Here is a 115343-nt window from a genome sequence, read left to right on the forward strand (position 1 = left end):
GAGATTTGAATGGTGCGCGAGGAATTTATCTTCGTGCATTGGTTGATACGCCTTGGTTGAGAGACAATCTCAACTTATGTATTTGTTAGCATTAGTTAGCGAAAAAGTATCGGCAAAATTATCTATTCTTTATTCTCAAATCCTGATAGCACAGCGTGGCGTTGGCTATACTCCTGTAAGGGCGAAGCATTCAGACGATTAATTATTAGTTTGTACCACAGGCTACTTTGCAAATGCTTCGCCCCTACAACTGTTTTGTTCCCATTTCCGAAACAATGGCCAATTCCACTGTAGAAACAGTTTAAGTTAACTATTGCACACAAGCCCCAACCCAGCCGCGATGGTAAAAGAAATAGCAATTCGCACCACCGGACTAACTAAGCAATTTGAAAGACACGTTGCTGTTAATGATGTTGACTTAGAAATCCAAACAGGTGAAGTTTACGGATTAATTGGTCCCAATGGTGCAGGTAAAACCACCTTAATTCGGATGTTAGCCACTGCTGAAGAACCGACTACAGGTGAAATTTATATTAATGGCGATCGCCTTCTAGGAGATCATAGCAATCTCAAACTTAAATGTCGTCTTGGTTATTTACCCGATGACTACCCATTATATGAAGATTTGACAGTTTGGGATTATTTAGATTATTTTGCCCGTTTGTATCGTTTGCAAGGAAAACACCGTACCCAACGCCTCCACGAAGTTTTAGAACTCATTCAACTGGGTAATAAACGCAATACCATGATTTCTACTCTCTCACGGGGGATGAAACAGCGATTAAGTTTAGCCCGAACTATTATTCATGAACCAATTTTACTCCTTTTAGATGAACCTGTTTCGGGACTTGATCCCATTGCCCGGATGCAGTTTCGGGAAATTATTAAAGCTTTGCAAGAAGCAGGAATGACAATTTTAATTTCCTCCCACGTTCTTAGCGACTTAGCGGAGTTGTGTACATCCGTGGGTATTATGGAACTAGGTTTTTTAGTAGAAAGTTCTTCACTCCAACATCTTTATCAACGTCTTTCCCGACAGCAGATTTTTGTGTCTACTTTGGGCAATATAGATATATTAGTGAGGGAAATTAAAAATCATCCTTTAGTCGAAGAATGGGAGGTAATACCTAGTAAAAATAGCGTGCGCGTCAATTTTTCTGGTAAACCAGAAGATTCTGCGGATTTATTGCGATCGCTTGTCAGTACAGGAATTCCCATCACAGAGTTTCACTGTACCCAAGAAGACCTAGAAACCATTTTCCTCAAATTAGGTCATAAACAAGCATCATAGATAATTTTGGACTTTAGATTTTGGATTTTAGATTTTAGATTTTGGATTTATTGTCAGAATTCAGGAGTATGGTTAACGCCACGCAGTGCTATCAGAATAAAGGATGAAGAACATTTTTCTTTTATCTTCCCTGTTCCCTGTTCCCTAAACCCTTACGATTTATTTTCTGCACAAAGTTAAAAATTGTTCAAAAATAAAACTGCTCAATTTTTGGAGGTCTAGACGATGTTACTAAATTTTATAGACAGAGTGGGCGAATTAAATCCCCAACTATTTCGAGAACTTAAAGGCAGATTAAAAGGCTTTAATCTCATCATTTCTATGGGTTCTTCTTTGTTATTGCAACTCATAGTTTTTCTGTTTCAATTACGAGAATTTCCCGATGAAAACTACTATTTTACAGCATCTTACTGTACTTTAGGAAAACTATACCAACAGCAAGAACAAGAACTTTATAGACAACAAAACTTACTCAGTCAAAAAATATCAAATTATCAACAAATTAACCTAACAGATCCTAGCATAATTCCCAATTTACAAGCCCAACTTAATCAAGTTGAAACTGAACTAAATAATTTACGGAGTTATTTAGTTCAAAACGTTTGTCCTTTAGATAAAATTGACTGGCAATTGTGGTGGCGAGATCATTGGGAATACACATTTTTAACATTGAGTGTAATTTTCATTTTTAGCCTATTAGTTGGCGGGACTTACTTACTCATCAGCGATTTAGCCAAAGAAGAACAACGGGGAACATTGAATTTTATTCGCCTGAGTCCCCAAACAGCAACCAGCATTTTAACAGGAAAAATTCTCGGAGTTCCTAGTTTAATTTATCTCTTTGTTTTGACAGCAATTCCTCTACATTTCTGGGCTGGACATTCTGCAAAAATCGCCTTCAGTTACATTTTCAGTTATTACGCTATTCTTGCAGCTAGTTGTGTTTTCTTCTACAGTGCAGCCCTATTATTTGGTTTAGTTAGTCGCTGGTTTAGCAGCTTTCAACCCTGGTTGGGTAGCGGTGCTGTACTTGTATTCTTGTTGATTACCATGGCCATGGTATCATCCTATGGAGAATTTAATAATCCCCTAACTTGGATTAGATTTTTCGCTCCCTGGGATATTACCAATTATCTATTTCCTAATCTGTTTCGTTCATATCAAGATTCATCAATCAACAAGCTAGAATTTTTCTTTCTACCAATAGGCAAAAGTTTCATTACCTTAGTTGGCTTTCATTTAGTTAATTATGGAATTTGCTCCTATGGTATTTGGCAAGCAATGAAACGCTGCTTTCGGAATGCAGATAGTACAATATTGAGTAAAGGACAAAGTTATTTATTTGTAGGTTTTGCTCAGATCATGTTTTTGGGATTGACTATACCCGGAGTTGATAATCAATACGATGTAGGGATGATATTCCTCACATCTTTATTCAACTTTATCTTAGTGTTGGCTTTAACTATTATCCTTTCACCCCATCGGCAAACTATGCAAGATTGGGCAAGATATAGACATCAAAATCATCGAAATAAATCTTTATTACAAGATTTAGTATTTGGTGCAAAAAGCCCGGCAATTGTGGCAATAGCGATTAATCTATTAATTGCTAGTATTCCCACTATGATTTGGATTGTATTATCCCCTGACAATTTCTATAATGGCAACATGGACAAGAGTAAAGTCATATTAGCTATGGTTTTAGCCTTGAGTTTGATGTTGATTTACGCCACAATTGCTCAACTGATGCTACTGATGAAAAACCCCAAGCGTTATGTATGGGCTGTGGGAACTATAGGTGTAGCCATGTTTCTGCCATCAATTATGCTCTCAGTTTTGGGGATTACTCCATATAAAAATCCCACTTTGTGGTTATTCTCTACCTTCCCTTGGGCAGCGATACAATACACAGAAATAACAACAATTTTCATGGCACTTTTAGCTGATTTCACCGTTGTAGCCCTGTTAAATTTGCAATTAAATCGCAAAATCGGAATTTTAGGAGAATCTGCAACTAAAGCATTATTAGCGGGAAGATAACTGAATAATTCTTGATAATTATTGAATTTATAGCCGCCGATATCCGCGAATAATTTGCGTTTATATGCGGTTATTTTTTTTATATTAATATTTGAAAGTAGGGGTTAAGCGACAGCGCAACCCAACAAAAATATTCATCATGTTGGATTTCCTTGCCTCAACCCAACCTACACAAATAAACATTTATTTAAAACTTGACGATATGATCGTTATGTGCAAATAATCAATCAGAACAAATCAGATCCCCGACTGCTTAGAGAAGTTGGGGATCTGAAGTTTTTGTATTCTTTTAATAATCACCAGAAACTCATGATTAAGGCACTAAAACTACCCCAGAAATTAATGCTGCTTGGTTCAGGAGAACTAGGAAAGGAATTTGTAATCGCTGCTCAACGTTTAGGTAATTATGTGATTGCTGTTGACAGATATGCTAATGCTCCTGCTATGCAAGTAGCTGATTGTGCAGAAGTTATTTCTATGCTGAGTGCTGATGATTTAGAAGTAGTAGTAAATAAACATCAGCCTGATTTTATCATTCCCGAAATTGAAGCTATTAGAACCGAAAAGTTACAGGAATTTGAACAAAGGGGAATTACAGTTATTCCCACAGCAGCGGCTACTAACTACACCATGAACCGCGACAGAATTAGGGAATTAGCCCACAAGGAACTAGGAATTAGAACTGCTAAATATGGTTATGCTGTCACCTTAGAAGAATTAATTACTATTTCTGAAGAAATTGGTTTTCCCAATGTTGTTAAACCTGTGATGTCGTCCTCTGGAAAAGGTCAATCTGTAGTTAATGATAGAACTGAAGTAGAAAAAGCTTGGAATTATGCTATTTCTAATTCTCGTGGTGATAGTCAAAAGGTAATTGTCGAAGAATTTATTAATTTTGAAATTGAGATTACCTTATTGACAATTAAACAATGGGACGCACCCACAATTTTCTGTTCTCCCATTGGCCACCGTCAAGAAAGAGGAGATTATCAAGAATCTTGGCAACCTGCAGCTATTTCTGAAGCTAAAATATTAGCATCTCAAGAAATCGCCAAAAAAGTTACTGATGCTTTGGGAGGTGCGGGAATTTTTGGGGTTGAATTTTTCATCACTAAAGACGAAGTGATTTTTTCCGAACTTTCTCCCAGACCCCATGATACAGGAATGGTGACATTAATTTCCCAGAATTTGAATGAATTTGAATTACATCTGCGAGCGATTTTAGGTTTACCAATTCCCCATATTCAACAGTTAGGATTTTCTGCAAGTGCGGTAATTTTAGCTTCAGAAAAATCTGATTCTATTGCTTTTACTGGTGTAGCTGAAGCTTTAGCAGAAAAAGATGTAGATATTAAATTATTTGGTAAACCTACTGCTCATCCTTATCGTCGCATGGGAGTGGCCTTAGCCAAAGGTAAGGATATTCAGGAAGCGAGAGAAAAGGCCACAAAAGCAGCTAGTCAGGTGAAAATAAGTAAATAGTATTTTGTCAATAGTAAAAGTCCTGAACGGATGAGTATTATATTTGACACTCAATCGTCAGGACTATGATTTTGAGATAAATTTACAAGAATCTAACAGTGATGAAAGTTGACGGGATGGGAAAAAATCTCCCTGGTGTCAATCTTTGGTACTATTATTACCGAACTTATGCAATATTCATCACCTGGTAAAGCAGTTTGTTGACAAGATTATTTTTTGGGTGAAATCAGCATCATCATATTTCGCCCTTCTTTCTTTGGTGCTTGCTGTAGTTCACCAAAAGGCTCTAAATCTGTAGCCATCCGCTTAAGCAAGGTTTCTGCCAAGTCACTGTGTTGAATTTCCCGACCTCGGAACATTACAGTAGCCTTAACTTTATCGCCATCTTTGAGGAAGCGTTCGGCTTGCTTGACGCGCACATTATAGTCGTGTTCTTCTATTTTGTAGCGCATTTTTACTTCTTTCACATCAGCCGTGTGCTGCTTCTTCCGGGCTTCCCGCGCCTTCTTTTCTTGCTCAAACTTATATTTCCCATAGTCCATAATTCGACATACCGGCGGGTCAGCTTTATCACTGATTAGCACCAAGTCCAATTCCTTCTCTTCGGCTAATTGTATGGCTTCTTGGGGGGTTATAATTCCCAGTTGTGCGCCATCAGTGTCAATTACCCGAATTTTCGGGAAGCGAATGCGTTCGTTAATTTGGGGCAGATCACGAGTTCTTTTTTTCTCAATCACAGGCATTATGATTAGTGGCAGCTCTTTAGTTAAGAATTTGGGTTGGTCTTGATTTAGTTAGCTTGGTTGAATATGCCGATTAAGGCAAAATACAAGAGTAACTCAGAATTGAAAAATGAATATCCATCTCCAGTGTAGCTAATTCATACACTAGTTGGAAGTTTGAACATATTTGTTATTCTATTGCTATACAAAACTTGACAAAAACCGGTTCAAAAAATTAATTAATGTAAATTACATGATATTTAACACCAATAACTATGGTTGCAATTTATCCTCATGAATACTTAGAAATCTAAGATATTTAGGGGATGCTTCTAGGATAACAAAATTAGGTATACAGTGGAGATAATCAAATATAATTTAACATATTAGGGAAAAAGAAACAAGGTTAATAATTGCTCAATCACAAAAGAGGGAAAAGTGACGACTGCAATACATTGGCAGCAACGGGTTGGTAATCAAAGAGACTGGGTATGGCGGGGCTGGCAAACTCGTTATACTTATATTCGTCCTGTCAAAGATCATCCAGGACAAACACCATTGATTTTACTACATGGCTTTGGGGCTTCCATTGGTCATTGGCGGCATAATTTAGAGGTATTAGGTAAACACAATACAGTTTATGCTCTAGACATGATTGGATTTGGCGCATCTGAAAAGGCTGCAACTAATTACAATGTAGAATTATGGGTAGAACAAGTTTACGACTTTTGGAAAACCTTTATCGGTCAACCAGTTGTTTTAGTGGGTAATTCCATAGGTTCACTGATTTCTTTAGTAGCAGCGGCTACCCATACTGACATGGTAAAGGGGATTGTGATGATCAGTTTACCAGATCCCAGCCTAGAACAAGAAATGATCCCGACCGCTCTCAAACCCGTGGTTAGGGGTATTAAAAGTATATTGACCTCCAGATTAATATTAAAACCGATATTCTATTTTGTGCGTCGTCCTAGCGTGTTGCGGCGTTGGGCTGGTTTAGCCTATGCTCGTCCTGAAGCAATTAGTGATGAACTGATAGACATCTTAGCAGGACCCCCCCAGGACAGAGGATCTGCCCGTGCTTTTAGAGCCTTATTTAAGGCAACAACAGGGGCTAATTTTAGTCCGAGTGTCAAGAAAATTTTACCAAACTTAACAATTCCCATGTTATTAATTTGGGGGAAAAAAGATCGATTTGTTCCCCCAAAACTAGCGAATCAATTTCTGCGCTACAATGAGAAACTAGAACTAGTATATCTGGAAGATGTGGGTCATTGTCCCCATGATGAATCACCAGAACAGGTTAACGAAGAAATTTTAGATTGGATAGGTAGAATGGGTAACTGGCAATAGGTAAGGAGATGATTAAGTTCTGGAGTAACGGTGGAAAGTTATTCAATATTGACTTCTGTAGTATCAATATCCGTACTTCCGTCAACACCATGAGCGATAGAAACCATTTTAGTGAGAATATCCTGACTGGGAACTTTACCTTTTAATACCACAGTGCTACCCGTTTGAGCAACCCAGAGAGTGTCAATATCATCAAGGTCAGGATCTTGATCAAATGCTAATGCTACGCGCTTTGCTAAACCACTTTGGTCATATTCTCCGTTTAATCCTATTCGTTCTGGGGGAGTTGTTTGTCTATTAACATCAGTTGTGGGATTAACTTGAGTCCTTTCCGATTGTTCTAAACCAAAAAGTCTTTGTAACCAACCCATAAATACTTATCTCCTATCATAATTCACTTCTAATAATAATGGAAGTTCTTAAAAGTAGATATATTTAACCAAGAAAATTTTGGACAAAATCCACTAGTAGTTAGATTTCTAGATAACTTTTCCAGAAGAACTGAATGATTGGAACTATTAAGTTTGACGCTCCCCGCCCTATAGAGGGACGGGGATTCTTGTTTCAATGAGCAACCTTACTCAAACTTGTTACCAAGTCTGAGCAGAGGGTAATCTCTCCACAAGCGTTATTAGTTCCGGTGCGCCCCACCGTACTTAGATCATAGCCAGTTTGTTTTAGTGCTTTTGCTAGAATGTTAATTGCAGCATTGTGGTCACGGTCAAGAATACACCCACATTGACAAACATGAGCAGGACTTACGCAAAATATCTCTCAAACCCTCTTTTCTTCGTTCTCTTCGTTCCTATCCCTGACGGGACGCTCCGCGAACGTGGTTCATTATTCCGTGACTTGTGCGTAAGTCCTAATGAGTTCTAACTGAAAGTGATTTCTTGACGATTTCTCCACAACTAGAACAGTTTTGAGAAGTGTATTGAGGTGCAACTGGTACAACTACACGCCCATAGACTTTACCAAAATATTCTAACCATTGAGTAAACAATGACCATCCAGCATCACTAATTGATTTGGCTAATTTGCTATTCTTAACCATATTTCTCACTTGCAGTTTTTCAAAGGCCACTAAATCGTTAGATCTAACTACGCACAATGCTGTCTTTATAGCAAAGTCTTTACGTTGACGTGATACTTGCAAATGTTTTTTACCAAGACGGTTAATAGCTTTTTTGCGATTATTAGAACCTTTCTTTTTGCGACTAACTTTTTTGTGTAATCGTTTTAAAGACTTTTCTGATTTCCGCAAATACCTGGGATTATCAATTTTATCCCCTTGAGAATCAGTGTAGAAACTGTTAAGACCAACATCTAAACCAACGGTTTTACCAGTTGGATTAACATCAATATTCCGTTCTGCATCTATACAGAATTGAACGTAATATCCATCAGAACGTTTAACTATTCTGATTCTTTTGATTTGCTTAATCTGGTAAAAATGTAAATCCCAAGTTCCAATTAATTTTAGCTGACCAATTCCACATTTATCTATAAAAGTAATGTGTTTTCGGTCATCTAATAGTTTCCATCCTGATGTTTTATATTCAATGGAACGGTTATTCTTTTGAAACTTTGGATAACCCTTCTTACCTGGAACTTTTGCCTTACAATTATCAAAAAATCTTTTAATTGCAAAAGCGGTTCTTTCTGCTGCACTCTGTCTAGCCATGGAATTTAATTTATCAGCAAAATCAAATTCATTAGCTAATACCGCAGTGTATTTATTCAGATCGTAATATTTAACATTTTGATTGTCCATCCAAAAGCGCAAGCACTTATTACGGATGAATTGGGTTATCCGTATAGCCTGAGCAATTTTTTGATATTGCTGTTTTGTGCCTTTGGCTTTAAATTCAAAAACAATCATTTTTTTATTACTAAGTCGACCTGTTTTAAGTATAAAATACTTTAGGGAATTAGTCAATTTCTAAGATTGGTAAAAATGAAACTACCCTCTCTCACGATTAAGCTGCGCTTAATATCCCTTGAAGGGTGTTTAATTTTTACCCGCCTTACATCCCCACCCTGTAGAGAGATGGGGTATTACGGCGTTTTCTGATAAAATAAGAATTAAGACCGACAATTCAGCGTGGTAGAAATTCGCTTCGCACTCATGAGTGCCGGTCTGCGTTCATGCCATGCTTTTTTAGTTGCCGATGAAACATACGCTGTCAGTTATAGTTGAAGATGAAGCGGGAGTTCTATCCCGCATTGCTAGTTTATTTGCACGTCGGGGTTTTAATATTGAAAGCCTTGCTGTCGGTCCTGCGGAGCAAGGAGGAGTATCTCGGATTACAATGGTTGTACCTGGTGATGATCGCATCATCGAACAACTTACCAAGCAACTGTATAAGTTAGTTAATGTTCTCAAAGTGCAAGATATTACAGAAATACCTTGCGTAGAAAGAGAATTGATGCTTCTCAAGGTAAATGCTAATAGCAGTAATCGTTCAGAAATAATTGAATTATCTCAGATTTTCCGGGCGCGAATTGTTGATGTGGCTGAAGATTCTTTGACTTTAGAAGTTGTGGGTGATCCTGGTAAAATGGTAGCGATAGTTCAAGTGCTACAAAAATTTGGACTGAGGGAAATTGCCCGTACAGGTAAAATTTCTCTAACTCGTGAATCAGGTGTAAATACTGAATTACTGAAGTCTTTACAGGTAAAAGTCTAGGGTGATTAAACGCGGATTAAACTTATAGTTAACAATCGAAGTTTCCCGTCCAATTAAGCAGCAGATATGGTGTAACTACTATGTCTGCTGCTATTATTTTGATTTAATCAAGAATTATGTCAACCTGGCGTGACTTAGTGAATGAAAAACTGATAAAAAGTTGATAAACCCCGTCTAAGTTGAAACCTCAAATTTTCAAGATGGATAAGGTTTAGTTCAAAGCAAAAAATAATAACCCATAGATTATGTTCATATTTGGTTGGTAGACATAAATTATATAGCACTCCAATGTGACTAGTGAAGATTTATTTTGGTAAATTATCACCCCAGAGGCAGAAGACACAAGCCCCAAGAATATATTTTGATTAATGAGTTATTGATGCTATGTGATTTGGCATAAATTCCCAGAAAATGATGAAGATATTGAGTAGATTCGCCTGTTATTAAATCCGAACCATTTTTACCATCAAGATTTGTGTTGATAACCAATTTAGAACTTGTCGGATAATCCCTATTATTGATAATTGAATAGGGATAGGGTTATTTACATAAGGAGTTTTTTGAGGTTATTAATCAGAATTTCAGGTGTTTATCCAGTGAAAAAATTCCGTAGATTTTCCTGGAGATACTGATATGAATATCCTATTTTTTGTTTCTCATGTCACTATTCAGAGAACAATTAGAAAATTATCGAGTCAATTAAGTAAAATCAGGAATAGACATTGGTTTATTTGTGATATCACGGTTTTTGCAATGACACCATTGTTAGCATTAGGATTGCGTTTAGATGGTAATCTGAACTTGCAAGAAGATATTTTCCAGTTGGGAATTGCGACAATTTTGTTTTTAGTAGTCAAACTAATTATCTTTTGGAGGGTTGGTTTTTATAGACGCTATTGGAAGTACGCAAGCATCGAAGAAGGGATTTATATAGTCACATTGATGATGGGTGTGGTAGTCATTCAAACGACCCTATTTAATTTATTGGAGATGCTATTAGGTGAACTTCCGCAATCACTGCCAATTTTGGAGGGAATACTATCTTGTATATTTGTGATTTTACTGCGGTTTAGTGTTCGAGTTGTAGAAAGAATAAGCCACAGACAAAAAATATCTAAAAACAGAGAAAGAGTGCTGATCATTGGTGCTGGTAGTGCGGGGGTTTCCCTTGTAGAAGATATGCAAAGAAATCCCCAATTTGGAGCTTATCCCGTAGGATTTATTGATGACGATATCAAAAAACAGAATATACATTTAAGGGGAATTCCCGTATTAGGAAATCGTCAGAAAATTTCTGAAGTTATCAAAACACTAAAAATTCACAAAGTTATCATTGCTATGCCTACAGTTCCTGGACAAACTATTAGAGAAATTGTAGATATTTGTCAAAACAATGGAATGCAACCTAGTACCTTGCCAGGAATCTATGAAATCCTGAATGGTCGTGTAAGAGTAGATAGTGTTAGAGACATCAAAATTGAGGATTTACTCAGACGTGAACCCATTCAGACAGAACTAGAAAGAGTAGCCCAATTTATCAAGAATAAAACAGTATTAATCACAGGTTCAGGAGGATCAATTGGTAGTGAACTATGCCGACAAATTTTACGTTGTCATCCAGCTAAAATTATCCTAATTGGCCATGGAGAAAATTCTGTTTTTAATATCCAACAAGAACTCGAAAAACTGATCCAAATATTGAAAAATAATCATAAATCAGCACCGGATGTTAATATACCACAGATTTATACTTTCATTGCTGATATTAGAGTGCAGTCGAGATTGGAACACGCTTTTGAGAGATTTAAACCGGATGTAATTTTTCATGCTGCGGCTCATAAACACGTTCCTCTGATGGAATTAAATCCCGCAGAAGCAATTACTAATAATGTAATGGGAACGAGAAATTTACTACAAGTAGCATTGCAATATAATGTTGAACATTTTGTGATGATTTCCACAGATAAAGCAGTTAATCCTACTAATGTCATGGGTGCTAGTAAAAGAGTAGCAGAAATGTTAGTTTTACAAGCTGCAAAAGAAAGTGGTAAATCCTATGTAGCTGTGCGTTTTGGGAACGTTTTAGGAAGTCGTGGTAGTGTAGTTCCTACGTTCCAAAAACAGATTTTAGCAGGGGGACCAATTACAGTTACTCATCCTGATATTTGCCGATATTTCATGACCATACCGGAAGCAGTTCAACTAGTTTTGCAAGCATCTATCCTGGGTCGTAGTGGTGAAGTTTTAATGTTAAATATGGGTGAACCGGTGAAAATTGTAGATTTAGCGAAAGCATTAATTCATCTTTCGGGATATGAAGTTAACAAAGATATTGACATAGTATTTACAGGTTTAAGACCAGGAGAAAAGCTATTTGAGGAATTGTTTATTGAGGGGGAAGAGTATGAGAAGACTGAACACGAAAAACTATTAGTTGTGAAAAATGCAAGTCGGATTATTCCTAATTCTTTGAATATTACTGTAGAAAAATTGCTAGGAGTAGCTGCCAGAAATGATACCAATTCTATTATTTTATTGCTGTCGCAATTGGTAGCAGGTTACAAACCGAAATTCCCCGAAGAAAGCAGTTTATTAGATGCAGCTAAATATGCAAATCAGACCTCCCATAGGCCGGTAAATATTTTAGCAAATATCGAGCCAACAGGTGCATAAACACTCTTCATAGTTTAAATCAATCTCAATGAAAATCATGCAATTAAGTAATAAAGTTCAGATCAAAGATTTTCCCAAATCAAACTATTTATCTTCCCTCAAAAAAACAGTGAGAACTTTTGTGAGAAGAAAATGTGATTGGTCAATAGGAATTTATACAGGGGAATCACCTTTTCAATTAAGTTCTCCAGAGAATATCAAAAATCCGGTTTTGACGGCCAAAGATGTTACAGATATACCAGCAGACTTAGTTGCTGATCCATTTATGGTTTGTGAGAATGGAGTTTGGTATATGTTTTTCGAGGTACTAAATAGTTTGAATTTTAAAGGAGAGATAGGACTTGCAACTAGCAAAGATGGCTTGAATTGGCGTTATGAACAAATCATAATTAGGGAAGATTTTCATTTATCTTATCCTTATGTATTCAAGTTCCAAAATGAATACTATATGATTCCAGAAAGCTATAAAGCCAATGCAATTAGGCTATATAAAGCAGTTGAATTTCCTACTAGATGGACATTAGTTAAAACCTTACTAGAAGGCAGCGATTATGTAGATTCTTCAATTTTCAATTTCCATGATCAATGGTGGATGTTTACGACATCTCCCCAGGGTAATATACTGCATCTTTACTATGCTGATGAATTAATGGGAAATTGGGTCAAGCATCCTCAAAGTCCTTTAATAGAAGGAAATTTTCATATATCCAGACCGGGAGGAAGGGTAATAGTATCTGATGGCAAGATTTTCCGATATACACAGGATGTGGTGGGTTTTTATGGTAATCAAGTTAGGGCTTATGAAATTACCAATTTGACAACTACTAACTATGAAGAAAAAGAGATCATCCATAATCCAGTGATTAAAGGAAGTGGTGCAGGTTGGAATAAAATTGGTATGCACAATATTGATCCACATCAACTTGATAATGGTAAATGGATAGCTTGTGTGGATGGTTATCAAATAGTTTTTGTATTTGGCATAGCAGAAAGAAAAAGAATTAAGATTATGACGAAAGCCAATGCCAAAAAATAAAGACATAACCCTACGTCGTAATTTTTCTTGGACTTTCATTGGTAATCTAATTTATTCAGGTTGCCAATGGGGAATGTTAGTAGTTTTAGCTAAACTTGGTAATCCAGAAATGGTAGGGACATTTACTTTAGGATTAGCAGTAACAGCCCCAGTCATGATGTTTAGTAATCTCCAATTACGAGATATTCAAACAACAGATGCTAAAAATCATTATCTTTTCAATGATTATTTAGGTTTAAGATTGATCACCACAGGGTTAGCATTACCAATAATCTTATGGATTACCTTAGCGACAGGATATAAAGATGAGACAGCAATAGTCATAATTTTGATTGGTTTTGCTAAAGGATTAGAATCAATTAGCGATGTTTTTTATGGACTGCTTCAGAAACATGAAAAAATGGATCGCATGGCCATATCTGTAATGATGAAAGGTCCTTTATCTTTACTGATGTTAAGTATAGGTACTTATATATCAGGTAGTATTATTTGGGGGGTTTTGGGGTTAGTCATAGCTTGGGCTTGTATTTTATTGATCTGGGATATCCCTAGTTATCGGTGGTTGATTAATAAATTTACATCAGAAGGTGAAATTCCTGATTCTCTGGAGGGAAAGACAGCAAAACCTCGGTGGCAATTAGGAACTATCAGGAAGTTAATTTGGTTATCCTTGCCTTTGGGTTTGGTAATGATGTTGATTTCCCTGAATGCTAATATTCCTCGTTATTTTCTCGAACATTCTTTAGGAAAAAAAGAACTCGGTGTATTTGCTGCCCTTGCGTACCTGATAGTGGCAGGAAACATGGTAATCAGTGCATTAGGTAGCGCAGCCCGTCCTAGACTGGCAAAATACTACGCTGGGGGGAACGTTAGCGCGTACCAAAAACTTCTCCTCCAACTTGTTGCTATTGCTTGTCTGTTGGGGTTGTCCGGTATTTTAGTCGCTTGGGTTGCTGGTGGGCAAATCTTAACTATTGTTTACCAACCAGAATACGCTAAATATACTGAGCTTCTGATTTGGTTAATGGTGACAGCGGGAATTGGGTATGTTTCCTCCTTTCTCGGTGAAGGAATGACCGCTGCTAGATATTTCCGTACGCAAATTCCATTGTTCATTATAGTCACCAGTACATCTGCGATCGCTTCCTTCTGGTTTATTCCTAAAAATGGACTCAAAGGGGCAGCAATAGCACTGATGATAGCCGAAATAGTTCGCATAATTTTTACATTAGGAGTCATATTTCATGCCGTACATCGCATCCAAAGATATCAAACACACAGATAGAGAAATTACTCAAAAAACTCGGCGCATTCTTCATGTTTTAGGGGGTATGAATCGGGGGGGGATTGAAACTTGGCTAATGCAAATTTTACAGCATATAGACCGCGATCGCTTCCAAATGGATTTTTTAGTCCATAGCACAAAACCCGGTGCTTATGACCAAGAAGCACGCGCTCTCAACAGTCAAATTATTACCTGTCCCTATCCCTCTCGACCTTGGATTTACGTTCCCAAATTTCGCCAGATTTTGCGTGAACATGAACCCTATGATATTATTCATAGTCATGTACATCTCTTCAGTGGTAATATTTTGCGTCTAGCTGCTCAAGCAGGTATACCATGTCGCATTGCTCACTGTCACACAGATACATCAGCTATAGCCACGAAAGGGGGACTTTATCGCCGCTTATATTATACCTGGATGAAATCTTGGATTAACCGCTATGCAACTATGGGTTTAGGAATCAACAACCAAGCGGTAGCAGCCTTATTTGGTTCGAGTGACAAATCTAACCCCCGTTGGCAAGCTATTAATTATGGTCTGGATATCACCCCTTATGCAGATAAAATTGATGCAGCCGCTATCCGGGCTGAACTTGGTATCCCTACGGATACTTTTGTAATTGGTCACATAGGTAGATTTGTTGAAGTAAAAAACCATACCTTTATCCTTGATATTGCCGCAGCAGTAGTCAAAAGAGAACCGAAAATGCGTCTTTTGTTAGTAGGAGAGGGTTCACTGCGATCGCAAATAGAACAAAAAGCTTCAGAATTAGGCTTAACGGATCATGTTATCTTTACAGGTGTTCGTGCTGATGTTGCCCGATTAATGCGAGGTGCTATGGATGTATTCCTGTTCCCATCCCTTTTTGAAGGATTAGGAAATGTACGGTTAGAAGCACAGTGCGCGGGATTACCTGCCGTAATTTCCGATGTTGTTCCCGAGGAAGGTGATGTAATTAAACCCCTAGTGCAGCGACTTTCTTTAAGTGAATCAGCGGATACTTGGGCAGAAGCAATTTTAACTTGGAAAAATAAAGTCCCAGGGATTAATCAAACTGAGGCTTTAAAAATCATGAAAGACAGTAATTTCAACATTGAAAAAGCCGTCAAACAATTAGAACAGATTTATCAAAATTAAATATTCAACAACATAGTTTTATGAATCAACAGTCTCTTCACAGGAAAACAATTTATCCTGATAGTTTAATAATTTCCGTTTTCTTTTGTCTGCTTGTATTGCTAGGATTTCTGCCAACTACAAATCAATTTTTGCACTGGTTTATTATTCCAGTAACATTGAGTGGAATTGTCATTGGTATTGACGCTGTGCAATGGTTTCGGGGGAGATTAAATATCTTTTCTCCCGTAGGCGTTATGGGTTTATTAGGTGTTCATTTTTTCTTCTTAGCACCCCTACTTCATGTTAGTTGGAATAATTGGTTAGGTAGTGATTTAATACCACCTCCAGACTGGCGACCCTGGGTAGGTGGAATGGCAATTCTCAACTTATTAGGTATTTTAATTTATCGCGTTTCTAGAAATATAGATTTTTCTGAATTTTTTCAAAAAAGATCAATTAATCAAAGGGGAAATCAAAAAACAATTTGGATGATTAATAAACAACGTTTTCCTTTAATTGTGGGGATAGGACTAATTGTTTGTTTAGTTTTACAAATATTAGTTTATAGCCAGTATGGAGGGTTAATTGGTTATATCAATGCTTTCGCAGATAAACAAACCGAAGCCGGAGTAGGACAAGGTTGGTTATTAATGATTTGTGAAAGTTTTCCTAATTTAGCAATGATGGCATTTTCTGTCTATGCTAAAGATAAAAAAAGATTACAAACATGGCCTGTATTGATTACAGTTTTGGTCATATTTTTTGTAATTAAATTACTATTTGGTGGCTTGCGAGGTAGTCGTAGTAATACAATATGGGCATTATTTTGGGCGGCGGGAATGATTCATTTTTGGCTGAGGAAAATTAATAAAAAACAAATCCTCATGGGCATGATATTTTTCATATTTTTCATGTACTTTTATGGATTTTTAAAATCAGGGGGAACTGAAGGATTTGAAACTGCCTTACAGGGAGCAGAAGCTAGGGAAGAATACACAGCAGAAAATGGGAGAACTTGGGAGAACTTATTATTAGGAGATTTAGGAAGAACCGATGTTCATGCTTATATGCTATATAGATTAATGGACGATGATAGTGATTACCAATATGCTTGGGGACGAACTTATTATTCAGCATTTGCTCTTTTAATTCCCCAACAACTTTGGCCTTATCCCGAAAAACCACCAAATAAATCGAAAGAAGGAACAGACCTACTTTATGGTATGGGTTCTTATATTCCTGGAGTGTGGGTATCCTCCAAAGTTTACGGAATTGCTGGAGAAATAATGCTAAATTTTGGACCCTTTGCTGTACCTTTTTCTTATATTGTTCTGGGGATAGTTGTTGGATTAATTCAACGTTCTTTGGCAGGGTATTCAAAAGTAGATACTCGCTTACTGTTGCTACCAATGTTAATCAATTTCAGTTTTACAATTTTGATAGGTGACTTGGATAATCTTATATATTTTTTAATCACTGTTGGTGGTGTTCCTTCTCTGGTAATTTTTAGCAGTTCTGACAGAAAAATACTCCTCTCTCAACCTCCTCTTATCAATGAGAGAAAACAAACTTCCCTTTATAACTAAATGACCAATTACCCATGAGCAATTACCTATGTTAAAAATTCTTCATTTAATTAACAGTTTAAATAGAGGTGGAATTGAAATGTGGCTACTTTCTATGCTGCGACAAATTCCCAGAAACCAATATCAGATGGATTTCTGTTGTAAAGGACAAAATGTAGGTGCATTAGCAAATATTGCAGAAGAATTAGGTGCAAAAGTATTTCATTGTCAATTAAATTTTGCTCATTTTGGCTTTATTAACAATTTAAAACGGATTATCATAGAGGGAAATTACCAGATTCTCCATAACCATTTAGAGGCTTATAGTGGTCTTGGTACTTGGCTAGGTAATGAATTAGGAATCCCAGTGATTACCTCCTTTCATAATACGAAATTTTTTACTCCCCAAACACCATTAACTCGTCGTTTTGTAATTCGAGAATTACGGTCAATTTATGCAAAATTTAGTATTCGCTACGCATTGGAAAATTCTCATTTAGTTACAGGTTGTTCTCAGGGAGTAATTGATAGTTTGACAGGTTTTAATCAGAACATAAAAAATTCCGGTCTTGTTTTAAATTATGGTGTGAATATTCCCGATTTAGCAACACCTGAGAAATGGAAAGAGTTGCGTAATTCCTTTGGTTGGACTGAAGACACCCCGATTATTCTTCATGTCGGAAGATTGATAGAACAAAAAAATCATTTAGGATTACTTTCTATATTCCAAAAAGTTGTAGAAAAGATTCCTACAGCCAAACTGTTGTTAGTAGGAGAAGGTCCATTACGAGGATTAATTACAGAAAATATCACTAAACTTGGACTTATAAATGCAGTTAAGTTAATCGGACTGCGTGACGATATTCCGGCATTAATGACTTGTGCTAACGTTTTTTTATTTCCCTCTTTTCATGAAGGATTTGGGCTAGTTGCTATTGAAGCTAATGCAGCAGGATTGCCAATTGTTGGTTCAAAAATCCCCGGTTTAATAGAAGCGGTCAAAGATCGAGAAACAGGGATTTTACATGAAGTAGAAGACCTAGAAGGCATGGCTAAATCAACGATTGACATCATCAATAATCGCCAATATGCTCAAGACCTTGCTCAGGCTGGAAGAGCTTGGATAAAAAGTAAATATTCCACGGAAAATAGTGCCAAAGGACTAATAGAAATTTACCATAATTGCCTAATCAAAACATAAAAATTAAGCTTAAAAAAATGGATGTATTAGTAACAGCCAGCGCCCACTTTGGAATCACAAGTGATGGTATACTGTGGACTCCAAATCAATCATTAGATTATCACTTCTGGTCTCGATATTTAGACGTATACGATGAAGTTAAGATATTAGCACGAGCAAAACCGTATCAATTACTACCATCGGGCTGGAATCAAGCTTCAGGACCAGGAATCAAAGCGATACCTTTACCCGACTATCAAGGCGGATCAGGCTTAGTAAAAAACTATACTCATATCAAAAAAACTGCGATCGCTGCGTTAGCGAATACACAAGCCGTACAAATGCGTTTATCCTGTGATATCGGTGCAATTGTCTGGCGGTGTTTAGCATCTTCAAGACCTTATGGCATAGAAGTAGTTAATGATCCTTATGATGTCTTTGCCCCTGGTGCTTACAAGCATCCTTTGAGAGCAGTTTTTCGGAGATGGTCAACGTGGCAATTACAACGTCATACTGCCAATGCTACCGCTGCTGCTTATGTAACAGAATACTCATTACAAAAGCGATATCCGCCAAAAAACGGGGCATTTTCCACTTATTTCTCCAGTATTGATTTACCCAACTCAGCCTTTGCGGCTGCACCGCGAGAGCCAAGAACAGGTATAAAAACATTTACGCTTGTTAGCGTAGGTACATTAGCGCAACTTTACAAAGCACCAGATATTTTAATTAAAGCCATTGCAGTTTGTGTACAAGAAGGGTTAGATCTACAACTAATTTGGGTAGGAGATGGTAAGTACAAATCAGAATTGCAAACATTGGCAGCGGAAAAAGGTATAAATAAGCGAGTCACATTTTGCGGATATTTATCCACCAGAGAGCAAGTAATTGAGCAATTGGATCAAGGTGATCTTTTCGTTCTCCCATCATACCAGGAAGGCTTACCAAAAGCCATGATTGAAGCCATGGCGCGGGGGCTACCTTGTATTGGCTCAAATGTAGGGGGTATTCCCGAATTATTACCAGAAGAGGATATGGTTAACCCTGGTTGTCACATAGCACTGTCACATAAAATCCGAGAAGTTGTCACTAACCCATACCGTTTAGCAACTATGTCAATTTCCAATTTAGAAAAAGCCAAAAATTACAGAGAAGATATTTTGCAAAAACGCCGAATTAAATTCTACAACCATGTCAAAGAACAAACGCAGACATGGTTATCAAGCCAGACAAAATCCTTTTAAATTATCTATCAACCTCTAAATAAAAATGAATAAAATTTTAATAGTAACAACAATTCCTAGCACTATTAATGCCTTTCTTTTACCTTTTGTCGAACATTTCCGGTCTCATGGTTGCAAAGTAGATGCAATGGCGCGGGGAATCAGTGTAAACGCTCAATGTTTAGCCGCATTTGATCAAGTCTGGGATATAGAATGGTCAAGAAATCCCCTAAATCCATTGAATTTAATAGCTGCTCCTCAGATGATTCAGAAAATAGTTGAAAAAGAGAAATATGATATAGTTCATGTTCACACACCAGTAGCAGCTTTCGTGACTCGCTATGCTTTAAAAAACCTGAAAAAGCAACTTAATACAAAAGTCATTTATACAGCCCATGGTTTTCATTTCTACGAAGGAGGTAAAGCTTTGAAAAATGCTTTATTCCTATTTTTAGAAAAATTAGCTGGCTATTGGACGGACTATTTAGTAGTAATTAATCGTGAAGATCAAGCAGCCGCTCAAAAATACAAACTTGTCTCATCAGAACGGCTTAATTATATGCCAGGAATTGGCGTAAATTTGCAATATTACAAAGCTGATTCTATCTCTTTAGAAGATATTGAGAAATTACGTCAAGAATTAGGACTAACAGCAAACACTAAATTGCTGTTATCAGTAGCTGAATTTATTCCCCGAAAAAGATTGTCAGATATCTTAAAAGCCTACTGTAATTTAAACAGACCTGAAACCTGTTTAGTTTTTGCTGGAGACGGAGTATTAATGGAGGAAATGCAGCAGTTAGCAATTAAATTAAATATTCAAAATCAAGTCCGATTTTTAGGAATACGTCGGGATATTCCTATTTTAATGCGTACCGCAGCAGCCACAATTTTAGTTTCCGAGCAAGAAGGTTTACCCAGATGTGTAATGGAAGCTATGTCCTTAGAAACTCCAGTAATTGGTACAAATATTCGCGGAACTAGAGACTTATTAGAAAATGGGTGTGGTTTACTTGTAGAAGTGAGTGATATAGAGGGAATAACAAAAGCCATGACATGGATATTAGATCATCCAGAAAAAGCGAGAATTATCAGTAAAAAAGGACGAGAAAAAATAGCTGATTATGACATAAACCAAATTATTAAAATGCACACAGCTTTATACACTCAAGTTCAAAAACTCGATCTATAGTGATTCACAAACATTAAAAAATCCGCAATAATTATGAACAAATATCCGGTATTATTAGCTCTTTTTATCTGCATTTTTATAGTTTTCCAAAATGGAGTATTTCCACAAAACTTATCTGCATTAGCAACAAGAAAAGTTATTAATAACGAAAGAGGATTTTACTATGTATTTCCTTATAATGATCAGTGGTCAAAAGTTGGAGCTTATATAGGATTAGCTCATTATGATAGTTTTGAAGCCATGAATCAAGAAGCTATTAGAGGAATTCAGGGTCGTTTTCAACACTTTCATTCTCAGGATGAAAATAAATATGCTTATTTTCCCTATGCTGAATTAAAGGAATATGAAACTGACGAATTAAATCAAAATCATCCACCATTATGGATTACTGCTAAGTATAAAAATCAAAAAAAACCTGTAATTTTTGAATGGTTGTCAAAAGAAAAAGCCCAAGGTGTGAATTTTACTGATGAACGTTATATAAATTTCTTTATTAAAAAATATGTCCGTAATAAACTACAAAAAAATTCCTATCAAAATATTTGGTTAGGATTGGATAACTGCGCTTTTAATTACAATTTATATGGTGTATTTGATGAAAAAAATAATTTTATAAATAACGTTAAATGGGAGAAACCATTTCCCCAAAATAATCAAGAGTTTTTGCAATCTGTCAAGCATTTTTTCAAACGAATTAAAGAATTAGCACCAGATATTAAAATTATTTGTAATGAGGGGAGTATTGCTGATGAAACTCAGTATAATCAAATATTTGCGAATACAGATGGAGTTATTTTAGAAGATTTTCTTGGTGAGATATATAATCAAGATGGAAATTATTCTAGAGATAAAATTTATCAGATTTATTTGCGAATGAAAAATTTTGCAACCAACAAAGTACAAATTTATCAACCTCATACACACGACCGAGATGAACTTATTCATGATATGTACCTTGGATATTTAATTTTTGGTGGAGAAAATCGGTTTTTAAGTATGGATAATGATCAAAGTCAAGAGATTGATCCAAAACGATATATAGAAATTAAAAATGCTTTGGGTAATCCAACTTCTTCAGCAACAGACCAACAGGAAATAAATAAAAGTAAAGGATATCGTCTTTATTCAAGAACTTATGAAGGAGGAATTATATATTTTAATCTCACGGGAAAAACGCAAACCATAAAATTAAAATCAGGACAGAAATATTTTGATGAAGATCGTCGTTTAGTAACAAGCATTGTCATTCAAGATAAAACAGCCAAATATGTAGTTTTTAGTCCACAATTCAAAGCCGAAAAACCTGTTATTAGTCCGGTTAAAGACGGAATAATCACCGGTGAAGTTCTTGTTAATATCGAGAGTAAAATACCTAATGCAACTATTAGATATACTATTGATAATAGCGAACCAAATCAAAATTCTCCAATTTATACTAGTCCGATTAAACTAACTAAAAGTGCTATGGTAAAAGCTAAAGTGTTTAGTCCTAATGGTTCTACAAGTTGGACATCAAATACTTATTATAGTATGACCAATAAATTACCGCAAGTTGAATTTAATGTAAGTGCAGCCAGTGGAAGTGAATTTTTAAATATGGATTATCCTTTAGTAAAACTAAATTACATGAGTGGGAAAACAGTAACTGTTAATTATTCAGTTATAGGGGGTACAGCTAAGAATGATGGTATAGATTATAAATTAGGAAATGGTCAGTTGACATTTAAAGCTGGAGAACAGTACAAATATTTACCAATACCAATTATTAATGATGATCAAAAAGAAAATAATGAGACTATTAAAATTAAGCTTTATCAACCAATTAATGCCAAGTTAGGAAATAAAAATTTATATACTTATACAATTAAAGATAATGATTAAAGCTATTGACAATATGGCTATATTATCTTTTGTATTTTCGCTATATTTTTAATAAGGGTTTTGTTTCGCGCACAGGTGCAAAGACGCAAAGAATAATATAAATATCTGATAGCGTAGCGTAAGCCATATCAGGATTTATTAAGATTAACAGAGTAGAAAAACATGAGAAATAGCGAATCACAAACTAGGAATTATAATCAATCTTACCTAAGATGGATTAGCAGATTTATCAAATTAGTATTAGATAGATTTGTCGCTTTTATCGGCATAATTTTTCTTTTTCCTATTCTGATAATTGTAGCAGGTGCTATTTATTTGCGTATGGGGAGTCCAGTTTTATTTATCCAACCCCGTCCAGGTAAAAATGCTCGGATTTTTAATTTCTATAAATTCCGCACCATGACTAACGAAAAGGACGCAAAAGGTAATTTATTACCTGACGAAAAACGCTTAACATCCTTTGGTGATTTTATCCGCAAAACCAGCTTAGACGAACTTCCTCAATTGTGGAATGTTTTTAAGGGTGATATGAGTTTTGTGGGTCCACGTCCTTTGCGTGTGCAATATCTTGAACTTTATACTCCTGAACAAGCTCGTCGTCACGATGTTTTACCAGGAATTACAGGACTAGCTCAAATTAATGGTCGTAATGCTATTAGCTGGGAAACAAAATTTAACTTGGATATTTGGTATATTGACAATTGGAATCTTTGGCTAGATTTGAAAATTCTTCTATTAACATTTTGGAAAGTCCTGAAGCGTGAAAATATCAGTCAGGAAGGATATGCAACTGCGCCGGATTTTAAAGGTCAGGAATAAATAAATCAGGGCTAAAGCCCTGATTACAAACATGAGATCATATCTTGATGTGAAATTTCCGTAAGTCTTATAGATATCAACTCAAGGATGGGAATTTTATGGACAAAGTTGTTATTTTTGGTAACAGTTTTTTCGCAGAAACTATTTACTTTTATCTCCAGCATGATTCAGATTATCAATTAATTGCGTTTACCGTTGATGAATCTCATATTCAATCAGAAAGTTTCCATGATTTACCAGTTGTGGCTTATGAAAAACTTGAAAAATATTATCCACCAACTGAATACAAGTTGTTTATTCCTCTCGGTTATGAAAGATTGAACAAGCTACGGGCAGAAAAATATTATAATGCCAAAAATAGAGGATATGGTTTCATTTCCTATATCAGTTCTAAGGCTGATTATCATAATATATCTGTAGGTGAAAACTGTTTGATTTTAGAAAAAAGTATCATAGAACCTCAAGTGACTATTGGTGATAATTGTATTCTTGCGGGTGGTAATCATATTGGACATCATTCGATAATTAATAATCATTGTTTCATTGCTTCTCATGTTGTCTTTGGTGGAAGAGTAGTTGTAGGAGAATACAGTTTTATTGGCATGAATGCTACTATTAGAAATGCCATAAATATTGGCAAAGAAAATATTATTGGTGCCGGGTCAATAATTCTTACCAATACGGAAGATCAAGCAGTTTACTCCCCAGGAGAAACTCCAAAATTTCAAGTTCCTAGCAATCTTATCCATATTTAAAGGAGAAAATAATTTATGATTGATTTTTCCTGTTTTGTTGTTGGTAATGGGACTCTATCTATCAATTGTTTAGAACTTTTATTACTCAAAAATTGCCAATTATTAGGAGTATATTCGCCGGATAATTCATTACAAGCATGGTGTGAAAGTCATGGAATTGAATACATAAGTTCTCGCAATCTTTTTCACAAAAGACTTTTGAGCGTTGAATATGACTATCTTTTTAGTATTAATAATGTTCAATGGATTATTCCCAAAAATGTAATTGCTAGAGCGAAAAAAGCGACCATTAATTATCATGATGCCCCACTACCAAAATACGCTGGTTTATACGCAACTTCCTGGGCATTACTCAACGGTGAGACCGAACACGCCGTCACTTGGCATCAAGTCGTTCCCCAAATTGATGCTGGTCCTATTTTTAAACAAAAAATAGTGCCAATTCGCCCAGATGATACAGCCTTTACTTTAAATATTAGTTGCTTTGATGCTGCGATCGCTTCTTTTGATGAACTGACAGAAGAATTAATCGCTGGTAATGTTGAACCAATACCCCAGGATTTATCCCAACGAACTTATTTTGGTTATGAACATCGTCCGGTTTCTCTAATATCTTATGATGTCAGCAGTAAGGATATTTGCAATTTAGTTAGAGCCTTGGATTTTGGTCCGGTATGGCTAGGCCAGGCAGGTTATCGGAATGAATTAGGTCAACCTAAAATCTGGCTACCAGGAGGGGTTGTCGTCGTCGGTTCTGCGCGGCCAATCATATCTGAACATGGAACGCCTGGGCAAGTTCTGATTTTAAATGCGGAAGGAATTAGTATTGCTACTATAGACGGGGCGGTGCAATTTGGTAATTTAAAAACATTAAATGGAAAAGATATTTCCCCTCAAGAATTGCAACAATATTATGGTGTGCGGGTTGGTGATGTTTTACCCGTAATTAATGCAGAAACCAAAAAGGCAATTAGTCAGCGAAATATTGCTTTATCCCGTTATGAACAAATTTGGGTTGAAAGATTAACAAAGTTTACACCTTTTCAACATCCCTATTTAGGGCGAGAAATATCCCATCAATTACCAGAGTTTTCATCTCCCCAACTGCAACGTTATCGGATTTTGTCCAATGTACCTGTAGAACCAAAAAATCTATTGGTGATGTTTGCAGCTTATTGTGTGCGATTAGCCGCAGAATCAAGTGGGGAATTTGATTTAGGACTACAAACGGAATCTCAGCGCGGTGTTGCTCCTGAATTGTTTTCGCAAATAGTTCCTTTGCGTGTGAATTTTGAAAAGGAAGAGTCTTTTAGAGATTTTCAAGGGCGATTATCAGCGGATTTAGATTATATAAATAATTTAGGTAGTTTTAGACATACGCTATTAGGACGTTATCCTGAATTACATGATACGGAATACGGGCGGAATCTTTTTTCTAGAAATAACTCCCCGTGGTCGCCAAAAATCTTTCCTGTAGCGATCGCATCTGTTCCTACTCCCGATGCTTTAAAAGATTTGGCTGACTGGGATTTTATGAATGCTTCTATGGCCTTTGTGGCTTATGAGGATGGGAGTGACAGTGAGTTGGTACATAAGGGGGAATTGAGTGATACAGACTCTAGGGAAATTGTCCAACAACTTGAGGTTTTTATCTCTGCTTGTTTAGAACATCCTGATCAATCTTTAGATAAGTTACCAATTCTTAGCCTCAGCCAACAACAGCAGATTTTAGAAGCATGGAATCAGACTGCACAACCTTTCGCGGCAGATAAATGTATTCATGATTTATTTGCCCAACAAGTAGAGCGGACTCCTGATGCTATTGCTGTGGTTTTTCAAGAACAACAATTAACTTATCGGGAATTAAACACACAAGCTAACCAACTAGCGCATTACTTAATTTTACAGGGAGTTGGACCGGATGTGTTGGTGGGTTTGCTGATGGAGCGATCGCTAGAAATGATCATCGGCTTATTAGCAATTCACAAAGCTGGAGGGGCTTATCTTCCCCTAGACCCTGATTTTCCTCAAGAGCGTTTGGCTTTCATGGTAGAAGATTCCCAAGCGCCCGTTATCTTAACCAATTTAGCAGCAACCAGAGAAGATTACCCCACGCGGGAAATGGGGAATCTGAGGATTATTCCCATTGATGCAATCAGGGCAGAAATTAGCCAACAACCGACGACAAATCCCCATACAGAAGTTAAACCAGAAAACCTCAGTTATGTCATCTACACCTCTGGCTCTACGGGAAAACCCAAGGGTGTGATGGTAGAACATAGAAATGTGCTTAATTTTTTCACAGGAATGGATGGGGTAATTAACCATGAACCACCAGGAGTATGGTTAGCTGTAACCAGTTTGTCTTTTGATATTTCAGTTTTGGAACTCTTCTGGACTCTAGCACGGGGATTTAAAGTAGTAATTTATGACCCCAAAGCAGAGCGGAAACCTGCTACTTCCCAAAGTTTAAAACGGCAAAATCGCTCTAAATCCATAGATTTTAGTCTTTTCTACTTTTCTAGCCATGAAAGAAATCAAGATGCGGGGGAAAAATATCGTTTGCTGCTAGAAGGGGCTAAATTTGCCGATGCTCATGGGTTTAAAGCAGTTTGGACTCCCGAACGTCATTTTCACGCTTTTGGTGGCTTATTCCCCAATCCAGTGGTCAGTAGTGCAGCGATCGCTACCATCACTAAAGACATCCACATCCGCGCTGGTAGCTGTGTTTCTCCACTACATAACACAATTCGTCTGGCGGAAGATTGGTCTTTAGTAGATAATCTCTCCAATGGTCGAGTAGGCATATCTTTTGCCGCTGGTTGGCAACCCAACGATTTCGCGCTGTATCCCGATAGATTTGCCAACCGCAAGGAAATCATGTTTGAGCAAATAGAGGAGGTACAGGCACTTTGGCGGGGAGAAAGCCTTGAGCTTCCGAACGGAAAGGGAGAAAGGTGTTTTGTGCAAACTCTACCACGTCCCATTCAAGCGACTCTGCCAATCTGGATCACAGCCGCAGGTAATCCAGAGACTTTTCGTGAGGCGGGAGCTAAGGGTTTTAATATTTTAACTCACTTACTGGGACAAAGTTTAGAGGAATTAGCGACCAAAATTGCCATTTATCGTCAAGCTTATACAGAAAATGGACATACTGGCGAGGGAATTGTCAGCTTGATGATACATACTTATGTAGGGGAAAGTAAGGAAAAAGTGAAGGAACTGGTGCGGCAGCCAATGCGCCAATATTTGGCCAGTTCCTTGGATTTAATCAAGCTTGCGGCCTGGTCTTTCCCCACCTTCAAGCAGAAAACCACCAATGAGAAGGGACAGTTTGACCTATCTCACTTATCTGACCCAGATATGAATGAGGTACTAGATTTCTCCTTTGAACGCTACTTTGAAACTAGTAGTTTATTTGGAACAGTGGATACCTGTGTACAGATGGTAGATCGAATTAAAGCCATTGGTGTTAACGAAATTGCCTGTCTGATTGATTATGGTGTGGATACGGATACGGTACTATCTCAATTACCGCTACTGAATGAATTGAAAGCACGAATCGCCTCTCAACCTACCACTGAATCTGTAGCCGATTTGATTAAGCGTCACCAAGTGACACATCTGCAATGTACTCCTTCTATGGCTAGTTTACTGATTGCAGACACCCCCAACCGCCAAGCTTTATCGCAGTTATCTAATTTAATGATCGGTGGTGAGGCTTTTACCGAAGCTTTAGCAAAGGAACTTAGACAGATAATTCCCGGACAGATTCATAATATGTATGGTCCAACAGAAACCACTGTTTGGTCTGCAACCCATACTTTAGCTCAAGTCAATGGAGTGGTTCCCCTGGGTCGTCCCATTGCCAATACTGAGTTATACGTTCTGGACAATAATCAACAACCTGTGCCTGTTGGTATGGCTGGTGAGCTATATATTGGTGGTGCAGGGGTGACGCGCGGGTATTTAAACAGACCAGAATTAACTCAGTCAAGATTTATCCCCCATCCCTTCAGTAGGGACACTAACGCCCGTTTATACCGAACTGGGGATTTAGTTCGCTACCGCAGAGATGGTATTTTAGACTTTTTAGGACGCATAGATTTTCAAGTAAAAATACGCGGACATCGGATTGAATTAGGAGAAATTGAGACAATTTTAAGCCGACATGAAGCAGTACAAGAAGCTGTAATTATTGTTCGTGAAGATATCCCAGGGGATAAGCGACTTGTAGCCTATATTTCCAACCAGGACAACAACCAATGTCATGCAAGTATGAGAGAATACTTGCTTTCCCACTTACCTGAGTATATGATTCCTTCTAACTTTGTTGTTCTGGAGAAGTTTCCCCTGACTCCCAACCATAAAGTTGACCGCAAGGCCTTACCTGCTCCCATGTTAGCACCTGTGACTGGGGATACTGTAAGCACCATAATACCCCAAAATCATGTTGAACAAGCTCTGATAGAAATTTGGCAAAAGGTGCTTCAGATTTCCACCGTGGGAACTCAAGATAGTTTCTTTGATTTGGGAGGTAATTCCCTAGTTGCTGTGAGATTAATTGGGGAAATTCGTTCGGTATTTAATGTAGATTTACCCTTGATTACTTTGTTTCAAGCTCCAACTATACTCGACATTTCTGAGCAAATTATGGCTAAGTCCGCGAATCAATCCAGTTCACAACATTGGGGTCAAATCTGTGCCAATAAATCCCGTCATGAAAAAGTGGAGATGGTAGGAATATCCAGATAAATTATTGCCATTAATATAGATGAATAATTGCAGACCCTCAATATTTTAGACTTGAGATTTGGAGATTATTTTTTCTGCTTTTATAAGAGGTGAAAATAAGGGGTGTGGGTCAATTCCTTTAAAATCTCAAATCTCAAATCACAATTTCTGAATTGACAAACTTATTTTTTTTGATTCTCGATATTCCTCAATATTCATTTATCAACATAGTGCCAAAGTGGCGAGAATATTTGAACGGATTTAGTATAGTTATTAATAACTGCTCATTTTTACTTATTAGATAGACTAGTAAATAAATATAATTTAGGATGTATAAACATGAAAAATCGGCAAGAAATACTAAAAATGTTAGGTGAAGCTATGGAAATAAATAGTGCAGAACTTACAGAAGAAACAGCGCTGAAAAACTTAGGAGATGCCTGGGACTCAGTGGCTATACTATCGGTAATATCAATCATTGATAGTTATGCTCAGAAATCTATTCCTGTTAATCTTATAGTCGAGAGTAAAACGATTAAAGACCTCATTGATTTGGTCTATAAAAATGACAATCAAGTAATTAGTTATCAGTAATTTTAATAATCAAGGAGAATAAAATGTTAGAGATGAAGAGAGAAGAAGTTATGAAAATCATCAAAAGGGCATTTGCAGAAGTTGGAGATAAGTCAAATATTAACTTGCCAAAAAAAATAGATGAAGAAACGAGAATTTTAGGAGGAAATTCGCCTTTTGATTCTATGCACGTTGTCAATATTATTGTTCTGATTGAAGATTATATTGCAGATACATTTAACCTGAATATTACTTTAGCTAATGAGCATACTATGTCCCAGAGTAAAAGTCCATTTTTATCTATTAGGACATTGACAGATTATATAGTAGGTAATCTAATCTAATTTTCAAACATGAAATATCTTCAGAATAGTCTTTATCAAGACCGTATTGTTTTAATTACTGGCACAACTAAAGGTATTGGACTGCATTTAGCAAAACATTTTTTAGAACAAGAAGCTATTGTTTGTGGTTTCGCTCGTTCTGAATCATCTTTGCAACACAATCAATACTATCATTATCGAGGAGATGTAACTAATATTAATGATGTTAAAGGAGTTATACAAGAAATTAGAAAAAAGTTTGATCATTTGGATATACTGATTAATAATGCAGGTATAGCATCAATGAATCCTTCTATGTTGATGCCAGAAACTACTGCTAAAGAAATACTTGATATCAATATAATTGGTGTTTTTAATATGTCGCGGGAAAGCACCAAGTTGATGATGAAAAAAAACTATGGCAGAATTATCAACTTTAGTTCTGTTGCTGTTCCTATGCACATTGAAGGAGAGGCAATTTACGCATCTAGTAAAGCAGCTATTGAAGAATTTTCTCAGATTTTTGCCAGAGAAGTTGCTAGATTTGGCATCACAGTTAACGTCATTGGACCTTCACCAATTATGACAGATTTGATTGCCAAAGTATCTCCAGAAAAAATCCAAAATCTTGTTAATAAAATGCCTTTAAGTCGTTTAGGAGAATTTAAAGATGTGGAAAATGTGATTGATTTTTTTGCTAGTGAAGCTAGTCAATATATTACAGGACAAGTTATTTATCTGGGAGGTGTTTCATGAATAATCTTGAGAGATTTTTCTCCTATTTTGCAGATTATGATCATAAAACTGCTTTAATCTTGAATAATCGAAATTATAGTTACAACTGGATTTTAGAACGAATAGAATACTGGTCTTATATTTTGTCGGAGGAAGGTATAGAAAAATCTGTTGTTGGTTTTCAAGGAGATTATTCCCCGGAAATTATAGCCTTATTCTTCGCACTCATGCGGCTAAAAAATATATTAGTCCCTTTAGGTGTAATTAATCAGCAAGAACAAAAAAGATATTTTGATATCGCTAATCTTCGGTATATTCTGTCAATTGATAAACAAGAAAAGTTAGTAATTCAAGATTTAAAAACTATTGTAGATAATACTACTTTATCTCAATTCATTAAAGGGGAATCTGCGGGAATTGTTTTATTTTCTTCTGGTTCTACCGGTACACCCAAAGGAATGCTTCATGATTGTGATAAATTATTATCAAAATATAATCATGGCAGAAAAACTCTCAATACTTTAGCATTTTTATCTCTGGATCATATTGGAGGAATCAACACTCTATTATATCAATTATCTAATGGAGGAATAACAGTATTAACGGATGATAGAAAACCAGAAAATATCTGTCAATTAATTGAAAGTTGTCATATAGAATTATTGCCAGTCTCTCCAACTTTTCTGAATTTACTTTTGATGTCAGAGTCTTATGAAAATTATGATTTAAGTTCTTTAAAAATTATTAGTTATGGCACAGAAGTAATGCCAGAAAATACATTACTGGCTTTAGCTAATGCTTTTCCTGGGGTAAGTTTAAAACAGACTTATGGACTATCAGAATTAGGAATATTACCCACTAAAAGTGAAAGTTCTGAAAGTAAATGGGTTAAGTTAGGTGGGGAAGATTACCAAGTGAAAATAGTAGATAATATCCTCTGGATAAAAACTAATTCAGCTATGGTTAGTTATTTGAATGCTCCCTATCCTTATGATGATCAAGGTTGGTTAAATACAGGAGACGTGGTAGAAACAAAAGGGGATTATTTTAAAATACTTGGTCGTCAATCAGAAATGATTATTGTCGGTGGTTTAAAAGTCTTTCCCCAAGAAATAGAGAATATTTTAATCCAAATGCCGGAAATTGATCAAGTAACAGTTTTTGGTGAAGCGAATGCAATTACGGGAAATATAGTTGTTGCTGTAGTTAAACCCACAGATTTATCAATTGACGCACGGAAAATGAGACAACTGATTCAATCCTATTGTCAAGAAAAATTACAAAGTTATAAAATTCCAGTTAAGGTTTATTTACACTCTAGTGAACATCACAATCATCGCTACAAAAAAATTCGTTCTCAAGTTAAGGAAATGCTATGAATAAAACAAGTATTCCTCATATCAGTATGCGAGGAATTGCGATCGCTTTACCTGAAAAAACTGAATTTAATCATCAATTATCAGATGTGTTAGATGATGAAGATATAAAAAGAGTTAGTCAAACAATTGGTATTTACAGTAGAAAGGTTGCGGATGAGGGAATTACAGCTTTTAATCTGATGTCCCAAGCTATAGAAAACCTTTTAAAAACTACAAATATTAGCAAGAAGAATATAGATTGTCTGGTGTGTATTACCCAAACTCCAGACTATTTAATTCCTGGAAATTCTTTTCTTTTATCTCATCAATTAGGACTAAAAACAAGTGTTTTAACTCTTGATATAAATGCTGGTTGTGCCGGATTTACCCATGGTCTAATTGTCCTGGGAAAATTAATTAGTAATGGTGATATTAAATGTGGATTACTTGTGGTTGGAGATACACTTACAAAGCTAGTCAATCCTCAAGATAAAACCGAGAGGTTGTTATTTGGTGATGGAGCGGCTGCTTGTCTTTTAGAATTTGATGAAAAAGGGAAAGGACTAACAGCTTGCTGGCGAACTATTGCTAGTGATTATAATAAGTTAATAGTTCCTGCTGGTGGTATGAAAACACCAACTACAGAACATACAAAAATTGTCAAAATCCAAGAAGATGGTAGCTATAGAAGTGAAAATGATTTAATTATGGATGGTGCTGCTGTTTTCTCATTTTCAATTAAAGAAGTTCCTGAACTTGTTAACTTAGCTTTAGAAAATTGTAATTTAAGCCATGAAGATATTGATTTATTTGTGTTTCACCAAGCTAATAAATTTATGGTTGATTATATCCGTAAGAAATTAAAGCTTGCTGAAGAAAAAGTTCCTATTTGTGTAGAAGGAATAGGTAATACTAGTAGTGCATCTATCCCCATTGCTATTAGTCGTTATGCCTTAAATCAAGGCATAAATAAAATTAGTGGTCGGCTGTGTTTAACTGGGTTTGGAGTAGGTTTATCTTTGAGTAGCGTCATTATTGAAGTAGAAGATCTAATTGTCACTTCCCTATAATTTCACAATGTTATGAAGAAACAAAGAGTAGTCGTAATTGGAGCAGGAGGTCATGCTAAAGTAGTAGCAAGTACGCTCATGGACGCAGGACATCAAGTAGTAGGTTTTTACGATGATGATCTGCAAAAGAGGGGAAAGCATATTTTTGGTATTCCCGTTGTTGGTCCACTGGGCGAGCTTAAATATAACGATTTTTCTCATGCAATCATTGGTATAGGTGAAAATGAGGTAAGAAAGCATTTAGTAGAAAAACTGAATCTTAATTGGATAACTGTGATTCATCCCTATGCTTATGTTCACCCCGAAGTTTATTTAGGCGTAGGTACTGTAGTTTGTGCTGGTGCTATAGTCCAGCCCTATTCTAGAATTGGCTCGCACGTAATTATTAATACTAAATCTAGCGTTGATCATGACTGCTGCGTCGAAGATTATGTACATCTAGCACTCTCCCACCTTGCCGGTGGTGCAACAGCTAATGAGGGAGCATTTCTAGCGCTGGGAAGCATTGTATTTCCAAAAGTTACAATTGGTGCTTGGGCTACTGTCAGTGCTGGTTCAGTAGCAATGAAAGATGTGATGCCAAACAGCATAGTCGCAGGTGTGCCGGCTCGGGCGATTAGAGAAGCTAATTTAAATTGACGCAAGAGGTAAAAGAGGATCAGCTTAACTACGGATAATTACCCCTACACATTCCCTATTCTCTATGAAAATTATTTCTCTCGGTCATGCAGGCCTCCAAGTAGAAACTCAAAATGCTAAAGTGCTAATTGATCCTTGGTTTTCACCCGAAGGGGCGTTTTTGGGTTCATGGTTTCAGTACCCAGCTAACCAACATTTGATCACCCCTGCACTGCTGCAACCAACGGCCATCGCTATTTCTCATGAGCATTTAGATCACCTTGACCCTTGGTTTTTGTCCCAAATACCAGCAAATACACCTGTTATTATTCCTGACTATCCCTCACCAGTCTTAAAGAGAAAAATTGCTGCTGCTGGTTTAAGGGAAATTATCGAATTACCTGAGTGGCAACCAATAGAAATAGCTGAGAGCATTAGTATTTTCTTTGTATCAGAACAGTCACCAATGAACCATGATTCGGCGGTGGTTATTGTTGCTGAGGAGCAGACTCTACTTAATCTCAATGATGCTCGCTTGTCAGGATCTCAACTTAGCAGCATCCGTAACAAAGTAGGTGGAGTAATTGATGTCTTAGCATTGCAAGGAGCAGGGGCTTCTTGGTATCCCATCTGTTATGAGTACCCCGAAGAGCGTAAAAGAGAACTTTCTCAGAATAAGCGCCTAGCTAAATTTAAGTACATGGAACGGGCGATTACTATTGTTGAACCAGTAACAGTTATGCCCTGTGCTGGTCCTCCCTGTTTCCTTGACTCAGAACTGACTTGGGCAAATGCAGAGATCGAAGCCGGAATTTTCCCAGATCAACAGCAGGTAGTAGACTGGTTGGGGCAGGAGGGAATTAAAAATACTATGATTTTGCTCCCAGGTGATGCTTTTGATGTGACTACAAATCAAAAAGCAGCCGATCCTATCTGGGATGATTTTCACTTTAGCAATCGCACCTCCTATGTACAAGACTATGCTGAATCCAGAACTGGTAATCTTCTGGCTTTAAAGGCTCGTTACCCTCAACCTACCGCATCTCTTTACTTACCATTTTACGACTATTTCCAGCGTCTTTTAGCAATGAGTCCTTACTTCAACAGCAAAATCAAGATGCGAGTTGGCTTTGATATCACAGGACCTGGAGGGGGGAAATGGGCGGTTGATTTTCGACCCGGTTTAGAAGGGGTATATGAAGAGATGGGTGAATGTAGTTATGGATACCGTTTTGCCTCAAGATGGCTTCCTTCCTTGTTAGACGGTTCTTTGTCTTGGGAAGACTTCTTTTTGTCCTTACGATTTCAGGTATGGCGAAATCCAGATATCTACAATGACCATCTTTTAGGACTCTTGAAATTTGCTTGTTCTAAGTCCTTGCAAGCTGTAGAAGATTATGAAAACTCAGTGGATTTTCAAGAGCAAATTACAATCCATTGCGACGGAAATAATTACTTGGTACAGCGCCATTGTCCCCATGCAGGTTTTGACTTACAGGAGGTAGGAGAGGTTTTACCTGGAGGGATTCTGCGCTGTCTAGGTCATCACTACGAGTTTGATTTAAATACCGGAAAATGCCTGAATGGCAAATCTAAATTACTCAGCAGCAAACGCGCTATTTAGGTGAATATGAATAAACCAATTCTACTCTCAACTCCCCATATAGGATCTCAAGAATTAGCATTCGTAAAAGAAGCATTTGATACTAATTGGATTGCTCCAGTTGGTCCTCATGTTGATGCTTTTGAACAAGAATTTTGTCAAATAACTGGCGCTAGTTATGCTGCTGCTGTCAGTTCGGGAACTGCGGCTTTACATTTAGCCTTACAATTAGTTGGTGTAGGGTCAGGAGATGAGGTTTTTTGTTCTACTTTAACCTTTGCTGCTACTGCTAATCCTATCATTTACTTAGGTGCAAAACCAGTTTTTATTGATAGCGATCGCATTTCCTGGAATATGAACCCAGAATTGTTGCAGGAAGCTTTACAAAAACGTGCCTATTTTGGTAAATTACCAAAAGCAGTTATCCTTGTACATTTGTATGGTCAAAGTGCAGATATTGAACCTATTCTCCAAGTTTGTGATCAATATAATATTCCCCTAATTGAAGATGCAGCCGAGGCTTTAGGTGCTACCTACAAAGGACTTTGTCCTGGTACTTTTGGGCGAATTGGTATTTATTCCTTCAATGGTAATAAAATCATCACTACTTCTGGTGGAGGAATGTTAGTTTCTGATGATGATCAATTAGTTATGAAAGCCAAATTTCTAGCAACTCAAGCCCGTGATCCTGCACCCCATTATCAACATTCAGAAATCGGTTATAACTATCGTCTGAGTAATGTTTTAGCAGGTATCGGTCGTGGTCAATTACAAGTTTTAAATGAAAGAGTAGCAGCGAGACGACGCAATTTTGAAATTTATCAATCTGCTTTGGGAGATTTACCAGGAATCGAATTTATGCCCGAAGCTAATTTTGGACATTCCACACGCTGGTTAACGGCTTTAACAGTTGCGACCGAGGCTTTTGGTGCAGATCGAGAATATATTCGTCTTCAACTTGCTAAAGAACAAATTGAAGCTCGTCCTGTCTGGAAACCATTACACCTCCAACCTGTGTTTTCTGAATGTGAATGTATTGGTGGTGAAGTTGGGGAAGATTTATTTATGCGCGGTCTTTGTTTACCTTCTGGTTCTAATCTAACAGACGAAGATTTAGAAAGAGTAATTTCTGTTATCAAGGCTATTTACTCGACAACTTAAAAATACCCAAATTTAATGATTATGGAACTACAAGAATCTTCTATATCACCGGCAAAATATTGGACAATTCTCAAACGTCGTTGGTTAGCAACTTTATCTATTAGTATTGTTGTTTTTGGTGTATCACAGTTAGCAACATCTTTGAAAAAACCTCTTTATGTGGCAGAAGGTAAGTTGCGTTTTCAAAGAAATAATTCTACTTCTTCCATGACAGGACTAGGAACAGAAATAGGTAAATTAGTTCCTCTCATGGAACAAAGTAATCCCATGAACACAGAGGTAGAAATAATACGTTCTTTTCCAGTAATAGGCACAACTATTAACCGCTTAGAACTCAAAGATGATAAAGGACTGGCTTTAAAAACTAAGCTATTTCTCAAAAACCTGACTATCAAAGAAGTTAAAGGCGCTGATGTTCTCCAAATTACCTACGCAGATACTAACCCAAAAACTGCTGCTCAAGTTGTAAATGAGCTAATGAAAGTTTATTTGGAGCAGAATTTATCTTCACGCAGAGCCGAAGCAGCCGCTGCTCGTAAATTCATAGAAAGACAACTACCAAAAGCTGAATTAGTTATGCGTCGCGCTGAATCTGAATTAGCAGGTTTTAAAGAGAGAAATAGGATTATTTCTTTACAGGAAGAAGCCACTAAAGCAGTAGAAATAATGACTGATTTGCAATTGAAAATTAACGATACTCAGTCTCAATTAGCTAATATTGAATCCCAATCTCAAGTAATTAGTCAACAACTGGGAATGACTCCAGATCAGGCATTATTAATGACTTCTATTAGTCAAATTTCTGGAATACAAGATATTCTTAAGGAAATCCAACAGCTACAATCAAAATTAGCAAATAGGCAAACAATTTTGGAGGAAAATCATCCAGAAATTATAGATTTGCAAGATAAAATTATATCTTTAAATAGGGTTATTAATACGAGAATAGCCCAAGCATTAGGTAAAAATAAACTACAAACAGAAGGCAACTTACAACTGAGTACATTGCAACAACAACTGTCTGGTAAACTTGTAGAATTAGAATCTAATCGTCTAGGTTTAACGAGTCAAGTTAATTCTTTGTTAAAGTTACAATTTGCTTATAAAAAAAGATTGAATAATTTACCCAAACTAGAAGAACAACAGCGTCAGTTAGATCGTAAACTACAAGCAGCACAATCTACCTATTCTCTGTTACTTCAAAAGCTGCAAGAAAGCAGAATAGCCGAAAATCAAAATTTAGGTAATGCCACTAAGATATCCGAAGCAGAAATTCCTGATGAACCTAATTTGTCTGCCTTTGCTTCCTATCTAACTTCTGCGTTACTGAGTATATTGGCAGCCTTGATTACTATATATATTTTAGAACTTCAAGATAAATCTATCAAGACTGTTGACGAAGCTAAAGAATTACTAGACTTGACTTTACTAGGAGTTATTCCTACAGCTAGTAGGTGGAAAAAATCCTCTAAACAAGAAGAAATTGATCCCTATAATCAAAGTATTATTCTACGAGATTTTCCCCGTTCTTCTATTAGCGAAGCCTACCGAATGCTGAGGGCTAATCTCAATTTCATGAGCGCTGATAAGGAGCTAAAAGTTATTGTTATCACCAGTTCTGTACCCAAAGAAGGTAAATCAACAGTAGCGGCAAATTTAGCCACAGCAATGGCACAAATGGGCCGTCAAGTTTTACTAATAGATGGAGATTTGCACAGTCCAGTCCAGCATAAAATCTGGGACTTGATGAATAATCAAGGTTTAAGTAATTTAATTATTAAAGAAGAGGAAATCACTGCTACTATCAAAAAAGTCATGCCTAACTTAGATATCTTAACTTCTGGCATAGTTCCTCCTAGTCCGGCCTCTCTTCTAGATTCTCAAAGAATGGCGGCTTTAATGGCGAATTTTTCCGATAAATATGATTGTGTAATTGTTGATACACCAGCCTTAAATGTAGCTGCTGATGCTGTTACTTTAGGACAAATGGCCGACGGTGTTTTATTAGTAGTTCGTCCTGGTGTTGTTGATTCTGTTAATGCTGCTTTTGCTAGGGAACTATTAGCAAAATCTGGCCAAAATGTATTAGGACAGGTGGTTAATGGTGTAATCGTTAAAAATGAACCCCATAGCTATTACTACTTCCAAAAAGAAGACTATTCACAAACAATTAATCAAGAGTCTCAAGAAACTGTAAAAATTTAGTTTAGTGAGGATTTACTGATAAGTATTGATTAATGTAGTGAGGACTTGAGTCCTCTTTTCCCCTTTTCCCCGTAGTCAGGACTTGAGTCCTCTTTTCTAGACGCGAACAAAATCAAGGCTAAATCCCTGACTACAAAGGAAAAATTATAATTTTTTGCCACAGTTGCGTCGCTCCTGTTCTGGAAGGAGTCGGGGATATGCTTTCTGCTTATACTTGTGTTGAGAAAATTATTTTTTATTCTTTCTATCAACATCAAATACTATGCGTTAGTTTATATTTAGTAATAGTTTAGCTCTTCCACATACGCTACCAAAAAAGAAACTAGGTAGGACGTATTTTTGCGTTAACGGGAAGCGCCCCATTATAGATAATCTTTTATTTAATAAGCTATTTAGCATTTAAGTTTGACAAAATCAGTCATTTAAAGTCTTATAGGTGGGCATACCTTTGAATATTTATACATATTTAATTTACTGACGCTTTAACTTATTAATAACCACAAAAATAAGATAGCGGTTTACCAAGCTGGTATCAATATAGCCTTGATCATTTTTGTCTACCGTCTGTTCTTTGCCTTTATGAATAAGCTTAATCATTAAATTGGTGCAAAATATGGGATAAAATCTATGTTCATCCCAAAAAATAGAAGTATGTATCTTGTGAAATATCAAATTTAGATTACAGATTCGACATACTTCTTAATAAACCAACAGCATCAACACAAAACGTTCTAATCTAAAAATTGAACTGGGTTAATTTACTGGGTTTTGCCAGCGTCATATTCACAAATACGCAAAAATGTCAAGCCTAAAAAAAATAAATAACTCAGGCTTAACACATAAACGATTATGATAGGAGTTTTAAAAAGCTAATGAGTGTTAAGGCAAGCGGTGGAAGCTCAGTTGCGCGTCCGCAACTATATCAAACCCTACCCGTGTCCACCATTTCCCAAGCGGAACAACAAGACCGCTTTTTAGGAAGAGGTGAACTAAGTGAACTGGTCAGTTATTTTGCCTCTGGGGCAAAACGTTTAGAAATCGCCCAAATTCTCACAGAAAATTCCGAAATCATCGTTTCTCGCGCTGCTAACCGGATTTTCGTCGGTGGTTCACCTATGGCTTTCTTAGAAAAGCCTCAAGAACGAGAATTGGCAATGGTCGGTGCTGATGCTAGTCTGCAAGAGGGCATGAAATTAGGAACAGTCACCTACGTTGAAAGTCGTGGTGGTTTCTTGGAAAACCTGCGTTCTATTTTCAATACTTCTGCTGGCGGCCCCACACCTCCGGGCTTTAGACCCATTAACGTCGCTCGTTATGGTCCGGGTAACATGGCTAAGAGCTTACGGGATTTATCCTGGTTCTTGCGCTATGCTACTTATGCCATTGTCGCTGGTGACCCTAATATCATCTCTGTGAATACCAGAGGTTTACGGGAAATTATTGAAAATGCCTGTTCCTCTGAAGCGACTATAGTGGCTTTACAGGAAATCAAGGTGGCTTCTTTATCCTATTTCCGCAAAGACGCGGCAGCTACAGAAATTGTGACTCAGTACATGGATGTATTGCTCACAGAATTTCAAGCGCCAACACCTTCAACGAAGGTCCGCCAACGTCCCAGTGCTGATCAACAAGGGTTACAACTACCCCAAATTTACGCTAACGCGGCTGAAAATCGTCCCAAATACGCTATGAAGCCGGGTCTGTCTTCTAGCGAAAAGACAGAAGTGATCAAAGCGGCTTATCGTCAAGTATTTGAGCGCGATATTACCCGTGCTTATAGCTTGTCTATTTCTGATTTGGAATCAAAAGTTAAAAATGGCGAAATCTCCATGCGGGAGTTTATTCGTCGTCTTGCTAAGTCTCCCCTTTACCAAAAGCAATTTTACCAGCCTTTTATTAACAGCCGGGTAATTGAATTGGCTTTCCGTCATATTTTAGGACGGGGACCTTCCAGCCGCGAAGAAGTGCAAAAATACTTTGCTATTGTTTCTAAAGGCGGTTTAGCGGCTTTGGTGAATGCTTTGGTAGATTCTACCGAATACAGCGATTACTTTGGCGAAGAAACAGTACCTTATATTCGGGGTCTGGGTCAAGAAGCTCAAGAGTGTCGCAACTGGGGACCACAACAAGACCTGTTCAAATACAGTGCGCCTTTCCGTAAAGTACCTCAATTTATTACAACTTTTGCGGCTTATGAACAGCCATTACCTGATCAACATCCTTATGGTTCTGGTAATGATCCCTTGGAAATTCAATTTGGGGCGATTTTCCCGAAAGAAACTCGCAACCCCAGCAGCAGTCCTGCACCTTTTAGTAAGGATACCCGCCGGATTTTGATTCACCAAGGACCTGGTATCAATAATCAGCTTAGTAACCCTAAAGCCCGTGGTGTAGCTCCAGGGACTCTAGGGGCTAAAGTCTTCAAATTAGACCAATTACCAGGAACTATTGGCAAAAAAGCCGCTAAGGGAGCAAGTGTTAAGTTCTCTGAAAGTTCTACCCAAGCGGTAATTAAGGCTACATACTTACAAGTTTTCGGTCGTGATGTTTATGAAGGTCAACGGCTGAAAGTTGCAGAAATTAAGCTGGAAAACGGCGAAATCACTGTCCGTGAGTTTGTACGGGTATTGGCTAAGTCGGATTTATTCCGCAAGATGTATTGGACTTCTCTTTATGTGTGTAAAGCGATTGAGTATATTCACCGTCGCTTATTAGGTCGTCCTACCTATGGTCGGGAAGAGAACAATAAGTATTTTGATATTGCGGCTAAGAAAGGTTTCTATGCTGTTGTTGATGCTATCATTGACAGTGATGAATACAGCCAAGCTTTCAATGAAGATACTGTTCCTTACGAACGCTATTTAACTCCTGCTGGTGTATCTTTACGTCAGTTGCGCGTGGGTACTATCCGCGAAGATGTGGCCAATGTTGAAAAACAAGCAACCCCGCGCTTTGTGGAATTGGGTGCAGTTACAGAAATGCGGACTGAACCAGATATTGATTTCCGCATTAATCAAGGTGTTACTAAGCAACGTGAGCAAACCAAGGTCTTTAAATTAACAGCAGTTGGTAATGATAAGGTTGCTGTTAATACTGTGATTAGCGGTGCTTATCGCCAGATTTTCGAGCGGGATATTGCTCCTTACATTTCTCTCAACGAGTTTACAAGTCTAGAAAGTAAGTTGGTGAATGGTGAAATTACGGTGAAGGAATTTATTCAAGGTTTGGGTTACTCTAACCTGTACTTGAAGGAGTTTTATACACCTTATCCCAACACGAAAGTAATTGAGTTGGGTACTAAGCATTTCTTGGGTCGCGCACCGATTGATCAAGCAGAAATCCGCAAATATAACCAAATTCTCGCTACTCAAGGTATTCGTGCCTTTATTAGCTCTATGGTGGAGAGTGTGGAATATCGTCAAGTCTTCGGTGAAGATACTGTTCCTTACCGTCGCTTCCCCACTTTACCTGCTGCTAACTTCCCCAATACTGAAAAGCTTTACAACCAGCTAACTAAGCAAAATGATGATTTGGTTGTTCCCAGCTTTAAAACAGTTAAGCCTCGGATTAAAACTGAGAATACACCAATTTTGGCGAAGGCGATCGCTGATTTAGCAGCCCAAAGTAAGAAAATGGACAAGACTAAACCCTTGTTTATTGAGTTGGGTCGTTCTTTCAATGATGGACGTGGACAGTCTGTAGAAGTTGGTGTAGGCACAAGCAGACGCAAACCAACCCGAATTTACCGCGCTACTACTGGCACAAATTCCCCGGAAACCAATCAGGTAATTAATGCTATTTACTGTCAGGTAATGGACGTATTTAGTGGTCAAGTTCCTGGTTATTTCCGGCGTTCTGACTTAGATAGCAAATTACGTAATGGTGAAATTACCGTGCGTGAGTTTGTCCTGGAATTAGCTAGTTCCGAAATCTATCGCAAACGGTTCTATACTCCTTATCCCAATACCAAGGTAATTGAATTTTTATTCCGTCACTTGTTGGGACGCGCACCAGCTACCCAGAGCGAAATCCGTCAATATAACAAATTATTGGCTGATAGCGGTTTAAGGGCTGCTGTAGAGGGAATTGTCAATAGTGCTGAATATGCTCGTTATTTTGGTGAAGACGTAGTACCTTACAAACGCTATCCCTCTTTACCAGCGGGTAACTACTTGGGTAGTGTACAAGCTGAGGCTGATTTGGTGAAACAATCTTGGTCTAGCTTGTCTCCTGCTGTTTTAACAGGTCGTCCTAGCAATAGGTAGGTTAATGGGTAATAGGTAATTGGTAATGGGTAATTGGTAATGGGTAATGGGTAATGGGTAATTGGTAATTGGTAATTGGTAATTGGTAATAACTCTACCTGTTCCCTGTTCCCTGTTCCCTGTTCCCTGTTCCCTGTTCCCTGTTCCCTGTCCCCTGTTCCCTGTTCCCTGTTGCCTCAAAATGAGCAAATCTGAAAATTAATGTTACAAAATATTAAGAGCAGTAATAAATGCTCAACATAATACTGGACAATATTTTGCGGGAGGTATTTGAGTTTTCCATCTGGTTTACACCAAATCCGGTCAATCTGGTTGCAAATGTAAATCAAGATGTTAGGCTTGACTATCAACCACATAAAGTCGTACCAGTTTAATCAAACTCTGGTTACATTAGTTTTGGAGGAATCCATTAATGAGTATCGTCACGAAAGCTATCGTGAATGCTGATGCAGAAGCTCGCTACCTCAGCCCCGGTGAATTAGATAGAATCAAAGGTTTTGTTGCTGGTGGCGCACAACGCCTTCGCATCGCGCAAGTATTGACCGAAAACCGCGAGCGCATTGTTAAGCAAGCTGGTGACCAACTGTTCCAAAAACGTCCTGATGTTGTTTCCCCCGGTGGTAACGCTTACGGTCAAGAAATGACAGCTACTTGTTTGCGTGACTTAGACTACTACCTCCGCCTCGTTACCTACGGAATCGTTTCTGGTGATGTTACAGCCATCGAAGAAATCGGTATCGTTGGTGTTCGGGAAATGTACAAGTCTTTGGGTACTCCCATTGATGCAGTTGCTGGTGGCGTTGCCGCTATGAAGAACGTTGCTGCTACCTTGTTGTCTGCTGAAGACGCTGGTGAAGCTGGTTCTTACTTCGACTACGTTGTTGGTGCAATGCAGTAGGTTTTAGCTCTATTCTCGGCTCAAACTGATACTGTGACAATAAGGTTGGAAATAAGGAAAAAACAACAATGCAAGACGCAATTACCTCCGTTATCAATTCTTCAGACGTTCAAGGTAAATACCTTGATACCTCTGCTCTCGAAAAACTAAAAGGCTACTTCGCTACTGGTGAACTGCGCGTTCGTGCCGCAGGTACTATCAGTGCTAATGCTGCTGCGATCGTTAAAGAAGCTGTAGCTAAGTCTTTGTTGTACTCTGATGTTACCCGTCCCGGTGGTAATATGTACACCACCCGTCGTTACGCAGCTTGTATCCGTGACTTGGATTACTACTTGCGTTATGCTACCTATGCTATGCTCGCTGGTGATGCTTCCATTTTGGATGAGCGCGTATTAAATGGTTTGAAAGAAACCTACAATTCCTTGGGAGTACCCGTAGGCTCTACCGTTCAAGCTATCCAAGCTATGAAGGAAGTAACCGCTAGTTTGGTAGGTCCTGACGCTGGTAAAGAAATGGGCGTTTACTTCGACTATATCTCCTCTGGCTTGAGCTAGGAGTTAGGTTTGCACTTAGTAATATAGGTGCGGAACTGGTATTTTGGTCTGGAAATCAATCATGATTGCTAGAAGGTTCTCTTGCTAATTTGATTGTAAGTGTTATCAGTCTAGTGTTGATGGTTGATTTCCAGTCTGCGAAAGATTAATTAAAGATTTGCACTCAAAATTTTTGAGATAAAAAAGTTTCCACAAACAAATAGAGGAGATTTGAAGAAAAATGGCTCGTTTATTTAAAGTAACTGCTTGTGTTCCTAGTCTATCTCGTACTCGCACCCAACGCGAATTACAAAACACTTACTTTACTAAGTTAGTTCCCTATGAAAATTGGTTTCGTGAACAACAACGGATTCAAAAAATGGGTGGCAAGATTGTTAAAGTGGAATTAGCAACTGGTAAACAAGGTACTAATGCTGGTTTGTCTTAATTTCTATAAATCAGAGCTTATTTTATTTCGATTTTGTTAGGGGTCTAAAAAGACCTCTTTTTTTATTATATTTTCGCTGTTGCTGATTTAGATAATTTAGCTCACGCAGAGGCGCAGAGTCGCAGAGAGTGAGTTTATCTTTTTTTCATTTGATATTCTATCGAACTCTTGGAAATCATGCCGACAAGTATCCATTGTAAGCGATCGCCTGTGGTGCGATGCGCCAATAATAAACTAGAATTAAATAACCCTAGCTAAAAATTCTCTCAACCATGGCAACTGCTACTAACATTGGTACGCTAGTAACCTGTTCTCCAGATATCAATAATGGTCGTCCCGTGATTACAGGGACTAAAACTTCTGTGAGTCGGGTGGTTGTTCTTTACAAACAAGGTGCAAATGCTGAAGAAATTGCCCGTCGGATAAGTCACCTCAACCTTGCCCAAGTTTATGCAGCTTTAGCTTACTACCACGTTAATCGTCATCAGATTGAAACTGAGTTAGCCCAAGCAGAAGCAGAATACTGGAATTTAGCAGAGTTACACAGCCAGAAAGATACAGCATTGGCGAGTTAATGCGTGGAGTTTTGCGACTTATTAACACCAAATCAGCAGAAGATATGCAGAAGTGGAGTTTTTAAGTAACTGGGTTTATTGATTATGCCAGCTTTTATAGTCAGTCATACAAAAATAGGATGGGCTTTTATACCCACCCGTGGTTAATTATTCTTATTTCAATGGTTAAAAATTATTGTGGGTTGCGTTGTTGACGACGAGAACGCATTTCTTCCCGGAATTTCTTCATTTGTGCTTGCTGTTGGGGAGTTAATACAGCTTGCATTTTTTGTCTTTCTGACTCATGGATTTGTTTACAGCAGTTTTCATCTATTTAAACCAGACTTTGATTACCTTCTTCCTTTGCGCCTTCCCTACTTTGCGTCTACCCTTCGGGATCTCTAAGAGAGATTGCGCGAAACAAAAACCGTGGTTCATTTACCTGAAATTCGCTGTAATTTGATCTTTCTGTTTGTCCGTTAGGTTCAAAGACTGAAAAATATCACTCTTCTTTTCTCTTGTTTCTTGATGTTCTCCTTGTCTTGGTTACTGAAGGGGGGACGAAATCAGCTTCCCTAATATTGTTGGGTGTTAGTCTTAATGCACAAGATTCTTGCAAAAATCTTGTGCATTCTGCATTAATTATTTTCTTCCGATACTTGGTAACAAATACGAAGTGCAAGTAAATAGAAAATACAGAGTGTGAACTTTTGCGAGCAATCATTTGACAAACATCTGTGTCTGATACAGGGGTTTCCGCTCTTATGAGGTACATCCTAAGCCCCCTCCTCGCACCCCCCTCAATCCCTGCGGGGGGATTGAGGGGGGTGGGGTTCTTGTACCTCATAACATCGGGAAGTGCTGTATATATTATTAATTAATATAACGGATTACCTATGGAGGTAAACCCCTACTGTGGCAACAAAAACAATGATTTTTCGGAAAGTTAGTTTGTTAACTTGTAAAGTTACCAACCAACGTCAAAATTGGGTACGTCGCTTTGATCTGAACGTGCAGTCTCCCTTTGTTTGATTTACCTTCACCATAACCCAGATTCCTAAACATCTTTACCACTGCGGGGGGTTTTTTTCAACTGCTTCCAGTTTTTTAGCAATATCCAAAGTAATCATTTAAAGAATTAGAAATGGCAATAGAGGATGATGAAGCAGCCAAACCCGCAACAGAAAAAGACGAATTTCCTGATTTATCTTCTTGTCCCGCTTGTCCTTCCTATTCTCCTGATTGTCCTCGTCCTTCTCGCAACCCTTGTCCAAGATCCGCAGGAAGAGTAGGTAAAGTTGCAGTAGAGACAATATCAATATCATTGTCTCTACTCTTTCTGGATTTTTCACAAAAAGACTATCAGCAAAAAATAACGGCTCTTTGATAAATCTAAATCCTCGCTCTGTTGATTGCTGTTCTTTATATATTTTCAATATTTCGGACAGGTCTATTAGTTATCAAAAACTCTTCTAAGATTTTTTTGGTTAATTTCTTTAAATCTGCTTTTTTCCTTTCTGTGCTTTCAAATAATAACCGTTCGGCTGACGCTCACGGCGAAGCCATCTTTGCTCTATTCCCCCGTAAGATACTTTCTCTTCTTGATAGCTATATCCTTTAATATCATTTGGTTTCAGTTCTTTACTTATCGGTGCTTTTACCAGGTTTTTAGCTTTTTTAATGGATAATGGGACTCGACTTATTCATTTCATGTTCGACATTAATTTTAAATTATTTTCACTATATAATACACTATCAGCAACCATTATACTTTCAAAATCTGTTTGTTTGGAATATTCCACTAAGATGTGAGCAAATACGGCTTTATCTGATTCATTTCCTGATGCTCCTCTAAAAAATAAAGGTATATTTCCATTACTACTTACTATTAAATCTAATATACATTGTTTTAAGTCTGGATGATGCTCACGGGAATGCCCCTGTGTGATATTAATCGGATTTTCTCGATTTATTCCTCCTTCTTTCTCTTGATTATTTAGGCAGTTCTTATACTCTTCATGTAAATGTAATGAGCTTGAATCTAAATGGGAATATGCGGATTCTAGTTATATCAAGCATCAGAACCGAGACTAGGTCTTATTAGCATTCTTAAATTTAATTATAAAAGCTTAACTCAAATAATTGGGTATTTATTTACCTAAAGTTAACAGAAACTTCGCAAACTTCACAATTAATAGTACCATAGGTGAGATATATTGTTTTTGGGCAATTAGCAATTAAAGTAAACTTTATTCTTAGTGAAAAATTAACAGCCGTTAAATCAAATCATCGGTCTAATTTGGCCTCTTTATTTCTTGAGATGTTATCAGTAAAAATCCTAAATCCTAAATAGTCCTGAATTTGATTGTAAGAGGTGAAAATATGGGTAACAAGAAAGTTGTCAGAAAACCCTGGAATCAAAAGCTAAAAACTATCTATATCAAATCTGACTACTCAACTTTAGATGAAAATCGCTGTATTGCTGCTTATTACACCTACTTTGTAATCGCTGCAATTTATCCAACATTGAAAAAGCCAACAATACTACACCATTATGGAAACAGATATTAACCCCGTCCTACTTGGAAATGGTAGCGTTCAATTAGTTGACAATACTATCACGAGCAGCAAATTTTTTGACCTTTACACACTCAACAGTAATAATGGCAATAAAGGTTTTATCATCGCGGGTAAAAGTGACGACAACTTAGGCTACTCAGTCAGCGATGCTGGCGATATTAACGGTGATGGTATTGGGGATCTAGTTATTGGCTCACATTGGAGTGATCCTGATGGTAAAAGTAATGCAGGGGTAACTTATGTACTTTTTGGTAGTACAGAAGGCTTTAATCAACCCTTAAATCCTTCTACTCTCAATGGTACTAAAGGGTTTGTGATTAAGGGGGCTCAAGCTGGTGATCAATCAGGCTGTTCCGTTAGTAACATTGGGGATATTAACGGTGATGGTGTTGATGACCTAGCCATTGGCGCACCTTTTTCTGGTATCAATGGGGATAATTCCGGGGCTGCTTATATTATCTTTGGTAGCAAACAATCCAATTATTTTAGTAATCCCATTGAACTTTCCGACCTTGGTAGCAAAGGACTGACTATCAAAGGCAATAATTCGGGTAATAATGCAGGTTGGGCTGTTAGTAGTGCCGGCGATTTTAATGGTGATGGCATCAAAGACCTATTAATTGGTTGCACCAATTATGATCAAGAGGAATCGGGTATTCAAGGCGAAAGCTATGTCATCTTTGGTAAGGAAGGTGGTTTCAGTTCAACCTTAGACCTATCCAATATTGGGCTAAATGACGGTTTGAAAATCATTAGTGATGACCTCAATAATCTGGGCTATTCTGTCAGTGATGCTGGAGACATCAATAAGGATGGAATAGATGATCTAATTATTGGTGCGCCTTATGCAGATCCTGACCCCAATGGCAATAATTCTGGCAGCAGTTATGTCATTTATGGACGGAGGATTGACACGGAAAATCCGATTACTGACAATACCATCAATGTCTCCCTCTTTGATAGTAATAATAATAGTAATAATGATTTTACTGGCTTTACCATCAATGGGCAAGATAAAGATCAATCAGGCTTCTTTGTTAGTAAAGCTGGAGATATTAACGGAGATGGGATTGCAGACCTAATTATCGGTGCAAGAGATGGAAATCCCAATGGTAAAGAAGTTGCTGGCAGAGCCTATGTAATTTTTGGTAAACAAGGCGATATCGGTTACGTCTTTAACCTTTCCGATCTTAATGGCAGTAATGGCTTTACTATCAACGGTATTGCTGACTTTGACAACGCCGGCTGGTCTGTCAGTGATTTAGGGGATATTAACGATGATGGAATTGATGACATCATTATTGGCGCAAATAATGCTAATAATACTTCTGGACAAAGCTATGTCATCTATGGTAATAGGGACGGCTTTAGTTCTACCTTTGAACTCTCCAATCTCAACGGTACAAATGGGTTTATCATTAATGGTATTGCTGAAGATGGTAACTTAGGTCACTCAGTTAGTGGTGCGGGAGATGTCAACGGTGACGGTGTTAACGATTTCATTATTAGCGCTCCCTTTGCTGATTCTGAGGCTGGAGCAGCTTATGTGGTGTTTGGAACTCCTGTGAACGAAGCACCTACAGGTTTAAGTCTCAGTAATGACAGAGTGAATGAAAATGTTGCAGGTAACTCTGTTGTTGGTTTATTTACTACAATTGACCCAGATAGAGGGGATACTTTTACATATAGCCTAGTTACTGGTGAAGGTGATGCTGATAATTCTGCTTTCACTATTGATGGAGATCAACTAAAAATTAATTCATCTCCAGACTTTGAAACTAAGTCCAGTTACAAGATTCGCGTCAAGACACAAGATGCGGCTGGACTGACTTATGAAAAAGCCTTGACCGTCAACATTAATGATATCAACGAAATAGCTTCAAGTTCAGGTTCAACTTCAAACAGTTTCCTGACACTAATTAGTGATAATGTCTTTAACATTAAAGCTAATAATGGTAAAGCGACATTAGAAGTCAAATTGACAGGAAATAATTCCAATCGTGTCAATGAAATAGGAGTATTTACCGTTGATGATGCCAATGGTAAAATAGATGGTATTAACCCAGGTGCTGCAGGTTATAGGGAAAAAGCGCTGGACAAAAATCAAGTAATTTTCTCTACTCTGACTAATTATCCCGCTGGGTTTGATCCTAACAGCCTGGCAAGGTTATTAGCATTAAATGCTAATGACAATTTGAGATTCTATATCATCAAAGATGGTTCAACGGAGTCTGTACTCAATAAGACCACTTCGATTGAAAATGTCCTCTTTCCGGACCCTTCTACCTTCAAAATTACAGACTTGGGGTCTGATAGTTTCTCTTTGGGGTGGGAAGATGGTTCTGGTGATCCGAATGGGTTTGAAGATTTGCGGGTGAATATTCAAGCAACTAATAAAGCCATCCCTCTTGGTACAACTCTGCAAAGCAAACCACAAGGGGAATCATTAGATCTGCGGAATATCACAGGTGCTACAAAAGCTGATTTTACGGTTTACCGAGAAGCAAGTTACAACAACTTCGTTGGTTTCTATCAAGTCACTGGTGAAAATGGCGGTATTGATACCAATGATGATGGCCAGGCTGATATCCTTCCAGGAGAAGCTGGTTATATTCAAGCAGCCATTAATAAACGGATTTCCGATGTTAACTTATCTGTGAACGACGGTGGTACAGCTACTTCTAGTGCTGTTCTTCAGGGTGGTTCTATCTTTGTGCCATTTTTAATTGTTAATGGTAGACCTGATGCCTTACTTGATAGTAATTCTAATAACGACCCAGATATTTACTTCACCTTCTTGGGCGCTAACTCAGATAGTGTTGATCATGTGCGGATTTTAGGTGACAATATCTTTGGTTTTGAAGATATGCGTGGTGGTGGTGACAGAGACTTCAATGATGTGATTGTTAAGGTCAATTTGACACTCGCAGCTTAGAAAATATTGCTCAAGCCCATCTTGCTTCGTTGAAGATGGGCTTATTAAATAATAGGCTGTAATATTAAATCTAAGTAGCGATCGCTGTACCAATTGCGTAAGTCCTGTGATAGATCTGGGAAATTTTCTGGATGTAGAAAAATCAGCAGAAATTGCTAAACTGAAAATAAAATCTCCTCCACCTTCCAACACCTTTACCGCCCTGACGCAGTTAACTATGACTCCTCACAAAAGTGATATAAAAGATACTTCTTCACAATCAAAAATATGGAGTGGTTGGCAGGAAAATGTAGTTTTAATAACTATTGCCCTGAGTTTAGCACTTCTGATTCGGACTTTTATTGCTGAACCACGCTTGATTCCATCCGCATCAATGTACCCTACGTTACACACGGGCGATCGCTTGGTAGTAGAAAAAGTTTCCTACCGATTTCACCCTCCCAAAATCGGCGATATAGTTGTTTTTCAGTCACCACCAGAATTACAAAAACGGGGATATCCTCAAAACCAAGCCTTTATTAAACGGGTAATTGGTGAACCAGGAGCGGTAATTAGCATTGCTCAAGGACAAGTTTACCTCAATGGTGAACCGCTAACAGAAGACTACATCGCCGAACCTCCAAATCTCCCATTTCCACAAATAAAAGTCCCGAAAGGGGCATTTTTCGTCATGGGAGATAACCGGAATGATAGTAATGACTCTCGTTACTGGGGTTTTGTACCTAATGAAAATATCATCGGTCGCGCCACGTTTCGCTTTTGGCCTGTGAACCGCATCGGTTTGATTTAGTGAATTTACTAGAACCGTAAATAATACATTAACTGAGCTATCTCCTCCCCTGATAATTCTAGCCGTTTTTGGAAATCAGCCAAACTTCGGTAAGGACCAACAGCCAGACGGTTTTCTATAACTGTCTGTGCTAGAGATAAATCTATAAAAGGAATTTTACGCAAACTCTCAATCGTTGCTGTATTAGGATTAACTACCTGGGGTTGCTCCAGGGAATTGTTGTCATAATAATTAAAATTGAGCAGGGGTTTTAGTGGTTCTAATCGCTGTAATGGCACACCTAAAGCCGCAGCTATGTCTTCAATACAATAAAATACTACACCAGCATGGGAAAGTTCCACCAGCGATCGCCCTTGATGAATTGATAACCCGGGTAAACGCAGCCAATCATCCACCGTTGCTTGATTAGCATCAATACCCAAACCCAATTCAGCTGCTATTTGCACTTCCTCTCTGGATTGTAAACGATAATAGGGATCACTCAGCAGCTTGGCTCGGAGATTTTGCAATTTTAAATTTACAGGTAGCCATCTATTCATAGTTGCACAAGTATACAGCACTTCCCGTTGTTATGAAGTACAGTATCGGAGATACGTTAAATATACTCTCATAACTATATCATATTTGTACCTTATTTACCCACAATCTGCCCTATAATCATTGTTGATCAAAATATTTTCATCCTTTGCCCAGAATTTAACATATTTTGGACAATTTTTATGGAGATATTCCTAACCTTCAAGATTTTTAATATAATTCTGCCCCAAGATTTGAGGGGGTTTGCTGTTTATCAAGGTCTTGTAAATGTATTTTTTCTATATATATAGCTTCAGCATAATATTTGTCTTTTTCTGGTTGCGGAGGATCTATTTTTTTCCACTCTTCAATAAAGTAACGACAACGTTTTTCTCGAAATACTCTCTCCATACAAGCCAATGCTGCTTGAATAACCTGCGGAGTTCGCAATATTTTTGTTTTATTTATTTCATTGAGATGAAATAAATGGGAAACTATTTCTAATTCTTCTCCTAATTCTAAATATCTATTTTGCACACTAGAAATTAAATCAACTTCATCTAATGGAAATTCTAACATTTGTTGCCATAAAAAACGATGATGAGAAAGACTAAATTCTAAATTTCGTGTTTCTAAATCGTCAATAATTATTTGACGCTGTTCAGAAGAATGAATATAAATAATTAATAATGAGGCCTCAGCCCGTTCTAGTAAAGTGCGTTCTGTATTAACTAAAGATAATTTTGGGGTTTGAGGTTGCGGTTTATTTATACGCGGACTTAGAGATTTTAGACTATTAGGTTTAATCTGAGTTAGGAGATTTTCAACTCTTAAAGGTTTAAGTCTGCTATCTCCTAAACTGAGAATTTCTGCACAGTAAGAGACATAATAATTTATTGTATCACTATTAACGATATTTTGCAATAATTTAACAATTTGTTGGGTAACTTGTTGAAAGTCAGTAGCTTGTTTTAGATCTCGATTTTTAATGATATTTTGAATTTGCCAATCTAGCCAAAGTGGTGCATCTTTTAATAATTGTTGATAATCGGATGCTGTATGATCATGTAAATATTCATCAGCATCTTTACCATGGGGTAAATTGAGAATTTTTAATTGTACTTCTCCTGTATAAACTAAATTAGAAACTTCACCAATTGCTTTTTCCGTAGCATTTATTCCAGCTTTATCTGCATCAAAATTGAGGATTAATTGCTTGGATTCTGTATAACGTAATAATAGCCGTACTTGTTCTATACTTAATGCTGTACCCAAGGAAGCAACAGCGTTATTAATTCCGGCTGCATGGAGAGAAATCGCATCAAAATATCCCTCTACAACTACCGCTTGATCAACTTTAGAAATAGCGTCTTTGGCTTCATCTAAAGCAAATAAAGTTTTCCCTTTACTAAATAATTCTGTCTCAGGAGAATTGAGATATTTTGGTTGTTCTTCCTTTAAAGTTCTGCCTCCAAAAGCAATTACTCTCCCTTGAAGATCACGAATAGGAATCATTAACCTATCACGAAATACATCATAATATCCTCCTCCTTCTTTTCGGGGTTTAATTAATCCTGCTTGTTCTACCAATTGCAGGGGATAATGTTTACTTTCCACCAAATAACGGTAAAGGGTTTCCCAACCAGGAGGGGCATAACCTAAACCAAATTGTTGAATAGTTTCCTCTTGAAATTGACGAATTTTTGTTAAATATTCCCGTGCTTTTTGTCCTTGAGATTGTCTTAAAGTGTGTTGATAAAATTGAGCAGCGGAAGCGAGAACAGTATATAATTGGTCACGTAAAGATATTTGACGTTGTAATTCTTGTCTTTGTTCAGGTTCTAAAGTTTTAACCGGGACTTGATAACGTTTTGCTAAATCTAGTACCACTTCTGCAAATTGACGTTTTCCCAAATCCATGACAAATTTAATTGCATTTCCCGCAGCTTGACAGCCAAAACAATAATACATTTGTTTATAAGGACTAACTGTAAAGCTGGGAGTTTTTTCATCATGAAAAGGACACAAACCCACAAAATCTTTACCCCGTTTTCGCAACACTACATACTCTGATATAACATCAACAATATCAGCGCGGAGTTTAACTTCTTCAATAGTATCTGGATGTAAGCGAGGAATTTGCATGAGAAATCAACAATGATAATCTAGATTTATTATACTATAATATATTTTAATTGTGTTAGTGGCTAGTAGGGTGTGTTAGCGACAGCGTAACGCACCAAACCCTGAAACACAGCATACTATAATACCCTGTTAGAAATATGTAAAAAAACTATTAGCTAAAATAGCAGCTTGAGTTCTGTTTCTGAGATTTAGAACATTTACAATATTTTCATTTGAGTTTTGGGTTATTTATATGATAGGAAACTGAGGGATTATATCATCTATCTCTGTCATTAATTTAATTGTTTCTATGACGACAATAATTATTTTTTGATAATGAGTAATTTCCGCGTCAGATAAATATATATTAACACTTTTTCTGTCTTTTAACCATTTATCTAATACTTGATAACCACCAATTTTAAATTCCCATACTATTGGAGAAACTCCCGAAAAATAACAGTTCTGATTAATCAAAATTTGCTGTTTATTTGTATTATATTTAACTTGATTTATTTCATTTTTACCATCACCTTGATAATGAATAGCGCCTCTTTCTTCTCCATTAAATAAAGGTAAATTAGCAGTAGTAGAAGTTTCTGATTTAGTCATGGGAGTTGGGGGCAGATTTTTCATCAAATGTAAATTAACTAACTTTTCTCCTTTGATAACTAATTGATTAAATAATTCATTATTGCTAGTTAAAGGAAGACGCGGAAAATCAATCTTTAAAAACTGGGAGTATCGTTGACGATATTGAGGAGAATGAAACACAGCATAAATATAATAAAAGATATTTTCTGCTGTGGGAATATAACCTAATTTGGACTTAATTGCAGTGATAAATTCTGGAGAAAAATTAGGTTTTCTGTCTTGGGTTGTTTCGTTTTCTGGATAAATATAAAGAGGGAATAAATAATTAATTTCCTTGGTCTTATTAGAAATAGCACAAGATTCTATCATATCTTGAGTAGTACCAACTAAAGACCATTCCCCAGACTGAGATTGTTGTCTAACGGTAATTAATGCTAAATTATCACCTAATAACATATTTTTCATCACATCATTTCGAGGCATACAAATAAATCCCCTTGATTTACCTGTATAATAGGTGTATTTGATATCAAAAAGACGATATAAAATCCGTTTAATCGAATTTCTATTTATTGTATTAATTTGATTTTGTTTAACTCTGCTTTTTTTAATATCATCTTGCGCTAAAGCAACTTGCCAATCTCTTGTATCTTTTCCTAAATTATGCTTTTCTCTTGCCTCTTCTGGTGGTAAAAATGCAAAATCATTAACAATTTTTTCCACGTCTTCAGGAGTTTTCTGAATTGTTAAAGAATCTCGTGCTGTGACAATTCCCACAGAATTAACAAGCATGATATCAGTTATTTTCCAACCTCGATTATATTCTGCTAAAGCATAAACATCTTGAGGAGTCAACAAATAAAAAGGAGAAATAGGATTGATTTTTTCCCATGCTACGGTTTTCATCGTTAATTCTTTCAATAACTCATATTTATGTTCACGAGTTCCCCATAAATCAGCATAAAAAACGCCATTATCTGGTGCATTTTGTTGATTAAATATAAGCTGATTTTTAGGAATATCCTTAACAGCAATTAAAATCGCTACTCCCTGTTGAATATCAAAGACATTTTGATCTATACTTCCATCTGGAGAAACTTCTTTTTTCTTAGCATTACCATGTAAATTCAGAATATAAATCCGATTAAAACTTTGTAATAAACTTTGACGCATTCCTCGAAATGTGGGGTTATCTAAATAACCATGATTGGTAACAAAAGCTAAAATTCCTACTCCTGTTTTATCAATTCTCCATTGTCCAAAGCGAATAAATTTTACATAATCATCTTGTAACCATTTGGGATTTTTTTCATCTAAAGATAATCCATCTATTTGATAATAATCTTTAACTAATCCTTCTATCCATTCATTTTTATTTTCTGAATGTCCCGAATAGGGAGGATTTCCTAAAACTACATCAATAGGGATTTCCGTTTTAATTGCTGCTGCTTGGTTTGCTTCTGCTGAGATATACTGGCCTAAAATTAATTCTGATTTTTTCACTCCTTCATTTAAAGCATTAGTTAAAAAGATATTTAATCTTTCTTTTTCTTGAAATTCATAACCTAAGTTTTCTAATAATAATCCCAGTTTTAAATGTGCAATTGTATAAGGAGTCATTAATAACTCAAAACCATATAAACGTTTGAGAACTTGTTTATCTCTAAATAACTCATTACAAGTTTTAATTCCGTGTTTTTCAAAATGATTATAAATTTGGTTAATGACTTCATATAAAAAAGTTCCTGTTCCCGTAGCTGGGTCTAAAATTGTGACGTTTTTACTACCCAAACCATCATCTAAATTAAAATCATTTTCTAAAATATGATTAACTGCTTTAACAATGAAAGATACTACAGGTTCAGGAGTATAATAAACTCCTCTACTTTTTCTTAATGATGCTTCATAAGCTGCTAAAAATGTTTCATAAAAGTGGACTATGGGATCTTGTTTTCGTGTCTCTTGTCCAAAGTTTTCTAGAATATTATTCATATCAACTTTAGCTAAAAGTTCCACTAAACTATCAATTGTCCAATTAATTTTACTGATGATATTTGTGGAAATGACTGTAGTAAATAATCCTTGTAAAAAGGGAATTTTATCACTAATATAAATACCCGCATTTTGACGATTAAATTGATATGTTGTTTGTCCATGACAATGGCCTACCCTAGCGGTAAATAAACCATAAGCTATGGTTTGAGCATACATATCAGCAAAATTATAATGATCTAAATCTGGTAATAGTAACTCTTGGAATAATAACTTTAATTGAGTTAATTCTCCTGTTTGTTTTTCGCTTTTCAATGCTTCATTAATACTATAACGAATAGCTTTAGTTGCTGCGGCCATTTCCTTAGCTAAATCATAGTAGTTATTAATAGTTTTTTGTTGTTTACTGAGAAATGATCTAATTAATTCTTCTGTTTCTAATATATTAGAAGCAGGAATTATTTGATTGTTTTCAATTGTAGCTAAGGTGGTTTTTAATTGCAGTTTACCATCAAGATACCAATGAAACTGAAGATAATTAGTCAGGATCAGATTTTCACCAATGGATGATTCTAAATAACGTTGTAATTGTTCAGTTTTTTCAATTTTATCTAAGTTTTCTCCGATTTTTTTGGCTTCAATATAACCGAGTAATTGATTATTCTTTCTCACAGTAAAATCAGGAATACCTGCTTGATTTCCCAATTCTTCAACAGTGGATTTTATTCCTAAAATAACACTATTAATCAGATTTTCTAATGTGGAGTAGTGAGTGCGTTCACTGCCTTTTTCTAGTTTGCTTTGCAGTTGTTGTAAGTAGTGTCTCAAGTCCATATATTTTGCGTATTTTTTAAATAAATATGTGATGTTATTAATGATAAGTTGCTAGTGAAATACATCGTCAGAATCAGGATATCCAGCAATTATATTACTAATTACCAATTAGTAAGCTCTACTAAATAACTGGTCACTTTATGATTTTAATTGATTTTAAAGATAAAGGTGATGAAATTCATTAAGTTTTAATATTTCTTTACTTTATTTTCTGAGATAAATTTTCTAAAAACTATGATTTTGAGAGTAAAACAGTTTAATAGTTCAGTAAAGTAACTTGCACAATAATTTAACAAACTGCATTTGGATGAGTGTTAATTTCAAATGCGATCGCTCATACTTTGTAAACAAAATATAGTCAGATTTTAACCTCAATAAAAACCTCTACCATTATCCTGAATTATTAACTTTAAATTTTCTAAAGTTGTTGTTAATTCTAGTTTAATTCCTGAATAGGAGTGAATATTACAGGAACATACAAAACCGAAATAACGACAAATAACCAAAGGGTAATATGAAACTGAAGATATTATCACTGCTTGCTGGTACTCTGTCCTTAACTTTAATAACAACTCCCTTTACAGTGTAAGCGCAGGACAACCCACCCTTACCCCAACCTGGTCAAGAATTACAAGCAAGAGGTACATTTAAACACTTGAATTTGAACAGTGAACAAAAAGCGAAAATGAAGGAAATTCACACCAATACCCGCGCTCAAATTGATGCTATTTTGACCCCAGAACAAAAAAATCAGTTAAAAACTGCAATGGAAAAACGTAAAGCTGAACGTCAACAAAGACAAAGACAACATCAAGAAAGAAGAGAAAAGAAGGGTAATATTTTTCAGTCTTTGAACCTAACGGACAAACAGAAAGATCAAATTAAACAAATCCATGATTCGGAAAGACAAAAAATGCAAGCTATATTAACTCCCCAACAACAAGAACAAATGAAGAAATTCCGGGAAAATATGCGTTCCCGTCGTGAACAAAATAAACCACAATAATTCTTGGCGTTGCTGATTTGAGGTATGAAAATGATTTTTGATGATTTCAAAACCCTTGTAGAGACGTTCCTCATGTAGGGATTCTCGGCTCTACACATAAATTCATACCTGGTTTCATCAACGCCACAAAATGAAGTGCGGAATGTGGGTTGGATTTAAAGTTTTATCGAACCACAGAGGACACGGAGGTAAGAGTTTAAGTTTGCATTACATTATATTAATCGGATCTACGTCAATTGTTAGACTAACCGAATTTGGACAAAGCGATCGCACTTCTATCCAGTCTGGTAGGTTTGGTAATGAGTCAGCAGCAAACTTAAGTAATATCTGCCAACGATAACGGTTAGCTACTCGTAATATATTAGCTGGTGCAGGTCCTAATATCTCAAATTCTGCTTTGTCTTGCAAAAATGTGGCGATAATTTGCGCTGTGTTTTGTACTTGAATGGGATCTAAACTGCTTAACCGCAATAAAATTAATCTCCCATAAGGAGGATAATTAAGGGTTTGTCTTTGTTTTAATTCTTCTTCGGCAAAAGATTGATAATCATGTTTTTGCACTGCTTCAATGATAGGATGTTCTGGGGTGTAGGTTTGGATAATTACTCTACCTGGATCTTCTCCTCTTCCCGCTCTCCCCGCAACCTGGGTGAGGGTTTGAAATGTGCGCTCATTGGCGCGATAATCTGATAAATGCAATAGTCCGTCCGCAGCAACTACACCTACAAGGGTAACTTGAGGTAAATCTAAGCCTTTAGTTAACATCTGTGTACCTACTAACAAATGGGCTTCACCGTTAGCAAATTTAGTCAGGAGGTGACGGTGTGAACCTTTGGTACTAGTAGTATCACTGTCAAAACGAATTATTTTCAACTGCGGAAATTGTTTGGTTAATTCCTGCGCTACCCTTTGAGTACCACTTCCGAAAAATTTTAAATAAGGAGAACTGCATTCGGGACAATGGGGAGGATGTAAACGCCCATAATTACAATAATGACAACGTAATAATTCTGGCGCTCCCTCTTCTACATGATGATAGGCCAAGGATACATCACAATGGGGACATTCTAACACATATCCACAACTACGACAAGATACAAATGTACTATGTCCCCGCCGATGAATAAATAATATTCCCTGTTGTTGCTTTGCTTCTAATTGTTGTAAAGCATTTTGCAGCTGTCTACTAAAAATAGACCGGTTTCCCTCTTTCAATTCCTGACGCATATCTACGATTTCCACGGGGGGTAATGGCCGGGAGTGAATGCGTTCTGGTAATGATAGATATTGTTGATTTCTGCTCACCCAACTTTCTAAAGAGGGAGTTGCTGAACCTAAAATGAGTGTACAATGTTCTAATTCGGCTCGCCATTGAGCGACGGTGCGAGCGTGATAGGTGGGAATGGGAGCATCTTGTTTAAAGCTGCTGTCGTGTTCTTCGTCTAGGATAATTAAGCCTAAGTTGGGTAAAGGTGCGAAAATGGCGCTGCGAGTCCCAATGATGATTTGTGGTTCTCCTGTGAGCATTTGTCGCCAGGTGTCGTAACGTTCACCGTCGGAAAGGGCGCTATGATAAACGTGGACTTTGTTCCCAAATCTAGCCCGGAATCTGTCTGTGAGTTGGGGTGTGAGTCCAATTTCGGGAACTAGGACGAGAGCGGATTTTCCTTGTTCAAGTAGGGGTGATATGGCTTGTAAGTATACTTCTGTTTTGCCTGAACCTGTAATCCCGTGTAACAATACTTTACTAAATCCAGTTAAGGAAGTAATAGTTTCTAAGGCGTGATTTTGCGCTGGTGTTAAGGATTTCGCCCAATCTCCGGCTATTGCGGGTCCTGTTTCTCTACGTAATATTTCTTTTTCTTCAATTATTATATAACCTTTATCTACTAAGGCTTTGAGTGTAGAAGTGCTGGTACTACAAAGTTGTAATAGTTCATTTTGCCACATTTCCCCCCCTTGTCGTCTTAAAACTTCGACAATTTCTTTTTGACGGGGTGTTAAATCGTGATCACTATTATCTAAGAGGATGACAGCTTTTTGTAATTTCGGTTGGGTGAGTCGTGGCGGTTCTAAATAGTTTTCTGCTAAACCTAAACGAATTAATTCCTTAATTCCCCGATACGCGGCTTTAATTTTTTGTTGAATGTAGTGATAGCTATAGTCTGCTGTCGGGGTTTTCTCTAGGAGGGTGATTATTTGCTGGGCTGTAGGGCTGATGTAACCAGGAATATTTTCTTTACCCAAGGGAGTTAAACGCAGACGACGTTGTGATTTTCCTAACAAGCCTGGTGGTAAAGCGACGCGAATCACTTGAATTAGGGGTGTATAGTAATAGGATGCAACGCGGTTGAGTAGTGTCCAATAACCGCTAGGAAAAAAACCTTCACTAACGACATCTTCTACTTCACGAATTTTCTCTGGTGGTAAGTCTGCGGGTGTTTGAGTTAATAAGCGAATAGCGACACCACCTACCTGTGTGCCACCAAAGGGAACACTTAAAATATCCCCTGGTTTGATTTGTAAATGTTCTGGGATTTTATAGGTAAATAAATCCGAACACCCTGGACAGTCTACAAGGACTTCAACCCATTGAGATAATGTTGTTTGAGACTGATATGATCCTCCAGGTTCAGCTACAGCGATAACAGATGATTTTGCATTAACAGTATACATAATTTCTGAATTTATAAACAAATATTTTGTTCATGGACTTAGCTTTGTTCTGACCTGATTGATTATATCCCTTGGTTTTACTACAAGTAAATAGTATTTTACAATACTTAAATTATTGATAATACTTGATAATCTCTAACTTATGTAATTTACTAGACCAATTATTTTGTAGCATACCTGCAACAGGTATTTAATGTCAAGTATGCAAATCAAGTTATCTACATTAGGTCAGTAACAGTTAGGTGTAAGTTGATGATTGTTTTTAAAACCTATCGCTAGATATAGGCTTAGATGATAATAAATAGGTAATAGATAAGAGATATTAGCTGATTAAACAGTTTAATTTCTCGATATTCTAGAAAATAGTTAGTAACTAATAAATTCTGTTATTAATTAACCTAAGATAAAATTACCAAATCTGGTAGAGGGTTTTTCCCTCTGTTGATAGATATTAAATGGTTTGTCAATATCAGATGATTTTAAACATTAAATATTGTCCGGATTTTAAGTTACCATTTTTGTAATTTGGATTATTTAGTAAATATTCGTAGAGAGAAATAACTCTAGTACCAAAATGGCGATTTATTCAATAAACCTCTTCACTAAAACCGGAAACAAATCTAAACTTTGCCAAAAATCAACGAAAATTTAATATATATGATTTCTTCTTGATTTATGAACTTTACGCAGAGAATATTTACAGGCAACAACCAACAAACTTTTTCACAAATCATTTAGGATGGGTATAGGATCTGATTAATTTACATCTTCGATATTTGTTAAAGTTATAATCAAGGGGGGGGCTAACATATTTAATAATTGAGACAAGAAAGGAGTATATGTCTATTGGTATTCACAAAATAGATATTTCTTATGAATGCTAAAGCCATTAATGATTATAGGTTGTATCGAGCCACAGATAAAATCATGGACAAATACTGATTTGCATTCCTGATCTGGAATGATCAAAAAGAGAGCATTTTGCTAGTGATAAGGTGTATTTTGTCCTGAGGGGAAAACTATCAAGCCTGAAAGAGGTCATTGTCATAAAATTATGTACCAAACTAAGCAACAATCCCTAAAGGAAACTATGAATCTTGCTGAATTGGGAACAATGGAAATATTGGAGAATATTACTGATCATGAAGAACCATCACTGGAGAGTTTAGAGCAAGTGGTATATGAAGATACCTCACTTGTCGAAAACTTGGAATTAGAAGAACGCAATGGCGATGACATGGCCGCAGCCCGTCCTTCGGGATATAATAAAACCGAAAATGATGATGCTGTGGGCGCGTTTTTTAAGGAAATGGCGCGTTATCCACTACTTAAACCTGATGAGGAAGTGGAATTGGCGCGACGCGTCAGATTTTTAGAAGAAATTAAAGAATTACAAGCCGCTTTAGAATTAGAATCAGGAGCGCAACCCAGTAAAGGTGAATTAGCTTCCCAGTTAGAAATGACCGAAAAACAACTGGAAAGCCGCTTGTATCAGGGGAGAGTGGCCAAGCGGAAAATGATTCGTTCTAATCTAAGGTTAGTAGTATCTATTGCGAAACGATATCTAAATCGTGGTGTCCCTTTTCTGGATTTAATTCAGGAAGGAGCAATGGGTTTAAACCGCGCTGCGGAAAAATTTGACCCGGATAAAGGATATAAGTTTTCTACCTATGCTTATTGGTGGATTAGACAAGCAATTACAAGAGCGATCGCAAATGATGCCAGAACTATTCGCTTACCAATCCATATTGTTGAAAAACTTAATAAACTTAAAAAAGCACAACGGGAACTGAAACAAAAGCTCTCTCGTAACCCAACGGAGTCGGAAATGGCCGAAGCGTTGGAAATTACGGTTCACCAATTGCGTCAACTTCAACAACTCCGACGACAAGCTCTTTCCCTTAACCACCGTGTTGGTAAAGAAGAAGACACTGAGTTAATGGATTTGTTAGAAGATGAAGATAACCAGTCTCCCGAAGCAAAAATGAACGAAAACATGATGCGTCAAGAGATTTGGGAAGTTTTAGGGGACGTACTCACCCCCAGGGAAAAAGATGTCATTTCCCTGCGCTATGGACTCACCAGCAGCGAACCCTGTACTCTCGAAGAGGTGGGTAATATGTTTAATCTTTCCCGTGAACGAGTCCGTCAAATCCAAAGTAAGGCCATGCGAAAGTTACGCCGTCCCCACATAGCCAAGCGTTTAAAAGGATGGTTGGTATAAGTCATTAGTCATTAGTCAGTGGTCAGTGGTCAGTGGTCAGTGGTCAGTGGTTAAAAAATTTATCAATTTGGATATAAACTACGAACTGTGGACTAGAGACTAGAGACTACAGACTAATGAATACTAATACTAATTTAATTGTTCGATTTGCTCAACCTGGTGATGTCATAACGCTTTTTAAATTAATTCAAGGACTTGCAGAATATGAAAAACTATCTCATGCTGTAATTGGTAATGCAGAAGCACTTAAAGATCACTTATTTGGTTCACCAAAATATGTAGATGCAATTATAGCCGAAATTGACGGTCAGGCTGTAGGTTTTGCCATATTTTTTCATAATTATTCAACCTTTCTGACCAAGCCAGGCATTTACCTAGAAGATATCTTTGTTTCCCCAGAATATCGCCGTCAAGGCATTGGTAAAGCACTTTTGACTAAAGTAGCCCAAATAGCTGTAGAAAGGGATTGTGGGCGTTTAGAATGGAGTGTTTTAGATTGGAATGTATCAGCCCAAGAATTTTACCGCAATATGGGAGCAGATATTTTAGAAGATTGGCGGATTTGTCGAGTGACAGAAACAGGTCTGACCCAATTAGCAAATCAAAAATAAACAGATTCTTTTAGCCAGTCTTCAATTTCCATTAACATAATTTTACATTTTGCCAAAACCCTGAAAATATCAATCAATTAATCTCCAATTCTCAATTATTAGAGCCAAGTTTGACAGTCTGTCGTTTGACTAATCCAACGAAATCCAATGAGAATTATAAAGGATATTAGCACTGACTCAGACATTGTTGTAGAGAGAACACCTGATGAAAAAGATTATCTCCGTATTACTATTAAGCGTAACTATCTTCACCGTTGCCTTTAGTAGTCCCGCTTTAGCGGCTAATACAGCCAATGGAGCAGCAGTATTTAAGGCTAATTGCGCTCAGTGTCACGTTGGTGGTAAAAATTTAGTTAATGCTGCTAAAAGCTTGAAAAAGGAAGCTTTGGAAAAGTACGATATGTACTCTGCTGAAGCACTTGTTAGTCAGATTACTAATGGCAAAGGTGCTATGCCAGCTTTTGGTAATAAGTTAAAAGCAGATCAAATAGAAGATGTAGCTGCTTATGTACTAGAACAAGCTGATAAAGACTGGAAAAAGTAAGTTTACATCGGATTTGATAGCTTAACAGCGGGGCTTTTTGTCCCGCTAAATATTTGCAGTGAATTGAACTGAACTTAATTTAGTATATTCTTTGTCTTCAAAGTATACGGCGATTATAAATCGCAACTACACAAACAAAGTTTATCTGCATGAACTAGTAATCATATTCATTTCATTTTTGACTCTATTCTCAATCAAATAAATAATTATCAAAATTAGTAATAAAATATGGGGTTATCAGGTTTTATCATAGAACAGCGCGAAAAAGAAGCAGAAGCATTGAAAACTTTTCTTTTCTATAGTCTCATTGTTTCAGTAGCATTACATCTTGGGGTACTAGCTTTAAGTATTAATAAGTTTTTTCACAGAGTTAGGGAAATTAGAGAAGAACCAATTGAACTGACAATTCTGGAAACCATACCCCAAAAATTTGTTCAACCAGCAACAGAAATAAAATCTCCAGTCAAGATCAATTCTGGTAGTAGCGGTGGTGGAAATAACAGCGAAGAAATTTCCATACCAATAGAAAAAGGTAGTAGTCTAATCAATTCATTTGTACCACCTCTAGCTAAACAGTACCAACCAAAAATCACCAATCACTTTATCACTAAACCATCCCAAACAGTTACCAATTTTGAACCCAAAATAATAGCAAAACTACCAAAAAGTAACCCAATTAAAAACACGAATTTTCAACCTGAGACTACAGAAAAACCTGTAAAAATAGACCCAATTGAAAACACGAATTTTCAACCTAAGACCATATTGAAATTACCAAAAATCAACCCAATACAGAAATTAGATGAAAACTCAAATAACTTCCCGTCTGCTGAACCTCAAGCAGATACAAAACCAACAGATATCCCACCATTAAATTCAGAAAATCCAACCAATATTAGTCCCTACAATATCCCCTCAACAAACCCCACCGTTTTCACACAGTTACCGCAGAATGGGAATAGTACGGGTAATGGTACGGGTAATGGTGCTGGTAATGGTATGGGTAATGGTGCTGGTAATGGTGCTGGTAATGGTGCTGGTAATGGTGCTGGTAATGGTGCTGGTAATGGTGCTGGTAATGGTGCTGAAGCAGAAAGCAACCCAATAGCGACCCCAACCAAACCCACGATAGAAAATAGTTCTAAGTTAAATCGTAAAGCAGAATGTATTTCGTGTCAAATTAAGTACCCAGATAGAGCCAAGAAGCGTGGAGCAGAAGGTACTGCATTAATTGGTATTGATACAGATGACAATGGTACTGTTACGCAGGTGCGGTTAATTCGTTCCAGTGGTGATAGCGAACTAGACGAAGCGGCTGAAAAATATGCACAAGACTGGAAGTTAACACCTAAAGAGGGAGGAAGAGAAGCAGTGACAACCGAAGTTAATTTTATCATCAAAGGATCGCAACTTTACCGTAAACGTCAAGAACGTCAAAGAGAAAAACCTAGTGTGGGTAACTAGAAGTCGCGGTTACAAAAGCAACCCGACACTTCAATAATTTCAGTGACCACCTGTGTGATTTAAGTTCATATTAGTCCGCGTAGGCGGACTTGGTTTGTGTAGCAGTGACTTCTAGTCACCTTCTTATTTTCTAGATTAATTCAACTATGACAGCTTGTCTTTTGACACTGTTGCTATTAATAGGGAAAATTCCAATTAGTGATTGTTATTACCGGGTGTGAGTTGAGAAATATGGATAGAAAATTCTTTGTTTTACCAGTATCTTTATTGAGCTTATTGGTAGCAGTTCCCTCTATGGCTGCTGATTATGAGCAGTCAGATATTCCTAATTTAAATGAAATTGAATTACCCAGCACAAATGCTGAATTATTAACTCAACAACCAGGAGAGAATGAAGTTAAGAAAGAACCCAATTCAGAAGGAGATTTAACACCTACCAATGATCCAGATATATCTCTAGAAACGATTGGAGAAAAAGACCTTCTTCCTGAATCTACTCCTACCTATGTAATTGAAAAAGAAGAAATTAAAAAACAGGGTGCAACTAGTGTTGCTGATGTTTTGAAAAAAATGCCTGGTTTTGCAATTAATGATGTAGGACATGGTGCAGATATTCACACAGGTACATATTATCGAGGAGCTTCTATTGAACAATCTGTATTTTTAATTAATGGTAGACCGATTAATGCAAATATTAGTACCTATCATGGAGCAACAGATTTAAATAGCATTCCTGTGGAGGCTATTGAAAGGGTAGAATTATATAGTGGTACAGCATCTTCTTTATATGGTTCTTCGGCTTTTGGTGGAGTTGTGAATATTATCACAAAAGCAGGTTATGGTAAACCTAAATTAACTGGAAGTTTAGAATTTGGCTCATTAAATCTAAATAATCAACAGTTAACTTATGGTGGTTCAACTAATAAGGTAAAATACAATTTTAGTTTTGAAAGGTTCTTTATAGATAACCGTTATCCTGTTCCTGTTGGGGCTGCAAATAGAGATAGTGAAGGAAAGTTATTTAATGCAGATACAGCTACCAGCACTTACTTTGGTAGTGTGGGTATGGATTTAGATGCTAAAAATTCTTTAAGTTTAGATGTAACTACCCTCAGTAGTCGTCGGGGTTTAATTTATTTCGGTTTCCCTTTACAAAAAGATAGATTAGATCATGATGGTTTAAATGTTGGTTTATCTTGGAAAACTAAATTGGGTGAAGGGGAAGATTCCAATTTAACAACTACATTAGGCTACAACCGAGATTATTTTAGCACTTATGGACCAACGGGAGCGACATTTTACAGAACTGGAGTTTTAGATACACAACAATTTAAAACCAGGTTAGATCATGAATGGAAACTCACTGAAAATCATCAATTGCGCTGGGGTTTAGACTTAAAAAATACCGATTTAATTGCCAATGTTTTAAGTACAAATCCTGTCCTAATTCCTAAAAATGAAAGAGAAGATAGAAGCGTTTTAAATACAGCTTTATTCGCTGTTAATACCTGGGTCATTGACGATGATATCCAAATAGATTTAGGGTTAAGACAAAGCTTTGATAGTCAATTTGGTAGTTATTTTAATCCCAGTGCAGGTTTACGTTATACTTTTAGTCCAAAAGTGGCATTTCGTGGTAGTTGGGCGGGGGCGCAACGAAATCCTGGATTAGATCAATTATATGTTTTTGATACGGTTCATAATTGGAATCCTAACCCGGATTTAAAACCGGAAACTGGTTCTACTTGGACTGCGGGAGTAGATATCAAATTCTCGGAAAAACTGTTAGGACAATTTACTTATTTTGGAAATAGTTTAGATAATCGTTTGGGAATAATTAGTGCAAAATGGCAAAATATTGGTTTAGTTGATACCAAAGGTTTAGAAACAGCATTGCAATTAAAGGTTAGTCGTAATTGGTCAACTTTTCTCAACTACACTTATACAGATGCTCAAATCAAAACTGGCACAGAAACAGGATTACAATTAGGGTTAATTCCCTATTCTTGGTTACAAACTGGCATTGGTTATCAAAAAGATGGATGGGAGGGTAATTTATATGCTACTTATAATAGTGGTTCTCGTCGTTCTATTTTTAATAACAGTAGTGCTGGACAAAAAAATACAGATTTTGCACCATCTTTCTTTAATTTAGATTTTGGTGGCCGCATTCCTGTAAATAAAAATTTGGGACTAACTTTTTACCTGGAAAATATATTAGGTGAACAGTACGAACGAGTTAATCGAATTTATAGCCCCGGTTTTACTTTCCGGGTGGGTTTAAGTTCCAGTTTATAGGATTTTTATAGGATTTTGTTGGGTTGCGCTGTTGCTTATAGCGGTTCTCGGTTGAGTCAGATACAAGAACCCCACCCCCAACCCCCTCCCCGCAAGCGAGGAGGGGGCTTATGATGTATCTCATTCAAGTGCATACCACTATAACCCAACCTACGGTTATAATTTGTAGAATTTTGTTGGGTTGCGCTGTCGCTTAACCCAACCTACGGTTATAATTTGTAGAATTTTGTTGGGTTGCGCTGTTGCTTAACCCAACCTAGGATTTTACAGGGTTCTACGGTTCTGACTCAATTCCCAATTCCCGCAATTTAGCAGCTAGTCTTTCTGCTCTTTGATGTTCTCTATCTGCTCTTTGTCTTTCCTCCTCCGCTCTTTGTCTTTCCTGTTCTGCTCTTTGACGTTCTTGTTCTGCTTGTTCTGAACTCCATAGCAGTAAATTACCTGATTTATCCCACCAACGTAGCCAGTTCATGGTTTGTCCCAACCTTTCCCCAGACCAGATTCCCAGGTATAGTTCCAATTGTGGAATCCATAGCCGCCCTTGATTATCTACTGGGTGTAAAATATATCTGCCATCTTGCAAATAACGGACTTCTAGACTACTATCATAGGGATCATAAGTCACATAAGTGGGTATTTGGAGAATCTGCTCGTAAAAATGCAGTTTACCATAGGGAGGCGTTGATCTAATGGATAGTTCTCCTCCCTCTGCTTCTGAGAGAAATTCCATCACAATTGTGACTGCTGCACCATCTGTATTAGGGGTATAACTACGACGAATTACCCCCTCTGGTACGGAATGTACTTGAGGAACATAAAACCAGTCTGGAGCTTTGACGACAATTTTTTTATTAACTGTTGCTACCAGCCCCAAATTCGAGCCAATTAGCATTTCTGGCTGGATATATCCTGAAGCTCCCAAAGCATCGGTTAAAGCCGCTGCGAGAGCGGTTTGTTGAATATTTTCTACAGGATCGTCGGGTAATATAAAATTAGCTGGTAAGGGTTCCCAGGTGATGGTTGTTTTAGCTTTGATAGACGGGGCTTCGAGTACCATTTTATTAACCCTCAACCCGAAATGAGAAATGTTTGTGCAAATTAATTAAAGTATATCAACTGGAATTTAGACTAGTTTACCCTTCCAAGTCTTTTGAAGTCTTGTAATTTATCAAGGTTATATAACAAGGGTTTGAGCCTACCATGGAATAATTAGTCTAAATTCCAGTATCAAAGTTTGAGCCTGGATATGGTTTTGTTACAAATTGAATTTCTTATGCTTTTCGATATTTTCTTTTTGTACGTTGACTTTTTGTAATAGCTCTAGGGCAGATTTAGACGCATTCCGATCCATGTTTAAAGTTAACAAGCAACCTGGACATTTGAACTCAGATTGAGATAGTAAGCTATATATGGACATTTCAATGAAAAAATTGCACCTTGGGCATGGTATACCAGGAGAACGGGGCTGTGTTGGTGTTGCAGACATACACTAATTTCCTTGCAAAAAATATAAAGTTCAGGATTTTGGCTTTGCTAAATAAAAGCATCAACTGGTATAAACCAGAGGTACTTTCAGCACAAAGAAGAGTCAGACTCGTGGAATATTTTAATTGAGCTTAAATCATTGACCAATAAAATATGCTTAGGACTAACTCGCTATGGAGAATCTCCCGGAGAGGTTGTTTCGCTCTGGGCTGATTTTAACCGGTTGTGTTGTGTGACAAATGTGGTAGTATTAAATACTGTCATTAAACCTGCTAATCCTACAGGTAAATCTGCTTGCTTCATCTGCACAGTTACCTTCATATTAGAATCCAGACTTGAAAATGTCTTACTATCCTCCGAACGCCCAGCGGAAGGAGACAAGCGAGCCTTAAATCCTTTTAATTCTCCAAGTTCGCTATTCTTAGCTTTCTCCTCCACAGATTTAACACCATTCTCCAGAGCTCCCTTTTGTCCAGCTGCATCGCTTTTGTATTCAATTTCTGAAAAAAGGCGAATGTTAAAATCAAAATCTGCTTGCTCAATTTGTAGCAGTGGTAGTGGAATTAGAGATAAAAGTGGAACTTGAACGCGGAAATAGTCATCTTCCCCCGTCTTAGGGTTAGCCTGGGTATACCAGAATGTCACCATTTTCAGGCGGCCGAATGGTTTTCCAGTCTGTGGATCTATGGCAATATTGGGAGTATGTTCATCAGATACTTGTTCCATGCCATACTCAAGCATAAACTCAACAAAACGTTGGGATGCAGTGAAATCGGCCTCAATTGTGGCGATGAGAGGTGCAGCAATCAAATCTCGAAAATCAATCAGCTTATCGTCTTCTACAGTAGTCATAATTAATTTACGTGAAAAAATTTTAAATTTCTGGTTAAATTCATCCTGCCCTTAGTTCTACTCTTGGACTTTCTGCAAGCTTTGGCTTGTTTCAGCTATCATCCATCTGTAGTTATCTAATTGTGCGCTAATTCTCACTGAGGAAATCATTTCCTGGGGTATTTCTTTTAATTCATCTGGGTTGACAATGATATTAGCATTAGAACCTCCTGGCATTAATGTAATTAATTCTTTAGCATCTTGTTTACTAACAACAGTGTTAGCAACTTCATTAAATAATCTCCTTAGACGATCTCTGATCTCTTCTGGATCTCTATTAAATACCTCCTGTGTTTCTTCTAGCAAGTCTTGAATGTCTTCATGTCCTATTACACCATCTTCAAGTTTATCTGCAATAATCTCCTTGATATCGGCTTCCGTAACACGACTACTCCGTAAATAAATGTTTTTGGCTCGTTCAAAAAGAGATTGAGAAATATTTCTTTGCAGGAATTTGGCAAATTTTTGATCACGAATATTTGCTTTAACTGATTGCCAAAAATTGAGTAAATCATTCCTCCTTTTTTCTAAACTAGACATTGATGATTCTACTTGTGGTGGTGACACTAAGGGTACTACTTCACTAAGTCCAGTTGCAGTTTCTGGTGTGCGGTTAGTTATACCCAATTCGTCCATAAATTTTGTGATACCCTCGATGACCAGCTTAACTGCTTTACGGGCAATGTCATCACAATTTTCCCGCGTTTCTTCAACATCAAGAGTAGAACTATCCTCTAAAGATTTAACCGCAAACTTTAGGTCAAGTTCAATTTTTTGTAACGTCCCAACCGGGACTTGAAAATTACTCAGCGTATTATCTTTCCCATCCTCAAATTTTTTGTATTTATGGCTCAGTTGACTTGAGTATTCATTGGCTAAGTCTTGAGCCCTTGTCAAATCATTAAGAATTGAACTTACAAGTTGGCTAAGTAACATAACATTTAATCCTTTGATCCTAGCAATTTTAAAAACTTTCCCTCTGATACACCCATCTGCTTGCGCCAGTAGCATAAGTGATTAAAATATTCCTACAAGCACTAAGCAGAAGAATGGAGCTTCCATTCTTCTACTTAGGGGGTAATTTGTGCTAAATCTATTAGAATTTTGACAATGTTAACAAAATGACCGGAATTGGAAGATCCAGTAGATGAGGCTTTATCTCTTAACTTCCTGGTGCTGCTGGTGCTGCTGGTGCTGCTGCTGGTGCTGCTGATGCTGGTTGTGCTGGGATAACTACAGTAATGGTTTTTGAAGCTTGGGGATCAGCACATTCCACTTTGCATTTAATTTTTGCTGCGTCTATTTCTTTTTGATTGTTGCTAGTAGGGGTATATTTTAACGTAAACTCAACAGTACCATTTTCATCTGTCTTAGAGGCGGATGGTCTTGATAACCGAGTTTCACTGCCATTAACAAATGTAATATTAATATCCTTGCCGACAACACGTAAACCTTTATCATCGAACAAGGTCGCTGTAATATCAACTGTTTCGTCTTGTGCCCCAGACTTAATAACTATGACATCTGGTGATACTTGTATACTTGGCTTAGTTGATGTTGGTGTGATGCTACCTTCTAAGATGTTGAGAACTTTTGCCAGCCCTGCAGGCATATCATCTTGACCCGCATGGATTTTAAGATCCATCGTGTACTCAACAGAGTATTTGGATTCCTGTGTGGCTTTAGAATCCTTTTTACTGGAATAACTAGCGTTGAATTCAGTTGAGCCTTTGACAAACCAACCTCCAAAGCTGGCCGATGTTTTATTGCCAACACTAGTCTCCGAGGAACTATTATCCTCCTGGTATGTGGATGCTTCAGCCTTTATGTTGGCTTTAAATTGAATATCTACTTCATCTATTGCTAAATAAGGAATAGGAACAATGGTTAGCAAAGGAACCATCAGTTTAGCTTCTTTTCCGTCAACATAGTAGACAAATTCTACTTGAATAGGACGACGTTGATCAGCAGGTCCTGTTAACCCCACATTCTGAATAAAATCTACTGTCGCACCTGCCGCTTTAACCTGTGCGTCAATTGCTGCGCTTAAGGGTCCGCCAATCAAGGAAGAAAATGGAATACCTTGGAGGGCACTAGTTGCTGTGGTTGAAGGAGTCGTATCAATTGCCATTGTATTTACCTGTGGATACAGTTGATTATTCTATCTAGCAATAACATTATAACACTATAATTACTTACTTTTTTTTAGTCAATACTTTAGGCTACTGATTTTTTTATTTTTTTAAAACTAACATTTTGCGTAATATATTGAGTATTACTTAGTATAAGTAGCGCGTTTTCATTCTTTAAAATTTAGCAGAAGAAAGAGCAAAAGTTTTACTAACCTATCTTCCGCACCCTCAACTGTCACAGTCGGTTTTTACTGTTTTTCACGAGAGAGTCAGGCTGTATTATATACATAGTATCCATGAATTAACGGATATAGGATGCAGAGAAGGCATAATTTGTATCTAAAAAATCAGGAAAATTAAGTTATAATACTATGTGATAACCAGGGGTAGGGATTTTCACTACTCATAACAACTCCTAAGATGTAATTTAGATGTAATTTAATAGTTGAGTTATTACCCATTACCCATTACCCATTACCCCTTATCCATTATTCAACTTCTTTAATACGGGTTTTTCTTTCCAGAATTTCCTTGAGTATCAAAGTAACAACCGCCAAAAATGCTAAAATTACAGCAGCAGAAAAAGCCGCTTCGGTTTCATATTGTTTGTAAGCGTCTTCCACAAATAATGGTAAACTCTGGGTTGTATTAGCAATGTTACCAGAGACTACAGAAACTGCACCAAATTCGCCCATTGCTCTAGCATTTGTTAAGATTAAACCGTAGAGTAAACCCCAACGAATACTGGGTAAAGTGACTCGCCAAAAAATTTGCCAATCATTTGCACCTAAGGTTCTGGCGGCTTCTTCTTGGTCTTTACCAAATTCCTCTAAAATAGGAATTACTTCCCTAGCAACAAAAGGCATACTTACAAAAGCCGTAGCCATTACCATTCCGGGAAAAGCAAAGATGATTTTAATATCTAATGCTTCTAACCAAGGTCCAAACCAACCCTGTTTCCCGTACAATAAAACTATCATTAAACCGGCGACAACTGGGGAAATAGAAAAGGGTAGGTCAATTATACTGAGAACTATAGCACGTCCTGGGAATTTGTGCCGAGCGATCGCCCATGCCGCACATAAACCGAAAACTGCATTTAGAGGAATAGAAATTACAGCTAATAATAAAGTTAACCAAGCTGCGTGGAGAAATTCCGGTTTTGTCAGGTTGGATAAAAATGGTCCAGATCCCTTTTTGAAGGCTTCAAAAAAAACATTAATAGCGGGAATATATTGAACCAAAAATAAGTAGGAAATCGCTACACCAATTAAAATTGTTGGTACCCAACTTTGTTTTTTTCCCTGTTTAACTTTATCTATTGTCATATCTTCTTGCCCAAGCTTGTAAGAAATTAATTGCTAATAACAAAACCAAAGAAATTCCTAATAAAACCACACCAATTACAGTTGCACCAGAATAGTCATATTGTTCCAAACGTTGAAAAATTAACACAGGTGCAATCAAATCTTGATAGGGTGTGTTAGAAGAAATAATTACTGTTGAACCGTATTCCCCAACTGCACGGGAAAAACCCAAAGCGACACCAGTTAAAATTGTCGGTAATAAGGGAGGTAAAATTACTTTCCAGAAAGTTTGCCATTGAGAAGCACCTAAACTCCAAGCCGCTTCTTCAATTTCTGCTTCCATTTCCTGAAGCACAGGTTGTACAGTCCGCACCACAAATGGTAAGGATATAAATATCATAGCTACTCCCACACCCAAACGGGTAAAGGATACTTTAATGCCCATTGGTGCTAACAGTGAACCCAACCAGCCATTATCACTATAAACTGTTGCCAGTGTTAAACCTGCTACGGATGTTGGTAATGCAAAAGGTAAATCTACTGTAGCATCAATAATCCGTTTAAAAGGAAAATCGTACCGCACTAATACCCAAGCAATCAAAGTTCCAAACACGCCATTAAGTAAAGCAGCTAATAAAGACGTAACAAAAGTTACATTATAAGTAGCCAATGCTAAGTCACTAGTGGCAATTTCCCAAAACTTCGCCGGTGACTCTGTACTGGCCTTGAGAAACATGGCGACAATGGGAATAAATAACATGATAGTTAAATATCCTAAAGTAATTCGCCAAGTCCAGGGAAGATGAATTAAATTTTTTAAAAACACCTTCCCAGGTTGAATATTGGTTGTTACACCAGAAGATAGGTTCATAACTCAAAAATTACCGTTTATTCTTAGCTTGAATTTTATCAAAAATTGCTCCTTCAGCAAAGAATTTTTTCTGAATGGCTTCCCAGCCACCTAATTCTTGAACTGTACTCAAAGTTTTTATTGGTGGATATTTGTCCGCAAACTCCTTATTTTTAGCCACTGTTTCATTTACAGGACGAAATCCCACTTTCGCAAATTCCTGTTGTGCTTCGGGAGTAAACAAGTATTTAACAAAAGCTTCCGCTACTTGACGATTATCATGTTTATCAACATTTTTATCAACAATAGCAACGGGATTATCAATGGAAATATTCACATCAGGAAGAATATAATTAGTTTTTTCACCCTTGTCTTGGGCTAAAACAATTTCATTCTCATAATTGATTAAAGCATCACCTTGGCCTTGTTTAAAAAATGCGTCTGTAGCTTCACGAGCATCTTTGGTTAAGACGGGGACATTTTTATAAACTTTAGTCACAAACTCCGTTGCTTTTGCTTCGTCTCCACCTGTTTTAATTACTGAATTCCAAAGTGCTAAAAAATTCCACCGCGCTACCCCAGAAGTTTTAGGATCTGCGGTAATTAATTTAACATCATCTCTCGCTAAATCAGCCCAGTTATTGATAGCTTTGGGATTACCTTCACGAGTTACTAAAGCTGCAACAGATTTAGTCACAATACCGTCATTAGGAAATTCTTTTTCCCACCCAGGCTGAATTAGTCCCGCTTTTTCAATTTTTTGCGTATCTAAAGCTAGTGCTAGATGAACAATATCTGCTTCTAAACCATCAACTACAGCCCTAGTTTGCGAACCAGAACCACCGTAGCTTTGCTTAAAAACCACAGTTTGATTATGTTCTTTTTGCCATTTTTCCACAAATTTGGGAATAATTGCCTCATGAGCAGCTTTAGTAACAGCAAATGATACAATGGTTAGTTCTACATTGCCTTTTTTATTTGCTGAATTACTGCTTTTTATCCCAGAGCAAGCAGCGAGAGATACACTCAATACAGTTCCTACTAAAAAAAGTGATACAAAGCCTTTGAGGGAATTTGCTCTCCAGGTCTGTTGCTGTATTTTTAGTAATTTATGCCACAAATTCATCTTTTCTCCTTTAATCTCTTTGAATTTTGCTAAATCGTAAGATTTTAATTACAAGCCCTTTGCAGGTACTTAGTAATAAATACCAGGTAAAACTGCATATTGACGATAGGGAATAGGGAGATTTTAGCAGTATGTGGGACAAATGACAACCTCTTTAATTTTCATGTATTAATTTCTGATCATCTTTATTTTAATCTATTAATCATAATTACTTAATAAGTTTTTATTTTAAGCACTTAAAACTAATAAATATTTTACAATACATCCTGGTGAAATACTTACCAAATAAGATTTTTAAGCAATTTAATTATTAAAAAATAATTGCAATATATAATACATACAATATCCGATAGGAAAATGATTATTTTTAAGTGGAAAAACTATTGATTTTATTTATTGTATCTGGTATGCTTTTTCTGACCAATAAATACGATACTCCTGTCGGAATATCGCAGATTATATTAATACGCAGTTAAGGACACCATGACAAATAATTCTGTAACAACAAAGCCATTATTTCCCGCTTTATTCTTAGCAACTGGTTTAAGTATCAGTACAATTTTACCTGTATTCGCAAATACAACCCAGAAAACGCAAATAATTAGTCAAAGTGGTAAAAAAATAGAAATTACCTTAGTCACCTATGCTGTTACCAAGGCTGCTTACTCGAAAATTATTCCCGACTTTGTAGCAAAATGGAAAAGAGAAAAAGGCCAAGATGTGATCATTCGTGAAAGTTACGGTGGTTCTGGTTCTCAAACCCGCGCTGTCATTGATGGTTTAGGTGCAGATGTGGTAGCATTGGCATTGGCTGGGGACATTAAAAAAATCGAAAAAGCCGGTTTAATTCAACCAGGTTGGGAAAAGGAAGCTCCAAATAATTCCATTGTTACTCGTTCAGTAGTAGCTTTGGAAACTCGTAACGGTAATCCAAAAAAAATCAATACTTGGAGTGATTTAACCAAACCTGATGTTAAAATTGTCACTGCAAATCCAAAAACATCTGGTGGTGCTAAATGGAACTTTCTAGCTTTATGGGGTGCTGTGGTGAAAAATGGCGGAAATGAAAGCCAGGCTTTGAAATTTGTTACTAATGTCTTTAAAAATGTAGTTGTATTACCCAAAGATGCACGAGAATCTAGTGATGCTTTTTACAAAAAAGGTCAGGGTGATGTATTATTAAACTATGAAAATGAAGTCATTTTAGCTGCACAACAGGGAAAAACAGATACAACTTACACAATTCCCCCAGTAAATATTTCTATAGACGCACCTGTCGCAGTTGTGGATAAAAATGTGGATAAACATGGAAATCGTGAAGTTGCTGAAGCTTTTGTTAAGTTCTTATTTACTCCTCAAGCACAGAGGGAATTTACTAAAGTTGGTTTTCGTCCAGTTGACCCAACTGTATCCAAAGAAGTACAGAATAAATTTCCTAAGATAGTCAAACTATATACTATAGATAGTCTAGGGGGTTGGAATGGTGTCCAGAAGAAGTTCTTTGAGGATGGTGCTATCTTTGACAAAATTCAAAGCGGACGACGCTAAATATACCAGATTGTAATTTAATTTAATACCGGAATCAAAAAGAGGGGTTGCTGTTTTCGTTTATCCCTCTTCTTGTCTATGTCCTTAAAATGAGCATTCTTGGCAAATATCCAGTTAAATCTAGATATTTTGTAGTGGTAAACCATCCTCAAATACTAGTAATTCCCCCGGTTGAATGGGTGTCCAAACTTCATTATCCGTAAGTGGTGTAGTGACAATCACAGCAACGCGATCGCTTGGTGTAGTCAATTCACTAAAATCTACAGTCATTTCTTCATCAATTAAGTGAGCGGCCGCAAAGGGTGCTTGTCTAATAATGTAACAAAGTTTAGTGGAACAATGGGTAAAAAAGTGATCTCCGTCTGAGAGTATATAGTTAAAAGATCCACAAGCTGCTATTTCCTTGGTAATTGTCTGTAATGTGTGGTAAAGTTCCTTTAGGGGTGGTTGTCCTTGGGGAAAATGCGATCGCAAAGTATTGAGGATTAAGCAAAACGCTCTTTCGCTGTCAGTAGTACCCACAGGTTGAAAAACACCATTGTTTTCTGGGTAAAAATCTGGTAAATTACCATTATGAGCAAATACCCAATATCTTCCCCAAAGTTCTCGACGGAAAGGGTGACAGTTTTCTAGGGCTATTTCCCCTTGAGTAGCCTTGCGAATATGGGCGATAACATGAGTAGAATGAATGGGATACTGACGGATAAACTCAGCAATTGGTGAGGCTATAGAAGCTTCAGCATCTACAAAAATCCGACATCCTTTCCCTTCAAAAAAAGCAATTCCCCAACCGTCGCTATGTTCATCTGTTTTTCCCCCCCGTGCGGAGAATCCTTCAAAGGAAAAGCAAATGTCTGTGGGTACGTTGCAGTTCATTCCTAGAAGTTGGCACATTAGCGTTATACTTCTGATTGTAAACTCAAGAATAACATTAAAAAAAATTAAAATTAATAAGCACCAGTTTGGGGAAATTCATCATTCAAAGCCCATTTACCAATTTCCCGCAGTCTGTAATCAACCGGATCATGAAGTGTAAAAGTACGCATATTTCGCCAATAACGATCAAAGCCATATTTTTGACTCGTAGCAGATGCGCCCATAACTTCAAAAATGCGGTTGGTAATGTCTAAACCTACTTTTGTTGCTGCAACTTTAGCAGTATTCACAGCTATCATACATTCTCCCCTTTGTGTTGGGGTGAGGTTGTGTTCTTTTTCCCAAGCTGCTTGTAGTAATTCTATGGCTTGGTTAACTAAGGCCTTTACTCCTTGTAAGTCTACCCACATAGTACCATAGTGGTGAAGAATAAAAGGATCTTTGGTAACACATTCCACCTCTGATGTCAACCAAGGTTTTTTACGGTTTTGAGTATAATTTTTAGCTGACGCAAAAGCACCCTCAGCAATACCTAAGTAAATATTAGCCAGGTTGAGTTGAGTTATACAAGAACGAATAGTAGTAAAAATAGAATTTTGGTTGTATCTAGCCCCAATGATTTCCTGGGGATAAACAATCACATTGTCAAAATTGATATTACCGCTATCAGTTTGGCGTTGTCCCATGCTATCCCAATCAGTATTAATTTTTACTCCTTGTCTCCGACTGGGAATGACTAAAATAATTAATTCTCCCGTTGTTTGATCAATAGCTGAAAGTGGTAAAATATCAGAATCTACAGAACCGGAACAAAAGCTTTTACTACCATTAAGTAAAAAATGATTTTCCTGTGCTGTAATAACTGCTCTTTTGTCTCTAGGGTTAAGAGCATTACACCAAAACCAATTATGATTAACAGTTTCGCTATAGTAATATTGTTTCTGCTCAATTGTACCAAAGATATGGGGAATAACTACCCCAATTTGATGATATGAGAAAACATGAGCTAAGGAACTATCAACTTTAGCAAATTCCCGAATTATTTGGAATGTAGTTATCCAGGTTGCACCAATTCCTCCATATTCTTGAGGGATAATCAGCTTGAGTAGGTTACTTTTTCGCAAACTATCCCGTTCTGGTTTTGGTGTACCTCCTTGAGCATCTCTTTCTATGGCAGTTTTGGCAAATTCCCCTGCTAAAGACTGAGCTAAAATAATGTAATCTTTGACTTCTAATTCTAAATCATTTCCCATTAATCTCAAAACCTACTTATCAAAAATCTTTATTCAATTTCTAACTGTTTTTTAGCCTGTTTTAATTGTTTCCACAAACTATGAATTTGTTTGTAAGCCTCCTGTGGAGATATTTTACCACCTGTTTGTAAATTACAAATATAATTTACCCGTTGAGCAAATTCTTGGAGATTAGCATTAAAAACTAAATATTCCGGTTTAAACTGACCGTAATAGGAACTGCGAGGGTAAAGAAAATCACATATCTCAGAGAGTAAATCAGATTCTTGTCTCATGATTCGATTATCAGTATTGGTGATTAGACAGAGATACAAACTTGACATTTTACGGGCTTTGGGTTGTAAAGACCGATAACCCGATAGAGATAGAGTAGTTTTTAAATTTATCCTACGAGCATTACATATTTTTCTGAATTAGGCAAGACATTTTTAGGGAATTGCTTTAAAAAAGATTATTACATATTTTTCTCAATTAGGTAAGAGGTTTTGAGTTCATTTTCTTAATTTATGGGAGATTTGAGAAGTAGTTTCCAAGATTTATTTTTAGATTATTACATATAATTCTCAATTAGGCAAGAGGTTTTGAGTTAATTTTTCTTAATTTCTGGGAAAATTGAGAAACTTGTTAGAGTTGGTTAGGGTAGGAAAAGAAAAATAACGAATAATAGCAAATAATAGGATTATGGACAAACGTTATTTTTTGCAAATGGGTGCCGTATTAGTCGGTACAGCCTTTTTTTCCCGTTATATCAATTGGAGTTCAGAAACAATGGCACTTTCTAATACAGAGTTTGCAGTGACTAAGACTGAGGAAGAGTGGAAGAGTATCCTGACACCAGAACAGTTTCGTGTGTTGCGGAAACATGGTACAGAACCTTCTCATACCAGTCCCCTGGATAAGCAATATGAACCTGGTACTTATGTCTGTGCTGGTTGTGGACAAGCTTTGTTTACTTCAGAGACTAAATTTAATAGTGGTACTGGTTGGCCGAGCTTTTTTAAACCAATTGAGGGAGCAATTGCTACGACTACAGACAGGTCATTTTTTATGACCAGAACTGAGGTGCATTGCAGTAATTGTGGTGGACATTTAGGCCATGTATTCAATGATGGTCCCAAACCAACCGGCTTGCGCTACTGTATGAACGGTGTATCATTACAGTTTATACCTGCGTAGATTAGGAATTTTCGCAAGGGGTAATTTCATAGATAAAACCCCTTGTGTGATTCTGTCAAAAGCAGGAAATTATAATATAGCAGGTAGTATTTAGATGAAATTCTTGAAGGGAAATAAGTAAGGATTAAATAATGCAAGTTCTCAAAAGATCAATCAAGCCAGAAAGCTATATATCATTTCTGTACACTTACCAAACTACTTGGGGAACTGCTGGTGATATTTGTTTAGTTCGTGAAACCGTAGCTAAATCCAGCGGGGCGAAATTTGTAGGCCGGAGAATCCAATTAGCTATTCCCAAGGGAATGGAACGTGATTACGTAGTGAATATCCCGGTCATAAAAATTGCAGGTCATGTGGGTGAGGGACATCCTAAAGACCCGCATTCGGAATGGGAGGCTTATGATGGTATAGATCCAGAATTAGCAACTACTGTTTTGAAAATTTGGGGTTTTAAATTGATTGAATTGTAGGATATTTTAGCTTGAACATTGTTATGTTTAAGCTTAACCTACCTCACAAATGCCTGAGCAAAATTAATTGCACATTTTTTGGGAAAACAGAAATCTTTTGTGGACAGAACCCTTTCGATGATTTTTGCTATGGCGATAACTTTGATCAATCTAAGTATCGCACAAGTTCGTGCAGGTATAAGTTATATCTATGCAAGTATCAATTCTGTCTTTCCTGTTCCCTGTTCTCTGTTCCCTGACCACACAAGTAAATTCACAGAATCAAACCGGATTCCTATAGGTGATATGGGTTTCAGAACTTTTAATTTTAATTTAATATCGGAGATATTTGAGCTACCACTACTGGTGTAGACTTAATCCTAAAAAGCACAGAAAGAGTAAATATCGTTAATACATATCCAATTTAACTTGTACATTGCCCAGGTCATATATAGAACCAGCCTAAAATAAAACTGGTAATTATTCAAGGAGCGATCGCCTGGTAAAACCCCAATTTAGTTTTATCCTGGAATAGTGGACTTAAAAAACTTCAGCTTTCCAGATAGATGAGGTTATAATCAGCATTTCTGGCGACTGATAGCGACATTCAAACCACAAACTCCGTAACCTCAAGGATGAAAACGCTTGCAAAGCGTGCCATCAATAGTTACACTTTTTAAAATATTCTCATTTTTGTTTAGGGATTGCTCAAACATTCCCATAACAAGTTCTTGACAAAAGAATCAAGTTATGGTAGTCCGTCAGCATTGCCAAAATCAAAATCAGCAATAAAAAACTCAGAGATTCCTAATGATTGGCGATTTCCGTCATTTTAGAACCTTAGTCACAAAATTGCTTTGTCAACATAACTATCCAGGAGGCTTGTAGTTAATGGGACTACCTTGGTATCGAGTACATACAGTCGTTCTGAACGATCCAGGTCGGCTGATTTCTGTACACTTAATGCACACAGCTTTAGTAGCTGGTTGGGCAGGTTCAATGGCGCTGTACGAACTAGCCATTTATAACCCCAGTGATCCAGTTCTTAACCCCATGTGGCGGCAAGGGATGTTCGTACTTCCCTTCATGGCACGTTTAGGCGTGACCGAATCTTGGGGCGGTTGGAGTGTAACTGGTGGCACAGCAGTAGACCCCGGTTTCTGGTCTTTTGAAGGCGTTGCTGCGGCTCACATCGTTCTCTCTGGTTTATTATTCTTGGCTGCGGTGTGGCACTGGGTTTTCTGGGATTTGGAACTCTTTAGAGATCCTCGCACAGGTGAACCTGCCCTAGACTTGCCAAAAATGTTTGGTATTCATCTGTTCTTATCCGGTTTACTTTGTTTTGGTTTTGGTGCTTTCCACCAAACTGGACTCTTTGGTCCTGGAATGTGGGTGTCTGATGCTTACGGACTCACTGGCAGTATTCAGCCAGTAGCACCAGAATGGGGTCCGGCTGGATTTAACCCCTTTAATCCCGGTGGCATTGTTGCTCACCACATTGCAGCAGGTGTAGTCGGTATTATCGCGGGTTTATTCCACCTCACAGTTAGACCCCCCGAAAGGCTCTACAAAGCCCTACGGATGGGAAATATTGAAACCGTACTTTCCAGCAGTATCGCGGCAGTATTCTTCGCTGCTTTCGTAGTCGCTGGAACTATGTGGTACGGTAACGCTGCTACCCCCATTGAACTGTTTGGACCTACCCGCTATCAGTGGGATCAAGGCTACTTCCGTCAAGAAATTCAGCGTCGTGTGCAAACCAGTGTGGGCGAAGGCGCTACTTTGTCTGAAGCTTGGGCGAAAATTCCTGAAAAATTGGCATTCTACGATTACGTTGGTAATAGCCCCGCGAAAGGTGGTCTATTCCGTACAGGACCAATGGTGAAAGGTGATGGTATTGCTGAATCTTGGCAAGGTCACGCTGTGTTCACCGATGCTGAAGGCCGAGAATTAACAGTTCGTCGTTTACCTAACTTCTTTGAAACTTTCCCCGTAATTTTGACCGATAAAGATGGTGTTGTCCGTGCTGACATCCCCTTCCGTCGGGCAGAATCTAAATACAGCTTTGAACAAACTGGCGTGACTGTCAGCTTCTACGGTGGTAATTTGAATGGTCAAACCTTTACAGACCCCGCTGATGTCAAGAAGTACGCCCGGAAAGCTCAAGGTGGCGAGATTTTTGAATTTGACAGAGAAACTTTGAACTCTGACGGTGTATTCCGTACTTCTCCTAGAGGTTGGTTTACTTTCGGTCATGCTGTATTCGCTTTATTATTCTTCTTTGGTCACTTATGGCACGGTTCACGGACTATCTACCGTGATGTATTTGCCGGTGTGGAAATTGAAGAAGAACAAGTTGAATGGGGTCTGTTCCAGAAGCTGGGTGACAAGACAACTCGCCGGAGAACGGAAGCTTAAAACTTGGATCAGGTGTGAAGTAGAAAAATCTACTTCATGCTTTTTCCCCGGTTTGGTAAACTAAAATTACTGGCTCAATAGGCACAGATCTGAAAAATATGGAAAGTGTTGCTTACATCTTGATTTTAGCCCTAGCAATAGGTGTACTCTTTTTTTCAATCGCCTTCCGCGAACCCCCTCGCTTTGAGAAGAAAGATAAGTAGTTAGTTATTCCCCATTTGTCAGGGAATATATGCTAATAATATCCGTTGTTACTGATAATAGTAGCAACGGATATTCTGTTTTACAGCACTTCCCGATGTTATGAGGTACAAGAACCCCACCCCCAACCCCCTCCCCGCAAGCGAGGAGGGGGCTTAAGATGTACCTCATAAAAGCGGAAACCCCTGTAGGTATTAAACCCACATTCCGCACTTCAAAAAGTAGTATACAAAAACTACATTTACGATTTGAACCCAATCGAAGAAACTGATATTATTCTTAAGGAAGGACACCTTCACTAATTAAATGATGTCTCTAAATTATTGTCAATTTAATTAACTGAATGATACCTAGATACGCCCAACCAACTAAAAAATCAAAGGAGTGTAAAATGCAGCTAAATGTACAATTGGGACAGCTTAATCAAATAATTGCTACTGGGTTAATTATTACCAATATTATGTTCTTGTTTTCATCAGCAGCAGAAGCACAACCTAGAAAACTATCTGTTGAATGTAATGCAGCTTTACAAAGAGCAAAAAAACAAATTCAAAAAAATAGAAATGTCAAAGTTGTTTATACAGGTCAAGAAAACATTTCTCAAGATTACAAAAGTTATCCTACTAATCGTCCATTTTCCTATCAGTTTGGTTTGAGAGGACCTGCTACGGAATCTATCTTAAATTCTGATAAATTTTTAACTATAATTGCCACAGATATTATCAATAATTGTCCATCAATTAGCATGGTTGCATTTGGAGAGTATCAAACTGATCATGGTGGAGCATACGGATTATTCAAAAATAATACAGTGGCTGCTTTTGAATGTGTTGATCCTGGAACAACAATAAAATTAAGTTGGGGACAAATTGTTTGTATTTAGATAATAGATAATACCTAACAAAACTTATAGGAGAAAAAAATGAAAAACTTGTTTATTAACTTCACAATCACAACTGCATTAATTACATTAATATCACCCTTAGCATTTGCATCGCCAAAATCAGGATCTAAACTTCCTTCAGGTCCTTATTATGCAATGGGAACTATGTTTAATAACTCTTGGAGAGAGATTTTAAATCGTAATGGTAGAACTTGCATCAAAATAGTTGATGGACCTCCTAATAATGTCAGAGGAAGAGAGGAAATTATGATTAGTAGCGTATCAAATCGAGGAGGTAAACTTTACATTGATGGTAAAAATCAGGAAATAGAAATTATACCACTTAAAAACTTCCCAGAGTATGAATTTTTAAGCCAATATTCGACTATTTTAGCTGGATTTGGTGATAATAGTGGTGGTGCTTGGGGATTAGTAGCAGGAAATAAATCTGATTCTCGTACTACTCCAGAGCAAAATAAGAGAATGCAGGAATGTATAAATACTAAGGGTAAGTATGTCCGCAAAATCAAAGGTAGAATGCTTCAAGGACAATTTTAGATAATAAAGGAATTGAACAAAATGCAAAGGAATTTTAGCCAATTAAGGGCATTTTTTCTAATTTATTTGGTTAATACAATAATCTTTTCAACCACTGTTAATGCACAAAAATCACCCAATATTGATTTGTCACTAATAGTAGGAGAATGGAGTGAAAAAGGAAAATGCAATTTCAGTCGTTATGTATTTACTAAAAAGGGAAAATATCAGTCTTTTTTCCAAGAAAATGGTAGATGGAAGTTGTTTTTTGATGGTAGTTATGCTCGTAAAAATACTAATTCTGTAACTATTACCCATACTACCCCTGATAATAATACTTTTGAAGATTTACTTGAAATTTCAAGTTTAAATCGAAAAACATTATCAGGCACACTATACATAGTTATTGGAGACGATGAAAAAGAAAAAGTTTCCTGGCAACGATGCCCTACTCGTTAGTGAAGGTTAATTAGATAGCACTATAGGTTTTTATTTAATTGATTGGTGATATTTGTAATAGGAGAAATCAAAAAATGAGTAAATTACATTCTATTTTCAGTATCAGATTTTTTCAGAAAAAAATGACTAAAAAGTTTATTGCTTATTTCTTGGTAGGTTTTTTAGTTATTAGCAGTATAACTTTACCTGGAACAATATTTACAGCACTTCCCGATGTTATAAGGTACAAGAACCCCACCCCCAACCCCCTCCCCGCAAGCGAGGAGGGGGCTTAAGATGTACCTTATAAGAGCGGAAACCCCTGTAATTATAGTCGTGTTTTAGCAGCTAATTCATCAAATCAAACTGAGGTCAATTTATCAAACCCTAATGATAATAAAGTTGGAATTTGTATAGCAGGATTTTGTATAAAAACGCCACCAATTCCACAACCTTTGAAAAAGCCTCTTGAAGAAGGTGCTAACTCTCTTATTAAGGATCAATTGCGTTCATTTTTAAAAGATGAAATTCCCATTACTGGAACTGAACATAAATTATATCCTACTACCTCGCAAGTTCCAGGTGGTCAATTTACACCTCAAATTTTATACTTAAATGGTGTAAATTCTTCCCAGGTGATTCCTCCGGGAGATTATGAAGTTCCTGTACATTATTATTGTACTAAGGTCTATACTTTGAATGGTGCAGGAAATCGCTATCGTTTAGCTCGTCTTAATGGGAGAATGTCTAATGTTTTAAGCACTTTATATCAACGTGCTAGTTTAAATAAAGTTCCTATTCAAGATGTACAAGTTTTATCTTGGAGTATTCAATCAGGAGTATCCTATGACAATTTATCTAGTTCATCAAAACAATTAGTCAATCAATTAATTCCTGATTATAGACAACAATTAGAGGGTAGTTTTACTGATAAAACTATCAAATATTGGAATAGTCTTTCACAAATTACTTCCTTACCTTCTTTTGATACAACTCTCAATCAGTTAGGAGATATTGGTACATTTGCTAAGTCTTTATTACGAGCGAGAGAAGAAATTATCAACACTAATTTTAGTTATGGAGCTTTAGCCAATGCTTTTGTAATTCCCCAGGATGTCAATCTTCCTGGTGGTATGGGAACGACTCCTTGGAGTCAGATTAATGAACAGGTTTATCTAAGATTTCTTGCTCCTAAAGGTGCGTTAAATGATGGTATTGCTCAGGTGAGAATTGTGGGCAGAAGTCAAACTAAGGAATTAGATAAGGTTAATTTAATAAAAAGTAATGTTGAATCTAAGCAGGTAATTTATAGTTTACCTGGTAATAATAATCGCAGTGCCTCAAGTGTTACAGCAGAAGCATTGCTGAGTAATATATCTCAGTATGACTTTTCAATTAAGAATTATACACTACGTGGACATATATTTTATCCAGGTGAGGTCACTAGAAAAGTGATTGATACAGGAACTTCGATAGCAGTAATGACTACTGGTGAAGGAGTGGGTAAGAAGAAAGAATTTAACTTATTAGTTTCTCCTAGCGTATGGGATGCTGCTGACGCTCGGTTGGGCGTACAAATGATGCTAATTTTAAACTATGAAAACAATAATTGGTAAGAATCTAGGAATGAGATAATAGTTATGCAAAACTTAAAAATGTTAATCAAAATCAAGAGTTCTCGCTTTTTCTTAGCTGTTGCCACTCTAACAGCATTTAATTTCATTGCCTTCATACCACATTTCCAACAGCCACCAGCCCACGCACAAAGTGGAGAAATTATAAAAACAGAAAGTAAACTTTTAATTTCTGCCAGTGCAAATACTAAATTTAAAACTTTTGTAGAAAAGCGGACTTATTCTATTGCTTATCCACAAAACTGGTTTGTTAGAAGAATATGGAGGAATTTAGCACACATCACTAACCGCAGAATTCCAGAAACAGGTGGTGATGGTATTCCTGATTATTTGATTAAAACAGATGTGCAAATTATTGAAGAAAATTTTCAAGCTTTTAGTAGAGAACTTTCTTCTTTTATAGAAGGCTCCAGAATAATTAAAAGAGAGAATGTAAGAATTGACGGTAAAAATGCTGTAAGATTATGGCTTACAGATAGTGAAAACGAAACATTACTGACTTTCCTGCCTTACAAACGAAATAAAACAGCTTACATGATAACTTTCTACATAAAAAATAATTCTCATCTTTTACCATTGATTGAAAGAATGCACTCATCTTTTAAATCATTAAATTGATAATCAAAATAGTCATTACTTGAATAATAAACTATCAACCAACTTAACAATATGCAAATAAAATTTTACCGATTAACAGTCATTTTATCAATTAGTTTTGCCAATAGCCTAACATTATCACAGCCGAAGCTATGGCTTCGGTAAACTTAGCTAACACACGAAAAAATTTTGGGAACAAATTCGTGTAGCTATCAGTTGGAAGCTAACGCTTATCTGGGAGTGAGCAAATAATATGATTCCCAAAACAATATGCTACAAGCAGTCATTCCCAACTCTAACGAAACCTTCCTCCAAAACGCTGTTGTTGAAAAATACAACTTCTCCAAACTAAACAAAACACGCATCCGGTTCAAGATTCAATTAAAGAAAACAACTAAAAGCAATGCTCCGAAATGGGCTGATGTTCTTGAAACGTCTCAAAATATTCCTAAGTGATATAAGTTTTTACTCTCAAATTCTTATTTTTGGTTATTCATATTTTTTGGTATTTTTATTTAATTCAGATTCATTCTCTCATTTTTGCTCCTGAATTTATTGTCAACACCTTATTAATTTGAATTCGTTGGCAATCATTATATTACTGCCTATATTTATTACCAACTGAACTATGTGTTTGTATTTAAACTATTCCTGCTACTTATTACACTCGTGCCTGTACTACACAATGAAGTGCGGAATGTGGGAATTAAAACTCAGATATCACCTGCTCCCTTTTCCCTTTTCCCTCTTCCCTAAATATGATATAATCCTATATCTGGAAGTTGATATGTGTTAAGATTAGCTATTCTAAGCTAGGATAAGACAGAAATGTAAGTGCAGACGGTTCTACGACTGCTCACTTATACACTCAATTTATGACAAAACCTTTACGGAGACTAGAACCAGGAACACATTAGCATGGTCAATCAGAATTTAACCGCTACAGAAATTGGATTTACTCTCGAAGATTTCGCTGCTCTACTTGATAAATACGACTATCACTTCAGCCCTGGTGATGTCGTAGCGGGTACAGTTTTCAGTATAGAGCCGCGCGGCGCTCTGATTGACATAGGTGCGAAAACCGCAGCATATATACCCATACAAGAAATGTCTATTAACCGGGTAGATGCCCCGGAAGAAGTCTTACAATCAAACGAAACGCGGGAATTTTTCATCCTTACCGATGAAAATGAAGATGGTCAGCTCACCCTTTCAATTCGTCGGATTGAGTATATGCGTGCTTGGGAACGGGTACGGCAGTTACAAGCAGAAGATGCTACTGTCCGTTCTGGCGTTTTCGCAACCAACCGTGGTGGTGCATTAGTGCGAATTGAAGGACTGCGCGGCTTTATCCCCGGTTCTCATATTAGCACTCGCAAACCCAAGGAAGATTTGGTAGGTGAAGAACTACCTTTGAAATTCCTAGAAGTAGATGAAGAGCGTAATCGCTTAGTTCTCTCCCATCGTCGGGCGCTAGTTGAGCGCAAGATGAACCGTTTAGAAGTTGGCGAAGTAGTCATTGGTACTGTTCGCGGTATCAAACCTTATGGTGCTTTCATTGATATTGGTGGTGTAAGCGGACTACTACATATTTCTGAGATTTCCCAGGAGCATATTGACACTCCCCATAGCGTATTCAATGTCAATGATGAAGTTAAAGTTATGATCATTGACTTGGATGCCGAAAGGGGACGGATTTCACTGTCTACTAAACAGTTGGAACCCGAACCTGGTGACATGATCAAAAACCGTGATTTGGTTTATGACAAGGCTGAAGAAATGGCAGCTAAGTATCGGGAACAACTGCTTGCTAAACAGCAAGGTATTACCACACCGGCAGAAGTAGCACCGCTGGAAGCCGGATCTGAAGAAACCATAGCTGAAGAAGTTGCAGTTGTGGAAGCCGTGGCTGAGGAAGAAATTCCCCCAGCGACTGAAGAATAATAGATTTATAGTTATAAGTAATTATAACTGAGATCGTTGTATGATCAAGAGGGGACACCCCCCTTTTTTTTACCTTGAATATGACTAGGGTGAGATATTTTGGTAACTATTAAATGTCAAAACACGGCGTTTTCCCGTATTGAAGCAATTTTATTTGATAAAAACGGTACTTTAGAAGATTCTGAGGCATATTTAAGAACACTAGGACAAAAAGCAGCGAGGATGATAGACGCGCAAATTCCTGGTATTGGTGAACCATTGTTAATGGCTTTTGGTATTAACGGTGATTTCTTAGATCCAGCGGGTTTAATATCAGTAGCGAGTCGTCGAGAAACAGAAATTGCAGCGGCGGCCTATATTGCGGAAACCGGGAGAGGATGGTTTGAGTCTTTAAAAATTGCCCGTCAAGCCATAGATGAGGCTGACCAATATGTTAGTAAAACTCCTTCACCTTTATTTGTGGGGAGTTTGGAGGTGTTAAAGTCTTTGTCAGTAGCAGGGTTAAAATTGGGTATTCTGTCAGCAGCAACCACTGAAGAGGTACGGACATTTGTAAGAACTCATCAGTTAAGTGATTATTTACAGCTAGAAAAGGGTGTTGATGAGGGTCCTAGTAAACCAGATCCAATACTGTTTTTAGAAGCTTGTCAGGCTTTGGGGGTAGCACCAGAGGCGACTTTAATGATAGGTGATTCTGTGGGTGATATGCAAATGGCGCGTGATGCTAAAGCTGCTGGCTGTATTGGTATTACTTGGATTGGTAAAGCAGATCATGTTCAAGGTGCAGATGTGGTAATTAATCAACTTGATCAAATTCAGGTGATTATGGATAAAGAGGATCTGTGAAAAGTTTTCGGCGAATATTATAATACTCCGCCGCCAGACTTTTATGGTTACACAATGCAAGCTATCACAAATCCTATTTAATCTCTGGTTTGTCAGGATTTATCAGGTTTTGGTTAAGTTTATCACCAAAAATCTTATCATAGTTGGAGGCCACAGCTAAAAATGCTCCCGCTAAAATATATACAGGCAAAGGTATAGAAAAAGCTCGCAACCACTTAAAAAACTCTGCCGCAGCAAACAGTACAAAAAAGCATAGCAGCCAAACTCTCATGATTTTATCCATTCCATACTAGGTTATCTTGTTACTAATTTTAGATGAGGCATAAATCAATTAAAAATTAAAAATAACAGAAAACTCATCAATCTAAAATCTCAAATTTAGCTAAGATTGTTTAGGTATTATTATGATTTATGCACATGATTGAAGTTGAGCATCTTAGTAAAACTTATGGTTCAACAACAGCAATTACTGATGTTACTTTTAGCGTTGAACCAGGGGAAATTTTAGGGTTTTTAGGTCCAAACGGTGCTGGTAAAACCACAACTATGCGAATTTTAGCCGGTTATTTACCTGCCAGCAGTGGGACAGCGAAAATTGACGGTTATGATGTCCATGATAATTCTTTGCTTGTGCGTCAGCGCATTGGCTACTTACCAGAGACACCACCCTTATATCCAGAAATGACGGTGGAAGGATTTTTACACTTTGTAGCCAGGATTAAAGGAGTTTCTGCGGGCGATCGCTCAACAAAAGTAACAGCAGCCATAAACAGATGTAACCTAGAGGAAAAGCGCCAAGTCATTATTCGTAAACTGTCGAAAGGTTATCGGCAAAGGGTTGGTATTGCCCAAGCGATCGTCCATGATCCTCCAGCTATTATTCTTGATGAACCTACAGTGGGACTTGATCCCCGGCAAATTACGGAAGTACGCAACTTAATTAAAAGTTTAGCAGGAACACACACTATTATTCTCTCTACACATATTCTCCCAGAAGTGAGTATGACCTGTAACCGAGTTGCCATTATTAATCGCGGACAAATAGTGACAACTAATACCCCAGAAAATTTAATGACACAATTAACAGGTGGGGCAGGATATGAATTAGAAATTACAGGAGAAGCACCTTTAGCTAAACAAATGTTACAAAATATATCTGGCGTGAGTTTAGTAGAATCAATGCCTACCCATCAACATTTGCTAGAAAATCATACTTATTTACGGGTAATATTACAGCCAGGAGAAGAACCAGGAAAAGAAATTGCTACTGCTTTAATTCGGGCTGGCTTTGGTTTATATGAAATGCGTCGTATTAGTGCAACACTAGAAGATGTTTTCTTAGAATTAACCACAACAGAAAAGAATTTACCCACAAATATAAACTCAGAAATCGAAGAAGGAGAAGCTGCATAAATGGGTATAGTCATCGCCAATATTATTGCTATTTATCGTCGAGAACTACAGAGTTATTTTGTTTCTCCATTGGCCTATGGCATAGCTAGTGCATTTTGGTTTTTAGCGGGTTTATTTTTCGTCATGATTTTATTAGGACCCGATGGAATTTTAGTCACAGTTTCTGCCTATGATTTACAAGGGCAACAATTTGCGCCAAAAATAGATGTTCCCTACGAATTTAGTAGAGCATTTTTAGATAGAATGGGATGGTTAATGTTATTTATCTTGCCTATTTTGTCCATGGGACTCTACGCCGAAGAACGCAAACGAGGAACTTTAGAACTATTAGCCACATCACCAGTTACCAACTGGGCTGTAGCCGTAGGCAAATTATTAGGAGTATTAACATTTTTATTGACAATGATTTTACCTTTAATGGGATTTGAAGCGATCGCTTTATCCAATTCCACTCCTCCCATATCACCCACAATTCCCTTACTGGGTCACTTAGGACTACTCTTACTAGCAGCAGCAATTTTATCATTAGGAATGTTTATTTCCTCATTAACAGATAGTACAATTTTATCGGCAGTCCTCACCTTTGCCATAGTTATTTTGCTGCTATTTGTTGATTTAATTGCCAAAACCATTCCCGGTCAAATTGGTGAAGCAGTTAGTCATTTATCCCTCCTCAAACATTACAATACCCTGATTCAAGGAATTTTCGATACTAGCAGCTTGATTTTATTTGCCAGTTACATTATCTTAGGTATTTTTCTCACAGCCCAATCAATTGATGCACTTCGCTTTCAACGTCAGTAATTGTTAGTTGTCAGTTGTCAGTTGTCAGTTGTCCGTCGTCGGTAGAAAAAATCTTCTCCTCTGCACCCCTGTTCTCTGTTCCCTGTTCCCTGTTCCCTGTTCTCTACTATAAAAAATGAATAAAAACAAACTTTGGAAACTTATATTTTGGCTAGGACCATTCTTCATCACCGCTGGTTTAACCGTTCGTTTAACATCAGTAAATTCGGGAATAATCCCCTTGTCATTAATAATAATAGGTTTAGTTATTTGTGCCTTGTGGGTAGTACAAAGTAAATGGTGGCAAAAGCGTTCTACCCAATCTGCTACTAATGCCTTAATCGCAACTTTGTCCGTATTAGTTATATTAGGATTAATTAACTTTTTAGGTATTCGCTACAACCTGCGTCTAGACTTAACAGATACTCAATTATTTACTTTAGCACCTCAATCAAGGGAATTAGTCAGTAATTTACCCGAAACAATGAAGGTTTGGTTATTTAGTAAAGAAAAAAATTACCAAGATCAGGAATTATTAGATAACTATCATCGTCAAAGTAACAAGTTTAAATTTGAGTATGTTGATCCTGAATTAAAACCAGGACTAGCAGAAAGATTTGGTGTTAAAGATTATGGCGAAGTTTATCTAGAATTTCAAACAAAAAGACAATTAGTACAAATAATTAGTGAGGATGAACGACTATCAGAAATAAAATTAACTAACCGTTTACAACAAATGATTAATCCTAAAACGGCTAAAGTTTACTTTCTTCAAGGACATAGTGAACACCCACTTTCCGGTAGTAAAGGGGCAATTTCTAAGGCAATACAGGGCTTAATTGATAAAAACTTTACTATATCAACTTTGAATTTAGCAGAACGTCCTCAAGTTCCTGATGATGCTAATGTTGTAATTGTAGCTGGACCCCAAAAAGAATTATTGACGGGAGAAGTTACAACCTTACAAAATTATCTTAATCGTGGTGGTAACTTATTATTGATGATTGATCCCAACACCAACCCGAAAATAGATACTCTTCTGAAAGAGTGGGGTGTGCGTTTAGATAATCGCTTGGCCATTGATAATTCTGGAGAAAGTTTGCAACTAGGACCGGCTACTATTTTGGTGACAGAATATGGACAGCATCCTATTACTAAAGATTTTGCCAATAATATTTCTGTATATCCATTAACTCGTCCTCTGGAAATTGATCCTGTCTCTGGTGTTGAGTCTATGGTTTTATTAAAAACTAAACCCTATCCTAATAGTTGGGCAGAAAGTGATCAAAAAAGTGAAAAACTAGAGTTTAATGAAGATAAAGACTTAAAAGGACCGTTAACTTTAGGAGTAGCATTAACTAGAAAGTTATCAAATCCAACTTCTATAAATTCTCCAAATCCAACTTCTATAAATTCCCCAAATCCAACTTCTATAAATTCCCCAAATCCAACTTCTATAAATTCCCCAAATCCAACTTCTATAAATTCCCCAAATCCAACTTCTATAAATTCCCCAAATCCAACTTCTATAAATTCCCCAAATCCAACTTCTATAAATTCCCCAAATCCAACTTCTATAAATTCCCCAAATCCAACTTCTATAAATTCTCCAAATCCAACTTCTATAAATTCCCCAACCACTGCTAAAGAATCACGGTTAGTAGTATTTGGAAACTCAAATTTTGTCACTGATAGTCTATTTGAACAACAGTTAAATGGAGATGTGTTTTTAAACTCAGTTAGTTGGTTAAGTCAACAGGATGAAAAACTTCTGTCAATTCGTCCTAAAGAACCAAAAAATCGCCGGATTATTATATCAACTCTTCAGGCTGATGTTTTAACAATATCCGCTATATTTGTATTACCATTATTTGGGTTGACAGTAGGTTTTCTCATTTGGTGGAAACGGAGATAAAAAATAAATTTGTAGTCCATAATGCTAAAATATGGCAAGAATTGGTTTTAATTTCTCAATAATGAAATAATTTTATTAATTAACTCTCACTCAATATGAAATTACCAAAAACGACTTTTATTTTAATACTTTTAGCCCTGGGTTTAGGGAGTTTTGTCTACTTCTATGAAATTAAAGAAAAGAACCAGCAAACACAAATAAAAGCCCAAAAACAGAAAATTTTCTCTTTTAGCGCTAATGATGTCCAATCTTTAACAATTAAAATTAAAGATACAACATTACAACTAGAAAAAAGGAATACTTCTGAAAAACCCCAATGGGAAATTAAATCTCCCATATTAGGATTAGCAAATGATGCAATTGTTTCTTACTTAATGAATTTATTAACTGATAGTAAAATTGAAAGAATAATATCAATTCTACCCACTGAGTTACCAGAATTTGGTTTAGATAAACCTCTAGCGACTATTGACGTTAAACTTAAAAATCAAGAAAGCCATCAATTGATTTTAGGTAAAGCAGATTTTAATAATCAGTTCTTATATGCACAAACTGATCCTAATCAGAATCTAAACTTGTTATTAGTTTCCAAGGATTTTTTTAATGCAGTGAATCGAGATATATCTGAATGGAAACAAATAGAAGAAAAGACTAATATACAACCATTACCTAGCCTTCCTCAACCAACTCCCACGAAATAATAAAAATCTGCTATAGCGGTTCTCGGTTGAGTGAGATACAAGAACCCCAACCCTCTCCCCGCAAGCGAGGAGGGGGCCTATTTAGAAACTGAAGGTAGTTCTTAAAGCACCAATGACCACACTATCATTATCATTATCCTTATTGTGATTTGGGGCTGTTAACCAAATTACAGCAGGAGTAATGGTGATATTGTCGCTAACTTTATATTGATAAAATCCTTCAATGTGATAGGAGGTATCTCGGTCTTTTGTTAGTCCATCAACACTAGAATTTGTGACCTTTGGTTCCATACCAACTATGAGACCAGCCAAGTTACCTTTTTTACCCAAGTCTGGTAAGCCTAGAGTAACAGCATAGTTCCAAATTTCCGCTTTTCCTCTACTACCAGTCAAGACTTGACTATTGGTATATCCAGCCCAACCACCGACAACAAGTTTATTGCCAATACCTAAAGATGTTTGTACACCGTAGGAATTACTGGAAAAATTTTCGCCACCAAAGCCAGAGGTCGCGTTATTACTACCTGTACCAAGTGGTTGGTTATAGGAATTGATATAAGTCAAACCAAGAGCAGTACGACTACTGGGCTTTACAGTTAACTGCGCTAAAGCACCGTAGGGACCATTAAACAAACCTTTTTCAGGGGTGGGGTCATTAGCATTAGGAGTCAAATAGCCTAAACTGAGGGTTAATTTCTCACTAAACTGATGATTAATTCCTAGTCCTGCACCACCTAGTTGACCATAAATTGCGTTTCTTGTGCCAAAAGTTGACAAAGCACCAAAAGAAGCATCACCATCAAAAAGGTTGACTGTATTGGTAAGATCATCTGGTGCGCCTCCAGTAGCAATTAGTTTTGCTTGTGTATTTTTGCTAAGAGGAAAGGCATAGGATAAAGTTCCTATACCAAAATTATTACTGGGACTACCACTAGCAAAAAACAAGTTTCCTTCTTTAGTCTGAATGTTGGGACTGTTGATATTATTGCTTTCCAACCTCGTCAGCAGTGTATCTCTTCCTGTAAAGCTGCTGACAAAATCTAGTCTGGTTCTTGCCCCTAAAGTGGTATTTTTATCAGGAATATCCGCACCATTAACTTTTTTACCGGAAATAACATCACTAACAACTGCCACAACCTGTCCTTGTAGCTTGGTGGTAGTTGAAAATTGATTAGCTTCTAATTCAGCGGTTCTCGCTTCTACTGCGTTTACACGCCCTCTTAAGGTGGCTAGTTCTGAGGAAAAGTCCCTTTGTAATTTTTGGATTGTTGCTAAATCTTGCTTTGATACTAAATCACCAGTAGCAGTGGCAATTAGTTCATTTACCCGATCTAAACAAGCATTTAAACCTGCTGCAAACTCATATCGTGATAACGCTCTATTACCACGGTAGGTATTATTAGGATAACCTGCGGCACATCCGTAGCGTTCTACTAATGATTGTAACGCTTGAAACGCCCAATCATTAGGTTGCACATCGGATAACTGAGATACAGAGGTAACTTGTGACATCACCTCTGGTTGATTGTTTGTATTCAATTGTTGGGAATTGGTATCAGCCTGGAGTTGATTATGTGCTGGTATTTCCTCAGCCCACGCCCCAGAACTTGTGCATAGTATAGCACTGATGACAGTGGAACTAGCTAGTAAATATGTCGAGAACTTTTGCATTTTTCTTCACACCCGTTTTTGCAGTAGATGATGCTATACCTGATCTAAAAGTAGCATAGCTATCAATAATTCCTATCAATATACTAACAGTTAACAGTTCCATGTAGATTTTTTAACGCAGGAAAGTTAAGAAATCTTTATGAAATGGGAAAATGAAAATCTTACTATACAGCAGTATTACCTCAAATACCAAAAAAGTTTGTAATTCTTGATACGATAATCATGTTTTTTACTAGTTACTTATCAATTTTGTGAGAATGAATCTCATTATAAGATATAATGCCAATGAAGTTTTATGATCAACCATAAACTATGAAGAGTCCTAGACAAGTCGGAGCAGATATAAGAAAAAGAAATTTCTTACCCATAATTGCGTTGGTAATTTTATCAGCGATTTATGGATGTAACAATACTAATGGTAGTAAAATTGTTAATGAAGAAGCGACACCAGCACAAAAACTACCAAAGACTAAAGTAGTTACAACCTTTTTACCCGTTTATTTATTTACTAAAGCGGTAACTGGAGATGTAGCAGAAGTAGATATTTTAGTCAAGCCTGGTACAGAAATACACGAATATCAAGGAACACCAGCAAATGTAAAAGCGATCGCTACAGCCAATGTAGTGATAAAAAATGGTTTAGGGTTGGAAGAATTTCTGTCTGATACAATTAAAAATGCCGGAAATTCCCAATTAGTAGAAATTGATGTTAGTAAAGGTATTGAACCTATTAATAAAATTTCCCCAATAGATAAGACAGTAGGAGGAGAACATGATCATGATCATGAACACACATTTGGAAATCCTCATATTTGGTTAGATCCAGTTTTAGCAAAACAGCAAATCATCAATATTCGAGATGGTTTAATTATTGCAGATCCAGGGAATAAAGCCAATTACGAAACTAATGCAGCGTCATATATCCAGAAACTAGATAATTTAAATAATGAATTTCAACAGACCCTGAAAAAAACGCCAAACTGCACTTTCATAACTTTTCATGATGCTTTTCCCTACCTTGCGAAACGCTATAACCTCAAACAAGTAGCAGTAGTAGAAATTCCCGAAAAACAACTTTCACCAACAGATGTTCAAAAAATAGTAAATACAGTTAAAAAATACAAAACTAAAGCCTTATTTAGTGAACCCGGTTTAGATAACAAATTACTGACAAGTATTTCCCAGGATTTGCAGTTAACTGTAAGGACATTAGATTCTTTAGAAACTGGTGATACCAATCCAGAGTATTATTTTAAAGCTATGAAAACTAATTTGGAAAGTTTAGCCTCTGGGTGCAAGTGATGATTAAATAATGATTAGAGGTTGTTTGAAAAACCATGGAATGTACAAATAAAACCCTGTCTTCTTAGCAGGAGTTAAATATTGAGATTTTTGGAGTTTTAGAAAATACTTTTCAAACATCCTCTGAAAGTTTTAGTAATGCTAAACTACCGAACAAATCAAATCAGACTGCTATATATGACTATAAATTATTGGCATCTCAAATCCTAACTGACATGATCAACAAACAAACAGAAATTACATTACCAATATTAAAAGTTTCCGGTTTAACAGTCTACCAAGGTAAATATCTAGCCGTGCGAGATGTTTCTTTTAAATTATTACCAGGAACAGATACAGCTATAGTTGGTCCAAATGGTGCGGGAAAAAGCACTTTAATCAAAGCAATTTTAGATTTAATTCCCAGAAGTGCGGGGACAATTGAAGTTTTTGGTCGGCCAATTTCTAGATTAGGAAATTTGCGTAATTTTTTGGGTTATATGCCACAAAACTTTATTTTTGATCGCAGTTTTCCAATTTCAGTTAGTGAATTAGTAGCTTTGGGAATAGCTAACAGAAAAAACTCATTTTTTTCATCTTTCTCATTTTGGCCAGCAAAGCAAGAAGCATTAGCAGCAGTTACAGCGGCATTATATCGTACAGATGCCTATCACTTACGCAATCAAGCTATTGGAACACTTAGCGGCGGTCAACTTAAACGAGTATTATTGGCCTATTGTTTAGTAAGTCCGCGAAAACTGTTAGTATTAGATGAAGCTTTTGCAGGGGTAGATGTTCAAGGGACAACAGATTTTTATGCGTTATTAAATGAATTAAAAAGAGAACAAAATTGGACAGTGTTGCAAGTTTCCCATGATATTGATATGGTAAGCCATCATTGCGATCGCGTCATCTGTCTGAATCAAACTCTTGTTTGTTCTGGTAAACCAGAAATAGCCCTTTCTCCGCAAAATCTCTTAGCTACCTATGGTCCTGGTTTTAGTCGTTATGAACATCATCATTAAGTGAGGTAATAGGTAATAGGTAATGGGTAATGGGTAATTATCATGATTTCGTGAATTTATTGCAATTTCCTTTTATGCAGCGTGCCATTATTGGTGCTGTGTTAATGGGAATATTGGGCGGTTTATTAGGTAGTTTTGTTACCTTACGTCAACTATCTTTTTTTAGTCATGCTGTTGGTCATGCAGCCTTAGTAGGTGTAGCATTAGGCGTGTTACTCAATACTAATCCTACTTGGATGTTACTACCTTTTACTTTAATTTTCGGGGTTGTTGTTCTTTATTTGATTGACAAAACAGATTTAGCCAGTGATAGTGTTCTCAGTATAGTTCTATCTGGATCATTAGCGATCGGTGTCATCCTCACCAGTTTTATTAAGGGATATCGCGGTAACTTAATGGGTGTATTATTTGGCGATATTTTAGCGATAGATAACACAGATTTAATTTTAACACTTCTGGTACTCATCTCTAGTAGTATTTTCCTCTTATCAACGCTACAACAACAAATATTATTAACTCTCAATCCCGATGTTGCACAAGTACAAGGAGTACCTGTACAACTTTATCGCTATGGATTCGTTATTTTGCTTTCCCTTGCTGTAGCCGTAGCGATTAAAGCTGTTGGTGTTTTGCTTGTCAATGCGTTTTTAGTGATTCCCGCTGCTACAGCCAAACTCATGAGTCACCATTTCAGCCGTTTTCTGATTCTATCGGTGGTTGTCGGCTCTAGCAGTAGTATCGCGGGAATGATGGTTTCTGGCTTGTTTAATCTGGCTTCTGGACCGAGTATTGTCTTTGTGCAGTTTCTCTTATTTGTGGTTGTGTTTACCTGGGTTAAATTGACAATCAAAAGCAGCTAAAATTTTTTTTATAAAACCCCTTGACTAATCTTTTTCCCTATGTTAGAGTTGGTAAACGTGGTCAGTAATCAAGCCCACGCCGGGATAGCTCAGTTGGTAGAGCAGAGGACTGAAAATCCTCGTGTCACGAGTTCAAGTCTCGTTCCTGGCATTTGATCAAATATAGGAATCCGTTGGGAATTATTTTGAACCCAGCGTTGCTGATTTGAGGTATGAAAATGATTTTTGATGATTTCAAAACCCTTGTAGAGACAAGACTTTCCTCATGTAGGGATTCTCGTCTCTACACCTAAATTCATACCTGGTTTCAGCAACGGCTTTTCAACCCTAATGAGTGTCCTAGTTTCTTGGTAAGATGTTCCTGACTCCTGCTCTATTATCAGGAATTACTTTTCCCAAAATCGAAAATTGAAAGTTGTAGAAGCACGACGGAAACGCCGAGTAGCTTTTCTTGTGCGTCTTTTCGCACCCCTATCACTAGGCTGTTCCGTATCTTCCTCTAAGACATCTTCTGGTAATTGAGTTTGTAAAGCCTCCTGACTGCGCCACCAAGCAATTATCCAGCCACCACCAACACCAGCAATACCGCCGAACAAAATACTCATGGGTGCTGAATAACCTAAGAAAAGACAACCCAGCATAAAAACTAACCAATATTTCAAACCAGCATCAATACCATCATTAGAGGCTACAGTAGTAGCCTGGGGGTTATTCTCATTTGCAAAAGTAATCCACCCCAAGGTGACACCACCCATGATACCTATAAATAGACACAGAGGTACTGAAGCACCGGCAATTCTGGAGACAATGAATAAAAACAACCCGAATAGTAATTGAGACAGGAAGTTAGGTGAAGATGAGAAAATATCGCCGAGAAAATTATTTTTTGGTGCCATAAAATTAAGATTTAGGAGTCAGGAGAAAGAATAATTATATCCCGTTATCTCGTTTATATCGTTCCCAGTCTCTGACTGGGAATGCTATCACGGAGGCTCTGCCTCTATGATTGTATTATGAAAAAGCAGAGCCTTTATAATTCATAGGACTTACGCACAAGTCACGGAATAATGAACCACGTTCGCGGAGCGTCCCGTCAGGGATAGGAACGAAGAGAACGAAGAAAAGAGGGTTTGAGAGATATTTTGCGTAAGTCCTGATTCATTGATAATTCATTCCCATACAGAGTAGGAAAGAAGAATCTTGTACCCATAATCCCTATGGGTACAAAGAATGGGATAGGTGGGTTTTACCTGTGTAGACGCGGTTAGAAACCGCCCTTTTAATCTAGAGAAAAATTAAATCAATCCTGATAATTGTGTGTCTAATGGTAGAGTTGTATCTACAACCGTTATATAAGGTTGTTCTTGATTTGTAAATGGTTGAGATTGGTTAATTTGGGATGTTAATAAATCAGCAGTAGCATCAGCAATATCACCAGTGCGATGCAGCAGCCTTTGTGTTAAAACTTCTACGGGTGCGGTACAATTGATGATATATAAAGGTAATTGATGCTCTGTAGCTTGAGAAATGGCTGCTGCTCGCAAATCCTGACGATCATATTTAGCATCTAAAATTACAGTCCAGCCTTGATTAGCTAGTATAATTCCCAGTGCTAACAATCGGCCATAGGTTTTTTGTGTCATTTCTGGTGTATAAATTTCATCCCCACCTCTTTCTAACAAAGAAATTCCCGCCAAATGCTTACGCACAGCATCAGAACGGAGATGAACCGCATTGAGTTTCCGGGCTAAATACTTAGCCGTGGTGCTTTTTCCAGCACCAGATAACCCGGACATCAAAATCAGTTTTCCCTGTTGCGGTTTAGTATATTCCCAAGCTTGATGATAATATGCAGATGCGGTTTTTGCTGCTTCTTCCTTCACAACATCGGGTACACTAGGATCATCTAACAAAAATGAATTTACCTTAGCCCGCACATAAGCCTGACGGCTTAAATATAAAGGTAATACCTGTAAACCTTCCCAGTCTCCAGTTTGCTCCACATAAGTATTTAAAAAAGCATTTCCTAAATCCTTACGTCCTCTGGCCTCAATATCCATGACGGTAAAAGCTACATCATACATAACATCAGCAAAACGAAAAGGCTCGTTAAATTCTATGCAATCAAACAACATGATTTTATCATGCCAGAGAGCAATATTTCTGAGGTGTAAATCGCCGTGACATTCGCAAATATAGTTGTTTTCAATTCGGCTTTTAAATAATTCTGGATTTTGGACAAAGAAATTATCTGTATATTGTTTTGTTTCCTCAAACTGCGCTTGTGTCTGGGGTCCACCAATATATTTTTCAGCTTGCTGGTAATTTTCATCAATAGCCAAACGCACTTGTGAGACTTCCCCAAAACTGCGAATGTACTCATTAGTGTGTGCTTGAGCATGGTATTGAGCCACAACCCGTCCTAATTCTTCTAAGTTGCTTTCCTGTAAGTTCCCAGCAGCGAAAAGTTCACTAAATAGGGATTCTTGGGGAAATTGACGCATCTTGATCGCATATTCTACAGCTTCTCCCGTTCCTCCGAGATGGTATTTTTCACCCGCGCAAGTTAAAGGGATCACTTCTAAATATAATTCACCAGCACCCCGTTGATTTAAGCGCAATTCCTCCTCACAAAAATGTTTTCTTTTTTCTAAGGTGGAAAAGTCTAAAAAACCGAAATTAGCCGGTTTTTTCAGCTTATAAGCATAATCTCCAGTTAACAGGACATAAGAAATATGGGTTTGAATTAGTTGAATTGGTTCGGTTACACCATGAGGATAAAATCCAGGTTGTAACATTTGTTCAATTAAAGCGGGAAGATTTGTTTCTGTCATTTTTATTGGTAATAGGTAATAGGTAATAGGTAATAGGTAAGTAGGTTAACACAATAAAACCAAACTGTGTAAAAAAATGTAAAATCGCTGAAAACCTCTTTACTCTTGCCTCTTTTCCACAAAAAAACCAGGTTTAACCCTGGTCTTCTTAGTTATTATTATCTAAATTCTAGCCTTTAGTGCCAGCGAAAAAACTTAAATGGTAAGGTGTACCTTTAGCTGGGTGAATCTGAACTTCACGAATTACAGTTGTACCAGTCCATTCTAATTCAGGAATGCTTAATTCCACTTCTGTTTGATTAGGAGCAGCTTGCTTGAGTAAACGTTCTACAACTTTAGCATCAAGAACTAAAGAAATTGATTCAGTTCCCTTGTGACCGTACAAATTAGCGGGAATTAAACCAGAACGGCGCAAAGCTCTGGGTTTGCTACCTTCTGGACGGGTTTTAGATTCGAGTGTGATAGCCATACTATTTTTAGTTGTTAGTTGTTAGTTGCTAGATGTTAGATGTTAGTTGCTAGTTGTTAGTTGTTAGCAGTCAATTCTCATTTATATCACTACTGACCACTGACCACTGACCACTAACTAAACGGGAGTACCATTTGGATGTAACAGAGCGCGTTTTGGACCGTGAATAGGGTCTTCTACAATGATAGTCTGATCACGACTTGCTCCCAAAGAAACGATCGCAATGGGGACATCCATCAATTCTGCTAAGAATCTTAGATAGTCTAGTGCTTGCGGTGGTAACTCTTCGAGGGTACGACAGTGACTTGTTGACATTTGCCATCCTGGCAAGGTTTTATAAATAGGACGACAACGGGCGAACATCCGGGCGCTAGTGGGGAAGTGTTCGCAACGTTCACCATCAATTTCATAAGCTACACAAACATTAATTTCCTCTAATTCATCGAGAACATCAAGTTTAGTAATAGCAATACAATCCATGCCGTTAATGCGAACTGCATAGCGTCCGATGACAGCATCAAACCAACCACAACGACGTTTGCGCCCCGTAGTTGTGCCAAATTCCGCACCGCGATCGCCTAATAAGTCGCCAATTTCGCCATGTAGTTCCGTAGGGAATGGACCTTCCCCGACCCTTGTAGTGTAGGCTTTGGATACACCAATCACCCGATCTATCATTGTCGGTCCTAACCCACTACCAACGCAAGCCCCACCAGCCACTGGATTAGAGGATGTAACATAGGGATAAGTCCCGTGATCCAAGTCAAGTAAAGTCCCCTGTGCGCCCTCAAACAAAATATTTCGTCGTCTTAAAACCGCGTCATAGATTTGTAACGAAGTATCAACAACAAAAGGACGCAAACGTTCAGCATAACCTAAATACTCCTCAATTACCACTTGGGGATCAAGAGGTGGCAGATTATACAGCTTTTCTAAAATGGTATTTTTATAGTTGATCGTCCACTCTAATTGCTCACGCAGTCCATCGGCATCCATCAAGTCTAACATTCTGATGCCTGTCCGTTCGGATTTATCAGCGTAGGTCGGTCCAATACCTCTACCAGTTGTCCCGATTTTATGATTTCCCCGTACTTCCTCGGAAGCCTTATCAATCATCCGATGATAAGGCATGGTGACATGAGCCGTTTGTGAAATCAACAAGTTAGCTGTGGAAATATTTAATTTTTCTAGTTGATCCAGTTCTTTGATCAAAACCTGTGGATCTATGACTGTTCCACAGCCAATAATACATTCAGTTTTTGGATATAAAATACCAGAGGGAATTAAGTGCAGCTTAAAGGTCTGACCTTGGACTACGATTGTATGCCCAGCGTTAACTCCTCCTTGGTAACGTACCACCACATCTGCGGAGCGGCTGAGTAAGTCAGTTATTTTACCTTTTCCTTCATCGCCCCACTGGGCACCTATGACAATGACGTTAGCCAAGAGATTATATTAAAGGGTAAAGTTTCCACAAATTACCATTTTTAACAGATTTTTTATTTTTTGTCAAGGATTTGAATAACTTTTGCTTTGGGGTAAAATAAGGAGTTATACAAATTTATCGAATAGGTTGGGTTAAAATAATACAGGACATTTTATAAATAAATTCACCAACCCAGGAAGAAAAGCTGATGCAAATCATCCGTCTACCGGTACTTTCAGACAATTATATATTTTTACTGCATGATCCACAACAGAATATCGCGGCTGTTGTTGATCCGGCCGAAGCGCAACCAGTATTAGACGAATTGACAAAATTAAAAACTAATTTGGTGGCGATTTTTAATACTCACCATCACGGTGATCATGTGGGTGGAAATACACAATTGATGAAAAAATTTCCCGAAGTGACAGTTTATGGGGGTGCGGAAGATAGAGGCCGGATTCCGGGACAGCAGGTATTTTTACAGGAAGGCGATCACGTCCAATTTGGAAATCGTACTGCTAATGTGTTGTTTGTTCCTGGCCATACCCGCGCTCATATTGCTTACTATTTTCCCCCAGAAAGCCCAAGAGAGCCGGGAGAATTGTTTTGTGGTGATACATTGTTTGCTGGTGGTTGTGGTCGTTTATTTGAAGGTACACCCGGGCAAATGGTAGATTCTTTAAGTAAACTGCGGGCTTTACCTGATGATACTCGCCTTTGGTGCGCCCATGAATACACTTTAAATAATTTGCGGTTTGCTGTGACTGTAGAGCCAGAAAATGCGGATTTGCAAAAACGCTACCAAGATGTTAAAATGCAACGGGAGACTAATCAAGCCACCGTACCATCACTTTTGGGAATCGAAAAACTCACAAATCCTTTTTTGCGTTGGGATAAACCATCTCTACAAGCAACAGCGAAAAGTAACCAAGAAGTTCAAACCTTTGCCCGGATTCGAGGCATGAAAGATAATTTTTAGTTAGTTAAGCTGTACTGCATTTAATTTGTATAATTATAATGGTGGGCAGTGAGATACAAGAACCCCACCCCCAACCCCCTCCCCGCAAGCGAGGAGGGGGTATGGGACGTAAACAATAAAAAAGTAGTTATGGCAATTGATGATACTTATCATAACCAAAATCAATCCCCAGTTTTACCCCAGGTGAATATTTTCACCATGTTCCGGCTAGGATTATTTCAAATGGGGTTGAGTATGATGTCTATTTTGACTCTAGGGGTACTCAACCGAGTCATGATCCAGGAAATTGCCATTCCAGCTACATTGGTGGCTTTTGTGTTAGCATTGCCTTTATTTGTGTCCCCAACCCGAATTTTATTTGGGCAAATGTCCGATGCTAGACCATTATGGGGATATCATCGCACAAGTTATGTATGGTTGGGCGCAGGAATATTTGCGATCGCTGCCTTTTGTGCGGTACAAGTAATATGGCAGTTAAATTCTGCTAATATTGGCGAAAGTTGGCTATGGACTAGCCAAACAATGGCTTGGACAGCGGTTTTAGGTTTAGTTTTCGTGGTCTACGGACTGGCCATTTGTGCTAGTGGTACAGCTTTTGCGGCTTTATTAGTTGATATTTCCGAAACCGACAACCGTTCTCAAGTTGTCGGTATTGTTTGGTCAATGTTGATGGTAGGGATTATAGTTGGAGCTATTATCAGTTCTAGCTTATTAAATCAATTAACAGCTAATGCACCCATAGAAACTTTACAAGCTGCAATAAATCGCTTATTCCAGATTGTTCCGGGAATGGTTTTTTGTTTAGCAATTGTCGCTACTTTGGGAGTAGAAAAAAAATATTCTCGTTTTTTCCATCGTTCTACCCCAGAAAACCGGGAAGATAGTATTACCTTAGGTGGTGCTTGGAAAATTTTAACAGCTAGTCCCCAAACAGGTTTGTTTTTCACTTTTTTATTAGTGATGACTATTAGCTTGTTTATGCAAGATCCTATTCTAGAACCTTACGCAGGGGAAGTGTTTAAAATGCCTTTAGCGGAAAGTACCAAACTCAACGTTTTTTATGGAACGGGCATATTAATCTCCTATGGTATCACAGGTTTTTTGATTGTGCCTCGGTTGGGTAAACGCAAAACTATAAAATTAGGCTGTGTTTTAGTCGCGTGTGCGGCTTTATTACTGGGGTTTTCGGGATTCTCTGCCAATCCATTGGTACTGAAATCAACTTTAGTTTTATTTGGTTTAGCAACTGGTGTTGTCACCACTGCGGCAGTTAGTCTGATGTTAGATTTGACAATTGCTGAAGCTGCCGGTACATTTATAGGTGCTTGGGGACTTGCTCAGTCTATATCTAGAGGAATTGCAATTGTCATTGGTGGTACTATTTTAGATGTGGGGCGCAAGTTGTTACCAGATAACTTAGTATTAGCTTATGGTTTGGTATTTGCTTTAGAAGCTTTGGGAATGTTGGTATCAATTGCTTTTTTGAATCGTGTCAATGTGGCAGAATTTCAAACTAATACTAAACAAGCTTTAGCTTCTGTTCTGGAAAGTGATTTAGATTAATAATGGGTAATGGGTAATTGGTAATGGGTAATTGGTAATTGGTAATGGGTAATTGAAAACCAACGGACAACTGACAACCAACAACGGACAACTGACTAATAACAAATGAACGACTTTTGGAATACAATTTTAGAATTTGCTGAAACCACTACTATCAGAGTAGGAAAACAATTAATGCAGGATTTTGGCAAAGTTCAAGCCACACAAAAACCTGATGGTAGTTTAGTCACAAAATCCGATAAATGGGCAGATCAAGAAATTAGAGATGCTATTGTTTCTACTTTCTCAGGTTACGGCATTTTGAGCGAAGAAAGTGATAACGTGCTGCAAGCAGGTCAAAGTTTTCCTGATAAAGAATGGTGTTGGGTAATTGATCCTTTAGATGGTACAACTAATTTTACCAGAGGACTTCCTATCTGGTCAATTTCTCTGGGTTTACTTTATCGAGGAACGCCGATTTTTGGCTATGTTTATGTGCCACCATTAAATCAAGCATTTTACGGTTTTTGGGCGGGTTCATCGGGCTTAACAACGCCAACGGGAGCATTTTTAAATCATCATCCTATCCATACAAGTAAAGATATTCCTAGCAAAAACCACTTTTTTAATCTTTGTTCTCGCAGTACCGGCATTATTAAACCGGATTTTCCCTGTAAAATTCGGATGTTAGGGGTTGCTAGTTATAACTTTCTGACAGTCGCAACCGGTGCGGTTTTGGGAGGAATTGAAGCCACACCAAAGATATGGGATATTGCAGCTGCTTGGGTAATTGTTCAAGCTGCTGGTGGTACATGGTTATCTCTCAATTCTGTGTCTTTTCCATTATCGCCGGGAATGGATTATAGCGATCGCTGTTTTCCGACCATGGTTGTGAGTAATTTAAGTTTAGTCCCTATATTTACACCATTTCTCTCCCATCTCAAACTCTAAAATACTTTGATTTCTAGAATTTAGTACAATCATGGTATACTATGGCTAAAATCAAAATTTTACAGGACAATAGATCTTATACCTTTCGGTCATACTTTGAGTTACCCTATGAAGCTGATGATATCTTGGCCGAATTTGATTATACACTAATTAAATCCCATTTATCTTTACCGCAAACTGCTAACCCACTAAATAAACTCCCAGAACTCAAACAAAGAATAGAAGACATTTTACCTTTTATCAGTTTAAGTAATGAAACTGCTAGAAGAGAAACCTTAGTATCTCCTATACTATTGGAAGTAATTCGTTATTGTCATTGTCAAATGCGAATTGAATATCCTCTTAATATTAATAATCGTCTTAAAGGTAATCTTGATTATCTGTTAATATTAAAGAATAATTTTCTAGTTATCGAAGCTAAAAATGATGATTTAACTAGAGGATTTACTCAATTAGCTGTAGAATTAATTGCTTTATCTCAAATTCAGGAAAAAAGTATATTATATGGTGCAGTTACAATTGGTAATATTTGGCAATTTGGGAAACTTGATAGTAGTGAAAAACAAATTAACCAAGATATTAACTTGTTTAAAATTCCCGGAGATTTAGATAGTTTATTTGCTGTTATTATGGGAATTTTAGAAGGAGTAGAAGTATAGAAATAACAAATAATAAATAACAAAATTATGAAAGGACTTTGGCTAGAAAATAATCAATTACAATTACGCACCGATATTCCTATTCCTGAACCACCAGCGGGGGAAGCTTTAGTGCGGGTTTTGTCTGCGGGTATTTGTAATACTGATTTGGAATTAATTAAAGGTTATTATCCCTATACTGGCATTATTGGCCATGAATTTGTTGGTGTTGTAGAACAAGGTCCAGAACATTTAATTAATCAAAGAGTAGTGGGTGAAATTAACGCTGCTTGTGGTTATTGTCGCTTTTGTCGTAGTGGACAACCTACCCATTGCGAAAACCGGACGGTTTTAGGTATTGTCAACCGTAATGGTGCTTTTGCAGAATACCTATCTTTACCCATTGAAAATTTGCATATTGTACCGGAAAATGTCTCTACAGCGGCTGCAACTTTTACAGAACCCCTGGCCGCAGCTTTGGAAATTCAACAACAGATAACATTATGTCAAGATGATCGAGTCTTAGTAGTTGGAGATGGTAAACTGGGTCAATTAATAGCCCAAACTTTAGCTTTAACTGGTTGTGATTTATTAGTAGTCGGAAGACATGAAGATAAATTACTAAATTTAGCAGCAAGAGGAATTAAAACCGCTTTAGCTAATACTGTCAAAGATAGATATTTTGATGTTTCTATTGATTGTACAGGAAATCCAGAAGGTTTTAATACTGCCCGACGGGCTTTACGTCCTCGTGGTACATTAATCTTAAAAAGCACCTATGCAGGAAATCTTAGTTTAGATGCTTCTGCTTTAGTGGTAGATGAAATTACTCTCATTGGTTCTCGTTGTGGTCCCTTTGTGCCAGCGTTAGAATTATTAGCGACCAAAAAGGTAAATGTACAATCTTTAATTCAGGGTAATTATCCCCTATCTCTTGGTTTAGAAGCTGTTGAAAAAGCAAAAAGCAAAGGAGTTTTAAAGGTGTTATTACAAATGAATTTGTCTTCTATTATTTAAGGCTGGCTGAGTAAAGGTAGAACCACTTCTGAATAAGGGTTTCGCGGATTTTTAGAAGAAGAAAGTGCAAGGTTTTGGCAAATGGAGTCTCAAAACAGTTGCATTTTTCTTTGTCGGATCTGGGAAATTGAGGATATCCAGATAACTAAAACAATTAAGTTAAGAGTTCCCTACCCTCACAGACAACTTTTTCAGCAAGCCCTATTTAATAAAAAATGGTGCGTTTCTTGACGCACCATAAAGAACTGCGGTTACCTCTAAAACAAGGGAATTTGGGTAAGGTATTCAAGCAAGTTGTTAAGCTATCACAACAATCCTATTTTCCAGAGTTCATAGTTTAGTATTTTCTGGTGGGTCAAACTTATAACCATAACCCCGCACCGTTTTAATAAACTCCGGCATACTAGAATCAGCTTCCATTTTCTTGCGTAGTTGACCAATATGCACATCCACCACGCGGCCATCTCCCACATAATCACAACCCCAAATCTTTTGGATAAGCTGGGTACGACTCCATGCTTGTCCAGGATGAGTAGCGAGGAAATGTAAGATGTTAAACTCTAAAGCAGTTAAAGCCAAAGGTTTGTCATTGAGTGTTACCTCTCGTGCTTCTGAATTAATAGCCAACTGGTTAAAAGTCAGACGTTGTGACGGACTGGGCTGGATATAGCGGACTCGTCTTAATAGGGCTTCTACCCTGACTTCTACCTCTGCTAAACTAAATGGTTTGGTCAAAAAATCATCTGCACCAGCGGCCAAAACTTTGATTTTATCAGCTTCATCATTGCGACTGGTAAGCATCATGACTAAAACATTAGTATGGCTTTGCATTTCTTGACAAAGTTTATAGCCATTTGCATCTGGTAAATTCCAGTCTAAAATCACTAAAGCAGGATTTAATTGCTCAAATAAGACAAGGGCTGCTTTACCATCCGCTGCTGATTCTATTTGATAGTTGCGACTCAAAAAACGCTGGATGAGGTTGCGGACACTGGAATCGTCATCTACAATCAAAATCTTGGAATTGGTCGTGGAAAGCGTATCCATAATGCAGTATATTATTGTTTTGGCAATTTGCTGTGGCGATAGATGCTAGTTAACCTGTGTTTTTGCAAGCGAGTCTACTCTCAATTTCCTGTCACTTGTAGCAACAGGGTTGAAAGTATGTGTGGTGTCTGAATTTGATGATGCTACGACTCGGATAATGGATACAGTCTATGTTCTCACCTGGAAACTGCTTTAACTGAATTTCCCATCAGGTTTATGCAAAGACATTTTACCCTTTTTTAAAGATGATAAGTAATGTACAATTTTGGTATTTTTTAAAGATTTTTTTGTATCAATTAAATATACGGAATACGTGCATTAAAGTATGAATTTGTTTCCCTCAGAGACACAAAGATGAATATTCTGAGACATAGAATTTTTGAACGGTAATCTGGAGACAAAAAAAGAGTAAGATACCCGACCTCTCAAAATCGGGTATCTGATTATTTACATCGAATTTAGGATGGTTATGGTAATATCAGGACTTACGCAAAATATCTCTCAAACCCTCTTTTCTTCGTTCTCTTCGTTCCTATCCCTGACGGGACGCTCCGCGAACGTGGTTCATTATTCCGTGACTTGTGCGTAAGTCCTAAATATATCTAAATATCAACAATCCCCCACGGAAGTATCAATACTGAGGAACAGAAGTATCTACTTCTTGACTCCAAGCATTAATTCCACCTTTGACATTTGTACCAGTCATTCCTGCTTCTTTGAGAATAGCCAAGGCTTTCGCCGAACGACCACCCATTTTACAATGAGCAATTAAGCGGTGTCCGTTGAGTAACTCCCGTACCTTAGCCACACCATCACCATTTTCAATTTCTGGTAAAGGAACTAACACAGAACCAGGAATTTTAGCAATTTCATACTCATTAGGATTACGCACATCTAGTAGTACAAAGTCCTTAGCACCACTATCTAATAACGCCTTTAATTCCTTAACCGTCATTTCTTGAATTTCCATTTGCTGCTTCGCTTCTTCAGCTTTGGCTTGGGGAATACCACAAAATTGTTCGTAATCTATCAGCTTGTTAATAACTGGACGGATAGGATTAGGACGCAATTTCAACTCCCGGAATTTCATATCCAAAGCGTTGTAAAGCACCAGTCTACCACTCAGGGTAGTACCATTACCCAAAATAATTTTCACTGTTTCCGTGGCTTGGATAATGCCAATCATTCCTGGTAAAATTCCCAGCACACCACCTTCAGCACAAGAAGGAACCATTCCTGGTGGTGGTGGTTCGGGGTATAAGTCACGATAGTTGGGACCACCTTCATAGTTAAAGACGGTTGCTTGTCCTTCAAAACGGAAAATAGAACCGTAAACGTTAGGTTTATCTAATAAAACACAAGCGTCATTGACCAGATAGCGAGTTGGGAAATTATCAGTTCCATCTACAACGATATCGTAAGGGCGAATAATATCGAGGGCATTTTCTGAACTGAGACGAGTTTCATATAAATCAACCTGACAATGGGGGTTAATTTCATGAATGCGGTTTTTTGCTGATTCGATTTTGGGTTTACCGACCCAAGAAGTCCCGTGAATAACTTGACGTTGGAGGTTAGAGGTATCAACCACATCAAAATCAACAATACCAATTCTACCAATACCCGCTGCGGCAAGATATAACAGTAGTGGTGAACCCAGTCCACCAGTACCGATACATAATACACTGGCAGCTTTGAGGCGTTTTTGCCCTTCCATGCCCACCTCTGGTAAAATTAAGTGGCGGGAATAGCGTTCGTAGTCGTCTTTTGTCAACTGGATTTCATCCAGATTGGGATTTAGCATAGCAGTTGTAGGAATCAGCGCGGAGTATTAATCTTAACTTAAAATTACTAAGTTGATCACTTTAATTGTCTGGGCTGGAAACTGGTGATTGTCATCAAAAATTCAGCTTTGCAGTTCACCAGCTTGGCCATTTTGTAGCGATAATATCACATCAGGGTATTCTGAGCAAGGATATTTTGATAATAAGGCAATTCGTTATTTTAATGTATAAAATCAGAATGATATTCAAGAGTATATTTACTTCTGTTTAAACATCGCCCCCAACTAGAAAATGAGGCAATCGCTAGTAGACTAGAAAATGTGCTTACCAGAAGGTTAGTTAACCTCCATCCAAGACTTTAAATACTGTGTAATTTCATCCACAAAATTCTGCGCTCTCTCAAATAGAGCCATTGCTGACCCCATATCTGCTTCTAACATTTCTCCATAATCACTTGCTTGTCGTTCATCAAATGCTCGATGAAAACTCCGTGATAAATCCTTAGAAAAAATTCCCGTCTTCACAAACTCACGATCAAAAAAACTAACTATTCCACTATGTTTAGAACTGCCTAAACCTTTAGTTGCTAAAAGACCCAGTGCCGCATAAAACATTGCATAATAAGAGCGATTGATGGTACCACGAAAAGCTGATTGATTGAGTAAAATCTTTGCTTCTCTTAAAGTTTCTTCACTTTCAGATAAACGGTACTCAATTAATAACTTTAGTTGCTGATTTATCATATAGCAATACCCTCTCGTAACACCTTAGACAGTAAGGGACTAGCTCCCATAGCTCCCCTTTCTACCTGTGCTTCTGTAACTACAAAGGTGGAAATAACTAGATCATATTTAAAACCTATTTCCCATGCCAAATCACTAATTTTTTCTCGACGTGATCTATCTAATTCAGTAATTTTAATAAACACATCTAAATCTGATTCTTCTGTAGCATCACCTCGCGCTCTTGAACCAAATACCCGTAAATCCAAAATGGGAATTATCGCTTCCAGTCGAGAGCGAAACTCTGAAACAATTTTCCGATCACTATCCTGTATCATTTCTATTCCTCTAGAGAAAAACCAACTTTAGCTAACCATATTTTAATCTCCTCATCCAATAATTGCCAGCAATTCTCATTTTGAAAAAAATAAGATAAAATTCTCTTAATTTAAGTAGAAAACCTGTATCAAATTATCATTTTGATAGATAATTATCATTCGACCCTGGAGATAGATTTGGCGAATGGTGTCTCAAAATAGGTGCATTTTTCTTTGTCGGATTTGGAAAATTGAGGATATCCAGACAGTTAAAACTGTCCCCTGTTCCCCGCTACATTCCCCAAGGGGTGTATTTTCTCCTAACCTGTCCTCGGTTTTTATCAGATAATTCCGGTTTATTGATTGTATCTAGGGTATAGGGGGATAATTGGGGTGGGAATGATAGATACTGGTAATGTTTAAGTTACGGATTACGGATTACGGTATATTTAATCTTTTGCTTAAATACCAAACAATATATTGACAGTATGGACTATATTTATCTTCTGCATCTTTGCTACTCAGTTCCTCTAGTTTCTTTTTGATAGCTTCTTTTGACCAAGTTTTATTAGGAAACTTTTTATTTAAAGCAATAATAACACTAGATAATGTATTTTTACGATTTTTGACAAGAATTTCATGGTTAAGATTTAAAATTTCATTTAGTTCATGATTGATAGTTTCATCATCAGAAAAAATCTTTCCAGTATAACTATATTTGATATAGTTTTCACAATTTTTATCACTATCTGCTGGATTGAGCTTTATTTTACAAATGATATTCTTTCCTTCGTTGTTCTT

General features: G+C 37.3%; 93 protein-coding genes, 1 tRNA gene and 2 pseudogenes (1 of these 96 running past the window's edge). 66 read left to right on the plus strand and 30 right to left on the minus strand.

Features of this window, described 5'->3' with window-relative positions; translation table 11 throughout:
- The first annotated feature begins 340 nt into the window (after positions 1-340).
- The 3 genes from H6G25_RS07470 to purT all read left to right on the plus strand — a co-directional run bounded on the left by H6G25_RS07470 (position 341) and on the right by purT (position 4813).
- Positions 341-1291: an ABC transporter ATP-binding protein gene (locus tag H6G25_RS07470; protein ID WP_190391934.1), complete on the plus strand. Its 951-nt coding sequence runs from the start codon at positions 341-343 to the stop codon at positions 1289-1291.
- 225 nt (positions 1292-1516) lie between these two features.
- Entirely contained in the window at positions 1517-3331 is a 1815-nt protein-coding gene (locus H6G25_RS07475; RefSeq protein ID WP_190391935.1) for an ABC transporter permease, read from the plus strand.
- Between the two features lie 309 nt (positions 3332-3640).
- Complete coding sequence (gene purT, locus H6G25_RS07480; RefSeq protein WP_190391936.1) at positions 3641-4813, plus strand: formate-dependent phosphoribosylglycinamide formyltransferase; 1173 nt, start codon at positions 3641-3643, stop codon at positions 4811-4813.
- A 209-nt stretch (positions 4814-5022) separates the two neighbouring features.
- On the opposite strand, the gene infC is transcribed toward purT, so the two are convergent.
- The gene (gene infC, locus H6G25_RS07485; protein ID WP_015083285.1) at positions 5023-5556 is read right to left on the minus strand and encodes a translation initiation factor IF-3; all 534 of its coding nucleotides are present in this window, start codon (positions 5554-5556) and stop codon (positions 5023-5025) included.
- Between the two features lie 417 nt (positions 5557-5973).
- Here infC and H6G25_RS07490 point away from each other — a divergent pair, with 417 nt between their 5' ends.
- Positions 5974-6888, plus strand: coding sequence for an alpha/beta fold hydrolase (locus tag H6G25_RS07490; protein WP_190391937.1), 915 nt, complete (start codon positions 5974-5976; stop codon positions 6886-6888).
- Between the two features lie 38 nt (positions 6889-6926).
- Here H6G25_RS07490 and H6G25_RS07495 read toward each other — a convergent pair whose 3' ends face one another.
- Both H6G25_RS07495 and H6G25_RS07500 read right to left on the minus strand, forming a co-directional pair.
- Positions 6927-7259 carry a BON domain-containing protein gene (locus tag H6G25_RS07495; protein WP_190391938.1) on the minus strand — a complete coding sequence of 111 codons (333 nt, stop codon included), beginning with the start codon at positions 7257-7259 and terminating at the stop codon, positions 6927-6929.
- A 497-nt stretch (positions 7260-7756) separates the two neighbouring features.
- A pseudogene (locus tag H6G25_RS07500) lies at positions 7757-8770 on the minus strand (transposase); the annotation flags it as partial.
- A 289-nt stretch (positions 8771-9059) separates the two neighbouring features.
- On the opposite strand from H6G25_RS07500, the gene ilvN reads away from it, so the two are divergent.
- The 23 genes from ilvN to H6G25_RS07615 all read left to right on the plus strand — a co-directional run bounded on the left by ilvN (position 9060) and on the right by H6G25_RS07615 (position 42952).
- Positions 9060-9578, plus strand: coding sequence for an acetolactate synthase small subunit (gene ilvN, locus H6G25_RS07505; protein WP_028084672.1), 519 nt, complete (start codon positions 9060-9062; stop codon positions 9576-9578).
- 633 nt (positions 9579-10211) lie between these two features.
- Complete coding sequence (locus H6G25_RS07510; protein WP_190391940.1) at positions 10212-12251, plus strand: nucleoside-diphosphate sugar epimerase/dehydratase; 2040 nt, start codon at positions 10212-10214, stop codon at positions 12249-12251.
- Positions 12252-12288: 37 nt separating this feature from the next.
- Positions 12289-13287: a hypothetical protein gene (locus H6G25_RS07515; RefSeq protein WP_190391941.1), complete on the plus strand. Its 999-nt coding sequence runs from the start codon at positions 12289-12291 to the stop codon at positions 13285-13287.
- Positions 13274-14572 (plus strand): oligosaccharide flippase family protein, encoded by a 1299-nt coding sequence (locus H6G25_RS07520; RefSeq protein ID WP_190391942.1) that lies wholly within the window; start codon positions 13274-13276, stop codon positions 14570-14572. Before H6G25_RS07515 ends, H6G25_RS07520 begins: the two co-directional genes overlap by 14 nt.
- Positions 14532-15710, plus strand: a complete 1179-nt coding sequence (locus H6G25_RS07525) for a glycosyltransferase family 1 protein (protein WP_190391943.1) — start codon at positions 14532-14534, stop codon at positions 15708-15710. The genes H6G25_RS07520 and H6G25_RS07525 overlap by 41 nt, the downstream gene beginning before the upstream one ends.
- A 20-nt stretch (positions 15711-15730) precedes the next feature.
- Entirely contained in the window at positions 15731-17278 is a 1548-nt protein-coding gene (locus H6G25_RS07530) for a hypothetical protein (protein WP_190391944.1), read from the plus strand.
- Between the two features lie 28 nt (positions 17279-17306).
- Positions 17307-18458, plus strand: coding sequence for a glycosyltransferase family 4 protein (locus H6G25_RS07535; RefSeq protein WP_190391945.1), 1152 nt, complete (start codon positions 17307-17309; stop codon positions 18456-18458).
- A gap of 17 nt (positions 18459-18475) precedes the next feature.
- Positions 18476-19681, plus strand: coding sequence for a glycosyltransferase family 4 protein (locus tag H6G25_RS07540; RefSeq protein WP_190391946.1), 1206 nt, complete (start codon positions 18476-18478; stop codon positions 19679-19681).
- Positions 19682-19706: 25 nt separating this feature from the next.
- Complete coding sequence (locus tag H6G25_RS07545; RefSeq protein ID WP_190391947.1) at positions 19707-20852, plus strand: glycosyltransferase family 4 protein; 1146 nt, start codon at positions 19707-19709, stop codon at positions 20850-20852.
- A 33-nt stretch (positions 20853-20885) separates the two neighbouring features.
- The gene (locus H6G25_RS07550; RefSeq protein WP_190391948.1) at positions 20886-22733 is read left to right on the plus strand and encodes an FN3 associated domain-containing protein; all 1848 of its coding nucleotides are present in this window, start codon (positions 20886-20888) and stop codon (positions 22731-22733) included.
- 162 nt (positions 22734-22895) lie between these two features.
- A complete protein-coding gene (locus tag H6G25_RS07555; RefSeq protein WP_190391949.1) occupies positions 22896-23552 on the plus strand; it encodes a sugar transferase in 657 nt (218 codons plus the stop codon).
- Positions 23553-23650: 98 nt separating this feature from the next.
- The gene (locus H6G25_RS07560; protein WP_190391950.1) at positions 23651-24307 is read left to right on the plus strand and encodes an acetyltransferase; all 657 of its coding nucleotides are present in this window, start codon (positions 23651-23653) and stop codon (positions 24305-24307) included.
- 15 nt (positions 24308-24322) lie between these two features.
- Positions 24323-29062, plus strand: a complete 4740-nt coding sequence (locus tag H6G25_RS07565) for a MupA/Atu3671 family FMN-dependent luciferase-like monooxygenase (RefSeq protein ID WP_190391951.1) — start codon at positions 24323-24325, stop codon at positions 29060-29062.
- A 318-nt stretch (positions 29063-29380) separates the two neighbouring features.
- Entirely contained in the window at positions 29381-29635 is a 255-nt protein-coding gene (locus H6G25_RS07570) for a phosphopantetheine-binding protein (protein ID WP_190391952.1), read from the plus strand.
- Positions 29636-29658: 23 nt separating this feature from the next.
- Positions 29659-29958: a hypothetical protein gene (locus H6G25_RS07575; protein ID WP_190391953.1), complete on the plus strand. Its 300-nt coding sequence runs from the start codon at positions 29659-29661 to the stop codon at positions 29956-29958.
- A gap of 9 nt (positions 29959-29967) precedes the next feature.
- Positions 29968-30693 carry an SDR family oxidoreductase gene (locus H6G25_RS07580; RefSeq protein ID WP_190391954.1) on the plus strand — a complete coding sequence of 242 codons (726 nt, stop codon included), beginning with the start codon at positions 29968-29970 and terminating at the stop codon, positions 30691-30693.
- Positions 30690-32051 (plus strand): fatty acid--CoA ligase family protein, encoded by a 1362-nt coding sequence (locus tag H6G25_RS07585; RefSeq protein ID WP_190391955.1) that lies wholly within the window; start codon positions 30690-30692, stop codon positions 32049-32051. The genes H6G25_RS07580 and H6G25_RS07585 overlap by 4 nt, the downstream gene beginning before the upstream one ends.
- On the plus strand, positions 32048-33100 hold the full coding sequence (locus H6G25_RS07590) for a ketoacyl-ACP synthase III (protein WP_190391956.1): 1053 nt from the start codon (positions 32048-32050) through the stop codon (positions 33098-33100). The genes H6G25_RS07585 and H6G25_RS07590 overlap by 4 nt, the downstream gene beginning before the upstream one ends.
- Positions 33101-33112: 12 nt before the next feature.
- Entirely contained in the window at positions 33113-33739 is a 627-nt protein-coding gene (locus H6G25_RS07595; RefSeq protein ID WP_190391957.1) for an acetyltransferase, read from the plus strand.
- A 64-nt stretch (positions 33740-33803) separates the two neighbouring features.
- On the plus strand, positions 33804-35342 hold the full coding sequence (locus tag H6G25_RS07600) for an MBL fold metallo-hydrolase (RefSeq protein WP_190391958.1): 1539 nt from the start codon (positions 33804-33806) through the stop codon (positions 35340-35342).
- Between the two features lie 6 nt (positions 35343-35348).
- Complete coding sequence (locus tag H6G25_RS07605) at positions 35349-36482, plus strand: aminotransferase class I/II-fold pyridoxal phosphate-dependent enzyme (RefSeq protein ID WP_190391959.1); 1134 nt, start codon at positions 35349-35351, stop codon at positions 36480-36482.
- Positions 36483-36503: 21 nt separating this feature from the next.
- Entirely contained in the window at positions 36504-38687 is a 2184-nt protein-coding gene (locus H6G25_RS07610; protein WP_190391960.1) for a polysaccharide biosynthesis tyrosine autokinase, read from the plus strand.
- Between the two features lie 872 nt (positions 38688-39559).
- On the plus strand, positions 39560-42952 hold the full coding sequence (locus tag H6G25_RS07615) for a phycobilisome rod-core linker polypeptide (RefSeq protein WP_190391961.1): 3393 nt from the start codon (positions 39560-39562) through the stop codon (positions 42950-42952).
- Here the strand turns inward: H6G25_RS07615 and H6G25_RS07620 are convergent.
- Entirely contained in the window at positions 42926-43141 is a 216-nt protein-coding gene (locus H6G25_RS07620) for a hypothetical protein (RefSeq protein ID WP_190391962.1), read from the minus strand. The genes H6G25_RS07615 and H6G25_RS07620 overlap by 27 nt on opposite strands.
- 223 nt (positions 43142-43364) lie before the next feature.
- Between H6G25_RS07620 and apcA the strand changes: the two genes are divergently transcribed.
- The 5 genes from apcA (at position 43365) to H6G25_RS07650 (ending at position 46772) form a co-directional block, all read left to right on the plus strand.
- The gene (gene apcA, locus H6G25_RS07625; RefSeq protein WP_028084653.1) at positions 43365-43850 is read left to right on the plus strand and encodes an allophycocyanin subunit alpha; all 486 of its coding nucleotides are present in this window, start codon (positions 43365-43367) and stop codon (positions 43848-43850) included.
- A gap of 68 nt (positions 43851-43918) precedes the next feature.
- Positions 43919-44404 (plus strand): allophycocyanin subunit beta, encoded by a 486-nt coding sequence (gene apcB, locus H6G25_RS07630; protein WP_028084652.1) that lies wholly within the window; start codon positions 43919-43921, stop codon positions 44402-44404.
- 220 nt (positions 44405-44624) lie between these two features.
- Complete coding sequence (locus tag H6G25_RS07635; RefSeq protein ID WP_027402734.1) at positions 44625-44831, plus strand: phycobilisome linker polypeptide; 207 nt, start codon at positions 44625-44627, stop codon at positions 44829-44831.
- A 272-nt stretch (positions 44832-45103) separates the two neighbouring features.
- Entirely contained in the window at positions 45104-45406 is a 303-nt protein-coding gene (locus H6G25_RS07640) for a DUF433 domain-containing protein (protein ID WP_028084651.1), read from the plus strand.
- 1123 nt (positions 45407-46529) lie between these two features.
- Entirely contained in the window at positions 46530-46772 is a 243-nt protein-coding gene (locus H6G25_RS07650; protein WP_190391963.1) for a hypothetical protein, read from the plus strand.
- 316 nt (positions 46773-47088) lie between these two features.
- Here the strand turns inward: H6G25_RS07650 and H6G25_RS07655 are convergent.
- Positions 47089-47433: pseudogene (locus tag H6G25_RS07655) on the minus strand (IS1634 family transposase); the annotation flags it as partial.
- A 334-nt stretch (positions 47434-47767) separates the two neighbouring features.
- Between H6G25_RS07655 and H6G25_RS07660 the strand changes: the two are divergent.
- From H6G25_RS07660 to lepB, 3 genes are all read left to right on the plus strand, one after another.
- Positions 47768-47956, plus strand: coding sequence for a hypothetical protein (locus H6G25_RS07660; RefSeq protein WP_190391964.1), 189 nt, complete (start codon positions 47768-47770; stop codon positions 47954-47956).
- Complete coding sequence (locus tag H6G25_RS07665) at positions 47940-50900, plus strand: DUF4114 domain-containing protein (RefSeq protein ID WP_190391965.1); 2961 nt, start codon at positions 47940-47942, stop codon at positions 50898-50900. Before H6G25_RS07660 ends, H6G25_RS07665 begins: the two co-directional genes overlap by 17 nt.
- 217 nt (positions 50901-51117) lie before the next feature.
- The gene (gene lepB / locus H6G25_RS07670) at positions 51118-51690 is read left to right on the plus strand and encodes a signal peptidase I (protein WP_190392040.1); all 573 of its coding nucleotides are present in this window, start codon (positions 51118-51120) and stop codon (positions 51688-51690) included.
- A gap of 8 nt (positions 51691-51698) precedes the next feature.
- Here the strand turns inward: lepB and H6G25_RS07675 are convergent, their stop codons facing one another.
- The 3 genes from H6G25_RS07675 to H6G25_RS07685 form a co-directional block, all read right to left on the minus strand.
- Complete coding sequence (locus H6G25_RS07675) at positions 51699-52229, minus strand: ComEA family DNA-binding protein (RefSeq protein ID WP_190391966.1); 531 nt, start codon at positions 52227-52229, stop codon at positions 51699-51701.
- Positions 52230-52437: 208 nt separating this feature from the next.
- Complete coding sequence (dnaG, locus tag H6G25_RS07680) at positions 52438-54351, minus strand: DNA primase (RefSeq protein ID WP_190391967.1); 1914 nt, start codon at positions 54349-54351, stop codon at positions 52438-52440.
- Between the two features lie 228 nt (positions 54352-54579).
- Positions 54580-57750 carry a type ISP restriction/modification enzyme gene (locus tag H6G25_RS07685; RefSeq protein WP_190391968.1) on the minus strand — a complete coding sequence of 1057 codons (3171 nt, stop codon included), beginning with the start codon at positions 57748-57750 and terminating at the stop codon, positions 54580-54582.
- 655 nt (positions 57751-58405) lie between these two features.
- Here H6G25_RS07685 and H6G25_RS07690 point away from each other — a divergent pair.
- Positions 58406-58756: a P pilus assembly/Cpx signaling pathway, periplasmic inhibitor/zinc-resistance associated protein gene (locus H6G25_RS07690; RefSeq protein ID WP_242034906.1), complete on the plus strand. Its 351-nt coding sequence runs from the start codon at positions 58406-58408 to the stop codon at positions 58754-58756.
- 207 nt (positions 58757-58963) lie between these two features.
- Here the strand turns inward: H6G25_RS07690 and priA are convergent, their stop codons facing one another.
- Complete coding sequence (priA, locus tag H6G25_RS07695; RefSeq protein WP_190391969.1) at positions 58964-61432, minus strand: primosomal protein N'; 2469 nt, start codon at positions 61430-61432, stop codon at positions 58964-58966.
- A gap of 1054 nt (positions 61433-62486) precedes the next feature.
- Here priA and H6G25_RS07700 point away from each other — a divergent pair.
- The 5 genes from H6G25_RS07700 to H6G25_RS07720 all read left to right on the plus strand — a co-directional run bounded on the left by H6G25_RS07700 (position 62487) and on the right by H6G25_RS07720 (position 68573).
- Complete coding sequence (locus H6G25_RS07700) at positions 62487-63656, plus strand: RpoD/SigA family RNA polymerase sigma factor (RefSeq protein ID WP_028084629.1); 1170 nt, start codon at positions 62487-62489, stop codon at positions 63654-63656.
- Positions 63657-63772: 116 nt separating this feature from the next.
- Positions 63773-64267 carry a GNAT family N-acetyltransferase gene (locus H6G25_RS07705; RefSeq protein ID WP_190391970.1) on the plus strand — a complete coding sequence of 165 codons (495 nt, stop codon included), beginning with the start codon at positions 63773-63775 and terminating at the stop codon, positions 64265-64267.
- A 205-nt stretch (positions 64268-64472) separates the two neighbouring features.
- On the plus strand, positions 64473-64811 hold the full coding sequence (petJ, locus tag H6G25_RS07710) for a cytochrome c6 PetJ (RefSeq protein ID WP_190391971.1): 339 nt from the start codon (positions 64473-64475) through the stop codon (positions 64809-64811).
- A 228-nt stretch (positions 64812-65039) separates the two neighbouring features.
- A complete protein-coding gene (locus H6G25_RS07715) occupies positions 65040-66275 on the plus strand; it encodes an energy transducer TonB (RefSeq protein ID WP_190391972.1) in 1236 nt (411 codons plus the stop codon).
- A 231-nt stretch (positions 66276-66506) separates the two neighbouring features.
- Positions 66507-68573 (plus strand): TonB-dependent receptor, encoded by a 2067-nt coding sequence (locus H6G25_RS07720; RefSeq protein ID WP_190391973.1) that lies wholly within the window; start codon positions 66507-66509, stop codon positions 68571-68573.
- A gap of 274 nt (positions 68574-68847) precedes the next feature.
- On the opposite strand, the gene H6G25_RS07725 is transcribed toward H6G25_RS07720, so the two are convergent.
- The 7 genes from H6G25_RS07725 to H6G25_RS07755 all read right to left on the minus strand — a co-directional run bounded on the left by H6G25_RS07725 (position 68848) and on the right by H6G25_RS07755 (position 76364).
- The gene (locus H6G25_RS07725; protein WP_190391974.1) at positions 68848-69630 is read right to left on the minus strand and encodes a Uma2 family endonuclease; all 783 of its coding nucleotides are present in this window, start codon (positions 69628-69630) and stop codon (positions 68848-68850) included.
- Positions 69631-70229: 599 nt separating this feature from the next.
- The gene (locus H6G25_RS07730) at positions 70230-70910 is read right to left on the minus strand and encodes a DUF2589 domain-containing protein (RefSeq protein WP_190391975.1); all 681 of its coding nucleotides are present in this window, start codon (positions 70908-70910) and stop codon (positions 70230-70232) included.
- Between the two features lie 57 nt (positions 70911-70967).
- Positions 70968-71885, minus strand: a complete 918-nt coding sequence (locus H6G25_RS07735) for a hypothetical protein (protein WP_190391976.1) — start codon at positions 71883-71885, stop codon at positions 70968-70970.
- A gap of 226 nt (positions 71886-72111) precedes the next feature.
- Positions 72112-73080: a DUF2589 domain-containing protein gene (locus H6G25_RS07740; protein WP_190391977.1), complete on the minus strand. Its 969-nt coding sequence runs from the start codon at positions 73078-73080 to the stop codon at positions 72112-72114.
- Positions 73081-73569: 489 nt separating this feature from the next.
- A complete protein-coding gene (gene cysW / locus H6G25_RS07745) occupies positions 73570-74409 on the minus strand; it encodes a sulfate ABC transporter permease subunit CysW (RefSeq protein WP_190391978.1) in 840 nt (279 codons plus the stop codon).
- Positions 74396-75259, minus strand: coding sequence for a sulfate ABC transporter permease subunit CysT (gene cysT / locus H6G25_RS07750; protein WP_190391979.1), 864 nt, complete (start codon positions 75257-75259; stop codon positions 74396-74398). Before cysT ends, cysW begins: the two co-directional genes overlap by 14 nt.
- A 10-nt stretch (positions 75260-75269) precedes the next feature.
- Positions 75270-76364 carry a sulfate ABC transporter substrate-binding protein gene (locus H6G25_RS07755; protein ID WP_190391980.1) on the minus strand — a complete coding sequence of 365 codons (1095 nt, stop codon included), beginning with the start codon at positions 76362-76364 and terminating at the stop codon, positions 75270-75272.
- Between the two features lie 483 nt (positions 76365-76847).
- Here H6G25_RS07755 and H6G25_RS07760 point away from each other — a divergent pair, with 483 nt between their 5' ends.
- Positions 76848-77912: a sulfate ABC transporter substrate-binding protein gene (locus H6G25_RS07760; RefSeq protein WP_190391981.1), complete on the plus strand. Its 1065-nt coding sequence runs from the start codon at positions 76848-76850 to the stop codon at positions 77910-77912.
- Positions 77913-78032: 120 nt separating this feature from the next.
- Here the strand turns inward: H6G25_RS07760 and H6G25_RS07765 are convergent, their stop codons facing one another.
- From H6G25_RS07765 to H6G25_RS07775, 3 genes are read right to left on the minus strand one after another with little or no spacing between them, the layout of a single operon-like run.
- Complete coding sequence (locus tag H6G25_RS07765) at positions 78033-78806, minus strand: class II glutamine amidotransferase (protein ID WP_190391982.1); 774 nt, start codon at positions 78804-78806, stop codon at positions 78033-78035.
- Positions 78807-78859: 53 nt separating this feature from the next.
- On the minus strand, positions 78860-80041 hold the full coding sequence (locus tag H6G25_RS07770; RefSeq protein WP_190391983.1) for an acyl-CoA dehydrogenase family protein: 1182 nt from the start codon (positions 80039-80041) through the stop codon (positions 78860-78862).
- Between the two features lie 29 nt (positions 80042-80070).
- Positions 80071-80316 carry a hypothetical protein gene (locus tag H6G25_RS07775; protein ID WP_028084617.1) on the minus strand — a complete coding sequence of 82 codons (246 nt, stop codon included), beginning with the start codon at positions 80314-80316 and terminating at the stop codon, positions 80071-80073.
- A 406-nt stretch (positions 80317-80722) separates the two neighbouring features.
- Here H6G25_RS07775 and msrB point away from each other — a divergent pair, with 406 nt between their 5' ends.
- From msrB to H6G25_RS07830, 11 genes are all read left to right on the plus strand, one after another.
- On the plus strand, positions 80723-81217 hold the full coding sequence (msrB, locus tag H6G25_RS07780) for a peptide-methionine (R)-S-oxide reductase MsrB (protein WP_028084616.1): 495 nt from the start codon (positions 80723-80725) through the stop codon (positions 81215-81217).
- Positions 81218-81348: 131 nt separating this feature from the next.
- The gene (locus H6G25_RS07785; protein ID WP_190391984.1) at positions 81349-81687 is read left to right on the plus strand and encodes a hypothetical protein; all 339 of its coding nucleotides are present in this window, start codon (positions 81349-81351) and stop codon (positions 81685-81687) included.
- Between the two features lie 870 nt (positions 81688-82557).
- Entirely contained in the window at positions 82558-84084 is a 1527-nt protein-coding gene (gene psbB / locus H6G25_RS07790) for a photosystem II chlorophyll-binding protein CP47 (RefSeq protein ID WP_190391985.1), read from the plus strand.
- A 98-nt stretch (positions 84085-84182) separates the two neighbouring features.
- The gene (locus H6G25_RS07795; RefSeq protein WP_015083195.1) at positions 84183-84287 is read left to right on the plus strand and encodes a photosystem II reaction center protein T; all 105 of its coding nucleotides are present in this window, start codon (positions 84183-84185) and stop codon (positions 84285-84287) included.
- A gap of 389 nt (positions 84288-84676) precedes the next feature.
- Positions 84677-85168: a hypothetical protein gene (locus H6G25_RS07800; RefSeq protein WP_190391986.1), complete on the plus strand. Its 492-nt coding sequence runs from the start codon at positions 84677-84679 to the stop codon at positions 85166-85168.
- A gap of 39 nt (positions 85169-85207) precedes the next feature.
- Positions 85208-85726 carry a hypothetical protein gene (locus H6G25_RS07805; protein ID WP_190391987.1) on the plus strand — a complete coding sequence of 173 codons (519 nt, stop codon included), beginning with the start codon at positions 85208-85210 and terminating at the stop codon, positions 85724-85726.
- Positions 85727-85747: 21 nt separating this feature from the next.
- Positions 85748-86164 carry a hypothetical protein gene (locus H6G25_RS07810; RefSeq protein ID WP_190391988.1) on the plus strand — a complete coding sequence of 139 codons (417 nt, stop codon included), beginning with the start codon at positions 85748-85750 and terminating at the stop codon, positions 86162-86164.
- Between the two features lie 434 nt (positions 86165-86598).
- The gene (locus tag H6G25_RS07815) at positions 86599-87759 is read left to right on the plus strand and encodes a hypothetical protein (RefSeq protein WP_190391989.1); all 1161 of its coding nucleotides are present in this window, start codon (positions 86599-86601) and stop codon (positions 87757-87759) included.
- A gap of 24 nt (positions 87760-87783) precedes the next feature.
- On the plus strand, positions 87784-88395 hold the full coding sequence (locus H6G25_RS07820; RefSeq protein ID WP_190391990.1) for a PsbP-related protein: 612 nt from the start codon (positions 87784-87786) through the stop codon (positions 88393-88395).
- A gap of 897 nt (positions 88396-89292) precedes the next feature.
- Positions 89293-90318 carry a 30S ribosomal protein S1 gene (locus tag H6G25_RS07825; protein ID WP_190391991.1) on the plus strand — a complete coding sequence of 342 codons (1026 nt, stop codon included), beginning with the start codon at positions 89293-89295 and terminating at the stop codon, positions 90316-90318.
- 99 nt (positions 90319-90417) lie between these two features.
- A complete protein-coding gene (locus H6G25_RS07830) occupies positions 90418-91164 on the plus strand; it encodes an HAD family hydrolase (RefSeq protein ID WP_190391992.1) in 747 nt (248 codons plus the stop codon).
- A 73-nt stretch (positions 91165-91237) separates the two neighbouring features.
- Here the strand turns inward: H6G25_RS07830 and H6G25_RS07835 are convergent, their stop codons facing one another.
- Entirely contained in the window at positions 91238-91435 is a 198-nt protein-coding gene (locus H6G25_RS07835; protein WP_190391993.1) for a hypothetical protein, read from the minus strand.
- Between the two features lie 146 nt (positions 91436-91581).
- Here H6G25_RS07835 and H6G25_RS07840 point away from each other — a divergent pair, with 146 nt between their 5' ends.
- The 4 genes from H6G25_RS07840 (at position 91582) to H6G25_RS07855 (ending at position 95976) form a co-directional block, all read left to right on the plus strand.
- Complete coding sequence (locus H6G25_RS07840; RefSeq protein ID WP_190392041.1) at positions 91582-92577, plus strand: ABC transporter ATP-binding protein; 996 nt, start codon at positions 91582-91584, stop codon at positions 92575-92577.
- Complete coding sequence (locus H6G25_RS07845) at positions 92578-93381, plus strand: ABC transporter permease (RefSeq protein WP_190391994.1); 804 nt, start codon at positions 92578-92580, stop codon at positions 93379-93381.
- A 115-nt stretch (positions 93382-93496) separates the two neighbouring features.
- Entirely contained in the window at positions 93497-95275 is a 1779-nt protein-coding gene (locus tag H6G25_RS07850; protein WP_190391995.1) for a Gldg family protein, read from the plus strand.
- A 95-nt stretch (positions 95276-95370) separates the two neighbouring features.
- On the plus strand, positions 95371-95976 hold the full coding sequence (locus H6G25_RS07855; RefSeq protein WP_190391996.1) for a DUF4340 domain-containing protein: 606 nt from the start codon (positions 95371-95373) through the stop codon (positions 95974-95976).
- Between the two features lie 81 nt (positions 95977-96057).
- Here the strand turns inward: H6G25_RS07855 and H6G25_RS07860 are convergent, their stop codons facing one another.
- Entirely contained in the window at positions 96058-97647 is a 1590-nt protein-coding gene (locus tag H6G25_RS07860; RefSeq protein ID WP_190391997.1) for an iron uptake porin, read from the minus strand.
- A gap of 312 nt (positions 97648-97959) precedes the next feature.
- Here H6G25_RS07860 and H6G25_RS07865 point away from each other — a divergent pair, with 312 nt between their 5' ends.
- From H6G25_RS07865 to H6G25_RS07880, 4 genes are all read left to right on the plus strand, one after another.
- A complete protein-coding gene (locus tag H6G25_RS07865) occupies positions 97960-98949 on the plus strand; it encodes a zinc ABC transporter substrate-binding protein (RefSeq protein WP_190391998.1) in 990 nt (329 codons plus the stop codon).
- Between the two features lie 215 nt (positions 98950-99164).
- Positions 99165-99953 (plus strand): metal ABC transporter ATP-binding protein, encoded by a 789-nt coding sequence (locus tag H6G25_RS07870; protein ID WP_190391999.1) that lies wholly within the window; start codon positions 99165-99167, stop codon positions 99951-99953.
- Between the two features lie 29 nt (positions 99954-99982).
- Positions 99983-100813, plus strand: a complete 831-nt coding sequence (locus H6G25_RS07875; RefSeq protein ID WP_190392000.1) for a metal ABC transporter permease — start codon at positions 99983-99985, stop codon at positions 100811-100813.
- Between the two features lie 78 nt (positions 100814-100891).
- A tRNA-Phe gene (locus H6G25_RS07880) sits at positions 100892-100964 on the plus strand.
- A 235-nt stretch (positions 100965-101199) separates the two neighbouring features.
- On the opposite strand, the gene H6G25_RS07885 is transcribed toward H6G25_RS07880, so the two are convergent.
- From H6G25_RS07885 to H6G25_RS07900, 4 genes are all read right to left on the minus strand, one after another.
- Positions 101200-101709, minus strand: a complete 510-nt coding sequence (locus H6G25_RS07885; protein ID WP_190392001.1) for a hypothetical protein — start codon at positions 101707-101709, stop codon at positions 101200-101202.
- 399 nt (positions 101710-102108) lie between these two features.
- On the minus strand, positions 102109-103647 hold the full coding sequence (locus H6G25_RS07890; RefSeq protein WP_190392002.1) for an AAA family ATPase: 1539 nt from the start codon (positions 103645-103647) through the stop codon (positions 102109-102111).
- Positions 103648-103816: 169 nt separating this feature from the next.
- Positions 103817-104116: a 50S ribosomal protein L25 gene (gene rplY / locus H6G25_RS07895; RefSeq protein WP_028090668.1), complete on the minus strand. Its 300-nt coding sequence runs from the start codon at positions 104114-104116 to the stop codon at positions 103817-103819.
- A gap of 117 nt (positions 104117-104233) precedes the next feature.
- On the minus strand, positions 104234-105562 hold the full coding sequence (locus H6G25_RS07900) for an adenylosuccinate synthase (RefSeq protein ID WP_190392003.1): 1329 nt from the start codon (positions 105560-105562) through the stop codon (positions 104234-104236).
- Positions 105563-105750: 188 nt separating this feature from the next.
- Between H6G25_RS07900 and gloB the strand changes: the two genes are divergently transcribed.
- The 5 genes from gloB (at position 105751) to H6G25_RS07925 (ending at position 110672) form a co-directional block, all read left to right on the plus strand.
- A complete protein-coding gene (gene gloB / locus H6G25_RS07905; protein WP_190392004.1) occupies positions 105751-106524 on the plus strand; it encodes a hydroxyacylglutathione hydrolase in 774 nt (257 codons plus the stop codon).
- Between the two features lie 129 nt (positions 106525-106653).
- Positions 106654-108087, plus strand: coding sequence for a BCD family MFS transporter (locus H6G25_RS07910; protein WP_190392005.1), 1434 nt, complete (start codon positions 106654-106656; stop codon positions 108085-108087).
- A 105-nt stretch (positions 108088-108192) separates the two neighbouring features.
- On the plus strand, positions 108193-109017 hold the full coding sequence (locus H6G25_RS07915; protein WP_190392006.1) for an inositol monophosphatase family protein: 825 nt from the start codon (positions 108193-108195) through the stop codon (positions 109015-109017).
- Between the two features lie 41 nt (positions 109018-109058).
- Positions 109059-109676 (plus strand): hypothetical protein, encoded by a 618-nt coding sequence (locus H6G25_RS07920; protein ID WP_190392007.1) that lies wholly within the window; start codon positions 109059-109061, stop codon positions 109674-109676.
- Between the two features lie 27 nt (positions 109677-109703).
- Positions 109704-110672 carry an alcohol dehydrogenase catalytic domain-containing protein gene (locus tag H6G25_RS07925; protein WP_190392008.1) on the plus strand — a complete coding sequence of 323 codons (969 nt, stop codon included), beginning with the start codon at positions 109704-109706 and terminating at the stop codon, positions 110670-110672.
- A gap of 330 nt (positions 110673-111002) precedes the next feature.
- Here H6G25_RS07925 and H6G25_RS07930 read toward each other — a convergent pair whose 3' ends face one another.
- From H6G25_RS07930 to H6G25_RS07950, 5 genes are all read right to left on the minus strand, one after another.
- Positions 111003-111719 (minus strand): response regulator transcription factor, encoded by a 717-nt coding sequence (locus H6G25_RS07930; RefSeq protein WP_190392009.1) that lies wholly within the window; start codon positions 111717-111719, stop codon positions 111003-111005.
- 631 nt (positions 111720-112350) lie between these two features.
- The gene (gene moeB / locus H6G25_RS07935; RefSeq protein WP_028089833.1) at positions 112351-113523 is read right to left on the minus strand and encodes a molybdopterin-synthase adenylyltransferase MoeB; all 1173 of its coding nucleotides are present in this window, start codon (positions 113521-113523) and stop codon (positions 112351-112353) included.
- A gap of 315 nt (positions 113524-113838) precedes the next feature.
- The gene (locus H6G25_RS07940) at positions 113839-114246 is read right to left on the minus strand and encodes a HEPN domain-containing protein (RefSeq protein ID WP_137907780.1); all 408 of its coding nucleotides are present in this window, start codon (positions 114244-114246) and stop codon (positions 113839-113841) included.
- Positions 114243-114563 (minus strand): nucleotidyltransferase domain-containing protein, encoded by a 321-nt coding sequence (locus H6G25_RS07945; protein ID WP_190392010.1) that lies wholly within the window; start codon positions 114561-114563, stop codon positions 114243-114245. Before H6G25_RS07945 ends, H6G25_RS07940 begins: the two co-directional genes overlap by 4 nt.
- A gap of 417 nt (positions 114564-114980) precedes the next feature.
- Positions 114981-115343: the 3' portion of a retron system putative HNH endonuclease gene (locus H6G25_RS07950; RefSeq protein ID WP_190392011.1), read on the minus strand. The gene runs 321 nt beyond the window's last position; 363 of the gene's 684 nt are visible here — the last part of the coding sequence; its start codon lies beyond the right edge, outside the window; the stop codon is at positions 114981-114983.

The sequence above is a fragment of the Dolichospermum sp. FACHB-1091 genome, assembly GCF_014697585.1.
Taxonomy (GTDB): Bacteria; Cyanobacteriota; Cyanobacteriia; order Cyanobacteriales; family Nostocaceae; genus Dolichospermum.

What these genes read in the sequence shown, in the direction of transcription:
- H6G25_RS07730 (WP_190391975.1), bottom strand. Translation starts at nt 70,910, where the DNA reads ATGACTACTGTAGAAGACGATAAGCTGATTGATTTTCGAGATTTGATT.
- H6G25_RS07890 (WP_190392002.1), bottom strand. Translation starts at nt 103,647, where the DNA reads ATGACAGAAACAAATCTTCCCGCTTTAATTGAACAAATGTTACAACCT.
- H6G25_RS07805 (WP_190391987.1), top strand. Translation starts at nt 85,208, where the DNA reads ATGAAAAACTTGTTTATTAACTTCACAATCACAACTGCATTAATTACA.
- H6G25_RS07600 (WP_190391958.1), top strand. Translation starts at nt 33,804, where the DNA reads ATGAAAATTATTTCTCTCGGTCATGCAGGCCTCCAAGTAGAAACTCAA.
- H6G25_RS07685 (WP_190391968.1), bottom strand. Translation starts at nt 57,750, where the DNA reads ATGGACTTGAGACACTACTTACAACAACTGCAAAGCAAACTAGAAAAA.
- H6G25_RS07570 (WP_190391952.1), top strand. Translation starts at nt 29,381, where the DNA reads ATGAAAAATCGGCAAGAAATACTAAAAATGTTAGGTGAAGCTATGGAA.
- H6G25_RS07525 (WP_190391943.1), top strand. Translation starts at nt 14,532, where the DNA reads ATGCCGTACATCGCATCCAAAGATATCAAACACACAGATAGAGAAATT.
- H6G25_RS07720 (WP_190391973.1), top strand. Translation starts at nt 66,507, where the DNA reads ATGGATAGAAAATTCTTTGTTTTACCAGTATCTTTATTGAGCTTATTG.
- H6G25_RS07515 (WP_190391941.1), top strand. Translation starts at nt 12,289, where the DNA reads ATGCAATTAAGTAATAAAGTTCAGATCAAAGATTTTCCCAAATCAAAC.
- H6G25_RS07825 (WP_190391991.1), top strand. Translation starts at nt 89,293, where the DNA reads ATGGTCAATCAGAATTTAACCGCTACAGAAATTGGATTTACTCTCGAA.
- H6G25_RS07665 (WP_190391965.1), top strand. Translation starts at nt 47,940, where the DNA reads ATGGAAACAGATATTAACCCCGTCCTACTTGGAAATGGTAGCGTTCAA.
- H6G25_RS07510 (WP_190391940.1), top strand. Translation starts at nt 10,212, where the DNA reads ATGAATATCCTATTTTTTGTTTCTCATGTCACTATTCAGAGAACAATT.
- gloB (WP_190392004.1), top strand. Translation starts at nt 105,751, where the DNA reads ATGCAAATCATCCGTCTACCGGTACTTTCAGACAATTATATATTTTTA.
- H6G25_RS07595 (WP_190391957.1), top strand. Translation starts at nt 33,113, where the DNA reads ATGAAGAAACAAAGAGTAGTCGTAATTGGAGCAGGAGGTCATGCTAAA.
- H6G25_RS07635 (WP_027402734.1), top strand. Translation starts at nt 44,625, where the DNA reads ATGGCTCGTTTATTTAAAGTAACTGCTTGTGTTCCTAGTCTATCTCGT.
- rplY (WP_028090668.1), bottom strand. Translation starts at nt 104,116, where the DNA reads ATGGCTATCACACTCGAATCTAAAACCCGTCCAGAAGGTAGCAAACCC.
- H6G25_RS07740 (WP_190391977.1), bottom strand. Translation starts at nt 73,080, where the DNA reads ATGGCAATTGATACGACTCCTTCAACCACAGCAACTAGTGCCCTCCAA.
- H6G25_RS07865 (WP_190391998.1), top strand. Translation starts at nt 97,960, where the DNA reads ATGAAGAGTCCTAGACAAGTCGGAGCAGATATAAGAAAAAGAAATTTC.
- H6G25_RS07560 (WP_190391950.1), top strand. Translation starts at nt 23,651, where the DNA reads ATGGACAAAGTTGTTATTTTTGGTAACAGTTTTTTCGCAGAAACTATT.
- H6G25_RS07660 (WP_190391964.1), top strand. Translation starts at nt 47,768, where the DNA reads ATGGGTAACAAGAAAGTTGTCAGAAAACCCTGGAATCAAAAGCTAAAA.
- H6G25_RS07940 (WP_137907780.1), bottom strand. Translation starts at nt 114,246, where the DNA reads ATGATAAATCAGCAACTAAAGTTATTAATTGAGTACCGTTTATCTGAA.
- H6G25_RS07565 (WP_190391951.1), top strand. Translation starts at nt 24,323, where the DNA reads ATGATTGATTTTTCCTGTTTTGTTGTTGGTAATGGGACTCTATCTATC.
- H6G25_RS07910 (WP_190392005.1), top strand. Translation starts at nt 106,654, where the DNA reads ATGGCAATTGATGATACTTATCATAACCAAAATCAATCCCCAGTTTTA.
- H6G25_RS07495 (WP_190391938.1), bottom strand. Translation starts at nt 7,259, where the DNA reads ATGGGTTGGTTACAAAGACTTTTTGGTTTAGAACAATCGGAAAGGACT.
- ilvN (WP_028084672.1), top strand. Translation starts at nt 9,060, where the DNA reads ATGAAACATACGCTGTCAGTTATAGTTGAAGATGAAGCGGGAGTTCTA.
- H6G25_RS07765 (WP_190391982.1), bottom strand. Translation starts at nt 78,806, where the DNA reads ATGTGCCAACTTCTAGGAATGAACTGCAACGTACCCACAGACATTTGC.
- H6G25_RS07470 (WP_190391934.1), top strand. Translation starts at nt 341, where the DNA reads ATGGTAAAAGAAATAGCAATTCGCACCACCGGACTAACTAAGCAATTT.
- H6G25_RS07545 (WP_190391947.1), top strand. Translation starts at nt 19,707, where the DNA reads ATGAATAAAATTTTAATAGTAACAACAATTCCTAGCACTATTAATGCC.
- H6G25_RS07915 (WP_190392006.1), top strand. Translation starts at nt 108,193, where the DNA reads ATGAACGACTTTTGGAATACAATTTTAGAATTTGCTGAAACCACTACT.
- H6G25_RS07580 (WP_190391954.1), top strand. Translation starts at nt 29,968, where the DNA reads ATGAAATATCTTCAGAATAGTCTTTATCAAGACCGTATTGTTTTAATT.
- H6G25_RS07475 (WP_190391935.1), top strand. Translation starts at nt 1,517, where the DNA reads ATGTTACTAAATTTTATAGACAGAGTGGGCGAATTAAATCCCCAACTA.
- H6G25_RS07775 (WP_028084617.1), bottom strand. Translation starts at nt 80,316, where the DNA reads ATGAGACAAGAATCTGATTTACTCTCTGAGATATGTGATTTTCTTTAC.
- H6G25_RS07650 (WP_190391963.1), top strand. Translation starts at nt 46,530, where the DNA reads ATGGCAATAGAGGATGATGAAGCAGCCAAACCCGCAACAGAAAAAGAC.
- H6G25_RS07610 (WP_190391960.1), top strand. Translation starts at nt 36,504, where the DNA reads ATGGAACTACAAGAATCTTCTATATCACCGGCAAAATATTGGACAATT.
- H6G25_RS07770 (WP_190391983.1), bottom strand. Translation starts at nt 80,041, where the DNA reads ATGGGAAATGATTTAGAATTAGAAGTCAAAGATTACATTATTTTAGCT.
- H6G25_RS07855 (WP_190391996.1), top strand. Translation starts at nt 95,371, where the DNA reads ATGAAATTACCAAAAACGACTTTTATTTTAATACTTTTAGCCCTGGGT.
- H6G25_RS07930 (WP_190392009.1), bottom strand. Translation starts at nt 111,719, where the DNA reads ATGGATACGCTTTCCACGACCAATTCCAAGATTTTGATTGTAGATGAC.
- H6G25_RS07760 (WP_190391981.1), top strand. Translation starts at nt 76,848, where the DNA reads ATGACAAATAATTCTGTAACAACAAAGCCATTATTTCCCGCTTTATTC.
- H6G25_RS07850 (WP_190391995.1), top strand. Translation starts at nt 93,497, where the DNA reads ATGAATAAAAACAAACTTTGGAAACTTATATTTTGGCTAGGACCATTC.
- H6G25_RS07715 (WP_190391972.1), top strand. Translation starts at nt 65,040, where the DNA reads ATGGGGTTATCAGGTTTTATCATAGAACAGCGCGAAAAAGAAGCAGAA.
- psbB (WP_190391985.1), top strand. Translation starts at nt 82,558, where the DNA reads ATGGGACTACCTTGGTATCGAGTACATACAGTCGTTCTGAACGATCCA.
- H6G25_RS07800 (WP_190391986.1), top strand. Translation starts at nt 84,677, where the DNA reads ATGCAGCTAAATGTACAATTGGGACAGCTTAATCAAATAATTGCTACT.
- H6G25_RS07535 (WP_190391945.1), top strand. Translation starts at nt 17,307, where the DNA reads ATGTTAAAAATTCTTCATTTAATTAACAGTTTAAATAGAGGTGGAATT.
- H6G25_RS07755 (WP_190391980.1), bottom strand. Translation starts at nt 76,364, where the DNA reads ATGAATTTGTGGCATAAATTACTAAAAATACAGCAACAGACCTGGAGA.
- petJ (WP_190391971.1), top strand. Translation starts at nt 64,473, where the DNA reads ATGAAAAAGATTATCTCCGTATTACTATTAAGCGTAACTATCTTCACC.
- H6G25_RS07795 (WP_015083195.1), top strand. Translation starts at nt 84,183, where the DNA reads ATGGAAAGTGTTGCTTACATCTTGATTTTAGCCCTAGCAATAGGTGTA.
- H6G25_RS07640 (WP_028084651.1), top strand. Translation starts at nt 45,104, where the DNA reads ATGGCAACTGCTACTAACATTGGTACGCTAGTAACCTGTTCTCCAGAT.
- msrB (WP_028084616.1), top strand. Translation starts at nt 80,723, where the DNA reads ATGGACAAACGTTATTTTTTGCAAATGGGTGCCGTATTAGTCGGTACA.
- H6G25_RS07540 (WP_190391946.1), top strand. Translation starts at nt 18,476, where the DNA reads ATGGATGTATTAGTAACAGCCAGCGCCCACTTTGGAATCACAAGTGAT.
- H6G25_RS07785 (WP_190391984.1), top strand. Translation starts at nt 81,349, where the DNA reads ATGCAAGTTCTCAAAAGATCAATCAAGCCAGAAAGCTATATATCATTT.
- H6G25_RS07550 (WP_190391948.1), top strand. Translation starts at nt 20,886, where the DNA reads ATGAACAAATATCCGGTATTATTAGCTCTTTTTATCTGCATTTTTATA.
- H6G25_RS07675 (WP_190391966.1), bottom strand. Translation starts at nt 52,229, where the DNA reads ATGAATAGATGGCTACCTGTAAATTTAAAATTGCAAAATCTCCGAGCC.
- H6G25_RS07925 (WP_190392008.1), top strand. Translation starts at nt 109,704, where the DNA reads ATGAAAGGACTTTGGCTAGAAAATAATCAATTACAATTACGCACCGAT.
- purT (WP_190391936.1), top strand. Translation starts at nt 3,641, where the DNA reads ATGATTAAGGCACTAAAACTACCCCAGAAATTAATGCTGCTTGGTTCA.
- H6G25_RS07845 (WP_190391994.1), top strand. Translation starts at nt 92,578, where the DNA reads ATGGGTATAGTCATCGCCAATATTATTGCTATTTATCGTCGAGAACTA.
- H6G25_RS07840 (WP_190392041.1), top strand. Translation starts at nt 91,582, where the DNA reads ATGATTGAAGTTGAGCATCTTAGTAAAACTTATGGTTCAACAACAGCA.
- H6G25_RS07530 (WP_190391944.1), top strand. Translation starts at nt 15,731, where the DNA reads ATGAATCAACAGTCTCTTCACAGGAAAACAATTTATCCTGATAGTTTA.
- H6G25_RS07945 (WP_190392010.1), bottom strand. Translation starts at nt 114,563, where the DNA reads ATGATACAGGATAGTGATCGGAAAATTGTTTCAGAGTTTCGCTCTCGA.
- H6G25_RS07615 (WP_190391961.1), top strand. Translation starts at nt 39,560, where the DNA reads ATGAGTGTTAAGGCAAGCGGTGGAAGCTCAGTTGCGCGTCCGCAACTA.
- H6G25_RS07870 (WP_190391999.1), top strand. Translation starts at nt 99,165, where the DNA reads ATGATCAACAAACAAACAGAAATTACATTACCAATATTAAAAGTTTCC.
- H6G25_RS07875 (WP_190392000.1), top strand. Translation starts at nt 99,983, where the DNA reads ATGGGTAATTATCATGATTTCGTGAATTTATTGCAATTTCCTTTTATG.
- H6G25_RS07920 (WP_190392007.1), top strand. Translation starts at nt 109,059, where the DNA reads ATGGCTAAAATCAAAATTTTACAGGACAATAGATCTTATACCTTTCGG.
- H6G25_RS07520 (WP_190391942.1), top strand. Translation starts at nt 13,274, where the DNA reads ATGCCAAAAAATAAAGACATAACCCTACGTCGTAATTTTTCTTGGACT.
- H6G25_RS07555 (WP_190391949.1), top strand. Translation starts at nt 22,896, where the DNA reads ATGAGAAATAGCGAATCACAAACTAGGAATTATAATCAATCTTACCTA.
- H6G25_RS07705 (WP_190391970.1), top strand. Translation starts at nt 63,773, where the DNA reads ATGAATACTAATACTAATTTAATTGTTCGATTTGCTCAACCTGGTGAT.
- H6G25_RS07835 (WP_190391993.1), bottom strand. Translation starts at nt 91,435, where the DNA reads ATGAGAGTTTGGCTGCTATGCTTTTTTGTACTGTTTGCTGCGGCAGAG.
- H6G25_RS07820 (WP_190391990.1), top strand. Translation starts at nt 87,784, where the DNA reads ATGCAAAACTTAAAAATGTTAATCAAAATCAAGAGTTCTCGCTTTTTC.
- H6G25_RS07605 (WP_190391959.1), top strand. Translation starts at nt 35,349, where the DNA reads ATGAATAAACCAATTCTACTCTCAACTCCCCATATAGGATCTCAAGAA.
- H6G25_RS07585 (WP_190391955.1), top strand. Translation starts at nt 30,690, where the DNA reads ATGAATAATCTTGAGAGATTTTTCTCCTATTTTGCAGATTATGATCAT.
- apcB (WP_028084652.1), top strand. Translation starts at nt 43,919, where the DNA reads ATGCAAGACGCAATTACCTCCGTTATCAATTCTTCAGACGTTCAAGGT.
- lepB (WP_190392040.1), top strand. Translation starts at nt 51,118, where the DNA reads ATGACTCCTCACAAAAGTGATATAAAAGATACTTCTTCACAATCAAAA.
- H6G25_RS07735 (WP_190391976.1), bottom strand. Translation starts at nt 71,885, where the DNA reads ATGTTACTTAGCCAACTTGTAAGTTCAATTCTTAATGATTTGACAAGG.
- H6G25_RS07725 (WP_190391974.1), bottom strand. Translation starts at nt 69,630, where the DNA reads ATGGTACTCGAAGCCCCGTCTATCAAAGCTAAAACAACCATCACCTGG.
- priA (WP_190391969.1), bottom strand. Translation starts at nt 61,432, where the DNA reads ATGTATACTGTTAATGCAAAATCATCTGTTATCGCTGTAGCTGAACCT.
- dnaG (WP_190391967.1), bottom strand. Translation starts at nt 54,351, where the DNA reads ATGCAAATTCCTCGCTTACATCCAGATACTATTGAAGAAGTTAAACTC.
- cysW (WP_190391978.1), bottom strand. Translation starts at nt 74,409, where the DNA reads ATGACAATAGATAAAGTTAAACAGGGAAAAAAACAAAGTTGGGTACCA.
- H6G25_RS07590 (WP_190391956.1), top strand. Translation starts at nt 32,048, where the DNA reads ATGAATAAAACAAGTATTCCTCATATCAGTATGCGAGGAATTGCGATC.
- H6G25_RS07575 (WP_190391953.1), top strand. Translation starts at nt 29,659, where the DNA reads ATGTTAGAGATGAAGAGAGAAGAAGTTATGAAAATCATCAAAAGGGCA.
- H6G25_RS07860 (WP_190391997.1), bottom strand. Translation starts at nt 97,647, where the DNA reads ATGCAAAAGTTCTCGACATATTTACTAGCTAGTTCCACTGTCATCAGT.
- H6G25_RS07810 (WP_190391988.1), top strand. Translation starts at nt 85,748, where the DNA reads ATGCAAAGGAATTTTAGCCAATTAAGGGCATTTTTTCTAATTTATTTG.
- H6G25_RS07885 (WP_190392001.1), bottom strand. Translation starts at nt 101,709, where the DNA reads ATGGCACCAAAAAATAATTTTCTCGGCGATATTTTCTCATCTTCACCT.
- infC (WP_015083285.1), bottom strand. Translation starts at nt 5,556, where the DNA reads ATGCCTGTGATTGAGAAAAAAAGAACTCGTGATCTGCCCCAAATTAAC.
- H6G25_RS07700 (WP_028084629.1), top strand. Translation starts at nt 62,487, where the DNA reads ATGTACCAAACTAAGCAACAATCCCTAAAGGAAACTATGAATCTTGCT.
- cysT (WP_190391979.1), bottom strand. Translation starts at nt 75,259, where the DNA reads ATGAACCTATCTTCTGGTGTAACAACCAATATTCAACCTGGGAAGGTG.
- apcA (WP_028084653.1), top strand. Translation starts at nt 43,365, where the DNA reads ATGAGTATCGTCACGAAAGCTATCGTGAATGCTGATGCAGAAGCTCGC.
- moeB (WP_028089833.1), bottom strand. Translation starts at nt 113,523, where the DNA reads ATGCTAAATCCCAATCTGGATGAAATCCAGTTGACAAAAGACGACTAC.